Below are 115,343 nucleotides of genomic sequence, written 5' to 3' on the forward strand. Positions count from 1 at the left end.
ACGGCCGACAGGTATTATGTGGGTCAGACCAACAATATAGAAAAACGGCTTGTTACCCACAATAATGGTGGCAAAAAGTATACCTCCAAGGGCAGGCCTTGGATTTTGATAAATACTTATCCATGTAGGAATCGGATCGAAGCGATTCAATTGGAAGGAAAGATAAAGAAAAGAGGTATCAAAAGATATCTGGACGAAAAGTAATTTTCGGGATGTGGCGCAGTTCCCGCAAAGGTGCGGGACAGACCGGTAGCGTATCACGCCCCGGGCGTGATGGTCGCTTGAAATAATGGATTATGTAGTTTACATATTGTTCAGTGAGACGGCCGACAGGTATTATGTGGGTCAGACCAACAATATAGAAAAACGGCTTGTTACCCACAATAATGGTGGCAAAAAGTATACCTCCAAGGGCAGGCCTTGGATTTTGATAAATACTTATCCTTGTAAGAATCGGATCGAAGCGATTCAATTGGAAGGAAAGATAAAGAAAAGAGGTATCAAAAGATATCTGGACGAAAAGTAATTTTCGGGATGTGGCGCAGTCCGGTAGCGTACACGGCTGGGGGCCGTGTGGTCGCAGGTTCAAATCCTGTCATCCCGACGAACCACTTTTCATGTGGTGGCAAAACACTGTTAATCAATTGATTTTCAGTGTTTTTTGTTTTTATGGATTTTCTTTGATATCATTTGATTTCATATGATATCAAGGTAAATGGTGTAGAGTTCGGTTAATGGAATAGTAAACAAGTTGTTGTAAATTTAGGTAGCATTAAAGGCTATTTATGGTCGTCTTAGCAAACAAGGTTTGTATAATTTAAAGGACGTGTATTATGCGCAGCAACAGCACTTTAGCAGTACTTATTTTTACACGGGACATTACTTATAATCCCGAAAAACTCACTATTTATGCCCGGATTACCATTGATGGAAGGCGTGCGGAAATTAGTTTAAAACGCTACACCTCGGTAAATGTTTGGGATGTTTCCAAGGGAAGGGTTATTGGAACATCACAAAAGGCCCGACTTCTAAATAGTTATCTAGACGAGGTTTATGTGCAAATTATGGAGGCGCATAGGCAATTGCTTCAAGAAGGAAAGGTTATCACGGCACAGGCCGTAAAAGCAAGGTTCTTAGGGCAAGACGAACAACATAAAACATTGATGGAATTGGTGGAGTATCATAATAGTACTATGGTTTCGGTGTTGAAATATGGCACCATGAAAAATTACTATACTACCGAGCGCTATTTGAAAAAGTTTTTAAGAGATAAATTCAATACTACGGATATTAATTTAATACAATTGAATTACCGGTTTATAGTCGATTTTGAACAATATCTTAGAAATTACCGACCTGAAAAGAAAAGGCGTACCTGTAGCAATAACGGAACGATGAAACATCTGGCAAGATTGATGAAGTTGATCAACCTTGCGCTAAAATTGGAATGGTTGGAAAAAGATCCTTTCACAAAATTTAAACTAAATTTTCATAAGCATAACAGGTCTTATCTTTCTGAAAGGGAGTTGCAATTAGTTGAAGAGACTACTTTTAAAGGGGATGGATATGAGAAAGTTCGCAATGTGTTTATTTTTTCATGTTATACCGGCTTGTCTTATATCGATGTCAAGGAACTCATGCAGGAACAATTGGTAATGGGTATAGATGGTAAATATTGGCTGCATACCCAAAGGGCAAAGACGAATGAAATTGTAAAAATTCCGTTACTTCCTAAAGCGCTAGCTATTATAGAAAAGTATAAGGATGAAATGACTTGTATTTCAAATGGCAAATTACTTCCGGTGTTAAGTAATCAAAAAATAAACAGTTATTTAAAAGTGATAATGAAGGCTTGTGGTATACATAAGAATATTACTTTTCATGCAGCCAGGCATACTTTTGCCACAACTGTGACACTTTCTAATGGTGTGCCAATTGAAACTGTTTCCAAATTATTGGGGCATACGAAACTTACCACCACACAAATTTATGCTAGAGTCCTCGAAAAGAAAGTAGGGGAGGATATGCATAATTTGATGTCCGTACTCGAACACAAGGAGCAACAAAGAATCTACTAAATCTATATAGTTCTTGAGTTGGTTGCTTTATTAAAGGTATTCAAAAACCGGTAGCGTAGCGTAGAAGGTTTGAATAGCAAGAGGGTAACACGCTAAAGCGGTGTTACGGTCGCTAAAATGTTGATTAATAGTATTATATTAACATATAAAATGTGAGACACTGTCCTATTTTTAATGTAAATCCGCTTGAAACACCTATGGTCATTGAAGTTTTTACTGTAAATAATATCCTAATAATAATTGTTAGTCTTAAATGACTTGGCTCTGTTGAGTCTAGTAGATTTTAGTCAATTGCATCAAAACACCTTCTAGGGCCTATAAACGTTGTAATATCTGACCCAAACATTGAGCCTCTAACATAATAAAATGACCATAAGTCTTGTTTTGAATTAACCGTGTACAAACGTTTATTATCGAATATTTATTTAATTAAGGCATTGGCATCGTGCTCCGAAACAAAAGCACAATGCGCCCTAATTCGATTTTATTTAACGCTTATCCGCCTGAACGCTATAAAATCGAATTAGGATCCATGCGCAGTTAAGTTATGGTAAGGATTTGGGGCAAAGGGGTTGACTTTACGGTAAAAAACGACCAATTTAATTCATAATTATAAAAGCTTTTTTAAGCTAATTAAACTCATCAGAAAATGATATTTACTGAGAACTTGGTGGGTAATTAGTTTCAATAATCGTTCATTTTACAGAACTAATTAGAAAATAAATAAACCATACTCTTTACATAATGCACCCTTAATAAATAGCATGATGTACTCTGAAATTTTTTTGTATCTTTCTTAAAGTGTTCAATTAAAGGACAATGAATAAATTTAGAATGGACCTAACATTTTTTAATATGAGTGGGTTGTTATGAGTACAAGATTATTATTCCTAATAATCAGCTTAACTGTTATGTCATGTACAAAACAGTCAGGAGGTAACTATGCCATTATCTCTGGAACAATTAAGAATAATAGTTCAAAGGAAATTACAGTTGCGCGCGTAGACCGATCATTTAAAAAGGTAATTTCATTGAAGGATGACGGCAGTTTTTTGGATACTTTGGAGGTCAATGGACCTGTTACCTATGTTTTCAATCGTCAATTCCAGATTTGCCTAGAAGAGGGATATAACCTTCAAATATATTATGACGCCACTAGCCCAACCAGTACTATGGAAATAATTGGAAAGGGATCAGAAATCAACAATTACCTAAGAGAGTGTGAAAAGGTAGGTGATGAAATTAAGGGGAAAGATTTTGATGCGTTCTATAATCTTAATAAAGTGGATTTTAGACAGAAAGTCCTTGACATTAAAAATTCAAATCAAAATCTCCTGAATTCCTTAACCGGTATATCCGAGGATTTACGAAAACGAGAAGAACTTAATATACACTATAATTTTCTCCTACTCCTAGACCAATACCCAGAGGTCAATGTTAATATACTGGGATCCGATGAGGATGATTTAGTATTCGGGGATATAGTAAGTGAGTTGAAAGAACTTGATTATATGGACGATAGTGACTTCCAGTATTCCCAGGCCTATGTTGTTCTTACTGATCAATATTATAATGACCGGGTCACTGACAGAGTTAACAGGGACAACCTTGATAGAGAATCAGCTTTCTTTAATGTAATGAGTGAAATTCCAGTTGGTCCAATTCGTAATTCACTTCTTTATGGAATCGCCAGAATGGATTTGCCCAATTCCCTGGAGGCCAAGACATATTATGATCGTTTTATGTCCCTATCCACTAATGAATTTCATAAAAAAACAATTTCGGAAACTTTCAGAAAAATAGAAAAACTACTGCCCGGAGAACTATCACCGACATTTGTGGATTATGAAAATTTTACGGGAGGGAGTGCTTCACTTAAGGATTTTAAAGGCAAGCATGTCTATATAGACTTGTGGGCCACATGGTGCAAACCATGTTTAGCGGAGATACCCGCACTCAAAAAACTAGAACGTGATTATGAAAAGAAAAATATTGAATTCGTTAGTATTTCTATTGACAAAAAGAAAGATTTCGATAAATGGAAACAATTGGTCAGGGACAAACAATTAGGAGGCATCCAGTTAATCGCCGATAATGCATGGGAGTCAGAGTTCGTACAATCCTATCAAATAATTGGTATTCCAAGGTTCATTCTATTAGATCCCGAAGGCAGGATTGTAGATGCAAAGGCTTCCAGTCCATCTAGTGGCCAATTAGAGATTCAATTCAAAAAATTGGGGCTTTAGAAAAACTATTTAACCCATTTATGTCATTTATATAAGGCAATACAAAAACACAGGATTAAAAATGAATTATGCAAAAGCAAATGCCTACAGGGAGTTAAAGGTTGATTGTGAACAATTACCTTGCATTTTGTTTATCCAAAAAATAGACAATTCTCCACTACTATTAAAAGATAGTCCGTTTACTGGAACCGTCTGGGTCCCTTTTCCCTTTAAAAATATTGGCTTTCAATTCCATTTGTCGTTCTTTTTAATAGTTTCGTTTAATCTCCTTTCACGGAACTAAACAAGCAGCTTTAGACGACTCCAATTTTAATAACATAATAATCCTTAATAAATGTTTGAGATCGTTATTTCAATCCTTCCCTCAATTTCTCTTCTCTATAATAAAGATTTAGATCATCCAAAAGTGCCTCTTCCCCTTGCGGTAATAACCTATTGGCAATTGTTAGTGCCTGACGTATATATTCCTTTTCATACCTATCGTTGATATCATCACATAGCTCCGGGTCGATTGTCTTCATGGCCAGGTAGAGCATGGCTCGGACGGTCAACACCAAATCTACATGATTGTCAACATAAAAGAGACTGACCTCAAACTTGTTTTTAAAGAAGGAGTGGGGCTTTAATGTAGGGTGGTGGTCCAATGCCTGATGTTTTAAGCTATTGATCAGTTTTTCTTCTTTTGGGTTCATAGTTCATATTTATTCAGATGATTTTGTATTGGTATTATCCAAACCGTTCAGCTTTTCGGTTACGTAGTCCATAAAATCCATTTGACTGTGTGGCAGTATATTTAGGACCAGTTCCAATACCCTGCAAACACTGTCATGTTTGGCTACATTTTGATTGTTTGGGGACAATAGCATTCCGTTCCCGTCCAGAGCAAATACACATACCTCCAGAAGGCTCTCTATGATCAACAGCAGATCATTGTTGTCCCTTACCTCTAAGGATACCTTATGATTTCCTAATGGATTACTTGGATCCTGTTTTAAAAGCCCCATAAGATTTTGGTGCAGTTTATGAATGTCGTTCAGGGTATTTAGTTTTTTCTTTTTCATAGCCTGTTTTTTTAAGGTTGTCATTTAGGCTCCGAACCTGGTAAAATATGCCGGATCTTATCTAGGAATTCCATTTCCTCATAGGGTATCATATTGAGTACATAACCGAGTACTTCGCGAATGTTCTGTTCGGGTTCTGGAACAACATTATTGGAGGTGTGTTCCGCTTCCAAAGCAGTGATGCATACCTTTAACAAACTGGAAATCATAAAAGAGGTTTCCAGATAACCATCGGTGATTAGGTTTACGGTATAGAGTTCCTTTTTGGAGGGGTAGCGTTTTATAGTATGGAAATGCTCCTTGGCCAATTCGCTTATCTTATTCAAGATGTCTTTTTCCTCCGATCCCGGACATTCCACTTGGGAAGTACTCTCTTTAACAATAGTGGTTTCTTTGGATGGTTTTTGATTTTCATTGTACTTGCGGTATTCTTTGCTAATTATGTTTTGTTCTGATTTACTGATTTCATGGGCCATAATACATAGTGTGTTAGAATCATTAATATATCTATAGATTATCTAATCAAATCTATAGATAATCTATTAAAATTCCAAACAAAACTTTAGATATTCTATATTTTTCATTAAGAAAAGTATATTTATGTAATCAAATTCAATAGATTTATGACTCCGCTAGGATTATTTTTAACCAAAAAATCGGTAAATCGTGCCATGGTCTCAAGACGGACAGGTATTAGTCAGGCTAGGCTTTCCCAATTAAGTTCAAACGAATCTACTAAACTTCGGGCCGATGAACTCTATTTGATTGCCTTGGCAATAGACATTGATCCTTGTGAATTATTAAAGGAAGTATTTAAAGGACTTAAACTATCTAAAGAGTAAAGACTTTTGGGTATAGATTTTTATTGTTTTTAACCAATAGAAGTATGTGGTGCCCTAGTTTTACTAGATACTTTGAATATTCAACATATGCATTCTTCTGAAATATAATTGTAAGAGGCCTGTAACAATTAAATAATTTTAATTGTATAGGAGGCAATTATAATCTATCCTTTAATAGGTTGATTAGCTTGCTGTGTTTTTCAGGGTTTATTTTCTTTAGTTTTTGTAAGTTTTGCAATTTCCATTGCACAGCAGGAAATCCTTTAAAATTGTATAGACTCCAATCAGGAGTAACGTTTTCAAATTTCAATAGAAAATCTTTATCGGCAACAGTTAAACTTTCATGGATGTTTTGAATTAGTAAATTCCGGGTGGCTTCAAAATCATCATAGGTAAATGGTTCATTGCTCATTCCGTCGAATTGATTGGCCATCGCGGAACGCTGATCCAATAAGTTTGGGAACAACATTTCATATATAGGTCTCTTACTTGCTAAAAGGCAAAAAAGAAATCCTTTTTTTATTTCATCAGCAAAACCCTCATTTTCTAAAAGATATTTAACATCGAACAAATCCCTCGGGTGCTGACGGTCCAGTGCGGCGCAGATTTTACCTCCGTAGAGTTGTCCTATAGGTACCACATGAATGGAGCAAAACGCATCAAACTCCGTTTGTGCTTTATTGCACAATCCAGTTTCTGTAACAGGTGCTATTACGCCTCGCATCGCTTGGCTTACTTCCAGTTTTATTTGAGCTTGATTATTGGTAATTAAAAGCTTGAGTTCTTTTTCTTTATGTGTTATACGAACATTTGGAAGTATGGTTTCAATATTGGATTTGATTCTCGAGAGTGTTTCTGAAATATGGATTAATGAAGTATTCCTATCCTCTACTGGAATATAGGTTAAATCAATATCCACTGAAAGTCGAGGCATATCTCGAAGAAAGAGGTTAATAGCAGTACCACCGTGAAGAGCAAAGTTATTTTCTTTAGCTACTTCGGGTAATACGCTCAACAGCAATAAAACTTGGGATTTATAATTCTCCATTGGCTAGTTCTACTGGAACAGTTATTTTATATTTTGGGTCATAAACACCATTCTTTACAATACTACGCTTTCCACTTCCTAAATTTATTTTATCCATATTCAGGTGTTTTACCCAATTATGGTTGGCTTTTTCAGCTAGATACATAAATAGGCGGTTTACCTTGATGGAGGTACAGTTTTCCAGTAAATCTTGAACAAGGTTTGGTCTTAGATTGTTTAACCCCTCCATTAATTGGTAACATTCTATTAATTCTTGATGTTTTGGTGCTAAAAAAAGACACTCTAACATGGCCCTTGCTGCACTGGATACTTTTATTGAGAACGTTTTGAGTTCTAGTTCAACAAGGCCTATATTAGCGGGTAGAAATGAAGAACTGTGATAATCCAATTTTACACCCCAGTCATGTTGTTTGCACCAGGTAGGCAGCTTTTCTTGTTGCCCACCAAAAAGTGTTACCTTATTTGCCGAAAGTTCCAAGTAATGGGATTTACCTAGTAAAGATAAGGCCGTCTTACCCCCTGGATGAACATATAATCCAGCTTGTTTTTGAAGGGCGTAGAGTGCCCCTTCATAACCAACCTTATCACCGGAACGTATCATGGCCCCCGTTCCTATAGAAGTAAACCAATCGCTATTTCGATAGCGTTTTTGTAGATCAAGGCTGTATCCTTGCTGTACCAGCCAGGAAGATAGGTACACTACGCCTGGAGCATGCGTACTTAATAATTGGTTTATTTTTATTCTTTTGTCAGTACTCATGGTACTAAATTATGTTTTTTTTTAAACCAACACAAGTTGTAGTTTAAAAATAATTGCTCTTAGGTATTTTTAGTACTGAAATTCAATGAAATTTAAACCATAAGAGTTAATGGGTTTTAAAGATTGTCAATAAGAGGGAGGCAAGCCTTTACCAAAGCAAATGTTTGCCATGTTTGTGTAAAATTATTTATATTCAAAGCCAAATTCTTGAACGTAAAATTAAAGTCGGTACAAATACTGTAAATGAATTTCATATTTTAATAGGTCAACACTGATAATCTTATAATTTAACACCAATTAGTAAATTAGGATCTAGTGCCAGGGTTCTTCTGTATAAATTAAATATTACTATATTTATGCACTTTTGAATTATGGAAAAAAATGAAGTTCTTGTTCAGCAGAAGAAAGAAGAGTGTAAACCTTTTCTGAGATGGACAGGTTCCAAATCTTGGCTTGTAAAAAGTGGTATTGATGAGTATTTACCCAAGGAATTCAATTCTTATCATGAATGTTTTTTGGGTGGAGGTTCCGTTTATTTTTATTTAAAACCAGCGAACCAAGTGTTTTTATACGACACAAATAATGATTTGATAGAAACTTATCAGCAAATCAAGGACAACCCTGAGTTGGTAATTCAAGCTCTTAAAAAATTAAGGAACACAAAAGAGGATTATTATAAAATTAGAGGTACTCATTTCATTGAGCCACAAGCTAAAGCAGCTAAGTTTATCTATTTAAATCGATGTTCTTTCAATGGTATTTATAGGGTAAACCCACGAGGTGAATATAATGTTCCATATGGTCGTAGGGTTAATGTTGATATAGTCACAGAGGAAAACTTATTAAGTGTAAGCAATGTACTTCAAAATGTACTTTTAAGGCCATGTGATTTTGAATGTTCTCTTGAAAACATTAAAGAAGGAGATTTGGTTTTTCTTGATCCACCATATACCGTGGCACATGAAAAAAATGGTTTTATTGAATATAATCAAAAATTATTTTCATGGGAGGATCAACTCCGTTTAAAGACATTTATAAGCGAAATAATTAGAAGAAAGGCTTATTTCATTTTAACTAATGCTTGTCATTCTTCAATTTTGGAACTTTATAATGATACAGGAAAAATCTTTAAGCGTTCAAGATACAGTAAAGTTGGGGGTAGAAATAAGACAAGAGGAATGTACAACGAGTTGGTTATCTGCAATACAGTTATTTAGTAATGAAAATGAATTCCTTAAGTCTGGCGATAATAAGTGATCTGCATTGTTATCATAGCAGTAAGAATTGTAATGAAACTTACCTTACTACTGATCTTTTGAGAACGGATATAAATAATCATCCTGTAGAGAGTATTTTGAGACTGATTAGAAATGAAGGTATAAAGGCAGACATGACTGTCTGTCCTGGAGATTTTACTAATAAATCAGATGTTCAAGGATTTATTTCAGGTTGGGATTTTTCGTTGGAAATAAGTAGGGAATTGAAATCCAATGAAATAGTTGCAACTTTAGGCAACCATGATGTAGATGCGTACGATTCCTTTAGTAATTATAGTTTGGATATAGCCAAAGGAATTAGGAAAGGTTTTCCAATAGGAAATGAACAGGAATGTGATACATTTTGGTCTAAAGGCTGCGTTTTTCTGGAAAGGCAAGGCTTTCGAATTTTAGTTTTGAATAGCTCGCATTACCATCATAATAGGATATCAGCGGGAAAGGGCAAGGTTGGCAAGGATTTGATAGACTATGTAGATCAGTATATGACAAAAAATGGCAACAATAAAATTTCAATTGCCTTGGCTCACCATCATCCTGTTAATCATTCGCGATTAGATCTAGGTGAAGATGATATAATTATAAATGGTAGTGATCTAGTGGAAGTTCTAGGCAAACATGAATTTGATTTATTTATTCATGGCCATAAGCATGATCCATTTTTAAGATATTATAATTGCCTTGAAAATAATAATAGACTCCCAATATTTTCGTCAGGAAGCTTTTCTGCTACTACCAATTTAAGTTGGACTTCACAAAGAAATACTTTTCATACAATCCAAATATTTAAAGATGAAAAGAGGTGTAACGGGAGTATTAAAACTTGGACTTTTATTCCAAAAAGAGGTTGGCAAGTTAATAATGATGATAATGGATTTCACGCAAACACAGGATTTGGTTTTAGAGGAGAAATCACCGATTTAAAGAGTAAAATAAGCTCAATAGTGGGGAAGAGAAAAATTGTAGACTGGAAAGATGTCATTGAAAAAATTCCAGATATCAAATTCCTAATACCATCAGAATCAATCGCTCTGGAGGAGATGCTTAAGAAGGATAAATTATTACTTTCAGGGAAGTTGTCAGAAAATCCAGATATTATTAGTAATGTTAAAATTGAAAAGTAATGAGTCAAGAATCTTTGCATACAACGTTTAATGCAAGACATCTTGCGCCAAAAGATGTGGCTCAGACCTTTATATGGTCAGAGAATTTTGGCAAATTGATTCAAAATAATCATTCAATAATTCTAGGGGCTAGAGGCTGTGGAAAAACGACGTTAATGAAAATGCTTACGTTACCAGCTCTTTATAATTGGAAGGATGAAAGAGCAAAGGATATTTTGAAAAATATGCCTTTTTATAGTATTTACATATCCACAGATATATATTGGAATGTTAAAAATCAGACATATGGATCTCAGTTAGAAAAATATGGAACGTTCTCCGATAAAATCTCACATTTTGCAGTTAACAGTAATGTATTTACTTCTTTGTGTGATACGTTTTTAAATATTTTGACTTTTGAAATTGAAAATATAGATGAACAAAAGGAAATAGAGTTAAGTGAAATTTTAATTGAATCGTGGAAATTAGGGCCAACAATACCCAAATTAAAGTTTGTTAAAGAGGCCTTGAATGATCGTGTGGATGAAGTGAACCAGATAATTCAAGAGGTGATTTTTAATTTTACCCCTGGTGAGACAATACCGGATAAACAATATTTCAATTTAAACTTTGAAAGCTCCTTGGAGCAGATTTTACCTAAATTTGAGAGAATTTTTCAATTGGAAGGAGAAAAAAAATGGGCGCTATGTTTTGATGAACTCGAGTTTGCTCCAATTTGGTTACAAGAAAAGTTATTTACATCGTTACGTAGTAGAAAACAGTTTGTTTTGTACAAGTTAAGTGCTAGTCCTATTTTACCTTCAGACCTGGAAAAGTCTATTAGAAAAGAATATGGACCAACCTCAGGTAATGATTTGCAAATGATTAAAATGTGGTCTTCTGGTGATACAGAAGATTTTACCAAAAAACTGATTTGTTCTTTTTTCTCACAAAGCACAGATATTGAAAAGGTCTTTGGTTCCAATGAAATATATAATAAGAACTCTGATTCATATGAAGAGGGAAGTACATTTCACAAACAAATGATAGAATTATTGGAAAAAGATAAATCATTTAGGGACTTCCTATTAAAGAAGAAAATTGATGTAAATAGATTGCTTCCTACAAGTAGTAATAATAAAGACATTCTTTTTAGAAAAATTAAACCTATAGTCTATTTTAGAAATGCCTTTATTGACAATAATGATGGTATTGAAGTAAATTTAAGAAGTAGAAAGAAGGCCAGTGAATTATATTTCGGAATTGAAGTGTTGACAAAGATTTTTGATGGAAATCCAAGATGGTTAATAGGATTTATGAGCCAATTCAAAAATAAGAATAAAGAGGAACAGATTACAAAAAGTGAACAATATTCTCAATTAATGGCTATTGCCAAAAAGTTTCATAATGTTATTGCTAATATACCTGTGGGTAATAATGATTTAACCATTACAAGTTTAATAGAAAGAATAGCTAGTTATTTCGGAGGGGAAATCCTAGGAAACAATTTTAAAATGGATCCTAAAGGAACGTTTGTGGTTGATAGAAAAACGGTGGATAGTTATCCAGGTATCGCTGATTTGATTGAAAAGGCAATTTCTCAAGGGGCAATAATTTTACTAGATTCAGAAAATGATTCATTTGATTTTAACGTGGAAGGAAAGAGGTTTAAATTATCCTACCTATTTTCTATTATTCATAATCTACCTCTGAGAAACTATACCCAAATAGATCTAGGTAATTGTATGACTGGAATTGAAGATAATTTTTCTAACCAATATAAGTTATTTGAATAATTTAGTCGAATGAAAATTAAATTTGGTAAGCAGATTGAAGTCGAAGAGATGGTCAATATTGATATCTCACTTTTCTTATTTGGTAAAAATCACGAAAAAAGAGTTTTTACTGCTTATAACCGTATTAATGCAAATAATAAAATAAGAAAATCAATTGCTTTATTATATAAGGAAGATATTGATGAAAAGGATAGTATAAGGCAATTCGACAGTATTTTAATAAAAAGCCATCTTGACATTTCCGAGTTGTTAAATAGGGAATTGCAAAATTTCACTAATATTCAAGATTTGAAATTAGTTGTTGATTATTCCTGTATGACTAAACCTTGGTATTATACTCTCATTCTATTTCTCAATAAGAAAAATTTAGGTTTCAAAAATATCACAGTCTATTTTGTTTACACCCCCTCGAAGTTTACTAAACCCTTTCCTCCCAAGCCGAATTCTGAGGTAGCTCCATTACCAGGTAAATACATTGTTCCAACCGATAAGCCTAAGGCTTTAGTCGTATGTTTAGGTTATGAACAAAATAAGGCAGAAGGAATAATTGAACATTTAGATCCAAAAATTTCTTACTTATTTTATACAAAGCCGGCCTTAGATTCCGATTTTGTCAGTACAATAGAGGAAAATAACGCTAACCTTTTAAGTACGGCAAAACATATTGTAGAATTTCCAGTAAATAACCTTCTAAAATTAGAAAGGGAGTTAACATCAGTGTATTATTTATTGAAAGATGAATACAGTATCATTATTGCACCGTTAGGTCCTAAACCATTTACATTTATATCTATGCTTTTAGCAATAAAGTTTGACAATATCGATATTTGGCGAGTCGGCTCTGGAAGTGATATAAACGAATATGACAGGGAACCTATCGATGAGAATACTTTTATAATTAGTAAGGTTGTGTTTGAATGATTATACTATATAAAACTTTATTTTGTAGTTTTAAATATATAATCAATACCTCTTCTATTTAATATTGCTTAATTTTGTGTTGCAATAGACATCAAAAATGGGCTTTTAAATATGCCATTTTCAACCGAGTTTAGATATCGGTTAACCGTACTAAAAATTAAATGTAAATAATTGATAATTAACGTGTTGAGGTGTGGTTCTTAGGACTGTCATCCCGACCAAGCAAAAAAGTGATTTGCATTAGCAAATCACTTTTTTTGTTTCCCATGGAGCCAAACGCAGTTTGGGCGAACGTGGGAAACAAAAAAAGTATGAAGGCGCTGGCCTTCGCTTTTCTATTTTCAGTGAGGGTTCATTAGGATTCTGTAAATCCTGTTCTGATAAGTTTGCCAAACACAGTTTGGGCGAACGTGGGAAACAAAAAAAAGTATGAAGGCGCTGGCCTTCACTTTTCTATTTTCAGTGAGGGTTCATTAGGATTCTGTAAATCCTGTTATGATAAGTTTTCCAAACACAGTTTGGGCGAACGTGGGAAACAAAAAAAAGTATGAAGGCGCTGGCCTTCACTTTTCTATTTTCAGTGAGGGTTTATAAGGATTCTGTAAATCCTGTTATGATAAGTTTTCCAAACACAGTTTGGGCGAACATGGGAAACTAAAAAAGTACGAAGGCGCTGGCCTTCGCTTTTCTATTTTCAGTGAGGGTTTATAAGGATTCTTTAAATCCATTATTCCCGTTCGTTAACGTCACAAAAATGGATGTTAGTCGACTATTATTACTTTAACAATAACCTGGTAAACTAATGCCCTATTGCCTAGTTATAATTATTATACACTTCATACATTGTTTTCCTCAATTCATACATGTCCACTATGTTAAAGAGATAGCTGTAAAATAACTTCGTTTGATTTTAAACTGCAGCTAGGCCTATTTGCAAGCTGTTGGGAATATCATCATTTCACGGTCATTTTTAATCTCAATTAATTAAATTTTAAATGTTATGCGTAAGTCAATTTTAAATTTTTCGATTTTGGTCGGTATTGTTTTAATTACCATTCTGGCATGTATGGGCAAATCAAAAAAGGCCGACGAAACAGTAGTTCCTGTAGCAGCCACCGCTATTATGGATTCAACCGACCTTGTTTCTCGAGGGGCATATTTGGTCAATTCGATTGGGTGTGCCGATTGTCATTCGCCCAAAAGTATGGGGGCAAATGGTCCTGAAATAATTCCGGAACTTGATTTATCGGGATTTCCATCCAACGGGACCGTACCTCCTATCGACCTGAATTCCATATCCAATGGATGGATCATGTTCAATCCGGATGGGACCAGTCATCTAGGCCCATGGGGCCAGTCCTTTGCGGCGAATTTAACCAGTGATCCAAGTGGAATTGGTAATTGGACAGAGGAAAATTTTATTCGTGCAATACGGAAAGGTAAATATAAAGGGCTAGAGAATTCCAGGGATTTGTTACCCCTTATGCCCTGGTATTTCTATAATAATTTGACAGATGAAGATTTAAGCTCAATTTATTATTATCTGAAAACCACAAAACCAGTATCCAACATAGTGCCACCTCCCATATCAATGGAAGATTTAAAGCAAAATCTTTCCGCAAGATAAAATCTTTCTAAAGTTATGGGCGTTAGGCAAAAAAAAATACCTGTTTCCGGGAAAAGTGAGACAGGTTTTTGGTGCTGTCATGAGAAAGAATTGCTATTTGAATAATTAGAAGGTAATACCCAATTAAAAATTGACGGTTTATTCAGGCCTTATCCATTTCATACCTATCTTTATTATGTCTGTGGGTTTCGAAAGTTGTCAAATTAAAATAATCGCAAATTTGGAAACATAATGAAAATACATTTACCACAATACAATGGTTTGGATAACCAGGTGATGATTCTCATATCACCTGTATATGCTTTTTTGCTTAATTGTATCAATTTCGGGTCGCAATATTTTTCAAGCCCAGGATATTTTTTATTTGCAACGATAGTTTCATTTGTGTGGTTTTGCCTTGATTTTGTGACCTGTGGTGCCATTGCGGTTTTTTTTAGGAAAAGATATCCCTCCGAGGAGGATGTTCCAATACGCTTGACTTTGATGGTCATTACCTTTTTAATAACGACGGGACTATTTTTAGTTGCCCTTTTCAATTTGTTCGAATCAATACCCTATTTTAATTACCGGTTCAATGAGAGTGCCTTTGCCTGGAGTTATCTGGCACTGGGTATTATAAGCATTTTTCTTACTTTTTTAATGGAAGGTATTTCCCGATTCAAAGAGTGGCAGATAAATCAGAATGAAACTGAAAAGTTAAACCAAGCTTATAGACTAAGTCAGTTGCAAGGCCTGAAAAGTCAGGTGAATCCACATTTTTTGTTCAACAGCTTAAATTGCCTGTCCTGTTTAATACAAGAAGATGAACAGCGGGCTGAAAATTTCCTTGATGAAATGAGCAGGGTATATCGATATATGTTGCGAAACGATGATGAACCCCTGGTAACCCTACAAACCGAATTGAATTTTGTAGATTCCTACAAGCATTTGTTGAAAGCCAGATTCGGTGATGGACTTCAGTTAAAGATAGCAGTTGATGAGGGGGATAAAGTTAAATTTATCGCTCCCCTAACCTTACAAGTGATTATTGAAAATGCCTTCGCAAAAAATAAGCTCTGTAAAAGCGATCCCCTTTTAATCTCCATTAGTTCCAATGGTAAGGACATGCTTGAAATAGTGAACAACATCGAGCCTAAAGTTATTACGGACACTATGGACTTTGAAGCTAACCTTGACAATTTGATCAATAAATATGAATTATTGGATCAGCCGATTATAATTGATGAAGCGTCTGGACAACACCGGGTGATTAAACTTCCCCTAATCCATAAAATAAAGGAGTTGACGCCATGAAATTAATTAAACCACCTAAACTGGAATTGTATTCATTTTTGTTTTCAATGCCATTGATTTCGGCGATTGTAAACTTAATTCTATATGACGATCGACTTTGGAAAGATTATAAGGTATGGGTATGCTCCATGCCACTTATTTATGGGATTGGCATTTTTTCATGGTATTTCCATGTACTCTATGCCGATTGGATAGAAAGGAAATATCCTGAGCTGAATCAGAGCAGACAAAGGGTTCTGGGAAAAGCACTGGTACTATTTTTTGTTATGACCCCCAGTATATTGTTTATACTTGTTATCTATGATCGCTTTCATATATTGGAGTACCAGTTTCAAAACGATGATCTTTTTAAAGGCTTGCTGGTTGGAGTTGGTGTAAATAGTATTTTTGAAACACTCTACGAAGCCGACTATGTTTTTTCAAAAATGAAACAAAGTGCGAGGGAAAAGGAAACTATGCAGGAACTTGCCGTACACCAGGATTTCGATACGTTAAAAAATCAGGTAAACCCACATTTTTTATTCAATTGTCTTAATACGTTATCGTCATTAATAAGTGTGGATAAAAAGCGAGCAGAAGTTTTTCTGAACGAGCTGAGCAAAGTGTACCGTTATCTCCTAAAGAATAATGAAGAAGGCGTAAGTACAGTAGCACAAGAAATCAGATTTATTGAATCTTACTTCAACCTTTTGCAAACGAGGTACGGCGATTCGGTTCAGCTCAATATTCAAATTGACAAACGTTACGACCCATATTTGTTGCCGTCTCTGACCCTACAATTGCTAGTTGAAAATGCTGTTAAACACAATGCACTTTCAAAAAAAAATCCTCTGGTAATCGATATTTTTACAGCGGCTGGAAACAAACTTGTAGTAAGTAACAATCACCAACCGCTAACGGTAAAAGCTACCAGCACCCAAGTTGGCCTAAAAAACATAAAAACAAAGTATTCATTATTGAAACAATCGGGATTTCTTGTTATGGCGGATGAAAAAAATTTTACAGTGGTTTTGCCCCTCATATGGAACCAACAACCAAGTCAGGTCTAAATGGGATAGACACCCTAAACTTGGAAAAACAGTTCATTTGCAGAAAACCACAATTCATACAGTTGTTTGCCCTATCAATTAAATTTTCTTGTTGGTGGATATTGTTTTATGCTAATTTTATAGTAACCTCCTTTAAAACAGCAGAACATGAAAATATTACTTGTTGAAGATGAGGACCTAGCGGTAAAAAAACTTCGAAAAACATTGGAAGCGGTAGACCCGTCAATTGAGGTTATTGGTACTACCGATAGTATCAAAACCACAGTGCAATGGTTGAAAGATAATCCATCTCCTGAATTAATTTTGATGGATATAGAGCTAGCCGATGGTCAAAGTTTTGAAATTTTCAACCTTATACAGGTAAATAGTCCCGTTATCTTCACAACCTCTTACGATGAGTTTGCCTTAAAGGCTTTCAAGGTAAATAGTGTTGATTATTTGCTTAAACCCATCCAAAAAGATGAGTTGGAGGCCGCCATTAACAAATTTGAAAGATTAAAAGGCACGGAACGTCCCAATACTGACTTTGATAGTTTGGTAAAGGAGCTTCAGCATAAATTACAACCCAAGGAATATCGTAAACGCTTCTTGGTCAAGCAGGGCCAAAAACTAATTAGCATTGAAATTGAGGAGATTTCCTATTTTTTTAGCGACGGTAGACTTAACTTTTTCAAAACTACGGATAACCGGACTTTCGTTGTAGATTATACTATGGAGGAACTTGAGGAAATGCTCGATACCCAAAAATATTTTCGCATCAGCCGTTCGTTCTATATTTCAATCAATAGTGTAGATAAAATTGAAGATTATTTCGGAAATCGACTTTTACTTGGTTTAAAACCGCCGGTGGATAAACAAGCCTTGGTAAGCAGGGAAAAGGTAACGGCCTTTAAAAAATGGATGGGAAAATGATTTTGTTCCGCCATTCAAAGCATTCTGTTTTCAATATCAAACTGCATTTCTTTTCTAACGCACAATCGGTATTTTCAATTCTAATATCGAATTGTTCCCAAGTACCTGTAGGTTTATTGCCGTACTGGTAGCTTCTGCCCTTTTGACAAGTTCTTGACGATATTTCAGATTGTTCAGCTGCTGAATATCACAACATTTACTATTGAATAACATTGTGTAGATAAGGTTCGATTTTTCCAATGTCAAGTGAATCTTACACTTTGAAGCGCAGGCATTTACCAAACCCAAGATACTATCCTTAAACAATAAAAAAGCCTCGTGCCTAAATTTCATGTCCAATTGCAATGATTTGACTCTACTGTCCACCAAAATTTCTATCCTACTATTATGACGATTATTCAGGGCATCTATATACTCCCTCATGCGATCAACCGTTTTTCCCATACTGTCGTTGTCAGGTGAAATGCTCCAAAGCATATCATCCATAGAGATAATCATATTGTGGCTTTTAGCGTGTATCTGATCGATGAATTCCGTGGATTTTTGCGGATTGGTCTTTGCTTTAATTTTGGCCATCTCACTTAGAATATTGATTTGATTCAACGCCATGTTTACCTCCCCGTGGAGGCTAGTGGCGATATTGCTCCGCATTTTATGTACCACTTCCTTGCGCTGCATCCGAATTTTATCAAACCAGAAAAAAATGAAACCGATTGCTAGGGCAAGTAACCCGTAAAACCATCTGGTTTTCCAAAATGGTGTTCCTACCGTAATGTTCAGCATTAAAGGATTTGTACCTTCCTCACCTTCAGCATTAATTGAATTTGCCTGAAATTGATATGAACCTGGTGGTAGATATGGGTAAATTAGTTGCTTGGATAGATCCGCTGTTTTCCATTCATTATCAAGGCCCTCCAATTTATATTTTATGCCATAAGGGGTGTTGTATGACATTGTAGAGAGGTCAATGGAAATGGAATTTTGGTTGTGGGTCAATTCTATTGATTGAAGTCGTAACAATGAATCCACGGACAAGGATCGGTTAGTTACCTTGAAATCGGTTATATTCACAACTGGATAACTTGTGTTGATTTTAATAGTATTTGGGTTAAAGACGACCATACTTTCAGAAGCACCAAAAATCATTCTTCCATCTGGCAGGAGATGCGAGGCCGAAATCACGAAAAAGTCATTTCTGATACCATCCTTCCTGTTGAATTTCACAAAAATCCTGTTCTTTACATTCACTCGGGACAATCCCCCAGTGGAAGACACCCACAGATACCCGGCACTGTCTTTTTCCATGGATTTAATAAATCCGGGAAGGTCTTTATCATGTCCAAGAACGGACAGTTTTTGTTGTACCTTATTGTAAAGCAGTAAATTGGTACTTGTGCCTATCACGACTAGGCTATCATTGTAATCTAGTATCGTGGAAACCATTTGATCGGACAATTTCAGTCCGTTAGTGGCTTTGTCATGAAAATGATGGACCACGGAATCGGTTTTTGGGTCAATTACGTATAAGCCTTTGGTATGTGTGCCCACCCATACAAACCCTTTGTTATCTATTATAATTTTATTGATTCGTGTTTCTGGGGTAGGCAAAAAATGGGTAATACCTTGTTCAAAATCGATTTCTCCCTTTTTTGCATACCATTTGTATACACCATGGTCCTGTAAACCAAGCCATAGATTCCCCTCTTTGTCTTCCTCAATCTCGCGAATCCTACTTCTCAACATGGGAAGTTGATAAAACTTTACCTGCCTCTTTTGTTGATCATATTTGTAGATACCATTCTTGACAGCCATCCAAATAATCTTGTCTTTACGAGATTGGCACATACGGACTATAGTATTTATCTCATTGGCCTTAAACCCCTTTATGCCCAATGGCAGCGGTTTAAGGTCATGGTCATAGCGATATAGATGGTCGTTCCAGACCCCTACTAAAATACTGCCGTCAAGATCGTGCATGAAGGTTATGGGGGCACCGGTACCAAGTTTGCCGACAAGTTTGGAGGTGTACCCTATATTGGTGAAAAATTCTTCGGACGGATTAAAACGAAATATTCCGTTATTTCCTGTAGTAACCCAAATATTGTGTTCCCTACCTTCATTAATGCTAGTGATCACAATGAACTCAATGCTGCGGTCGTCCACATAGCCATTAAATACTTGTTGAAATTGCTTTTCCTTTTCAAGATATTTTGCAAAAATATTGATACCCGAAATCCATATACTGCCATCTTTCTGTTCCAAGAAATGATGTATTTCATGGTATCGGGGTACTTGTTCCAGAAAACCATAATTGTTAAGTATTGTTTCCTGTTTGTTTAGGTCATAGCAATATAAATAGTGCAGCCCATCATCAATATTGACAAGCCACACTCTGTCTCTCCCATCAAAAAATAATTTATTCGGGTTTGTAGAGGTTTTAAAGTGTTCGATTAGTATTTCCTGACCAATATTATTACCGTTATAGCTTAAATGACCCATGCTCAGATCGTAAACCGCAAGACCGTAATCTGATAGGCACATCCAGTATTTTTTAGTTCCTTTCTGTGGAATAAAATCTACAATTCTCCATTCAGATTTTGGCTCGAAGAAATTATGGGCGGCCGAGAATTGGTTCTTATCTTTATTATAAGTTAGTAATTCTTCCCCCGGGACCAATAAAAAAACAGTTCCATCATCGTCAGTTATCAGTTTTTTGGGCACGGTAAGCGAACTCAGCAATAATCCTGTTTTTACCTCAACACGGGCTTCATTTACAGTAAATGATTGGGTATCAAATACCCCTACTTCGCCATCTAGGGTAAGTATCCAGAAATTTCTATTCTTATCTATAAGTATTTGTAAAATTGCTTTTGATAGGAGAGAGGAAGAATCGTTCTCCACTTGTCCAAAATTCTTAAAGCGAATACCATCATATCGTTGCAGCCCCTCGTTGGTGCCGATCCAGATAAAGCCCTCATCATCTTGAACGGTGCAATTTACCTGGTAAGAAAGAAGCCCGGATTCTATTGTATAATGGGTAAAATTATAACGCTTTGGTTCAGGCATTTGGGCAAAGCCTGCCAAAGTATAAATCGCAATCGAAATATATAAAGCTATATTTTTCAAATGCCATTATTTAGAGTTTACAAATTTAGTGAACTATCCCCATAACTTAACTTAAACTATTCGGCTTTTAATTAATTTTACATGGGTTTTTATCCAATTTGAGAAGTCTATTGCTCAAAAAGGCTTTAATTACTCGCAAAATATTTTAAGTTAATTCACTTAATAACATAAATGCAATTACCTAATTGTTTGATACTTGATGTACAAAGGACCAGGTTCAATTGACAAATGGATAGACCGCTCAATATTAATCTTCCATCTACGAAAATTGGTTGTTCGTCATCAAATTTTTTGATGTGGAGTATATTTATTAATTTTAATAGAGACTTTTTGTATACGGAACTTATGGCTACCCTGCGTCGATTCCAAGATTCCATCAGCCTGAAAACAATTGGGCTACACCTAATTTTTTGGGCCTTGATCGTCACCTATTTTGCATGGGGCTTCGGCTTCAATGTCAATCCAAAAATGTCTTTTATCAATTCTCTTTATTTTTTACCGGGGCATATTATTATGGTGTATTCCCTACTCTATTTTTTGGTGCCAAGATTCCTTCTTAAAAACAAATTTTTGCATTTTTTTGTCGGGCTGTCAGTTGTATTGTTGTTCTGTATTGTTTATACTATTTTGGCCCAACTACAATAGTCATCTGATATAGATAGTTTTAAGGGAATGACCATGACAGTGGGTAGAAACGTACTGCCTTTTTTACATGTTGCGGGAATCGCTTTATCAATTAAGTTGTTAAAATACTGGTATTTGCAAAGGAAGCGTACCATTGAAGCCGAACAACAGAAAACGGTTGCGGAACTAAAACTGTTGAAGGCGCAGTTACATCCCCATTTTTTATTCAATACCCTTAATAATCTGTATTCACATACCTTGGAATCGTCACCCAGATCTCCAGAGATCGTGATGAAACTTTCCGGTCTCCTGCGGTTTATGATCTATGATAGCAACGTCCCTAAAATCTCCCTGGTCAAGGAGATTGAATTGTTACAGAACTATATATCTCTCGAAAAATTGCGTTATGGTGAAAGATTGGACCTGTCCCTAACGATTACCGGCGACATTGGGAAATATCAGATTGCTCCGTTGCTATTGCTTCCTTTTTTGGAAAACGCCTTTAAACACGGAACCAGTAGGCAGATAGACACCTGTTGGATAAGTTTTCATCTTTCCATGGAGGGTTTCAAAATGTGCTTCAAATTGGTGAACAGTGTAGACCCTGAAGAGGCAAAAACCAGAATGGGAGGATTGGGGCTTCAAAATGTAAGACAAAGACTGGAGCTATTATATAAACATAATCATACATTGGAAACTGTGATGTTGGACGAAGTGTTTGTGGTAAGCCTTGAAATCAATTTGGAAGAATTGGAGAAACAATATGAGGATGAGTTGGTTTTGAACCTAGCCAATTAAATGAGATTTTGAACGGTACCTTAAGAATTATAGATAGTAACCCAACTAGAATTTAAAGTTCTAGTGCACCTAAACTATAGGAATACCTGATGTCATAAAAAACTAATAACAATTGACCGATGAAATATAATTGTATAATTGTAGATGATGAGCCCCATGCGATCAAGATTCTTGAAAGCTACATAAGTTCTTTAGATCAACTAAAGATTGTTGGGACTTGTAATAACGGTTTCAGAGCAATCAATATTTTGAACAACCAAAAGGTTGATCTGATTTTTCTAGATATCAATATGCCAAAATTGTTGGGCACACAGCTTTTAAAGACACTTCAATCCCCCCCTAAGGTTATTTTTACCACCGCCCATAAAGATTACGCTATCGAGGCTTTTGAACTGGATGCTATTGATTATCTGTTAAAACCTATTTCCTTTGAGCGGTTCTTAAAGGCGGTTAACAAGTTTTGCCAAACCACCATGGTTGATGTGGCTCTTGCTGACCATGGCCCGGGGTTTTTATATTTTAGGTCCGATCGGAAAATGGTAAAAGTATTTTTAGAGGATATTCTTTACATAGAAAGTTATAAGGATTATATAGTAATCCATAAAAAAACGGATATGGTCAAGGTAAAGCTTACGATCAGTGCCGTTGAAAAAATGTTGCCACAGAATTTATTTTTGCGGATACATCGTTCTTTTGTGGTTGCTATCAACCAAGTAACCGCGTATACAAAATACGATGTTGAAATTGGTAAAATAGAACTGCCGATCGGTAGAAGCTTTTCCTCAATAATTAAAAGGTTAACGGACAATACCTCAATCATTTTAAGCCTTGAGGATTGATCTATTCATTTAAAAGCGATAATTTTATCTCTAGACCAAAAGTGGTTTCGGTAGGGGCTGTGACTACAAATTCATAGTTGCCTTTGCCTATAATATTATTCACATATACGCCTAAATTAAGAGTTTTTGAAAGCTGGTAGTTGCCATTGGCACTAAGGTAAAACCCACCTAATGGTCCGTAATTCCACTGGTCGCCCACCCGTTGGCCTTCAATTACCGGAGATCCGTTGTAGATGTTATTTATATTGGTTTTGGCCGCCACATTCCTACCTGAAAAGAAATCATACTTTTGGACCCAGCGTGCAAAAAGGGTAGCGTAAAATTTGTTGTTGTGTGTATTAAATGCAGCACTTAACTTATTTTTGGGTGTATTGACCGAAAGGTCATTGTCCGTAACTTTTCCGTCAAAATTTCCGTCATTTTTTAAATTGTGCTTGTCTAGCGAATAATCAAAATATGAATAGTTTAGGGAAAGATTATAATTATTTGAAAAATAATAATTTAGGCCAAAGTCAAAACCATAAGTCCGTACTTCCCCAAAATTTATGTTGGTATTTATGACTGCTCCAGGGTCAAGCATTCCTGGAGCTATACCTTGGGTGAAATCGGTTATCGGCCGATTGCCTCTATGGGTGACCACAGGACCACCTGAAGTGCCTTGTGGCGCGATATTAAAAATTGGGCCAATCATATCTTCAGACCAGTTGTAATAAACGTCTAAATCCATAAATAATTTACAGTCAAAAACAATACGCTTATAGCCAAGTTCCAAGGTGCGGATAGTTTCAGGGCGGATGGGGTCTATTTTGGAACCATCTGATAAAGTAAAGCCGTCACTATTCCCTAAAACAATTCCACCTGCCAACGTTAGGTGAGTGTTTATAAGGGTAGGGGCAGTATACCCCTCACCAAAGGTTATTCGCCAAGTTCCCTCATTTTTTGTATAGGTGATGCCTGCTTTGGGTAAAAAGTTATTACCGTATAAACTGTGACGATCTCCCCTGGCTGTAAAAAGTAATTTCAGCCCGGTTTCATTTAGGTCGTATATCAATTGGCCATATATGCCCAATTGGTTTAATTCTATAGGGCCATCCTCATCCAGCAAATAAGTATGGTTGCTAAAGGCATTTTCCTTTTGATACTGGGCACCAATTACAAAATTAGTATTACCCAATGTATTATTATATTGTAACTCGGCATTATTACGATATGAATCTTCCTCTATGCTGGCTGCCTGGGGACCTTTCTTTGAATTTACAAACGCTTCACTTTCAGACAGCCCTTGGTTAATAAGCATATAGTAATTCTTAGTTCGGGCTAATACATTGGTGGAGTTATCCAATATGATCCACGTATTGTAAAATTGAACAAACCAGTGGGGGGATTTATATGTTGCCTGCAGACTTGAATTGTTCCAATCTTTTAGATTATTTCTGCCCGCACCCCCAACGGAAATACTGTTGTTGAGATTTAGGGCATATGTCAGACCTATTTCGCTATCTTCCGATGGTCTATGAAATATCGAGGCTAATCCTTTGACAAATGAAACGTTCCTATCCACTCCAACTTCTTTTTTTCCTAAAAATTCTCCTGGAGTAGAAGTAGCTACATAAATTGAATCCGTAAATTCAGCTTCTCTTCCCGATATATATTCCGAGGTAATTTTATAGGCCCATTTGTTATTTAAAACTTTTGCATGACGCAATCTTGCCGTATATAATTCATTGGAACCGGTACCCAAAATAACATCTGTTCCACGATATTTAAAAGGTGATTTGGAAATGGTATTGAACAGACCATTTAAACAGTTGGGGCCATATAGAGCAGAGGATGGGCCCAACACAATTTCTACACGTTCTATATCTTCCTTAACAAAAGCACTCATTGGACCAACTGGCGTCCGAATACGGGTATGTGCAATTCTGTTATCGTCTAGGATTAGCATTTTTTGGTTGAAGGAACTGTTAAAACCCCGGATGCTAATAGCACCCCAAAAATTGCCGATTCGGGTAAAATCCACACCTTTTTGTAAGGCGAATAATTCCTCTGGACTTCCGACAATATTCTCTAATTGCCTTGCATTGATCAAATTTATGGAAGCAGGGGCTTGGGTAATTTTTTCAAGTCTTCTTGAGCCAGAAACGACCGCTTCATCCATTATCTCATATAAAGAAATTAATATTATTTCGCCTAGATTCTTCATTTCATTATGAATGGATACATTCAGTATCTTTCTGGAATAGCCAATGGAAGAAAATATGACGGCATAATTGCCATTTTCAAGTTCAAGTTCAAAATAACCTTCAGGATTACTGTTTGTACCCGTGTTAAAAATTTGCAAATAGATATTTACATCAGATAATCCATTTCCCTTTTCATCGACAATTCGGCCTTTCAGTCCCGTTTGTCCATAAATGATGCATGTAGAAGCTAAGAGCACGAATTTAAAAGCGAAAAGTTTCATCCCAGATTGGATTATATGATGAAATCATTAAAACTCTATAGTTTTGAACCGAATCAACAAACAAAGGGGGGGGTGCGTTGTAATCAAGCCAGTATTAGCTTGAATTACGGAATCTATAATTGTTTAAAATCGCAGGGAGATCAATACATATGTTGTTCAATAAAATTAGTGAAATTTATTCTATAATCATCATTTCGATAAATCAATTTATTAACGCTCCCCTGGCCAGTTTTTCCAAGGTATCAGATTGAAAACGAAAGGAATAAGGAGGTGTATTTGACAGTCGATATAAAAAAATATCATTGGAATACTTGTTGTCTTTATCGAAGATAAAAGACGATTTTTCATAAATAGATAATATTTAGTTATCGACCAATAATGAGGATAGGAAGGCCTTAGGAAATAAAGGCCCTGTACGGAAAAAAGCTCCGGCCTTATATCAATACCGGAGCTTAATGCATCCTATTTGGGAATGGTTTTTATTTTAGTTCCCTAAGATTATTGTGATAAACAAATTCAGCCAATTGCCTCCCCATTTTTTCACCTTCAATTATATCTTGTCGAAAATGATAACCTATATATATCCTGGAAAGTGAAATTTCACTGGCAAGTTGCGAAAAACTTGTATAGTTTCTTTTTGTACCAGGCAGACTAATACTTTCTACGGTAAATAATTTTTTGTCCTTACCAAAGAACAATTTGAACAATTCTGCCGCAGCTCTCCCGTTTGCGGCATGGGAGGATGGGTAAGCTGGTGTTGGTGGCGTTGGTCTTATCTCAGGACGTTGAGGTATCATCCAATTCGGATCTCCCGCTGTATTATCGTTTCCATCGTTATCGCCTTGCCTTACCGCCGTAATGGGTCTCCAGCTATTATAGAAATATTTGGCATCAAAAATGCTAATATGGGTATCTGCCAGAACCATATGGGTTAGGGCAAGAAGCCGGGCAGTCTTAAATCCGTTAAGCTTTTCCTTGACGGCAAAAGATTTGGCAATACGATTCATGGCACTAGGAGAATTCTCAATAAAGAACGCTCCCATGTCTAATTGCTCCTGGGTTCGATTAGGGCATTCGTTGCATCCCATAGACAAAACTTCCTTATAATCAGAAGCGTATTCTGGAGAATTGATGGGATATGGTGGACCAGGTCTAAACTGTTTTCCTGTAGTAATGCCAAAAGTCTCAACTGTTCCCCAAGCAGGTGCATACACGGCATTTTCGGGCCAAATGGGAAAATTGGGCACAGCCCACGGCATATAGGACCTATAATCACCTGGCAGTGTTCCTTGATCAGAAGTGTCAAACATAGGCTTTAAATCTTTTGCCCTTTTTTCCAAAATAGCGGCTGCTGCCTCTTTACCTATTCTAATACCGTCCTCCTTGAAACCCGAATTCTCGATTTTTGAGAGGCATTCCACCAAAAGATCGTCGGCATCGGTCTTCTTATCTGGAGCCACAATGACTAGTACATCATGTGCAGCCTGTGACACCGCGGCATCTGCAATTTGTGATACGACCTTCTTTGAAACGTCCTCTAGATCTACCGCACTATTATCCAGGGCGTATGTTTCATACTTTGGAACAACATTGTTCAAGGCGTCATGCATTGCCAAGGTTACCATGGCATATGCCCTGGATTCCGGAGGCGGTGGACTTAAATTATCAATGGCCAAACTAATGGCATTGTCCCATTTTAAAACCATTTCATTGTTGTAGGATTTTATCATTTCATTGTACAATAATTTCGAATCTGGTACGGGGATTGGATCCTCATCTAAATTGTCTTTTTCGCAAGCACTGATTGCGAGTAACATAAGTACAGTGCGACCAAAAAGCTTTACATTTTTTTTCATGACAGTATATTTTTAGGATTTCATAATAAAAATAATTCATTCCCCTTTCCGAGAATTTTAGCCATGATGTATAGCCGTTTTTGAGGTAAGAAGGCAGCATTTTGATCGACAAACGGAATTGATAGTCCCATCTCAAACCATTCCTATTTTAATACAGTTCACTCCACGTTTTACTTAATTCATGACTACCTCAGTATAGCTCTTCCACTCACTCAATTATTAGGTAAGGGCACAAAGATTGGTTTAATGAAAATTGCTCGTACTTTGATAATCAGTCTGGCATATAGGCAGGTTCTCTTTCCATGGGACTGAAGCACTCAATAGCACTTAAAGACAATGCCTTCTAAATTTTGTGTAATTGGCTTTAATCTTTATTGAATGGACTTTTGAGCACATTTATAGACCTTAAGAATAAATCCTTCAAATTACTCTAACCATACCTTTGTTTTAAAAATCATATTGTAGCCAGTAACACTCGCTGAACATGAAAGGAATAAATACTCGTAAAATCTAGAGAAATAGCAACTGGAAGGCAACACCTAAAATAAAAATAAAATCAATTGAAACCTTCTTTTTTCCAGTTCATCCTCTTTCACTTTTGAGCCTCTATAGGTGTCATTAATTTTACCCTGATTAAAAAAATAATATTCCTAAACAATTAAAAAACAAACACATGAGAGCATTTAAAAGAGAATTATTATTGCCGTCAGAATCAAGAAAATATTCAACTTTCAAAAACTCAAAAAGAGTACACTGGTTCGAAAACAGACGTTTTAAATTTTAATTCTGAAATCTGTAGCATAGGCTTATATAGACCTATAGAGGAATTTGGGCTGGTTATTTTTTGGAACTGGCCCAATTTCAAAGCACGAGCAGGTTCATTGATGATTTAAGAAATACCTGAAAAGCATAACACCGATCAATAAAACGAGACATTATATGGGAACAATATTATTTAAACATCAGGTACTTGGTACAAAGGAAATACAAAGGATTTTAATTATTACTTTGTGTTGGGCCCTAGTACATTCCGTATTTTATATTTACAGGTACTTTTCCACTTTGGATTTGGTTCATTTACACAAACTGAGTGGTACCTTCGAATTTTGGCCCGACTTTATTGCCACCTTGTTCCTCAGTGTTTTCGGAGGACTAATCGGGGGAACTATCTTGGTTTCCAAGAGATATGTCTCTAACAGTTATAAATCCTATGAATACGGTACAATTGGCTCTAGGCTCCATTTTGTACTATGGTGTCTGTTACTGTTGGCAATTGGTCTTTACATATGGGTTTTTGTATTTTATAATTTATCAGGGGAAGTAGCTAGGTCCTTTAGCAATTCCGTTCAAAATTTGGTGGTAGATCTTAGCGTCCCATCCTTTTTTGCTACAATGGCCATTTGGGGACTTTTGATTTCCGCTACCTAATTCGTATTGCAAATCAATGACAAATTGGGTCAGGGCGTTCTTTGGAAATTTATTACTGGAAAGTACCGACGGCCAAGGGAAGAAGATCGGATTTTCATGTTTCTGGACCTTAAGGGAGCCACCGGGATTGCAGAAAAAATGGATAGCAGCACGTTTTTCGAAATGCTCAAAGATGTCTATATGGATATAACTGTGCCAATCATCAAAAGCTTGGGCGAGATCTATCAGTATGTAGGCGATGAGGTAGTAATTTCCTGGCCCGTGGATAGGGGTATAAAAAATAATAATGCTCTCCTCTGCTTTTATAGAATTGAAAAAGAGATTGCAGGAAAGAAATCAAAATATCTTGCAAAATATGGGGTCGTACCAACTTTTAAAGCAGGCCTGCATTTGGGAAAGGCAACTACCGGAGAGATCGGGGTAATTAAAAAGGACATCGTCTATTCGGGAGATGTTCTAAATACCACCTCTCGAATTCAGGCAATGTGTAATCATTATAATGTAAGAATCCTTATTTCTTCTGCCTTATTGCAAATGATGAAACTAGGAGCAAAGCATATTAGTATCCCAATGGGTGAAATTGCCTTACGGGGAAAGGAGCAAAAAATTGCTTTGAATACCATAAGCGTCATATGAATTTTGTTTTAAATCTTTTTTTTGCGCGGAAGTTAGTTTTATGGTTGAGGCAACATATAGAATAATTTTTTTCCAATATCTTCCCATCTTGAAAATAATTAAATGGGTGAACTTTGAAGTATTATTAGTTGGCCATCGGCCAATAAGCCAAGGCTTGTTATGAGGATTTATACTTTATGGTGCTTACAATTATTACAGGTTTTTAGACACTTCATTTTGCGTTTTCCCCAATTCACCCACAACGGGTTTCCAGAACTTTAGATTGGTCCTAGCTTTACCAATAGTTTAAACAATACCTTCCAAATGAGGGGTCTAATGAAAACGCAAAATTGCTTACATAATCATAGACTCAAGGAAATGTATAAGGTCCTTGTCATTACAGTAGGATGGGTATTCGTCAGTTCTATATCATGAATATTTTTTCACAATGGCGCTTAACATATAATAATTATCTACGAATTTATTGATTATATAAATGAACAAACATGAATATTGTACTACGTCCAGGTAGGGCATCAGATGCTAGTGCCTGCAGTGTTATTTGCTATGAAGCTTTCAAAGTCATTGCAGAGAATCACAATTTTCCACCTGATTTTCCAAATCTAGAATCGGCCTTGGGTTTAATGGATTATGCCTTGGCGAACAAAGATATATACTCTGTGGTTGCTGAGGTAGATGGTAAAATAGTTGGCAGTAATTTTCTATGGTTGCATACCGCTATTGCAGGGGTAGGGCCCATCACTATTGCACCAGGTTATCAAAATGCCGCCCTTGGCCGAAGGTTGATGGAACAAGTTATTCAAAGATCCACTGAACTTAAAATGTCAGCAGTGCGTCTAGTGCAGGCCGCTTACCATAACCGGTCGTTATCGCTCTATATGAAGCTTGGATTCGATGTGAAAGAGCCATTATCAGTCATTCAGGGACCGGCTCTTGGCCTTAGTCTGCCCGGATTTGAGGTTCGACCGGCCAACATGACCGACTTGGAACCGTGCAACGAACTGTGCTTTGACGTTCATGGCCATGATCGACGTCAAGAATTGCAGGAAGCTATCAATAATGGAAACGCCTCGGTGGTGGAGCACCTTGGGAAAATTACCGGCTATACCACCCAATTGGGCTTTTTTGGACATACTGTGGCAGAGTCCAATAATGACTTAAAAGCACTGATAGGGGCTGCTACCACAATAGCAGGGCCGGGATTTTTACTTCCGTCGCGAAATTCTGAAATAATGCGATGGTGTTTTAGCAATGGCTTGAGGGTTATACAGCCTATGATATTAATGAGCAAGGGCTTATATAATGAGCCTGTGGGCGCATTTCTACCGTCGGTAATTTACTGAGTGCACAGACATCCTATGGAACTTTACTGTAGAAAACGGATTTATCTTATGAATCAATTGGTTTTTATTTTTTTTACGCTTGGTACTCATAACTTTTTTGGGCAAAGTCCGTGCATTATTTCAATAGAGAATGTAAATGTTATTCCAATGACAGAAGAAATTGTTCTCGATACGCAACGGGTCATAATTTCAGATGGAAAAATAGTTAAGGTAGAGCCTACTTCCAGCGCAATTCAATATCAGGCGAACCTAACTATCGATGGAACCGGAAAGTACTTGATACCGGGATTGTCGGAGATGCACTATCACCTAAGAAACAATGATCCAATCAACGATTTTAAACTGTTGATAGCCAATGGTATCACTACGGTAAGAAACATGGCCGAACGTAAGGGGCAAGATCAAGTCGTAATTAAGAATAGAATTTTAGTGGGTGATTTAATTGGTCCCAACTATTTTACAACTGGCCCCTATCTTCAAGCGATGAGTCTTCAATCGGAGGAGCAAGTGATGGAAGTGGTCCAATCACACCAAGAAAAAGGTTATGACTTTTTAAAAATCGCAGACAACCTTCCCTTAGAAATTTATTTAAAACTATTGGAAGAAGGCGAGAAGAACGGATTTCCCATAATCGGGCATGCCCAACGAAACCTACCACTCGAATATTCGTTGCGTATGAAATCGATCGAACATGTAGAAGAGTTCCTGTATATTTCAGGGCGCTATGGAGGGAAAAAGCTTTTTAAGGAGGATTTGGCCGATTTAAATGGCATAGCGCTACAAGTAAAGCAAAGTGATATTTATATAGGTACCACCTTGGTTGTATTTGATTTCATAAACCAATGTTTGGATGATAAAAAATTTGCTGCACTTCAAAAGCATGAATTGGTAAAATATCTGCCCAAACAAGAGCGGGAAAACTTTCTGACGGAAAAAAATGACTATCGTAAAATGAAAAATCATGAATTTGAGGGGATAAAAGCGGACACCCTGTTCGGGGACTACTTCTTATGGCTGAAAGGATTTGCCCGTATTTTAGTTGATAATGGCGTTCAACTACTAAGCGGTAGTGATACCTATGGAATGGTAATCACAGGTTTTTCGCTACACAAGGAGTTCCAGTTTTTACAGGACGCCGGCATTGCACCATACAACATCCTATTGGCAAGCACCGTTAACCCGGCCCGGTATTTAAACAAATATGCATCTGAAGGCACAATTTCAGTGGGCAAGAATGCCAACCTGGTATTACTTGATAAAAATCCGCTGGATAATATTAAGAACACCCAAACCATTGTAGGAGTCATGTTAAAGGGCAAATGGTTCAACAGGGCTCAATTGGATGTAATGTTGAAAGAGGTGGAATTGGCATACAAATGATATAAGTGCCGAATACCAAGTGGAAGTTTGACAGAAATAGGTAGGCAAATAACAATCTTTTAAATATACCTATCATTAATTGTTGGCAATGTATATAACATCATAAAATACTGGTTGGATTCAGATGAATACATATAAAATTATAAACGGTATCCTTGTTCAGGTGAAAGGTCAAGTACCTTCAATAAATGAGCACGAGGTCTTGGTGAGAATACATGCCGTATCCTTAAACTATAGGGATTTATTGGTTATCGAAGGAATAGGTCAATGGACTCCTATAGAAGACAGAATTCCCTTATCGGATGGAGCAGGTGAGGTAATAAAAATTGGAGGTTCAATAACAAAATTCAAGGTAGGTGATCGAGTCACAAGTTTGATCTCCCCTAATTGGGAATCGGGAAAATTAGCACCAGAGAAGATTATCGTCACCTTAGGTGGTTCATCACTTGACGGGGTTTTGGCGGAATACGTGGTATTACCGGAAAATGCCCTTTCCAAATTTCCAGATTATCTTTCCTACGAAGAGGCAGCTACCTTACCTGTTGCGGCACTTACCGCATGGAACGCCGTCATTGAGCAATCCACATTAAAATTAGGTAATACTATTTTAATAATAGGAACGGGAGGGGTTTCCCTTTTCGCCTTACAATTTTCAAAATTGTCGGGGTATCATATTATCATTACCTCAAGCAGTGATGAAAAACTTAAAAAAGCAAAAGAGCTAGGAGCGCACCATATCATCAATTATAAAAAAAACAAGGATTGGATTAAAGAGGTATTAACGATTTCGGAGGGGAAAGGAGTGGATCAGGTGGTTGATGTTGTGGAGGGAGATCATATTACGGAGTCATTGAAATGTATAAAAAGTGAGGGGATTGTAAGCATGGTAGGGGTTATCGCAGGAATCCATGGGTCTATCGATACCGGAATGATTATGAGCAAAGCCGCCAGAATACAGGGCGTTGAAACCGGGTCGACAGAAATGTACGGAAGAATGTTGGCCGCAATGCATTTACATAGGGTTAAACCAATCATCCATACGGTTTTTCCATTTGAGAAGGTTCCTGAAGCACTCTTGCTACTCAAAAAAGGCGACCATTTTGGAAAAATCTGTATTAAATTAGAGTAGACTATTTTAATCATAATATTGTAATCATGAAAAAACGTGAACACCAAAATTCAAAAAAAAGACCGGATCAACTTATCTTGGAATTTTTCGACCGTGTTTGGCACCATCCGCATGAGCTGGAGGCAATTGATGAATTAATGACAGAAGATTATACCATTACCACCGGGGGTGTCAAAATAAAAGGAAGGGACAAATTTAAAGAATGGGTAGGAGTATTTCAACAATCACTATTGGATGCCAAAACTGAAAATGTGGATATATTTTATGATAAGCTTGAAAGCAAGGTTGTTTCACGGTGGGTCTGTTCAGGCCAGAACAACGGTCTCTTTGGCCTGAATCCTGACCAAAAATTTATTTCATTTTCGGGAATAGCCATTTGGAAGGTAGATGGCAATAGGCTCTCGGAATGTTGGGTAGAAAGAAGTTCGTATGAGCTTTATCGTGAACTGACAGATGGTAAAAATGACGCTAAATTTGTTTGACAACATCAATAAAAAATTTTTATAAGAAGAAAAATTGAGGGTTATGAAAATGACAATGGATGAATGGAAAAACCTGTACAACGATCTATAATTCTAGGCTTCATCGTATAGGAAATATACCGGACATAATGGTAAAAAAAACCTTTGAAGGTATTCGAGAAAAGTATGATGAATTTATGGCAAAAGTATTTTATAAGTGGGGGAATGAAATTAAATTAGCAAGAGTCTCAATTCGGACATCTTCAATTATCTCTTCAATAATAATGAAGAATATAATGAATTGTATTTGATTTATTCCCTAATTTAATACAGTAAAAGGCACAAAAAGTAGCCCTAACTTTTCTATTTTCCGTGAGTGTTCATTGGGATTATCCAAATTCTATAATCCCTACGAACCACTAATCAAGTAATCCTAAAGCATTGTTCTTCTATTAATTGTTTTTATGAAATTTCTATGACATCATTAGATATCATATGATTACAAAGAAATGGGGTAGAGTTAGGTCTATAGGGGAAAGTTAAATTTTGAATAAAATATTGATGACAATTTCATAATGAAACGATAGTAAGGTGTAACACCTAAAAAACACCATATCATGAAAAAGTTTCATTTGCCCGCAGCACTATTTTTTACGCTCATATTCTTTTCCTGTTTGGGGCCAAACACTGAAAACAACAATTTTAGCACCGATTCCGACTTCAGTTCCGGATCTGATTCAGGAACTGGGATTGCTTCCTTTTTTGGGAACGATTCGAAGTCCTATGAATTTAAGGATCCAAAATCAGGTTTTGTGGTTTCTAAGATAGATTATCCTAGCGACTGGAAAGTTGTTTACAAGCCTCAATATGATGTAGACCCCTTAATTCCCTTTTTCCTTTACCAGATTCAGGGGCCATCCAACACCAAGATTTTTAATACACCGTTAAAAATGTTCTACGCTTCTCCCAATCCACAAATAGAACAAAATATGCGCAAATCTGGTATGCAAAATGTGCGGTCATTGGTATCCCTTGAAGAAATACTTGAAAAGGAAATAAAGCCAATGATGGCTCCTCAAGGTTTTTCCTTTGAGAGGCAGAAGCCTTTACCTGAATTAAATCGTTTTTTTGCCCAAAAGGTCCATGAGTCTGCCCCACAGGCAGCAACAAAAGTTCTTACTACGTAATGGAAGGGAGCCAATAATCAAAAGGGTCTTGTTATTATTTCATACGTTCAAATGCAACAACCACTTTTCACTGGAGATGTGGCCAATATTTGGCTGTATACTACGGACTTCCTAATAGCCGATAATGAACGTTTTGAGAAGGTTATTGAATCCTTTGTAAACGCTAACATTCAAGCCAAGGAAAATTCTGAATGGAAGAACCATGTGGCAAGCATCAACAATAAAAGGCAGATGGAAAACAGAAGACAGCACCAATTGCAAATCGAAAATATGGACAATGCTACCAGGGCAATGGCCCAGACACATCAATATAAAATGAGAGACAGACAGGCAAGTTTTGATGCCCATCAAAAACGAATGGCAGATATGTCCGCTGCACGGGATGCTAGTCATGCCAATTTTATGAACAATAATTTTGGAAGCAACGGCAGTACCTCAAGTTCTTATTCAGGTAATGGTCAACAAAGCTTTTTGAACATGATCAAAGAAGAAGAAACAGTGGCAAACCCCAATGGATACAATTATCAGGTAGAATCCGGGGCCAAAGAATATTGGATGGATAACAATGGCAACTACATAAAAAGTAACGATTTGTTTTACAATCCCAATGCCGGCCTTGACAACAATACAGAATGGACGAAAGTCTTGGATGATTATTGATCCTTTTATTGGGGTGATGACATTTTTAATCTCAATCGATATTCTTAAAATAATTAAACTAAATTCCTATGAAAACTACATTTAAAATTATTACGATGTTTATGACTTTATTGGTCCTTGGATGTTCCAGTGGCAGTGATGAGGACGAAACGGAAATTGACCTTTACGGAAATTGGTTCGGAGTCTATGATGGCGACGATTCAGGCACATTCGGTGTTTATATTTATCCGGATGGAAAGGTTACTGGTTCTGCTACTTCAACCAATTTGCAGGGCACATTTTCTATAAATGGAAACACTGCGACCTCGGGAAAAATTACTGCCGTTATTGAAACAACAGGTAATGGCAGAAGTTTTACCGGTCAATTCACTTCTGATTCAGGTTCAGGAACATGGAAAAGTGATCAGGAAGGGACTTCTGGTACTTGGCATACGACTAAAAAAGAATGAATCCTTAAGGACATTAAAGGTACGATTGTTTTCAATTTTGTTTTAAAGCCTAAAATAATCTATTGAAACTTAAAGAAAAACCAAATGAAAAAGACAAAACAAATTATCATATTTATGCTTATAACCTTCGTTCTTTCGTTGGGTTGTAGCAAAGATGATCCCATCATTCCACCACTAGTTGGCCCCGGTGAAAACCCTACAAAACCCCAGGAACCTAGTAATCCTGGCAATAGGCAGTTTGAAATGGTTGATGTTAAAATTATCTTTCCTCAAGGAAGTGAAATCGAATTGAAGACAACAACAGCTTTCAGCCTTGCAAGTTCTTCCTCGGTTGCTGCAACGAGCATGGGAAATCTCCCGTTTAATAAGGGTACGGTTCAGTTGGCATATTTAATGGATTTGGATGACAATCTTTTGTTGGCTGGTTTTTTGACCGATGAACGCAAGGAAATATCAGCAGCAACAACTGCGGAAGTAATGTTATATTTCGGTCTGGGCTACCAACTTTTACCAGAGGAAATCAAGAAACCATATCTCCGAGCAGTTCAACAAGTGGCAGGTTTCTCAGACTTTGTGTCTAATATCGAAACCCTTTTTGGAAACAACCCTTTAATGTATACAGAAGGCACTTATCAAAGTATATTGAACGCTAAAATCGATGAAATATCCACTAAAGAAACAATTGACCTTACCGCACGTATTGAAGTGGATAGCGGTGATACAAGAAGTGGTATTACCGTTTCTGATGTGGATGCGTTTAACGTACAGGTTCAAAATTCGTATCCCAGAAGAGCTCATACCTTTGTTTACAAAAAATCTTCTACAGACGAAAACGGAAATGTGACCCAATTACCCAATTATACGGCTAAGGCTGTCTCTGATTTTAAATTGGCCCCAGGAGGTAGAAACTCAGGCCTTCAAGACGGATCAGCCAGCATTCAGCAGCAGTGCACTGTTGCTGCTAAATCCAATATTGAAAACACGACAACCTCAGGTTCTATCAATCTTCCTTTAGAAGAAGGTGAACTTTCGGCAGAATATGAGTTAGTTGTTGTTGGGCCTGGAACTGGAGCAAGTGGTAATAGCAGGGACTTCACCCCGGCAGAGAGGGCAAAATTTGAACAACTTTCAAAGGAGGCCTTTATACTTGATAATTTTCTTCCCACTCTTTTGGATATTGGGGGGAACAAAGGCTTGTTGCCTAAAGTCGGAAGTGCTAAAGAAGGTGCTTTGGTCAATGCGGTAATGCCTTATTTGGAAGCCAACCCAAACGTTTTGGCTCAAGTACTGGAAAATGATTTTGATGCGGCTTCAAAAGATTTTATCCCTTTCCTATATGAAGATATTCGTCAATCGAACGATTTACGCGAATTGTTGAAAAACGTATATGATGTGGTTGATGGCGGCGAGTTTCCCAATACGTTTATTCAAAGCCAAGAACTTATAGAAACAGGTGAGGCACGCTTAAAAGCACTCACAAGTATCATTGACCGCAATATTAATTCTTATAACAACAAGTGCAATAACTTCCGAATGAAGGATACCTCAAATTTCGAAAGTTGGACTGTAAAATCATCTGATGGAAAAGTAAAGGTTGGTCCTGAGTGTTTGGTCATTTTACTGGATGAAGTGGGTGACATAACCGTACAGGTTACAGCCGACCTAGAAAATGGACAAACTTTGGAGTATGAATGGAGGACTTCTGGCACTTTCAGTGGTAGAATACAGGACATCAATGGAGATCCCAGTAATTTCGGAACATCTGTAACCACTGCAAATAGAACGATTTCTTTTAGTAGTGCGGCTTTGAATTCAGAACTTTCCGATGGTGACAATATTGAAAACGTAACCGTAACGGCTTATGTAAAAAATGCCAATGGCACAAGAGATGAGGTTGGGTCCGATGAAATGAAGGTAAATATCAAAAAGAGAAGCTTTGTTATTAGCCCGGATGAAGTTTATATTGAAGGTGGTAGAAACGTTATACTGCGAATACGTCATAATGATGGTATGACAGTCATACCCAGTGAGACAACCGATTATAAACTTGTTTGGAGGACATCGGGAAAATACGGACAGTTGAGTGGCCGAAATATGGTAGAAACGCGCTATAACGATGATTCCATCTTCTACCAAAGTCAAGATAAGGAAGTAGAAATGGGAGTGGACGAGGTAAGTGTGGATATTTATGCCAAAACTAAGTTGGGTACCGGAGATTATCAATTGGTTGACGATGCACAGGCGATTGTAATTACCAAAAATAATGAAGAATGTGACTTTGAACTCTATCCTCTAAGTAAGCTATTTGAAAACCCCGAGACTGCAAATAATTGCCCGCCGGAAGCAGGGGGAACTGCTTACATGGGCAACGTGATTGTATATGTACCGATAGATGAAGATGCCAAAAGTTATTCGGTTCAATGGACTGATGTCTATATTGGGTCTAACAATTCATATTTCAATCTCAGTGGTTTTAGTTGGACCAACGAGAACTTTGATACAGTTCAGGTCAAAAGGGTTGGCAATATGTTCCAAGTTTATTCAGGATTAGGTAATGGGGCAGCTTGTAGTAATCATCCGGATATTGGTAAAATGAAAGGTTACCTTAATTCCGTACAAGGCTTTGCAACGGTTACTATTTGTTATTAAAAGTGGAAGTAAATACTCTGCGCGGTATCAGAATAAAAGAACGGAGGTTGGTAAATGTAAACGGTTATAAAAGCAAGATATATTTAAGGTATATATGGATTAAAAAATAGACAATCTCCCTTGTAACTTGAATTGATACAATTTCAGCGTAATTTCTAGGGGTGAACGGTTAAAATCTGTAAATTAACAGTGCTATTTTAGCCAGCAATGAACCAGACCAAAACCAATCAATTCCTCGCCCGAACGCAAGAAGAAACCTTCGTTGGGGTTCTTCAAAACAACGACCTTGTACTTAGATCGCTGTATGAAGGGGTATATCCTAAAGTAAGGCATTTCATTTTACAGAACAATGGTGTGGAGGATCAGGCCAAGGACATGTTCCAGGAAGCTTTTGTAGCCACTTGGAAAAATGTTAAGGATGGAAAACTTAAGAAAGATAATGGACTAAACGTAGAAGCATATCTCTTTACTATCGCAAAAAACAAATGGTTGGATTATTTGCGTTCTTCAAGGTATAAAAAAACGACCAGGGTTGACAAGGTAATTCATCTGCGGCTAGATGTGGAAGAAGAGGAAAGTGAACCTAGTCAAGATCAGGATGAAATGGTGGCAATGCAAAGGGCCTTTAAGCAATTGGGTGAAAAATGTAAAATGGTATTGAAACTGTTCTATTATGAGAGAAAATCGATGGACGAAATTTCAAGTGAATTACAAATAACTTCGGCCTCGGTTCGAAATCAGAAGTACCGATGTATGGAAAAATTAAGGCTATTGAGCCTAGAAATCAAAAGCAATGGATAAGTACCCCAAATACATATCGCAGGAAAAACAGGAGCTTTTTGAAAGATACCTGTTGAACGAAATGGACAAAGCCGAACAACTCGCTTTCTTGGCAAAGTTGGATGCCGATGCCTCCCTTAACGCTGAATTTAATGAATTCAAGAAACTATTTTCCGCCGTGGAAGAGGCAAGTTTACACGAAAGGATGAACGAGTACCACAAAACTTTTGAAACTTATTCTTCGAAAGAGGCAACATCAAAAAAACGGTTTCCTTTCCGAATCAATTATGGTATTGCAGCCTCGGTCATTTTGTTACTTTCACTAGGGGGCATCTGGTATTTTAATGGCGGGAACAAAACTGAAAAACTCTTTGACGAATTCTATTCGCCAGATCCTGGACTGCCCACCGTGATGGGCGACACAAACAATTATGACTTTTATGAGGCCATGGTAGCTTATAAACATGGAGATTATGACCAGGCCATTGAAAAATGGAAAAAATTATTAGTAACAAAACAACAGAACGATACCCTCAATTATTTTCTGGCCTCCGCACAAATGGCCATAGGTGACGAGAAGGCGGCCAATGCTGGTTTCTTAAAGGTCATTGCCAATAAAGGATCTGTTTTCGAAGATGAGGCCTATTTCTATTTGGGATTGGAGGCACTTAAACGGGGAGCCATCCCGGAAGCCAAAAGTCTTTTGGAGCTGTCCAAAAAAGAAGCCAGTAAGGAGCTTTTAAACCATTTGCCCAAAAAATGATACAACGGCTATCCTTTCTCTTGGTCTTGGCCCTGTTTGTTTTCTTAACAAATCAAACTGCTACGGCCCAGGCAAAAGGGGAGGCAATAGCTCAAATCAACGGTTATATTTATTCGGACAGTATTGCACAGGCCTCAGCTTTGTTGACGGAATCGATTACTACATCCCTTGCGGACGCAGATTTCGAAACAGCAGCGTCCTTTGTATATCCTCAAGGTAAAATTGAATTGTTGGGCAACAGTGCCACGGAGTTTACCAAAGCCATAGCCCTGTATCATCGCGTACAAAAATCAAATTCTCGAGAGGCAGAATATAAGGCCAGTATTGGAATGGCGTTATTGTACAACGATCAGGGACGGGCCCAAATGGCCTATAATTTTGCCAAAAGTGCAAATAAATTGGCAAAAAGGCTCAAGGATGTTCAAATGCTACTGGAATCTGAATTCTATCTCAGTGAATTTGGAATGAAACGGGGAGATTTCAACCTTTTGGCAGATCACAATAACAATTCATTGCAGATTCTAAAGGCTAACCCGAAAATTGCTTTTGCCTTAGCTCCTAGAGTTTATAATTACAAGGCCTCCATCATGCATTTTACTTCAAAAGAAGATAGTGCCAACTATTATTTTAAGCAGGCCATTGAAGCCTTGAAGGAATTGGAAAAGAATCCGGAGACAGAATATTACCTGCCAGCAACTATTTATGGGAACTGGGTCATGGTAAAACAATCTACGGGAGATTATGCCAAGGCTATGGAGCTTTCACTTGAAAGCGTCCGAAAGTTCCATTCATTTTTGGCCAATACCAATAACCATCCACTTACCTCTCGGGTTCATGGTAATCTATCCATAACCTACAGGAATATAGGAAGTTTATATAATGACATGGGCGACAAACAAAAGGCTAAGCAATTTGCCGGCATAGGATATAAACACGCAAAGGCCAATTTTTCACCCAATACAGTAAGTTATTTCACTGCTATGTTGATGATGGCAGAGGCTCATGTTTACACCTCTGAGCCAGAATCGGCGAAAATATATTTGGAAGAGGCGGAGGCCTCTTTAAAAACAATAGCGGGGGACAATTACCTTTGGCATGCCCAGTTTGAATCGGTTTACGGTGATTACTACGTAAAGCTCAAAGAGTACCAAAAGGCCATATCGTACTATCAAAAAGCCTTTGATAATTATGACTTAAGTCACCCCGATGGGTATGACCAAAATCAATTATACAATTTAATGAATTTGGCGAAGGCCTATGCAAATAACGGTGAGTCCGAATTGGCCATAGAGACGGCATTGAAGGTTTATGAACACAATAAACGGGAATATGGGGAATTTGGGTTTTTGACGAATGAAGCCCTACTTTCTTTGGCTCAAGTGGCGTTTATCAACAAGGATTACCAAATGTCCTTGGCCTATACTCAAAAAAGCCTTGATCTTTATAAAAATAAAGAAGCGGCGGATAAGCTGAACAAACTTTATTTTGAAGGAAACAGGTCTTGGGTTATTTTACTTCATGTTAAATCGCAATATGAATTGCTAAGTGATAAGACCGAAGCCTCCTTAAAACCATTGGTTCTTGAATTGGATGAAGCCATCCAAGTTTTGGAGGAACGAAAATCTTTTGTGGTTCACAATGACGAAATCAGTGATTTGATGGCCAGTAATACAGAGGTTTTTGACTTTGCAAAGAAATTGTACTTGGAGATTTATGGTAAAACCAAAGATTCAAAATATCTGGACAAGATTTTACAACTTCACGAATCTGCCATCTATAATAGAATTAGAACTCGACTAAACCTCAAGAATCCTGAAATCTCAAATATTCCCGAAAATGTTAGACTACGTGAGATTGGATTGAAGGAAACAATCAATGAAATATTATTCAGTCCTGAATATCACATTGGAATTGAAATAAATTCCTATACCAAACAAACGGAAGCCTGGAACCTGTTTTTGGATTCGCTTCGTACTTTCTATCCAGAATATTACAAAATGCGATATGCGTCCATTACAGAGGACATAACCGACCTGCAACAGAAAATTCCACAAGGCTCAACGCTGATACGCTATTTGTTTATTGAAGATCATTTGTATGCATTCATTATTGATGCCCATAACCAGGAACTGATTAAATTGGATCATAATGGAAATTTGGATCAGATTGGGGCATTGAATGCTGACAATGCCACAATTGGTCAGGTATCGGATATGGCAATTTCCCTATACGATGCTCTTTGGAAGCCGTTTGCGTCTAAGATCAAGACCGAAAAGGTAATTATTTTTCCTGACCGGGAATTATTCAATTTAAGCTTTGATCTTTTAACACCCAACAAAATTGAATCGTTTAAAGAATTGGCAACCCAGGGGCTTTTGGCCAAATATGATATTTCCTATAACTACAGCTTATTACTTCTAAAAAAAGATAGAAAATTACTCGATTTTGAAAAGGTGATGGTAGCCTACGCACCCGGTTTTAATTCAAAAATGAAGGCCGAATACCTGATAGCCATTACCGATTCCCTAGAGTTGGACCATACTTATCTGACCCTTTTGCCGCAACCTTTCAGTACTGATCTTGTCACGAAATTCACTAAAAAATTCCATGGCAGTTCATTTTTGAACAAAGATGCCTCTAAAAAGGTATTTGGTCGCACGGCCAAGGAACACAAGATTATCCACCTGGGCACCCATGCGGAATCAAATAATGTTAATCCTGAATTGTCGAGATTAATTTTTGCGAAGAATGTTGGGGATTCCATCGATATAAATGATAATTATCTATACACCTATGAAATCTACGACCAAGACCTAAGTTCTAACCTAGCTATCTTAACGGCCTGTGAAACGGGCAAACCTACGTTGCAGGCTGGGGAAGGAATGATTTCCTTGGCCCACGCCTTTAATTATGCAGGAAGCGAGAGTATATTGACCAGTCTTTGGAGTATTGATGAACAGTCCAGCAATCAAATAATTGCCTTATTTTATGAAAATTTGGCCAACGGACTTAATAAGGACAAGGCCTTGAGAGAGGCAAAGCTTGAGTATCTGTCAACCGCGGAAGGGCGTACAGCACACCCACAATATTGGGCCGGTCTGGTTTTGATGGGCGAAACGGCACCGCTTCAACTTTCCGGCTCTACAAATTGGGTATGGTGGACTATTGGCATTGCAGTAGGTTTTTTGGTATTATGGTTGATACTGAATAATAAAAAAAGCCTTCCAAGAAAGGAAGGCCTTTGAACTAATACTAACCAGGCACAACTAAATTACCCCTGTTTTATAGGGACATTGGGGTCATTGTCGTCCGGATCCTCCAGGACGGAGAACCCATCACCGTCCTTATCCTCGGCGCTTCCTCCACTACCAACGTACAGCTGAAAATTAATTGGCAAAAAGGTATCGAATACTTGAGTATCGAATTCGCTGGTAGGTGCTGCGGTAACGGAGATTGTAGAGAAGGTGCTTTCTGCAATATAAGTTGATCGGACCCATACTTGTCCGGTAATATTCCCAAAGCGCAACAAACGGGCAGTAAACGTCATTGGAATGCCTTCAAAGGTAGTATTTGATGTAGTAGTACAAAGAACTTCTGGCGTACCATTAAATCCATAATGGGCGAACATATTGTTGATCTCGTTAGCAATAATGGCCGTAGTTGATACTGTGCCAAAAACTCTTGTGTTCGGTACCCATCTATAGACTACATTATTGTCGTTCCGTACAACGTTTACTCCCAGAGTAGCGGTGAGCGGATTGGTAACCTCAAAGGCGTTGAACCCCTGTGGGATGGTAAATCCAAGTAAGGGCAATTGACTATGGATAAATTGTTGTCCGGGATTTTTTAGTAATGGAACCTGTCTTAGGGGTGTTGGCAGGCCATGGGAGAAATCCCAATAAATTGCCGATGCACCTTGCACATTTGCACAAATTTGGGAGGTGGTAGTTTTAAGCGAAGAAGCTGATTCCTCCACTTCATCTTTGCTGCAAGAACATGCAAGAATAAAGGCTGAAAAAAGTACTACAAGTTTAAAAGTCTTCATAATTAGGTGTTTTTCTAAAGAATCGAAAAAAACTAAAAATGTCATCAAACTGGATATAAATTTTTAAGAGCCCATAGACAGGAACGAAACCATAAAGCGAAGCCGTATTGGGGCTAATTGAGCCCGAAACCAGGCATTGGGTATCTTATAGCCTTAATAAGTTGCTTTTCTTTTTTAGTAAATAGGAGGCATAAAATACACTTAGAACCCAAGAGGTGATTAAACGTAAAATTTCTAGTTTTGCTTTACAAGCTTAGCAGATTATCAACCACTTTCCTTTAACATTTCAATGGATTGCATTAATAAATTTATCTAATGCATTACATTTCATCAATTCAAGTGTATAATTTTATAAGTGTTTAGAATTAAGTTCTTTAGGACATTATAAGGTGGGCTGAAGGCTGATTTTTAGACATAAATTTCTAATCACTAAAACTTAAAATTATGAGAAGTATTCTTTGGTTGATCGCTGTAATTAGTATTATCATTTGGGCCTTGGGTTTTTTCGGTATCATTGCCGGAATGGGATCCAGTAGTTTAATTCATATTCTCCTGGTCATAGCCGTAATTGCCGTTCTTTACAATATTATATCGGGGAGAAAACCCTTATAAAACATATAGTTTGGTGGATTGGGAGAGGAATGACCCAGCCTCGTCATAGGGCTTATGCCATAAGGGGTTGGGTTGTTTTAACTTAGGCTTCCTCATTTTTTTCTTTGAGGTTTTCAACCATCCAATTTTTCCCGATTCCAATCGAGACTTTTATCCGTACATCCTCATACAGTAGGCCCCATCTTTTCCTCGTAAGAATATCTATCATAGGATGTTTTATACTTCGGATGTTGGTGGTTTTGAGGCTTTATTAATTTACACGGTACGTTAGGCTTTTTAATAAAACCTACAGCAAATGAACTATGAAACATATTGATCCCAATGTAATACGCCAGCTGTTCATTATACTGATTATCCTAATGCTGGGCGGTTTAATTTTTCAAGCCATTCTCCCTTATTTTACTGGAGTTTTGGGAGCCATAACAATTTATGTACTTCTAAAGGCACCCATGGCCAAACTTGTTAAAAAGGGCTGGCATCCCAATCTGGCAGCCACCGTATTGTTGGTGATATCCTTTGTATGCATTTTGCTCCCGGTTTCGGGAATTGTGTTTATGCTGGGTACAAAAATTAGTAATGCAGTGCAAAATTCAGAGCGGGTAATCTCTGCGGTGAAATCGCAGTTGACCAAATGGGAGGATTTGGTTGGATATGACTTAACTTCCGAAATTGATGCAGGTGCAGTTTCTTCCTGGCTTTCCACCAACCTACAAGGATTTGCTGGAGGAACTTTTAATATGTTCATCTCCATTGCTATCATGTATTTTATGCTTTTTTATATGTTGACCAACCGACGGGAGCTACGGGAATCCTTATTTAAATATATTCCTATTGGAAAGGAAAATCTAAAGATAATTGGAGAGGAAGTTAGGGCAATGGTGAGGTCCAATGCTTTGGGAATTCCCTTAGTGGCATTGGCACAAGGGATTATCGCGCTAATGGGGTTTTTAGTTTTTGGCGTTAATTCCCCGTTCTTTTGGGCGGTTATTGTTACCATAGGATCAATGATTCCATTCGTAGGCTCATTGTTGGGTATTCTTCCTGTTTTTATATTGTCGCTCTCAGAGGGCAGTGCATTCCAAGCTTGGGGAATTCTATTATATGGCTTTATTGTGGTTGGGGCAACAGATAATCTATTTCGCCTTTTTATTCTTAAAAAATTGGACAATGTGCATCCATTGATTACGTTAATAGGAGTAATTGTTGGGGTACCCATTTTTGGATTTATAGGTCTGATATTTGGTCCCCTTCTTATTAGTCTTTTCCTAATTGTTGTACGCATGTATAAAAAGGAATACGCCAAGGATAGCAAGGAAAGGCTATAATTTCTCCTGTAATTCCATCCCTTTATAACTATTGGTTTTTTTCTTTGGAACCTTTTATTTTGCTTTAGGCCTGCCTGCTGTAGGCAGGGTCCGCGGCGAGATCCCCGCAGCTAGGCCAACGATATAGCCAATGGCTCGACCGACGAAGGAGGGAACGCCCAAATAATTAGGAGAAACCCAGGGTAAATATTACTTAAACCTCCATTTAAACACAGATTTTTCCCAATTTTTGGATAAGCCCCAGATTTAAGCAAGACCCAAGTTTTTAAGTTTAATCAATTACAATTCTTCCTTAAAAAAACAACCCCCACAGGATTGTAGGGGTTGTTGTAACGTGATTGAACTATGAGCTCGACACTACATTCTGTCGATTTCGTCTTTTAATTCTTCTTTTCTCTTTCCGGTTTTTTCTTGTAACCGGCCTAAGAATTCGTCAAACTTACCTTCTGAATAAGTTAGGTCATTATCGGTAAGATCGCCGTACTTCTGTTTGAACTTACCTTTAACTTGTTTCCATTTTCCTTCTAATTGATCATTGTTCATAGTCTTTTTATTTAAGGTCTGCACTAAAAAGCAGACGAGTTAATAATTTATCTTTAATAAAATTAGACCTAAATGCCACTAGACAATAATTCAAAAGATTACATTTTTGACCCATTTAATTTGGATGCAAAACTTTATGATTTTCTTAATAAAACAAGAGATGTTTTTAAGTTCTATGAACCATTAAAAGGGATACCCAATGGCAAAATTGAAGATGACATTGTTGCTTCCACCATCAAAAAATGGAATTCTGATACGTTCTCCTTCAGGAAGGTAGGGCAGCTGTAAAGGCGATGCAAAATCGAATCGCAATACAAAACTTTGGATATCTACCCTAAGGCCCAAGCCCACGCCAATACCCAATTCCTTGGCCCAATTGGAGCTATATTTTCCTTTGGCGAGCAATTCTTCATTAAACTCACGACTGGCTGCCGGTTCATCTTCCGGTATCTCTATATCATAGGTCAGCCATACGTTGCCAGCATCTGCGAAAACGGCACCCTTTAGGTAGGACCATATGGGGAATCTGTATTCCAAATTGCCTTCCAACCGTAGATTTCCTGACTGATCAAAAAAGGAAGATGTCCCATTTTCAGTAGAACTAAATGTTCCAGGTCCCAACGACCTTATTTTAAACGCCCTTACACTATAGGGACCCCCGGAAAAAAATTGCTTTACAAAGGGTAGGGTAGAAGAGTTGCCGTAAGGTATGCCCCATCCCGCATAAAGTCTACTGACGAGTGATTGTTCCTTGCCCCATTTTATATAATAACGAAAATCGATATCGGCCTTGGCATATTGTGCGTATTCCAATCCAAAAACCGTTTTATCGGACCCACCAATAAGATTCAGTGTGTTACCGGCGATATCCAGGCTAGTGGAAATGAAGATAGGGTGATTGTTATTCACATCTACCAGTTCGTTGTAGGTAAAGGTATAGTTTAGCCCAGCGATGAACTGCTGGTCGAAGCTTTGTTTTAAAAACGGATTTTTATCTAAAATGGCCGTAAATTCTTCAGTGGTATTGGATAGGTTTACATAATTGATGCTAATGGGGTTAAGCTCGTGGTATACAAACCTATTGGCATTCCAGGTATAACCAAAGGAGGTGTTGAAAGAATTTAGAGTATAAAGTTTGGTGCGCTTTAGAAAATCGGTTCCCAAGCTAATTTTGGTCTTGGGAACTGCGTATTTAAATTGTTTTGGGGAAAAGGGAAGTAGCCTAGGGATGACCAAATCGGTTTTTAAACCTCCCGCAATACTGCTAAGGCCTGTGCCTTTACCACCCGATAGCTGAGTCTCATAGGCAAAATTGCCTGATATGCTTAATGTTTCCCCCCCTTTAAAAAGGTTTCTGTTGTTGTACGTGAGAGATATTCCCGGACCCGCAAATCCGTTCGATTTGGTTACTGCCTGCAATTGCGCCCTTACAGATCTTTTGGTGAGCGGAGAAAGTAAAATGTCGGCGTACAACGAAGCAGTACTGTCAAGCTCGGTGCTATCCTTTACATTGAACCGAATATTTACATACTTATAGTTACCCAAGGCCGAAAGTCTATTACTGGTTAACCTGGCCGTTTCCGAATTATATTTCTGATATACCCCAAACAATATATAGGGTTCCATTTTCTTAGGTTTAAAGAATTCTTTTTCCTGAATAAAATTAATGCCGTTGACCACTGTTGTATTGGTGTCGATCTCCTTTTCCGTGTCGATGGAGAAGTTGGGGTAAACAGAAATGGAATCTATGGTATAGGCAATTACCGTTTTTTTCGGGAGATTTCTTTTCAAACGTAGAAAGAGGTCGTACTTTTTGTTGTCATAACGATTGGTATCGGCCTCAAAAATCAAAAAATCGGGATTAAAATTGTAATACCCCCTTTGTTTAAGTTCATGGTCTATACGTTCCCTTTCAAATTTCATCAGTTCAAGATCAAATCGGTCTCCAAGCTTAATTTCTGTTTCTTCCAAAGCTTTTTCAATTTCGGAATAGATGGGCAGGGAGTCTTTTTCCAACTCAAATTTTTCCAGAGTGTAGGGCTTTGGCAATGTTAAGTTGTACTTAATGGCAGCGTGTTTTTGTGTGCTATCTACTTCAGAGGTTACTTTGCTATAGAAAAACCCGCGATTATCCAGTCTGTTCAGCATTAGTTGTTTTACTCGCTGCTGATTTACATCGGATAGATAAACTGGTTCTTCCCCGATCTTTTTATTGAGCCATCGATTTATAAAACCGGGTCTTTTCTTTTGTGCTTTGTAATAAAAATACAGGCCCGGTCGCAATCCCAAAAATTGGGTATTGGGCTCCGGGGCCACTAAGGTGTTCAATTCTTGCCTTACTTTTTTTTGATTTTTTACCTCTTTGTCAAACGTAACATCAATCTTTGAACCGGTATATAAAGTTTCGCCCTCAGGGATGAATTTCCCAACGCTGCAGGAATATATACATACTAGAATTAGCAGGGTTAAAATAGTCCGAAATGTTTTTGTTGCCATCAAACTGTTATTCTTTTTTTTGAATTTCTTTGTCTTTTTCTTCAGCTGTTTTGACTTCTTTTAAAGGATTGAACAATTGACTAAATCTATTAAATTCCCTGTTGAAGATCAGGGCTACGCCAGTTACGATCAATTGTCCATCTATGATGTTTTCGTATTCGTTCTTTCTAAAGCCCCTTAGTCTATAACGACCATCTTTGGTAAGCAGGTATTCTAGGCTTACATTACCGATTATTGGGGTTTCTTCTTGCCCCGGCTGTGCACTGCCTTCAACATCAACGGCACTTCCTGCAGTTACGATCAAACGGTCGTTGAACAATTTTTTCTTGGCATTGATGTTGAGTTGGGTCCGGTCTTGCGGACTTTCGCCCTGGTAATCGGTAAAACTGTCCAAATCAAAATCTACCTCGAACCCGGATTGCCCAAAAACCCTGTCGGAAAATGCGTTCAGTTCCCCAGACAATACTTTGTTTACATTGTCCCTTGCAATGGCCGCGGTACCGCCAATGCTTCCGTCACTTCCGGAATCGGGATAAAAACGATTAAGTGCCAACAGGGAAAATACCTGTTTGTTAAGCTCAGCCTCTTGTTGGTTCAATTGTTGTACCCTTCCATAGACTGCGCCACCCAAGGATCCCTGTTCGTCTTCTGGCATATCCAAGCCAAAGGACAATTTTGGTTCCAACAGTTCCCCATCTACATTAAGATAAACCAAAAATGGTAGGACTTGTCTGTATTTGCCGGTTAGGCTATTGTCCTCACTGGAAATCACGGAGGACATTAGAGGGGCCGCAGAAGTTTCTACAGTATAAGTTGCCGTAACATCCAACTTGGCATTGGTAGGTTCTCCCTGCCAGGTTATGGTGCTGTTAGGATTTATCAGGAATCTTCGTTTAACTAGGTTGTACAGATTGGTTTCGTAATGCCCGGAGTTAAGTTCGTATCGCCCGGTGAGCTGCATCCTTCCGTTTGGCTCAACATTAAGATTAAGGGAGGCATCCCCGGAAACGCGAAGGTTATCACCGGTACGTTTATCTATAATGATATTAAAATTGGAATCATCGGCTATCTCCAAAATGGCTTTGACATCCAAGCCCCTGAAGAAGGCTGCTGTTTCTTCATTATCATTTCTAGTAAGTATGGCATTGGGATTTTCACGGTTCACAAAAATGACCACCCCTTCACGTTCTTCAACATCCAACTGAGATTCCGGGACAACGTAAGTTACGTCGGTACCTTCCCGCACACGGAGATTTCCGTCTATTATGGGCAGTTTCAAATGGCCCTTTACTGTAAGGTCCACATCAAAACTAGCTTTCCCATAGAATAATTCGTTGTCTTTCTCTGTAGAGTTCAGGAACTGAAATTGTTTGGCATTAACGCTAAGGTCTAATTTTGGATTCAACAATTCCTTGGTGCCAATAGAACCATCCAATTTAAAAATGCTGCCATTGGCATCGGTAATCTGAAAATTATCCAAATACACTCCGTCCGTATCAATCTTTAATGTTTCATCCGATATCTTAAAGACAGAATTCAAGCTGGCGACATTAAAATCGGTTTCATTAAAGTTGATGGTTCCTGTATAAACCGGGGATGTGGTGGTACCCGAAACATCTATTTTTCCGGAAAGGTAACCGTGTGTATCTTTCAAGGTCCCAAAGGAAAAATCCTCAATAACCTTAAGGTCAATTCTATTTAGGTCCAGATCAAGGTTCAGTTTGGCCCCTGTTTCTGCAGCAGCATAGTCCCCTTTTAAATCTATGTCCGCCCCACCGCCTTTTAGGGCTAGATTAAAATCATAGGTATCACTTGTTTTGGAAGTGGCCTTTAAGGACAAATTACCTAAGGGGTGTTGCATTATCTCCAGATCGCTAATTTTATAATCGGCTACAATTCCTGTTGCCCCGTATGGATTTTCAATAATCAGATTTCCGTTTACCAAGCCAGAGGCCAAGGGGGAATCTGGGTTGAATAGACTTAGAAAAGTTTGTAACCTAAATTGGTCGAAGTTTATGGCGAGATGTTCTTCCCCAGAATCGGAAGCCGAATTGCTCAAGCTAAGTTGCTGGGAATTTCTGGTCAAATTAACATTCTTAAAACCAAGGTGGTCCGGGGCAAAAGTTATCTGGTTATCTTGGGGTATAAGCCATTCCTTCTTGTTGAATAAGAGTCCTTCAGGATTAATTTGGAGCAAGGTGGTATCTCTGGCCAGAATCATTTTTGAAGCAATAAACACTACTTTTTCTTTTTCGTCCCATGAACTGAAATCCAATAATAATTCCTTGTTTTTAAGGGTGCCCTCTAAATATGTCCTTTTAATATGCACTGGATCCGCAATGAGGTTAATAATACCAGCTGTGAAATTTAGGTTGGTGGAATCGCCAATTGCCGAGAGGTTCATACTATCCAGCGTAATTCCCTTATACTTAGCTGAGGGAACTTTTAATCTGGCATTAATATTTTTGGTGGCCGCATCAAAATTGGCCCTAACGATAATGGAATCCATTTGCTCCAAATCCCTAAGGAATACTTCGGTTATAAGGGCATTGGGATGTATATTCAGGTCCATTTCAAGCTTTACGGAATCAGACGGGGATGGTTCTATTAAAGTATCGTCAAAGTAACTTTTGAATTGTTTGGTCAATGCGGTATTGATTCCCGTAGGTGAGGTGTTCGATTTTAATCCGCCGTTCAGAAAATCGCTCTTGATATTAACTTCGGTGCTAAGGGTATCTATTTTGGATTTTATTTGCATATGGCCCATTTGGTACTGCTGACCATCATAAACTGCTACACCATTGTTTATCTGGACATTCAGTCCATAGTTATTCATGTTCCCGTCAAAATCGGCTTCCAAATCTAGTCCGGCCTTGATGTTCGCCTTAGTGATACCGAGTGCTAGAAGATCGGCGCCAATAACATTTAGATTTAGCTTAATTTTTGAGGAGATGGAATCCAAGATCAAAGCTGTGTTCGATTGGAAATTTAGGTTCTTGTCCTTAAACTTCATGTCAATATCACCTTTCCCATTTTGGATTTTTCCTTTTAACTCAAGATTAGAAAAGTCATACTTTTTAAGTTCCAATTGAGTAAAATCGGATTCAAAAATAGCATTTAGGGTATTAAGACTATTGCCGCTACCAGAGGCCTTGATCTTAAAGGTCAAAAGTCCCAACTGCTCATTTCTTAACAGCTTTCCTAATTTCAGGCTATCCACTTGGAGATTTCCATCGAAGTTGATTTGGCCTATGCTGGAATAGTTACCATTAAGTTTGGCCGTGCCTTCCGGTATTTTCAAGAAGGCTTCCCCGGAGATATTTTTTAGATTCCCTTGGGTTTTTGCCTGGACCAAAATGGTTTGTGGAATATCAATGTTCAAATCCTTTTCCGCAACAAATTGTTGTAGATCGCCCCGGATAGTAGTTACATTTAAGGTTGGGAAATCAAAGGTTAGTGAATCCGTTTCCATAAGGTTGGATAGCGTACCTTCAGCCATCAATGAACTGTTGCCCCAGTTAAATAATAAATTTTGAATGGCAATATCATCAAGGATCCCTGTGGCCTCTAATTTTCCTGTAAATGGATGCTGCTGGGCGGCAGAAAAATATTCGTTCTCGCTTAAATTAGGTTGAAAAAATAGGGCATCTTGCAATGCAATATGTAGCCCGGACATTTGTAGGTCCATTTTGGTTTTCCCAGGGGAATGGATCAATTGGTTTAAGGATTGATAATTCGCTTTCATGTTGGCCGTTACCCAACTGGAATTGGTGTTTAATTGCAATCCCGTTAGCGTTGCGGAGCTATCGTCCAGTTTGGCAGCGAGAACTAGATTTTGTAACTGAAAGCCACTTTTGTCAACAAATGATAATTGATCTAACTTCAAGCTACCATTTTTAGGTTGGTAGTTGAGGTCGTTGGCTTCTAAATTAAGTTTTGAAAGGAAAATATCGTTGGGATTGAACTGACCTTCTGTTGTTGCATTATTAGCAGAACGGTAATGGACAGAATTATTATTGAGGACGATGTTATCTGCCACTATAAAAAGTTCTGGCCAGGATAATTCAACATTTTCTGCAGTATTACCGGTAATGTCCTTAGGGGTAAGTTCCTCTTTCTGAAAATTTAAGGAAATGTCCGAATCTTTAAGGGATAGCAACCCAATTTCCAATTCTTTCTTGCTTAAATCGGCCTTGGAAAGCTCCAAAACAAAATCGCCTATGGATGCTTTAGCCAGCACACCATCTGGAATGGAATTATAATTGGCTCGCACATTTTTTAGTTTTAGATTATTGACTACTAAAAAAGGCAGAGGCGTTTGTGTGTTATCTTCAGGAACAAAAGGCTTGGTCTGTTTATAAGTGATGTTCGTATCCGAAAGCTCAAGATCCTCCAGGTTGAAGAGCATGGTCTCCAAGTCTACAGTATTGGAATTTAAATATAATTGCCCCAAAATAAGCCCCGCTTCTACGCCCGAGTACGCATCATTGTAATCGATTTTAAAGTTGGAAAAATTAAGCGATCCAACATTAATTTTCATAGGTTCTACTTGCGGGGGTGGGGGAGTTGTATCATTGGTGGCCAAGGCTTCCAATAAAAAATCGAAATTGAATTTGCCAGAATCACCGTTCCTGTCTATATGTGCCCTTAGACCATCCCATTCCACGGACTTAAGGTTTAGTTCGTTGCCGAACAGCAAGGGAGAAAGAGGTATATTGGCTTCCAAGGATTTTGAAAACAACAAGGTATCACCTTTTTGGTCCTCCAGATACAGGCCTTCCATAAAGGCATTCCCGGAAAAAGTAATAAAAAGTCGGTCTATTTCTACTTTGGTGTTGGTCTTATTGGCAACATAAGAAGTGACTTTGGAAACAATTATATTTTGTCCCCAAGGGCTTCTAACGAAAAGTACTAGAACGATAAATAGCAGTGCAAGCACCAAAACAACTTTGGCGGCCCCTCTTAAAAATCGATATTTTGACTTGGTTATTTTCATAGTTCTTACACCAAAGATCATCATTAGTGGAATAGGAAATGCGCTTTTACGATACTTATACTAACTTATTAAATAAAATATACGGTTAAAGGGAATTAGTACAAATATATTGGTCCATAATTGTGAGGTTGGGTTAGTGGCTAAAGTTGTATTGGGGCAATATTGGAATTTTTTAAGCCTTTGTTTTTTAGGAAAAGGACCTATTATTGTAAGTAGTAAGTAAATAAAGGAATTATAAAATATATTTGCGGACATGGAGCGGTAGCCTGGGAGTGAAGAAAATAATAGAAGAAAAAACAATATAAATTAATAAAGGAAGTGTAATTATATGGCATCAGGATTTTTTGCTTTACTGGACGATATTGCCAGTTTAATGGATGACGTAGGGGCAATGACTAAAATTGCAGGTAAGAAAACGGCCGGCATTTTGGGGGATGATCTGGCGGTAAATGCCGAAAAGGCTTCTGGTTTTGTATCCTCACGTGAAATTCCAGTATTGTGGGCCATTACAAAAGGGTCTATACTGAACAAGTTGATCATTCTTCCCATTGCTTTTCTGCTCAGTGCCTTTTTGCCGGTGGCGGTCACCGTAATCTTGCTATTGGGCGGACTTTATCTTGCGTATGAAGGGGCAGAGAAGATTTATGAATTTTTAGTACCCCACAAACATTCAAAAGCAGAGAAAGTAAAAACCTATTTAACCAAAAAAGAAATCCTGCTTTTGGAAAAGGAAAAAATTAAGTCGGCCATTCTAACCGATTTTATTCTCTCCATTGAAATAGTCATCATTGCCCTTGGAACGGTGGTTCAACAACCTATTTGGACCCAGGTAATGGTAGTTTCCATTATAGCCCTGGTGGCAACGGCAGGGGTTTACGGAATAGTGGCGCTCATCGTTAGGATGGACGACTTTGGACTAAAGCTTATTGAACTCAATGGTAAGCAGCACAGTATATCCGATTCTATTGGCAGATTTTTAGTAGGGGCGCTGCCGTGGGTAATAAAAAGTTTATCGGTAATTGGTACCATTGCATTGGTATTGGTAGCTGGGGGCATTTTTGTGCATAACCTTGAATGGCTACATCATTGGCTTATTGGCATACCGGCTATTTTGGGTGAATTTATTGCCGGTCTCGTTATTGGTTTTTTGTGTTTATTGGTTGTTATAGCCATCAAAAAGATTTGGAAAGCTTTTGGGCCAGGGGTTAAGGGGGCTGACACTACGGAATGATTCAAATGTATTTACAGGGTAGGTAGGGTGACAGTTGTACGTGTAGTTTAATTACAGAAATATAAACCTAATTACATAGCTTAATTTATTCAGCACCAATATCAAACTTCACCCAGCAGAATCTCCTTAGTAGATTGTCTTTTAACCAACTCCGTTTTTAATACAATGCTTTCATAAACTATTGGTTCTTTATTTTTCAATTGTTGCATTTCCTTGTAAAGTTGCTTAAAAGCTGCTTTACCCATTTGGTATCCCGGCTGGTCAATGGTTGTTAGGGTAGGCGAAATGACGGATGACATGAACCAATTACTAAAGCCGACTATGGAAATATCTTCTGGAATTTTTACACCTTGTTCGTTGAATTCCGTAATGGCCCCAATAGCAACTAAATCCGTATTAATAAAAATGCCATCAACATCGTTATGATCTTTTAACAATTGGCGCGCATTCATTTTTCCTTCTTCAAAGCTATTATCTCCACATTCGCATATATAGACCAGAGAAGGATCGTACAGCATATTATTATCCAATAGGGCCTTTTTGTAACCAAGAAACCTATCAATGGAATTTTGTGGTAAAAGGGCGCCTCTAAAATGTGCTATTCGTTTGCAACCAGTATCTATTAAATGTTGTGTTGCCGCATAAGCTGCTTTTCTATCATCTATGATGACCTTGGAGCATTTTACAATTTTGGCAATCTTATCGAACATTACCAAGGGTTTGTCCTGGGCTATGACGTCGGTCAAATGATTGTAATCGGCTGTGCCATTGGCCAATGAAATTAGGATTCCATCAACTCGCTGGCTTAATAAGAGTTGAATCTGCTTTTTTTCCATTTCATAGGATTCATTGGATTGAAGTATGATAACCAGATAGCCCTTCTTTTCAGCCTGGGCGATAATCCCTTTAATAACGCTGGAGAAAAAATGGTGGACAATTTCTGGAATTATTAATCCAACGGTCTTGGACTCTTTGGTCCTTAAGTTTACCGCAAAAGCGTTGGGCCTATAGTTCAAGGTTAAAGCCAACTCTTTCACCAAAGCCTTGGTTTTTTTACTAATATCAGGATAATCCTTCAGGGCTTTGGAAACCGTGGTCACAGAGATATTTAATTGTTCGGCTATTTCTTTTAAGGTTACAGGTTTCATTAAGTAGAATTATTTTTTCTATAATGAATATACGAATAAAATCAAAATCGAAAACGTTTTCGTGGTTTTCGAAAACGTTTTCGTTTACGAGTTTAATAATTTATGGCGTTAATAATTATAAATTTAGCAATGAACCTTGCAAATCTTGGTAAATAGTTGGAATTCCAAAGTAAATTAATGGCTTCTGTTATGAAATGGATATTCCGGATTTAATGGGTGCAACATATTTTCAAAAAGTAAATAATTATGTGGGGTAATATCCTTCCTTAGGATAGGAAACCCACGCCAAAATATACATTTTTTTAGGTTGGTTGATTGTTTTTTCAAGTGTTATGTAAAAGGAGTTGATGTTGTGGAAACATTGTATCGACTCTTTTACTAACCAAGATTTATTTTCAATTAGATAAAATTATTAGGTGAAATCCTAATAAATTGGCATATCGGTTTTGCCTTGTATATAATAGACTGGGTGGTACCATATCGTCACCAGTCCGCAAATAATGCGACATATTTTAAAAAGAATAAAGTTTAAGGTTATAAATAATTATTGTTTGCCGAGGGTGAACGAAATTGACTAAATTCATGGGTAACAATAGCTTGTTAAATAACAGGAATAACCTTCAAATAGATATGGTATGCTAAACAAACCTAAGTTAAGTTTTTGGCAAATTTGGAATATGAATTTCGGATTTCTAGGAATACAATTCGGATTCGGACTACAACAGGCCAACATGAGTCCAATATATAGGTATTTAGGAGCAGATGAGGCACAAATCCCCTGGTTGTGGTTGGCAGGACCTCTTACAGGCTTATTAGTGCAACCTATTATTGGCGCCATGAGCGATAAGACATGGACCAAATTGGGACGTCGTCGTCCATATTTTTTGGTGGGCGCCATTTTGGCAAGTATTGCCCTGATTTTTATGCCATATTCCTCAACCCTCTGGATGGCCGCTGGCTTACTATGGATTTTGGATGCCTCAATGAACATTGCAATGGAACCCTTTAGGGCTTTTATTGCAGATAAATTGCCAGCAGAACAAAGAACATTGGGATTTTCGGTTCAAAGTTTTTTCGTGGGCCTGGGACAATTTTCGGCAAACATAATGCCCTGGTTGTTGGGATTTTTAGGAATTATTACCCTAGGAGCTTATGGCGCAATTGCTGAGTTGGAAAACTCCAACGGTATCCCGGATTTTATAAAATATTCTTTTGTTTTGGGGGCAATGGTAATGTTGGGTACTGTGTTGTGGACCATTTTTACCACTGACGAATATCCTCCTGAGGATATTGAAAAACTAAAGAAGGAAAAAGGAACTATTGCAAAAGTCTTAATTGAGGTTAAGGAAGCAATTATAAGTATGCCCAAAACCATGAAACAACTATGGTGGGTTATGTTCTTTGTATGGTATGGCCTGCCTCTAATGTGGCAGTATCTATCCTTGGCTATTGCAAGGCACGTATTTGGGGCCGCCTCTCCGGCACATCCAGATTTTGAAAAAGGAGCATTTTATGGTGGTATTAGTTTGGCCATATTTAGTGTGGCCTGTTTTACAATTTCTTTTGCCATTCCATGGATAGGAAAAAAATTGGGACATAGATTAACACATGCCGTTTTCTTGGTGATTGGGGCCATTGGTTTTCTTTCTATGCAAATTGCGACCACGACCACCATGTTTTACCTATGTATGTTTCTGGTTGGTGTGGCATGGGCTTCCATTATGGCTGTTCCTTACGTAATACTTTCTTATTCGGTACCCATGGCGCGAATGGGGGTCTATATGGGAATTTTCAACATGTTTATTGTGGTGCCGCAGTTTATAAGTATGGCTACCGTACCGTTTTATTATGAGGCCTTGTTTAAGGGAGATCCAAGAAATGCCTTGGCTTTTGTTGGGGTGTGTTTTATACTAGGAGCCATTTCTTGTATGTTTATTTCCAAGGATTATGCCAAGGCACAAATTAGCTGATTAGCAATCATACATATAAACCTAACTGACCACTTATTCTTTTTTACGAAGGAGATGGGATTAAGACGGAGTTAATTAAAAGAATAATAATTTGAAAGATAATATGAGAAGCATAGATATTCTATGTGTAGGGGAAGTGCTTGTCGATTTTATAGGGCACCAGGCAGGGGTGAATATCAATGAAACTCGAGATTATCATAGATATTTAGGAGGTTCGCCTACCAATGTAGCCATGAATTCCGCCCGACTTGGATTGAAATCGGTTTTGGTGGCAACCGTAGGGGATGACGGTTTTGGCGAATATATTTTTAAAAGACTTGAAGAAGTAGGTGTGGATACCAATTTCATAAAGACAGTTGACGATAGGCCTACCAGTGTAATTTTTGTTTCAAGATCACAAAGTACTCCTGATTTTATTCCATATCGTGCTGCCGATTATCGTATTTCCAAAAATCAAATCGACAAAGGTACGCTTGGGAATACCACAATATTTCACACCACTTGTTTTGCTTTGAGTTTGGATCCGGCTCGGACAACTATTTTAAAAAAGGCTGAAGAAGCATATAACCAAGGTTGTAAATTAAGTATAGACGTAAATTACGCCAAAAAATTATGGGAAAGCCAAGAAGTAGCCCTTAGGGTAATTAAGGCTTACTGCAAGTTTGATCCCTTGGTAAAAATTAGCGAGGATGATATGCAGAGGCTTTTTGAGCAAACTTTATCCTATGATGAAATATTTAACTTTTTTCATTCGGAAGGGGTAGATTTAGTCTGTTTAACCCTAGGTAGCAAAGGGGTTAAATTATCCCAAAAAGGAAAAGGGGTTATTCAATTACCTGCCATTAAAGTGGATAATGTAATGGATGCCACTGGTGCCGGCGATGCATTTTGGTCTGGGTTTCTGTTTGCCTATATAAAGGAGAAACCAGTTGAAAAATGTTTGGAAGTGGCCTTGCAACTTGCAGCACTAAAACTGCAGAATGTTGGTAGGTTGCCAGATAACATCAATATATTATCAGAACTTCTATAAATTTTTAACCATTAACTCAAAAAAAGGTTTAGAACGCTCAAAAGAATATGTCAAAAGAGAATATAGCAAATAGCAAAAACATTGGTAATGGTGTAATGCTTAATGCCTATCCCGATAGTATTGGAACTAGGCTGCACGACCTGATTGAGATGTTGGAAAAGCCTGAGTTTAAAGATGTGTTTTCCCTATTTTATGTATTGCCTACTTTCTTTAATAGTGATTTGGATAGAGGGTTTTCCATTATAGATTATAACTTAAATAAAGATTTGGTTTCCGAAGCAGATTTAAAGGCGTTGAACAGACTAAATATAAAGTTGAAGTTTGATATTGTTTTAAACCATTTGTCGGTTGTATCACCTCAGTTCCAGGATTTATTGAAGCATGGCGACGACTCAAAATTTAAAGACTTTTTTATCAATTGGAACGAGTTTTGGACAGGCAATGGGCAAATGGATGGGAATGGGGTTATAATCCCAAAGGAAGAGTATCTCAATAAGTTATTTATGAGGAAATCCGGATTGCCTATTTTAAAGGTGTTTTTCCCCGATGGTACGGAAAAGCCCTATTGGAATACTTTTTATCAGCAAATTGGTTATAATAAAATTACTCCTAAAGATTTAGTAGGTATAAAGGGTTTGTTAAGTGGTCAGGTATCATCAATCTGCGACAAGGTCAATGCGGCTATCAAAATAGGTGAAGGTTTTAACGACTTGGATTTTGACGACAGCAACCAATTCAAAAGTGAAATCCTGCAAATCGTAAATCGAAATCGGTCCTATTTGGGTCAAATGGATGTCAACGCAAAATCGCCCTTGGTTTGGGATTTTTATGAGGAAACCTTGGAAAAGGTAAAAGATTTTGGTTGCAAAATTCTAAGGTTGGATGCCTTTGCCTATCTGCATAAGGAGGTGGGACAATCCAACTTTTTTAATAAGCCAGGTACTTGGGAGTATTTGAAGCGCATAAAACAAATGGCCCAAAAGAACGATTTAATGTTGCTACCGGAGATTCATGCAGAATACGGACTTCATCTGCACGAGGAGGTAGCCGCAGAAGGCTATTACATTTACGATTTCTTCTTGCCGGGACTCACCATTCACACCCTGGAAAATGGCACCAACAAGGCATTGTTGGTATGGGTCAATGAAATATTAGTAAAAGGTTATAAAACGGTAAATATGTTGGGATGCCATGACGGGATACCGGTTTTGGATCTAAAGGGCAAGGAGGTAAATGGTGTTTACAATCGAGGTTTGTTGTTGGATAAGGAAATTGAGGATATCATGAATACGATCATGGAAAGGGGAGGAAGGGTTAAAAACTTGTATGATCCATCAGGGAAAAAGATTTCTTATTATCAGGTAAATGCAACCTTTTTTAGTGCCTTGGGAGAAAACGAACAAAAATTGTTGCTGGCGAGAGCTATCCAATTGTTTATGCCCGGGATTCCACAGGTTTGGTACTTGGATATTTTTGCCGGAAAAAATGACTATGAAGCTGCGGATAAAGGAGGTGATGCCGGTCACAAGGAGATAAATAGAACAACCTTAACGATGCAGGATGTGGAGCAAGGTCTTAAAAGGGATGTCGTATTAAATCAACTCTCCATAATAAGGTTAAGAAATACGTCAAAGGCATTTATGGGTACCGTGACAATTAATGAAACTCCTGAGAGCGAATTGGATATTCTCTGGACCAATAACAGCGACAAGGCGCAGTTGAAAGCGAACCTTAAAACGCATATCTTTACCATAAACTATACTCAAAACGGTATTGCCAAAAGCATGGTATATTAAATCTGGCAATACTTAAAATAATAAAGCCCTGAAAAAACCCAAAGTCCCCCAAAATGAAAAGGAAAGAATAAAGGAATTGGATTCCTATTCTATCTTGGATACATTACCAGAATCCGATTATGACAATCTAACTACGATTGCTGCGGAAATATGCGGAACCCCAATTTCCCTAATTAGTCTCATTGACGATAAGCGGCAGTGGTTTAAGTCCCATCACGGTTTGGATGCAACAGAAACACCTAAAGAGTATGCTTTTTGTGGACATGCCATTAATACGCCAAATGATGTATTTATTGTTCAGGATGCCAGAATGGATGAACGCTTTCATGACAATCCAATAGTTACAGATGATCCCCATGTAATTTTCTATGCCGGTGTGCCGCTGGTTACTGAAGCTGGACTTCCATTGGGTACCTTGTGCGTTATAGATCATAAACCCAATTTATTAAGTCAAAGCCAGATACGATCCTTAACTGCCCTTTCAAAACAAGTGATGAATTTATTGGAGTTAAGAAGGAATAAAATTCTGTTGGAGCAGGCGATAACGGAATTGGAAGAAAAAAATGAGGCCTTGGAAAGGTTTGCCCTTGTTGCTGCCCATGACCTTAAATCACCCTTGATAAATATTTCCAGTTTGGCGCAACTTTTCCAAAATCAATATAAGGAGACGTTGGATAGTGAAGGTTTGGAAATGTTGGAAATGATTATTGGTTCCTCCGACAATCTAATTGGTCTAATTGAAGGTTTACTACACTATAGCAAGGCTGAGAGCATATTGAGTGAGGGAAAATCAAATATTGATTTGGAACGTTTGAGAGCGGACATAGAAGGACTCTTTAATTATGATCACAGTTTAAATCTGGTTTTAAAATCGGAATTGACCCATATTAAAGTCAATAAAACGGCCATACATCAGATTCTTATTAATCTGGTCACCAATGCCATTAAATATAATGACAAGGAAAGGGTTGAAATAGAGCTAGGGGTATCGGACTTGGATACCCATTACCTTTTCTATGTTGAAGACAATGGACCTGGAATAGCAGCTAAGTATCAGGAAAAGATATTTAAAATTTTCGAAAAATTAACTGCTACGGATAAATTTGGTCGCCCTGGAAATGGGATAGGACTGGCAACGGTAAAGAAAATTGTTGAAAAATCGGGTGGTTCAATACATGTGGAATCTGAATTGGGAAGCGGTGCGAAGTTTATTTTTACGCTGGAAAAATAATTTATTTGATATTTATACTTCTTAAAATAATAGAAAATCGGCCATGACATAAGTTCAAATATTTTTTACGATTTAAGTTGCGCATTAATTAATGATAATTGTATATTTGCAGCCGCTAAAGACGGAATTTATCTTATTTAGTGAATGGTGGCATAGCTCAGCTGGATAGAGCACCTGCCTTCTAAGCAGGCGGTCCTAGGTTCGAATCCTAGTGCCATCACGACACTCTCAAAACCACGCCATTAGGCGTGGTTTTTTGTTTTATGGAAAGGCCGAACAGCGTTCGTAGCCTTGCAATAAAACAAAGAACTCGCAGTGCTAGCTGCGCGGTTTTGAATTTGCAACATTGATGGAATAGGATCACCGCAGGTAATCCTATGGGCTATGGAAAGGCCGAACAGCGTTCGTAGCCTTGCAATAAAACAAAGAACTCGCAGTGCTAGCTGCGCGGTTTTGAATTTGCAACATTGATGGAATAGGATCACCGCAGGTAATCCTATGGGCTATGGAAAGGCCGAACAGCGTTCGTAGCCTTGCAATAAAACAAAGAACTCGCAGTGCTAGCTGCGCGGTTTTGAATTTGCAACATTGATGGAATAGGATCACCGCAGGTAATCCTATGGGGCAGTGAAAAAGCCAAACTTGTTTGAGCTTTGGAGTAAATAAAAAAAACTTGCAGTGCTAGCTGCGCGGATTTAAATTTGCAACATTGATGGAAGAGGATCACCGTAGGTAATCCTATGGGGCAGTGAAAAAGCCAAACTTGTTCGGGCTTTGGAGTAAATAAAAAAAGCTCAAAGTGCTAGCTGCGCGGTTTTGAATTTGCAACATTGATGGAATAGGATCACCGTAGGTAATCCTATGGGCTATGGAAAGGCCGAACAGCGTTCGTAGCCTTGCAATAAAGCAAAGAACTATCTGCGTGGTTTTGAATTTCCAGCATTGATTAAGTAGTTTTAACACAACCACGTCCAGTTTCTTACCATATTATGATCAAGTCTCTTTTATTAAGGCATTTAATAGTTATCACTAGGATTTAACGGAAGAAAGTCAATAAACCATCTTTATTTATCCCTTATCACTGTTTTGATATTCCTTCCATTTATTGCACTTTTGTGTTTTATTTTTCAACTATAACATGGCAAATCGCTATTCATCTAATTAAATATAAACCGAATGGATTACAAATTGCAAATCCCGAAAGGATATCATCCGCAATTAAATATGCAAGAGACAGAACAAGCAATTAAGTTGATTAAAGACTTTTTTGAGCTTAGTTTGTCGTCCGAATTGAGATTGAGAAGAATCACCGCTCCTTTGTTCGTAAAAAAGGGATCTGGAATTAATGATGACCTTAGTGGGGTGGAACGTCCTGTTACCTTTCCAATAAAAAGTATGGATGATGCCGAAGCTGAAATTGTCCATTCCCTTGCCAAATGGAAAAGGCTTGCTTTGGCCGAGTTGGGAATTGAGTCTGGTTACGGAGTGTATACAGATATGAACGCATTACGTCCAGATGAAGTTTTTTCAAATATACATTCCATATATGTAGATCAGTGGGATTGGGAAAGAGTGGTCTCCAAAGAAGAAAGAACTATCGATTTCCTAAAATATATTGTAAGAAAAATTTACAGCATTTTTAGAAGGGTAGAATATGTTGTTTACGAGCGTTATTCCCATATAAAACCTGTACTTCCAGAAGAAATTACTTTTATTCATACAGAGGAGTTGGCAGAACAGTATCCCAATCTTTCATGCAAGGAAAGGGAAACAGAAGCTGCTAAAAAGTATGGTGCCGTATTTATTATTGGAATTGGGGGGCTACTCCCAGAAGGGATAAAGCATGATGGAAGAGCTCCAGATTATGACGACTGGAGCACCGAAACAGATAATGGTCTAAAGGGTCTAAATGGAGATATCCTTCTGTGGAATCCTATGCTTGAAGATGCCCTGGAGCTTTCATCTATGGGAATTCGCGTTGATAAAGAAGCACTTAATAGGCAACTGGCGATTGAAGGTAAGGAAGATAGAAAAGAATTAATGTGGCATAAGATGCTTCTTAATGATGAACTTCCTTTATCCATTGGAGGTGGTATAGGTCAGTCCCGTCTATGTATGTTCTTCCTGAAAAAAGCGCATATTGGAGAGATTCAGACCAGTATCTGGCCCGAAGAAATGATTGAAGAATGTAAGCAAGGGAATATTCCCATTCTTTTCTAGGAACCCCAAGCTTTAAAATACCTTTAAAATGGCTGCCGAAACTTTTTGGCGGCCATTTTTATTTTAATCATTATTCGTAATTGACGGCACATTTATGTGTAGTTGTTTTGTTAGGGTACTTAGGGTCTTTTTGGAAAAGTGGTCCGAGCAATTTGTTTCATCTGATTTTCCTGCGGAAAATCCTTGCCATAAACCCGCAACTTTCATTTTACTCAATTGGTTGTTATTGTTCTTTATTGGTTTTTGTGAATCTTCAATTTCTTTGCTTGTCCAACCCTTCGACTCCGCTCAGGGTACGGCCATGTCATCTCCACTATGGAAGAAGATTTACCTGACAACGGAATTCAAGGACAATATTCAACTTTATTCAATAATGGTCAATTATTTATTGACATCATATAGGTTGACGGAACAAGGGAACGGCCTATTTTTATTTTAGTAGTAAATCAAGGGGTTTTCACACCGGGCGAGGGAAGGCGTCCAAAGAGCATTTCACCTTAGTGAAAGCGGCCTGGACGCTGCGGCTGTGCAAAGTCCGTAGATTTCAAGAAAAGAACAATCAGCCTAGCGTTTTTTGGTTCGTTTTTTGGGCGATGCAAAAAATGAACATAACACGAACTTCCGCTTAGTTTATTCTATCTTTATCCTATTCACAAACCACTTTTGGGATTGATCCATTGTATATTGCATTCTATGAGACTATTTCTATTGCTTGCTTTTTTTGTTTTATGTGTTGGTTGTACTGACAAATACGATAAATATAAAAATCCACCAGAATATATTACAACCCCATCTGCTTCAAATGCAGCTTATTTTGAAGCTTATGACGAAACTTTAAAATTATGGAATGTCCCTTACGAGGAATTATATATTCCTACCACCAACGGAATTGCACATGTTATTGTAAGTGGGCCTGAAAATGCAGATCCTGTGGTATTACTTCACGGAATGAATGCCAGCTCCACTATGTGGTATCCAAATATTGAATCCCTTACCAAAAACCATAGGGTGTTTGCGATCGACTTTATTTTGGAAGCAGGGAAATCCTATTTGTACAATGATATTGAAAGTGTAGAGAAAGTTACCGACTGGTATAAGGAAGTTTTATTTGCCTTGGAGTTGGATAGCTTTCATGTAATTGGTGCTTCCCGGGGTGGTTGGTTGGCCGTTAACCTAGCACTGGACGATCAGAAAAAGATAAAAAGCTTACTATTATTAAGTCCGGCCCAAACCTTTACATGGATCAAACCAAGTACGGATTTATTAAAAAATATTGTTACTTTATTTTCTTCAAAGGAGAAACAAATTGAGCAAAGCTTGAAAAGCATGTCCAGCAACGTTGCCAATATTAGCGATGCCTATATAAAGCAATATAAATTGGGTACGGAATTGGAGTCTGAAAACAAATTTATGACCAGCATGAAACCTTTTTCGAACGACGAATTAAAATCATTACAAATGCCCGTTTTGGTTTTAATTGGTGATGATGATATGATCAATGAAAAAAGAACGGTTGAAATTGCCAATACGCTGCCAAAAGGGAAAGGTGAAGTAATACAAAATGCAGGACATTTTTTATCCATTGATCAAGCGGAAACAGTAAATGCAAAAATGCTGGACTTTTTAAAATAAGTTCTCTTTTCACTTGGTGAATGTTCTGTCTTTTTGATGAGGGAAAGTTGGTTATCCTGCTGAACAGATTTACCCGTAAAACCCAAAGGTCACTGGAAAAGCAATAGGCAAGGCGGTGGGACCAATGCAACTTCCTGACCAATCGAAAAGAGCACCATTCAACGGATATAATGGAACTTTATCGATTAAGCAAATACCAAAATCAAAATTTGTTAACTTAGAAGTCAATACTTGGTCCGCCTTTTTTATGCCAGCAATAATTTTATTAGCGTAATAGTAATTATAAGACACTCAAATGTATTCAGCAACGTACTGGTCAAATGGAGATAAAGGTACCGGGGTGTAAATTCATACATAAAAACTATTTTTAAATGAAATTATTTGCGATTCTAATAACATTCTGCATTTCATTTTTATCGTTAGGACAATCAAAGGACTGGCGAATGATTTCCAATGGAGAAAAAATATATGAACACGGATACTGCGATCAACCTTATATCGTAACCACAAAGGACGGTACCTGGGTTTCTACCTTTACCACTTCTCCAGGGCAAGAGGGAAGTGATATCCAATATATCGTCTCTACCTACTCTTCCGATCAAGGAAAAACATGGTCTATTCCTGTAGAGATTGAAGCTGCATCTGCTGGGGTGGAAGCGTCATGGGCTATGCCTTTGGTTACTAAATTCGATAGGGTTTACGCCTTCTACACTTTTAATGGAGACTCCGTTCGAAATTTACCGGATGGTGCGGAAATGCGTGCAGATACACACGGATGGTATTGTTATCGTTATTCGGATGATAAAGGAAAAACATGGTCCAAAAGATACCGACTTAATATGCGCAAAACGGCAAGTGACAGGGAAAACGATTTCGCTGGAGAAGTTCAAATGTTTTGGGGGATCGGAGAACCGGTCTCCAAAGGTAATGATGTGTGGTTTTCCTTTACAAAACTAGGGAAGTATTTTCTTGAGGAGGGTGAGGGCTGGGTCTATCATTCCGATAATATTCTGACAGAAGAAGATGTATCTAAAATAAACTGGCAATTGCTGCCGGAAGGGGATATTGGCATCAAAAGTCCTTATTTGGGATCGGTTCAGGAAGAATTTAATATTCAGCCCATGAATATTGATAATGGCCTGTACTGTGTATACCGTACTACCCTGGGGCAGCCAGCGCATGCGTATAGTTTTGATAAGGGCAAAACTTGGTCAGAGCCTGAGCTGATGAGCTATGCCAATGGAATGCCCCTGCGCAATCCCAGGGCATGCCCAAGGATATGGAAATGTAAAAACGGAAAGTATCTGCTGTGGTATCATAACAACGGGGAAACCGGTTCTAAACACCGAAATCCGGCATGGGTGGCCGGAGGAATCGAAAAAAACGGGAAAATTTATTGGTCGCAACCGGAAATATTGATTTATGGCCCCGACCAATCATATGAAACCGGGCGATTTAGCTATCCGGACCTTGTTGATGTGGATGGTAAATATTGGGTCTCCACGACCCAGAAAACTACTGCAACCATTCATGAAGTGCCTGCCGAATTCTTTGAAAGGTTATGGAGTCAGTTCGATGAGCCTAAAATTGCGTCCAAAAGGCTTATCGGGAGTTTTGAAAACCCTTCGGGCAACAAAAACTTAAAGCTTGCTTCCCCGTTAAAAATTAATAATGAGGGTTTCGCATTGGACCTTTGGATTGAAGTTGATGCCTTTAAAGAGGCCACCATTTTGGAGGGAAAAGATTCCGAAATGAAAAATATGGAATTGCGTTTAACAGACAGTGGAACACTCGAGTTTATTATCACCAACGAAGGGGAAGCTATGAAATTAACGTCGGACATAAACCGTCTTAAAAAAGGAGAAAATCAACATGTCGCCATTTTATTCGACGCCCAGGCCAAGATATGTTATATGCTTATAGATGGAAGTATATGTGATGGCGGCGGTCAGGAAATTTTTGGTTATAGCAGGTTTAATGAGGGTTTATTGGGAAAAAGGATACAAAATCTATCGGTCAAGAAATTTCCCGGTAAAATTGAGGTATTACGACTGTACGGACAACAAATGTTTACTAGTCAGTTTGTAAACAATTTTAATTCCGAAAAATCGAAATAAAACGTGCTACCATACCCTATTAAATTATTAGCTAGAGCAAGCTTCTATATCAAATTCCTCCCATACAAAAAAGCGTGACTGGATAAATTTTCCACGGGCATTCCGGCAGGCAGGTTTGGGTTTTATTTGTTAAATTAGGAGCTTGATCGCCTGTCTACCTACTGCCAGAACCTTGGTGGCAGTCAAAAATAGAGAACAACTGAATCCGAAAGCAAAACGGAACAATGAAACCATAGGATAATGACGGCAAAAAAATTCATTGAAACTTTAAAAGACATTGGCCAGCAATATTCGAGAGGTATTCCTAAAAGGGAGGTGTTTTATTTAGCGAAAGATTTTCAGTACATGCCAGTTGCTGAGGTGGTTAAATTACTAAGGGATGAAAATTACGATCACCGACTCGGTGCAGTATCCATCTTGGACTGGAAAGCACGCAATAAGAAAACCTCAGTAGGGGAGAGGCGGGATGTTTTCCTGGCCTATATAGAAAATCATAAATATATAGACGATTGGGGGTTGGTAGATAGGGCCGCACCATATGTAGTGGGTGGGTATTTGTTTGATAAGGACAGAACGCCGTTATACGATTTGGCAAAATCCCCAAACCCAATGGAAAGAAGGACAGCCATTGTAAGTACTTACTATTTTATAAGAAAGAATGAATTGGATGACACCTTTAAAATTGCCGAAATTCTTGCCAATGATCGGGACGAATTTGTACAAAAAGCAGTGGGTAGCTGGATCAGGGAAGCAGGTAAAAAAGATGAAAATAAACTGAAAGGCTTTCTGGATGTATATGCTCCAACCCTAGCTAGGGTTACCTTAAGATATGCCCTAGAGAAGTTTAACCCTGAGACTAGAAAACATTATTTGGGATTGGGTAAAAAGAATACATAAAAACTACCGCTAAGAAGGTATATTGCATGCCTAATAGGACACAAACCATAAACTAAACCAAGCAAACATTGACCACAGTATGATAAAAACAATTATAAGAACCCTTCTGATCGCCACCCTAATTACCTCCTGCCAACCCGTGGTTCAGGACATCTATCTTGGACAAGGAATTATGGCTGGTGAAGCCTCTTCAACATCCGTCATCCTACAATCCAGATTAACGGTTTCCGACAGCTTGATAAACGGGGATTTACCCGGTAAAGAAGGTGTCGCCAGATTTGAAATTGATAAGGATGCTACTTTTGACAATCCCTTGTATTCTGACTTTGCAGAGGCTACATCAGAGAACGACTTTATTATTAAAAAGAAAATTGAAGGTCTGGAGCCAGGAAATAAATACTTCTATCGTCTCCAATTTGGAAAGGACAAGAATACGCTTTTTGAAAGTGAAATAGCAACTTTTAAAACTTTGCCCGGACCAAATAGCAGTGCAAAATTATCAATGGTTGTGGTAACGGGTATGAACCACTATTTTTTCCATTTCGGAAAATATAAGGAAGGAACGGCCTATTCCGGAGAAGACAAGCTTCAAGGGTATCCGGCATTGCAGGCTATCCAAAACCTGAACCCGGATTATTTCATTGGAACAGGTGATAACGTTTACTTTGACCATCCACACAAGACTAACTTCGATAGAGCTGTTAAAGCTGGGAAGAATCCCCACCCTGGAGGGTATGAGGGCATGGGAGTGGTGGATGAAGCAGGGATGCGCAGGAAATACCATGAACAATTTGCCCAACCAAGGTTTCGGGAACTTTTTAGCAAGCTGGGAACCTACTGGGAAAAGGATGATCATGATTATAGATTCAACGATGCCGATCCCTATCAGGAGTTTCCTATATCCCATGAATTGGGGATCAAGAATTTTAAGGAGCAATTACCTGTGGTGGATCTAGAGGATATAAATGCCAAAACCTATCGTACCCATCGCATGAGCCAAGATCTTCAGCTTTGGTTTTTGGAAGGGAGGGACTATAGAAGTCCCAATGAAATGAAAGACGGACCCGAGAAAACGCTGTTGGGACCTGAGCAATTAGATTGGCTTAAGGAGACATTAATGGAGAGCGATGCCAGTTTTAAGCTCATAATTTCACCAACGCCAATGGTGGGCCCAGATGATGCGTACAAAACAGATAATCATGTAAATCATGATGGTTTTAGGAATGAGGGAGAAGCAATTTTCCAGTGGTTGGCTGATAATGGTTTCCTCGATAAAAATCTTTATATCATCTGCGGCGACAGGCATTGGCAATACCACGCCATGCACCCGAGCGGGTTTGAGGAATTCTCAACAGGTTCCTTGGTAGATAACAATTCGCGCGCTGGGCGCTTGGCAGGAGATCCCGAATCGACCGATCCCGATAGTTTGATTAAACAATTCTATATTCAAGGGGATAAAGAGTCCGCAAGTGGTGGGTTTTTGTCGGTTACAGTGCAAAGAAAGGATAGTATTCCAGTGGCCATCTTTCAACATTATGATGAAAAGGGAAATTTACTTTATGAGACAGAAAAACTGGCCGAAAATAATTGACAAGGAAGTTGGGATCAATTATGTGCGGGAAAGAAGCAATAAAAAGGGAAATGAGGAAGGTTCTAAAAATATTGGTCATTGCAATTGGCATATTCGGTTTTGGTGTAACCAAATCGGTCTCCCAGACCAAGGAGACGAAAATTGCTGAATTGTTCAGCGGGAGAACCTATGTGAGTATGCAAAAAGATACCCTGCACTATCGCTTGCTTATGCCTTTGGATTACGATCCCAATAAACAGTACCCCTTGGTAGTATGTCTGTCAGGAGGAGCTGGCAGGGGTACGGATAATATCCAGCAAATTGCAGGTTCCAGGGCAGCTCAAGTATTGTCCACTTTAGAAAATAGAAAAAAATATCCTGCTTTTATTTTTGTGCCCCAATGTCCACCTGGCGCTGATTGGGGGAGGTCTCTGGGAAAGATTGAAACGGAAAGCCTCATTGCACGGGGAAGGTATAATCAACCCAATGTGGAAGCTTTAGTTCTTGAAACCATATCGGCCTTGGAAGAAGAATTTAATATAGATACTACTAGACGCTATATTACCGGTCAGTCCATGGGTGGATTTGGAACCTGGCATTACATCCTAAGCCACCCTCAAATGTTTGCCGCAGCCATACCCATCTGTGGGGGCGGTAATCCTGATCTTGCAAAAAATATTGCTGATGTTCCCCTATGGGTTTTTCATGGTGACAATGATAAAACCGTTCCTGTTGACTTTTCACGAAGAATGGTTGCCGCACTTAATAAGGCGGGCGGAAATCCAAAATATAATGAGTTTCCCGGGGTTGGCCACGGGAGCTGGCATCTGGCTTTTGATACCCCGGCATTGCTGGATTGGTTTTTTGCTCAGGTCAAGGAAGGCGCACATCAAGAAAATAGTATAAAATACTGATATTGATTTTTTAGATCGGGTAAAGTGGGGAAGAAGGGAAGGGTTGACATAACTCTTGTTCAGAAAAATTAACAAGTATAAAATAATTCAAGTTAAATAAAGTGGAAATATAATTATGATGAAACGTAAAGTAAAAACATTCAGCTTATTAGGTTTGCTTCTTATGGTTGCCTTGCAATGTTCAGATAGGAATTCAACCAAATCGAGTCCAGAAGTAAAACCCGAAAGCGCTCTCTTTGCCATAAATGAAAGCCCGCAATTTATGGGAGATAGTACTCCGGGTGTTCGTAAAATAAAGGATATCGTAATTTATAAAGATTCTATGTTTTTCTCTACATTTCCATCCGTAATAACACGACCAGATGGTGAGATATTAGTGGCATTTCGCAGGGCACCAGATCGTAAAATATTCGAAGAGAGTAAAACAAATCACGTTGATCCCAACAGTTATTTGGTATCGGTGCAATCAAGCGATAACGGAGAAACATGGACAAAGACCCCTAAATTGATTTATGCACATCCTTTTGGGGGTTCCCAAGACCCCTGTTTATTACAACTGAAGGACGGAACTCTTCTTTGTGCCAGTTATGGCTGGGCTTTTGTTAGGCCTGATGGCTTATCTAACTTAAAGGAGCCGAGTTTTATTAACTCTGGAAATGCCGTTTTTTTAGGAGGCTATCTGGTTCGTTCCCATGATGGTGGAAAAACTTGGGGTGATGCCATATATCCTCCACATATAGCACCAGAAGTTTTAAATGATGCATTGGGCAATCCAGTGGCGGCATATAATAGAGGGGCCTTATACGAGGCAAATGATGGGAGGATTTTATGGATAGTAGCTGCGCATGATACCCCTACCAAGACTTCCAATCATCTTATCACATCAAAGGATAAGGGGTTGACCTGGGATTATGTTTCCCCGGTAGCTGTTGATAGCAAAATTTCATTTAACGAGGCATCAATAATTGAAACGCCTAAAGGCGATCTTGTGGGTTTTTTAAGAACAGCTCATTTTGAAGACCAAGCTGTTATTTCCCGTTCAACAGATGGCGGTAAAACTTTTAAATGGGAGTCAATGGGTTTCCAGGGACATCCTTTAAATGCTTTGCGATTAAAAGATAATAGAGTTTTACTTACCTACGGCTACCGCCATGAACCATACGGTATTCGCGCCCGAATTCTAAATGCGGAATGTACAGATTTTGCAACAGCTCCTGAAATCGTACTTCGTACTGATGGTGGCAGTAGTGATATTGGTTATACCTGGGCAACCCAACTCCATGATGATAAAGTTTTGGTCATCTACTATTTCAATCAAGATAATGGAACCCGTTATATTGCAGGTACTATTTTGAAAATTGATAATAAATAGTATGTTTTTCTAGATAATCAGAGGTACAACGCTGGTTATAACAAGTGCCCAAATCATTAATTGTCAAAGGCATTAATGGTTGAAGTGTGGTGTTTTTTTATTTTCTGTTCGCTAAAGTGTGTCATTTTACTTAAGGGCACTCCTAATCTTTTAAAGTGAAGGTAAATTCCCGACCAACCAGGAAATACCACACAACGTTTATTAATGTACTTTATCGATTAAGCAAATAGAAAACCTAATATTTGCTAACTTAGAAGACTTATAACATACTCTTGGTTGTAGTACTCCCCCTCTTTACACCAGCGAAAATTTTATTGGAATAATAAAATGCCAAACTGTTTTATGGTAATTTCCGGATAACATGGAATTAGCGTATAAGGAAAATAAACAAGTAATTGAATCTTTTTATGACAGTTTAGGACTGTCTTATGAATTTATAAAAGACAATAATTATTTGGAAAGTGCATTTGTTGAAATAAATAAAATCTGGATTGAAAATTTCAAAAACATTCACAAAGTAAAATATTTATTGATTGCAGAAGCACCTCTTTGGCGACACAATAGAAAATACATTTATAACCCCAATGCAAATAATTCCCAGTTCTTTTTTAGGAGTGATTTGGAAACAATTCTCAACATTAAAATAAAGGACAAAGTGGAATTTATTGAGATATGTAATGATATTGGACTACTAGTGGTATGAAGTTCCAGCTAATAATGATCGCCCTTATTATGAAGAATGGTTAAGGAAAATGAAGAAATGAAATTAACATTACACTAAGCATATAATAGCTAATACGAGTAAATTGAAAAACTATTTCAATGCCTCACACTACGCATTTGGTAAATGTAGCTTCCAGCACCGGACTAATTCAGTCATATCATTCAAATCTTTCAAAAACCAGCTCCTTGTTCACCATCATACCTGCCGCCGTACCCATGGCCACGGCGTTTGCTACGGTGCGCAAGCGCGACACATTATCGCCGCAGGCATATATTCCTTTAACATTGGTTTGTAAATAGGCGTCGGTTTTTAGGTAGCCTTCCTCGTTCAACTCGCAACCCATTGCCTCTGGAATGGTGCAATGTTGTTCAAAGGATGTTTTGGTATACATGGCGGTAACGGCAACTTTGGAACCATTTTTAAAGATGATGTTCTTCAGCAGCCCATTGTGGTGTTCCAAACGTGTAATTTCAGTTTCAACTATCTTAATGTTATGCGCTTCAAGTTGGGCAGTTTGTTCCCTGGTCAAGGTGGATCTGCCATTGGTATAGATGGTTAACTGTTTGGTCCAATTGTAGATTAGTTTTCCAAATTCAAAGGCATAATCCCCATTGCCCAAAATACCGGTTACTTCATTTTATACCTCATAGCCATGGCAATAGGGGCAATGCAACACGGAGATGCCCCAACAATCCGAAAATCCGTCCATATTGGGCATGATATCCTTAATGCCCGTGGCGAAAATCAATTTATCCCCGCTAAAGGTTTCACCAGGGGCTACTGTAATTTTAAAGGCATTGTTGGTGCCGGAGCCCTGTACTGCAAGTCCGTTAAAAAAATGAACCGTAGGGTAAGCCTGTACCTGCTGTTTGGCCACAGAAGCCATCTCGGCGGGGGTTTTGCCATCATTAGTAATGAAGTTGTGGGAATAGGGGGTTTGCCGGTTACAGGGGGTATTGCTATCAATGATCAGGACCCGTTTCAAGGCCCTTCCCAAAGCCATCCCTGCTGCAAGACCGGAATAGCTTCCTCCAATGATGATTGTATCAAAATGTTCTTCCTTTTTCATGGTTTCTTGTTTTAAACATGGTGATTTACTCATTCTTTCTTTGCATTTTCTTCATCAAGGTATCTATAAAAGGCACGCCTACAAATACGATCCATGGCACCAATACAATGGTAAGTACCAAGGTTCTAAGGTAGAGGGGAAGGGTGGCCAGTTGGTTGCCAAAAAGAAAAATAAAGGCTGTGATGGAGGGATAAATGGCAATCCATATTTTTAAGGAAGCCAAGAGTTTTACTTTTGTTTTCATGTTTATGTCGTTAATTTCACATTGAATTATTTTCTGATGTAAAAGTAATTTCAACTGCGGAATCCATTATAGGACAAAACTGAACTTGGATGGTACTTAATTAAAATTATGTCTGTAAGCATCGGGAGTATAGCCCGTGTGTTTTTTAAAAAATCGGATAAAATAGGAGACATCCTCATAGCCCAAATGATAGGCTATCTGGCTCACCTGGTTCACGGTGGCCAATAAATTTCTTTTGGCTTCCAGAATACTATATTCGTTTATGAGTTGTGAGGCATTTTTGTTTAACAATGCCTTGGTTATGGCATTGAGCTGATACACACTGAGGTGCAATAAGTCCGCATATTGGGAAACTTGCTTGTATTGGGTAATATTCCCTTCCAACAGTTCCAAAAATTTCTCAAGTTTCTCTTGCTGATAGGGGGTATGGTTATGGTCTGGATTGGTATCTTCCTGCAGCCTTAAAAGTTCAATGAATAAAATACTTAAATTGGCTCTTATGACCTCGTGATATTCTGCTTGCTTCCCATTATATTCCAATAAAATTGATGACAATATGGGGACCAACTTTTTAAATATGTCGGCATTTAATGGATAGTAGTTTTGGTTACCCACCTTACGTAGTAACTGTTTGGAGGAATCATTGTGGGAAAGGAAATATTCCGTTTTAAATTGTACCAAATAACCAGTACTTCCATGTTTAAGGGTTAGTTTGTGGACCTGCCCAGGCCTCAATAAAAAAATGGAATTATGGTTAACTTCATAGGGTACGAAATCAATTTCATGTAGCCCTAAGCTTTTATGAGGATGAGCATTAAAAAAAAATCATGTCGGTGTAGCTCCTCCACCAACTCCTTTCCGTCCAGGATGGCTTCGAGACTTCTAATACTGAAACTGCCCACCAAAGTTGGCTCTTGATTGCTTTCTGGAAGTTGCCTTATGGGGATGTTTTGCATTTTATTTATATGTTGTTGGACAAGAGTTTAAATGACAGGGGGGAATGCAATTTGCCAATATAAATTTAAGAGAAAGTCTTTACATCTTTCTAAATTTTATGATAAATGGAAATAGCGTGATTTTTAAAAACCAGTCCTTTTGGAATGCCAGTCCTATGATCTTCGTTTCTCTTTTAACAAAAAATTAACTTGGCAGAAAAACACATCTAATATTGTTTCAATACGTTTGATGACGGGGCCTTGGAGCCCTTAAAAATGACAAAATTCCATCTTAAAATGAGCAATTTAACCAAAGTTGGGCATACATAGGTTGAAATTATACCTCAATGGCGGTGTCGCTCTTTTAAATTTTACTTTATGGAGGAAGTTTTGGTAAAAGGAAAATATGTTAAGCATTGGCAATGATTTTTAATAAGAAAGGGTATCTACATTTCATGTTTAAAAGAACGCTACTCATATTGTTGTTTTTATTATTGTCCATGCCAATGTTAGCCCATGGGGACTTAACCATACGGATAGCAGAAAAAACGATCGAAATATCCGAGGATCCAAACAATTTTGAACTGTACTACCAAAGAGGCTTGTTGTATCAACAGCATATGGAATTCGACTATGCCCTGGAAGATTACCTTAAATCCCAATTCTTGGGAAATACCAACAAAGCGTTACATTATCAAATTGCCGAGGTGCACTTTTTAACCGCAGCGTACACCGAGGCCCTACAAAGTATAGAATGGTATTTGGAATTGGACAGCAAGGACCTAAGCGCAAAAAAACTGCAGGCCCAAATACTGTTCCAGCTGCAATCCCATAAAAAATCCTTGGAGGGGTACCGTTATGTTATTCATAATATGAAGGACATTCGGCCCGAGGATGTATTGGAGTACTGCAACATCATACTTGCCGAAAACAACAAAAATTATAAGGGGGCTTTGGAGGCTGTGGAATATGGCCTGGACCAACTTGGCCCGCACACCATATCGCTTCAACTTAAAAAATTGGACTATTTAAAAGATTCCGGTCAAACCGAAAAGGTCTTGGAACAATACAATTATTTTATCCTGGAATACAACAGAAACGAGTTCTGGTATTATAAAAAAGCGAAGTATTTAACGGAAATAAATAGACCACATGAGGCCTTTATATCCTTAAAACTGGCTTCGGTTGCCATTGAGCAATTGAATGCAAAGTTTAAAAATATGAGCCCCGTAATAGAATTAAAAGAACAAATAAAAAGCTTGGAAAGTTCCATTAACAACCAAAAATCATGATCAAAAAAAGTACCTTTTTGCTTGCTGCCCTATGTTCGGTGGTCTCAATTGCCCAAACCTACAATGTAGATCTTCCCAATGTAAGTGCTGTTGCAGTAACCAATCCTGTTGGCCTTCCACAGCATTCCGCTTCGGTAACGGTAGTAAGGGGCCCTTATTTACAGAGCGGTACCCCAACCTCTGTTGTGGTAAAATGGAGAACGGATATCCCAACCCAATCCGTGGTACATTACGGCAAAACCTTAAAATCGTTATCCAAGAAGGCAAGCAACTCGGCTTTGACTACCGAACACGAAGTTGCCTTATCCGGTTTGTTCCCGGATACCAAATATTATTTCAATGTAGGTAATAAATCAGAAGTGCTTTCCAAAAGTGATTCTGGTGAGATGTATATAATTACACCCCCTACCGCGGGCACCAAACAATTTGTACGCGCATGGATTTTGGGTGATGCAGGTACGGCCAATAACAACCAGAGGGAGGTACGGGATGCCTATTACGATTATGTGGAAGATGCCCCCCAAAATAAAGGTAAGACCGATATGATGTTGTTCTTAGGGGATAACGCCTATGGCAGTGGTACGGATGAGCAATATCAAAATGCCCTGTTCGATATTTATGACGATATGTTGAAAAAATCCGTGGCATGGTCCTGCTTGGGAAACCATGATGGTAAATCGGCCGATTCGGCTACACAATCCGGTCCCTATTATGATATATTTACCTTCCCTACCAATGCACAGGCCGGAGGTACTGCCTCGGGAACAGAGGCCTACTATTCTTTTGATTATGCCAATATCCACTTTATAATACTGGATTCCCATCATACCAGTCGCGCAGTCGGGGGTGCCATGTACAACTGGACAAAGGCCGATATTCAAAACACAAAACAGGATTGGATAGTGACCTTGTTTCATCATCCAATATATACTAAGGGGTCCCATGACTCCGATACCGAAGATCGACTTATTGAAATGCGACAAAACTTTATGCCCATGATGGAGGCTAACGGAGTGGACCTTATTCTAAACGGACATAGCCATTCTTATGAACGCTCGTTTTTCTTGAACGGACATTATGGATTTGCCCATACGTTTAACCCGGATGAAATTTCCGAGGGGGGCCATACCGTTGGAGAAAATGGACATGGGGACGGTAAAGTGGATAGCAATGGTGCCTACCAAAAAACCAGTGCAGCTGCAGAGGGGGCCGTTTATATAACTACGGGGTCTGCCGGTAAAATATCTGGGGGCGACCTAAACCACCAAGCCATGTCCGTGTCCCTGAACCAATTGGGATCCTGTGTTATGGAGGTGGAAGATGACGGTAGGGGAGGACAGAACCTGACCGTAAAGTTTATTAGGGAAAATGATGATATTGAGGATTATTTTACCATCAACAAATCAGGTATAGCACTAAAGGCGGATAGCACTGCATCCGGACTTATTAGTGGAGGGCTGATTTATGATGCTAACAAGGGTGAGGTGAAGCTTAAAGTGGATAAAAATGATAGGCTAAAGAAAGTTAATATCTATAACAACATTGGGGAATTGGTGAAGAAAAGTAGAAAGGAATCCATCAATGTCGGCAAGCTGCCAAAAGGCCTTTATATTATTGAAGTCATTACAAAAAATAAAGGGTATACCGAGTCGATTACCATAGAATAGTTTGGCCAAAAGGGTTATATTTAAAATGACCATTTAATAGTCACCAATGGAATGGATTTACCCAAAGTAGGAAAGTAAGGCTAGCGGTAATAAAAAGGCCATAAAATGATAAAAAGCGGTTGTTGAAAATGAAGAAGACAAGCATTTTATTGGGATCTTTTTTTATTTGCCTGTTGATGTTGTCCGGGGCGCAAATGGCCATTCCATTTCAAAAGGATACTGTTCCGGAAAAGGTAGCAGCTCTATATGCGGCCAATTTTTACAAGTTTCAAAATGAAGTCAATGCCTTGGCAGCCCTTGCCAATAAAGCAACTTCTGTTAAGGAATGGGAGGCGCTGAAAAGTCAGGTTGAAAAAACCAGGTTGGTATATAAGGAGATCGAGTTTATTTTTGATTATTATCAAACATTCTACAATGGCACCTATATCAATGGTGCCCCTTTGCCCAAGGTAAGCGAGTATTTTGAAGCCGAAAAAGTTATTCCACCTGGGGGATTACAGGCATTGGATGAAGCGGTTTATGACTCAGCTTCAATTGAAAATTTGCAGCACATAAAAGTATTGGCTAACGGACTTAAAGAGCGGGTAGATTTTATATCGAAAATACATTTACCGGTTCATTTAAAGTCGAGCCAAATTATTGAGTGTATTCGCTCCGGCATCGTAAGGATCTTTACTTTGGGACTAACAGGATACGATACTCCAGGTTCGGTTAATGGATTGAAGGAAAGTGTTGTGAGCTGGCAAAGTATGGAAATTACATTTCTATATTTTGAAGCAGGTCTTTCCCCAGAAGCCAAGTCCCAATTCGAAGCCATTAAAAAATACTTTACCAAAGGCAAGAGAATATTGAATGCCAATACCCATTTTAATGATTTTGATAGGTTGGCATTTTTAAAGGAAGTGGTCAACCCCTTGTATGCGACCTTATTGGAATTTCAAAATGCAAACAGGATTGCGCTGGAACCTTATAAAAAGCATGCCCAAAACTATAAGGCCAAGAATTTATTCGATATCGATTTTCTCAACACGGATTTTTATTCGGAACTGGTTTATCTGCCTTTGGATAACCCCAAGACCATAGCCTTGGGTGAATTGTTGTTCCAGGATCCACAGCTTTCCAGGGACAATGTCATGGCCTGTATAAGCTGTCATAACCCCAACAAAGGTTTTTCCGATGGCTTGCCCAAGAGTGTATCCAATCAAAAAGGGGTTTTTACCACTAGGAATGCCCCCACTTTGATGGATGCAGGCTATTCCACACGCTATTTTTGGGACATGCGCGCCTTTGATCTTGAAAAACAAGTGGTACATGTTATAGATAACGATTTGGAGTTCAATACCGATTTTAATGCGATTATTGCTAAACTGAATAAAAATGCCCTTTACAATAAGTTGTTTAAAGAGGCTTATGGCGGTATTGCCAAAGAAGATATCAATCAGCGGTCCATAAGTAATGCCATTGCGGCCTATGTAAACTCATTAAAATCCTTCAATAGTCCGTTCGATAAATATGTGCGAAACGAAACCAAGGAGTATCCCGAGAATGCCAAACGCGGATTTAATTTGTTTATGGGGAAAGCGGCCTGCGGAAGTTGTCATTTTGCACCGGTCTTCAATGGCACCATTCCTCCTTTTTATCTGGAATCGGAATCGGAGGTGTTGGGCATTACTCAAGGTTTTGATTCCATCGCCCCAAAATTGGATACGGATATGGGGCGAATGGGTAATGGTCTAAAAATGGACAATCATCCTTTTCTTAAAAATTCGTTCAAAACGGTTACGGTAAGAAATATAGCATTGACAGCACCTTATATGCACAATGGTTTATTTGCTACGCTTGAAGATGTTCTTGCGTTCTACAACCTAGGCGGAGGTGCAGGCATGGGCTTGGAGGTGGAAAACCAAACTTTGCCAGATGCGCCCTTGAATCTGTCCCAGCAGGAAATTGAGGATATCATTGCTTTTATGGAAACACTTTCGGATGTATATGCCTATGGGGGTAGAGGGGATTAATTGGTTTATGATCAGATTGTTGTGTTTATGTCACCTCGAGCGCAGTCGAGAGGTTTTAGGAAGTTATGTTTTTTATTTGAGGTCTCGACCGCGCTCGGCCGGACACGGCAGTCACTTCGACATGAGCCCTTTTTCGGGCGATTGAGAAGTCACACATATTTGGTCAGAGCCACTTGCGAGATTTAGCTCATAACATTTTTTTTACGGGAATTCGTGAACCTTTGCTCGAGCTTCGGTTTTTTCTCCCTCTGGTCGTTACCTTTGATGTCTTTATTAAACATCTCAAAATCAGCATTTTGAAAAAATAACAGTACTCGCTTGAAAAATAAAATTTCTCAGATCTCGAATTGACTTTTATATGTTCATTTTCTTTGATCGCCCAAAGAAAACGAACCAAAGGAAAAGGCGCCTTAACCAAGGAATTTTTTCGACAACTAGGTCGAAAAACCGTATTCGAAACTCCGCGTCGTCCCTTATTGGGACTCCTGATCTCGGAGTTTTCACATACTATTCTGCGGTTAAGGATTTTTGGCTGCGCCGCTTTTCTTTCTTTATTATCATTGATAATTACGTGTTTTGCTACTTTTGACATATTTATTGAATTCCTTAAAAATCAAGGTTTTGAAATAATGTCATTTTATCCGCATGAGATTGTTTTTGTCTGATGTCTCGACCGGACAATATGAACCTAAACAATTAATTCCATTGTATTTTACGGCCACGTCATCTCCCAAAATAGAGGAAAATCTGCCCAGCATTCCAATGAACAATATGTTCCGCGTTAGGCCTGCCTGCGGAAGGCAGGGACCGAGGCGGCATCCCCGCAGCAGCGCAAGGGATATAGCCAAGGGCCCGCCCGACGAAGGAGGGAACGCCCAAAATATAAGACTGGAATTTAATTTAAAATCGTTGTTTCGTTTTTCGTGAACCTTCGGTTTAGTTCATTGATTTTTGCTTTATGTTTCACATTACATCCTTCAATGCCGCCAGCAACATATTCACATGATTGGCATCAGAGCTTTCGCCCATAAGTCCGATGCGCCATATTTTTCCTGCAAAGGGACCCAGGCCGCCACCGATCTCAATATTATATTCTTCCAGCAACCGCTTTCTAACCTCCACATCGTTCACGCCCTCAGGAATCCGTACGGCGTTTAACATGGGCAGTCGGTACTGTTTTTCAACCAAAAATTCAAAACCAAGACTTTCGAGCCCATCGCGCAAAAGTTCATGATTTTTTTGGTGACGGGCGAAACGGTTTTCCAAGCCTTCCTCAAGAACTATTCGCAGGGCTTCGCGCATGGCGTACATGGCCGATATGGGTGCTGTATGATGATAGGCCCTTTTGGCTCCGGCCCAGTAATTCTTGACCAAGGTAAGGTCCAAAAACCAGCTCTGTACTTTGGTCTTCCGATTGTCCAGAACGTCTATCGCGGCCTGACTAAATGTGACCGGTGATAAGCCTGGAGGTGCACTCAAGCATTTTTGACTCCCGGAATACAGGGCATCTATTCCCCATTCATCCACTTTTAAATGGGTTCCGCAATAGGAAGTTACGGCATCTACAACGAACAGCGCACCTGCATTTTTTGTAAGTTTACTGATCTCCTCCAAAGGTTGTAAAACACCCGTTGAGGTTTCGGCATGCACAATGGCCAATAATTTGGGATTACAACTTGCCAGGGCTTTTTTTACAGCTTCGGGATCAATGGTTTTCCCCCAATCAGCTTCCACTTTGATTACTTTTGCCCCGCAACGTTCTACAATGTCGGCCATACGGTTACCGAAAACCCCGTTGATACAGATTACCGCCTCATCGCCAGGTTCCAGTAAGTTCACCAAACAGGTTTCCATCCCGGCACTTCCTGGAGCGGAGACCACAAAGGTAAGGTCGTTTTTGGTCTGAAGGGTCTCTTGTACCATAAGCTTGATGTCGTCCATCACTACTAAAAATTCGGGATCCAAATGCCCTACCAAAGGGGTAGCCATTGCCCTCAAAACCCGAGGATGTACATCACTTGGCCCAGGACCCATCAGGACCCTTGTACTTGTTTTCATTTCATCAATTTTTCCCATTGTTGTGATTTTTTATATGGATGGTTATAAAATTATTATTAAAATAGTTCAATTATTCTTTACGGCTCTAATGGCCTCAACAAAATGTATAGGCCTTGCACTTGTGAAATGTTGTATCTGGTGGCGGCAGCTGAATCCACAGGCCACTACTTTGTGGTCTTTTTGTAGTTTTTCTATTGCCGGAAACAGAATTTCCTCCCCAATTTTTTTGGATATATTGTAGTGCTCCTTTTCATAACCGAAGGAACCCGCCATTCCGCAACAACCGGATGGAATCTCTGTAACCTGCTTGGAATTCTTTAATAGGGATTTCATGGCATTTGTGCCGTACAACGCTTTTTGATGACAATGCCCGTGAATGGCAACACCTTCTGAAACGGATTCGAAATCGACCTCCAAATGACCCTTTGTGTATTCGTCGGCTAGAAAAACGTCGATCATCATTACGCCATTCTTTAATTGATCGGCCATGTCCTGATCGGCAATTAAATCTGGTAAGTCATCGTTTAATGCGGAGGCACAACTAGGTTCGCAAACCACCACTTTTAGGCCCTGATCTAAAAATAGCTTTAAGCCTTCTATGGTTTTGGCCCCCTCTTTTTTCGCATCCCTTAAAAATCCATGGGATATTTTTGGTCTTTGGCAGCAGCCTAAATTGGCCAAAATAACTTCATATCCGCAGGAATTTAATAATTCCAAAGCTGAAATCCCAATATGTGGTTCATGATAATTAAGATAGGTATCGGCAAACAACACCACCTTTTTATTGCCTGTATTCGTTTTTTTGGCATTTTTTTCGAACCATTTATAAAAGGGTTCTTTTGCAAAATCGGGCAAGGTCCTCCGTTTGTCGAATTTTGCGGTACGCTCCAAAAACGATCGGAATAGGGCACTCCTTTGAATGCTGTTTACAATGCCGGCTTTCCAACCAGAGATATTCGCAGCTGCTTTTGCCGATCCGCGGATCAATTTATCCCTAAAGGTGATGCCATGTTCATCATAGTACATTTGAAGGGAATCGCTTTTCATTTTTGCCATATCCACATTACTGGGGCATTCGGATTTACAGGCCTTGCAGGAGAGGCAGAGATCCATGACCTCATGCAAGCGTTTGCTCGCAAGTCCCTCCAATCCGAATTGATTGGACATTGCCATTCTAAGTGCATTGGCCCTGCCACGGGTGGAATGCTCCTCTTCCCGTGTGGCCTTAAAACTGGGACACATGGTCCCACCCAGTATTTTTCGGCATTCCCCGACCCCGGTGCACATATGTACCGAGGCAGCAAAACCTTCTTCGGACTTATACTGATATTCCGTTTTTACGGTCTGATCTTTATACCCCGTACCGTAGCGCAAATTGTGTTCTATGGACTGTGCCTCGACAATTTTACCGGGGTTCATCAGGTTATCGGGGTCGAAAAGTTTTTTTATTTCCAAAAAAGCACCGTACAAGGTATCTCCGAAGAAGCGCTTGTTATAGGCACTCCGTACCAGACCATCGCCATGTTCTCCGCTCCAGGACCCCTTGTATTTCATTACGAGTTCAAAGGTATCCTCCGTAATGGCCTTCAATCGCTCAATGTCTTCGGCCAGTCTGAGGTCCAATATGGGACGGACGTGAATTACGCCTACGCTGGCATGGGCGTACATCCCAGCCTTTGTGCCATGTTTTTCGCATACCTTTAAAACTTGGGTTATATATTCCGCCAAGTGTTTGGATGGGATTCCGGCATCTTCGATAAAGGCTAGGGGTTTTTTATTTCCTTTTATGCCCAACATAAGTCCCAATCCCTTTTTGCGGATGACCCATACATCTTCATAGGCCTGCCCCTCCGGAAAAAGGGGGTAGGCATATCCAACGCCATTGTTCTTTAATTGGGCGATCATAAGCTTCGGTATGTCCATAACATCTTCCATGGTGTCCCCATAAAATTCTACGATCAATATGGCCCCGGGATTCCCTTCTATAAAGTGACTATGATGTTTTGTAGTTAAATTTTGCCTGCTGAGGTCCACCACGGTCTTGTCCAATATTTCAATGGCCGAGGGAGCATAGGGCAACATGGATTCTACTGCCGAAATGGCTTCCAAGACTTCCGTAAAATGTACCACACAGACGGATTTGTGTTTGGGCAGATCCGTTAAATTTAGTTTTAGCTCCAAGGTAGTAGCCAATGTGCCTTCGCTGCCACAGATCAATTTGCCCAGGTTCCATTGGTCGGTATACACAAATTCATCCAAATTATACCCGCCAACCCTTCGCATCACTTTGGGAAAGCGTTCTTTAATTTCTTCGGAATGCTTATGTATCAGTTTTCTAAAGGAGGCATAAATTTCACCCTCCCTATCCGTTTGAGAGGCTTTTTCCGAATATTCCGCCGGGGGACAGTTCTTTAGCTGCAATTGGGTGCCATCGGCCAATAGCACGGAAGCTTCAAGAACATGGTCCACCGTTTTTCCATATAAAATACTTTTGGTTCCTGATGAATTGTTGCCGACCATTCCCCCTACGTTAGCTCTACTACTGGTTGCGGGATCAGGGGCAAAATGCAGGCCATAAGGCTTTAAGACCTCATTTAGATCGTCCCTGACCATACCCGGTTGTACCCGTACCCATTTTTCCTTTTCGTTTATTTCCAACAAGCTGTTCATGTGTTTTGAAAAATCCAATATCATGGATTCCCCAACCGTTTGCCCCGCCAGACTGGTGCCGGCACCTCTAGGAAGTATCGTTATTTTATTTTCATATGCCACGGCAACGGCTTTTTTAACATCCTCTGAATCCTTGGGCAAAACAACTGCTAGTGGTTTGATCTGGTAGATACTGGCGTCAGTGGCATACATGCCCAAGCTGTAGTTGTCCGTTAGCACTTCGCCCTTTACTGAATTCCGTAGGTTATCAAATACATATTTCATAATAATGGAATTAATAGAAAATAAAGATTAAACCTAGAAGGCCCACTACAAACAAATAATATAGGGTCGGCACTATGGTCTTTCTAAGCACCATGCCTTCCTTACCGAGGAAGCCTACGGTAGCCGAAGCGGCCACGACGTTATGGATAGCTATCATATTGCCGGCCGCTGCACCTGTTGCTTGGAGTGCGACTACTATAAAAGAGGGCATCGCCAGTTTTACGGCCACTCCATATTGGAACAGCGTAAACATTAGGTTGCTTACGGTGTTACTGCCTGCAATAAAGGCTCCCAAAGCCCCTATTGAAGGAGCGAACATAGGGTATATGTCGCCCACATTACCGGCCACCCATTCAGCCATGGCAATGGGCATCCCGGGAAGTCCGGATGGATTTATCCCAGAATTGATATAAATGCGGACCATGGGCACCGTGAAAATGAGGACAAACCCAGCACCCAGCAACATTTTTGCACTGTCTCTAAAGGCAATCCTGACCTTGCCGGATTTCATTTTATGTAGCCAGATGGTAATGATTCCCGCCAAGAGCAAAATAGTACCTGGCAAATAGAGCGGGCTGCTGGAGGCGGATATGGAGGTGCCCAATATCCCGGTCCACGCAATTTTCATATCCGTAAGCCACGCCTTTAAAGGGAGTTGGGGAAGTCGGGAAAGTACCAACAAGGCGGCCATAATGATATAAGGTAACCATGCCTTGACCAAGGGCATTCTTTTTTCTTTTTTATCATCGTTCAGTTTTACGTTCAAGGTACCAAACCAAACAGAAGGCCAATTCTTTTCCTTGTCGAAGTCCCAGGTGTTCTTAGGTACCAGGAAGCCTCGTTTTGCTGCGAATACCACAATGGGTATGGCTACCAATGCGCCGAGCATGGAAGGAAACTCGGGTCCCAAAAATAGGCCTGTAAGCACATAGGGCACTGTAAACGCAAGGCCCCCGAAAATGGTAAAGGGTAGTATTTGAAGCCCTTCTTTCCAAGACTTGTTCTTCCCAAAAAAGCGGGTCATCATGCAGACCATGAGCGTGGGCATAAGCGTGCCGGTTATACCGTGAAGGACCACTACTTCGGAGGTTACCATCTGTATGTAATCTGAAAATTGAAGTCCGGATGCAGCCAGCTCGGCAGTGAATTCAGTACTTTGGATACCGCCACTTACACCGACCAATATGGGTGTACCCACTGCTCCAAAGGATACCGCAGTGCTCTGCACCATCATGCCCAACATTACCGCACAAAAAGCAGGAAATCCCATCCCTACCAAAAGGGGTGCTACAATTGCAGCCGGCGTGCCAAACCCGGCGGCCCCTTCGATAAAGGAACCGAACAACCAAGCAATGATGACGACCTGTATTCTACGATCCTCCGATATATCGGCAAAACCTTTTCGTATCGCCCGGAGTGCGGTTGAATATTTAAGCAGGTTCAGGAGGACAATTGCCCCAAATACAATATACAGGATGTCAAAAGTAATGAACAGCCCTTGGATACTGGAGGCCGCAATATCTTTGATGGCAATATCCCAAGCCACGAAGGCGACAATTACCGTGGCCAAAAAAGAAATGGGCATGGCTATTTTAGCTGGGGTTCTAAATCCTACCAAAAGAATTGCGGCCGTTAAGATGGGAACGACCGCCAAAAATGCTATAACAGATGGTGACATACTCGGTGGGTTATTTATTTATATTGGTTGGTATTATGTCTATTTGCAAAAGAAACGAATGGTCAACCCACATGTCATCATAACCCTGACCTGTCCCGTTTCTGTAATCCTGGGCTACTATTTCCAAAGCCAGCACATGGCAACTTTCATCATGTGATGGGATAAATACAGCATAATTCCTATGGCACAGTTTAATAAAGAATTAGGCCTGGGAATTCAAAAAAATATTCAATGCTTCACTTAAGCTTCTAGGAAAGATAAAAAATTATTATGAAAATTAAGAAAGGATTGGCATTAGTATCGTGGGCATTCCTAGAAATAAGGCAATATTTGAGTAACATTAAATACGAAATAAAAAATAGGCCGTTTCTCTATTCCGTCAACTTATAAGGTCCAGAAAAATCCTTATCCGCTATCAAATACTGTTGAATAATGTCTTTTGAGCCTGTTGTTGGGTCGATCTTCTTCCGTAGTGGAGATGTCATGGCCGTAAAGAATTATTGAAGCCTTGGAGATAATTTAGGCCATGGCATCGGTCCATAAAATTCCAAGATTTTATGGACCACCTAGTGAAGAAGGGTCTTTTCTTTTGTTTCGTTTTCTTTGGACAAGCAAAGAAAATGAAAGAATTATTTCAACAAAAGTTTCATTCCATTATACCTGATAAATAGAGCTGATATCAAAAAAAAAACGATATATCAAGTTCATCACAATTTTTACAGAAACACAACAATTAATTATGATACAAACAACAAGCTCCTTGTCCACGACTAGAACCGATCAAAGAAAGCTTTCAGCCAAATCTCTTTAGTCCATTGAAAATAATGGGCCAATCTTTAACTGATCACCGCTTTGGGTATACCCATAATCTTTTTTTGGATGAAATTGTTTCCATAAGAAGTAATGGAAACTTCTAAATTAATTTCTAATTAGTATTATTTAATATGTAACACTTTTTTTAATTCACCATGCATCACGGAGGGGTCTACATCTATACTGGTCCAGTATTTAATTCCTATAACACCTTGATTCACCAACATCTGCAATCCGCTTACTGTTTTACAGCCTTTGGTTTCTGCAGTTTGTATTAAATGTGTTTTGGGTGGATTGTGAATGCCATCGGCTACCACCATATTTAACTCAATGCTATCAAAATCAATATCTAATTGTTCGTTCACATTGGGATAAAGCCCAATACTTGTGGCATTGATAACAATATCGGTTTTTGATTCAATCTTATATTTTTTTGTCCACGAATGATAGTTGACCTTTGCTGCCGTATTATTGTTTAATAACTCAACAACTGCTTGGGCACGCTCCTTACTGCGATTCACAATGGTCAATGACTTTGCCCCGGCCAATGCGAGTTCTACTGCCACAGCTCTGGCCGCAGCCCCAGCACCGAAAAGGGTTATATGTTTATCGGCCGGATTGATTACTTCTCTAAGTGCCTTAACAAAACCTTTACCATCAGTATTTTCACCGATCCACTTCTCGCCCTGTTTAACTATGGTATTTACCGCACCTATTAACTGAGCCGATTCGCCTAGTCCGTCCAAATATTTAATAACGGCCACTTTGTGGGGTATGGAACAATTAAAGCCCGTCCAACCCATTGCTTTGGCGCCATTTACTGCAGCTTCCAAATTCTCGGGACTCACTTCACAATTCATATAACGGAAATGTAATCCGTGATATTTATATGCGGCCTCTACCATGGCCACAGTTGGGTTTTCTAGAGCGGGCTGTGCAAATGAGCCGGTTAACTGAGGCAAAAAGTCAGGCGAGATTTTCAATTTTGTTTTGTTATCCATATTTCTGCTTTCTTATCCTATTTGTTTATCATCGATGGGTGCATAAATAGGTTTAAAGGGCTATTTTCATGATACTGATTAGTGACATTTTGATCCATGACATTCTATGCAATAAAACCAAATCGATTATCAAATATAGTTTTTTACACTTTGTTTTTGAATGAAAGTAAGGGCTTGGTAATGGAAATAGTGAGTATGCCGACGGCTATTTGGAGTAGATGCACTTTTATCCGATAGTGATTCGTCAACCAGATAAGAACACTTTATTTAATCCTTTAGGCTATATGGGCAAGCAGATTTATGGGGAGTTATATGTCTTTACAGGATGGTTCCACGCTATCCGGTCCAGCAAAAACGTTAATTCAATGATTAGTCTAATTTCTTGTTCCAAACCATAAATTAAATATCAATATGACCTTAATAATTAACTTTTTCTATCTTTTTAATATAAATATAAGAAGTATATTACATATATGAATATTTTGATGTTATAGGCAATTTATTCGGTTTGGTATGTATAAGTAGGCTATACTTTGCCTACGCTCATTAATTTTGTAAAAATTGTTTGATAAAAAACACATGAAAAACGATATATGAAAGGTGTTTTAATATCTTTGAATTAGATAGTCTTCAACGGAATGAAAAAGGAATACGCAAAAATGGATGCAGGTTCGTTGCATCTTGCCAATAAGAAAGTAGTATTAAAGCTTATTAATCATAATACTCAAATTAGTCGCTCTGCCTTGGCCAAGGAGTCTGGATTGACTCCTCCGTCCATTACTAGAATAGTGGATGAGTTGATAAATGTAGATGGATTGGTGGAAAGTCTTGGTGTAGGTAGTTCCAGTGGAGGCCGCCCACCCATGATCGTCAAGTTTAAGAACGACAACAATTACATAATCGGGATAGATTTGGGTGCCACCTACATTAGAGGGTGCATGGTTGATCTTAATGCAAATTTTATTTCCGAGATACAGGTGCCTACCGAATTGAAAAAAGGATTTTCCAGTATTGTTGAAAAGATGATCAAGATGATCCATAAACTTCAAAGCAGGAAAGAAGCCACTGCCAAAATATGGGGAGTTGGTATTGGAGTTGCCGGTTTGGTAAACAGTAAAACCGGAATTATTGAATCTTCGCCAGATTTTGGTTGGACAAATATTGATTTGCGTAAGGAGTTGGAAAGTCATTTGGATTTGCCTTTTTTCTATGATAATTCCACTCGTTTAATGGCTTTGGGAGAGATGAAGATGGGGGAGAGGGATAACCAGAAAAATTTTGCCGTAATAAATATTGGATACGGAATAGCTTCCGGTTTGGTGGTTGAAGGTAATCTTTTAAAAGGCTTTTCTGGATTCGCCGGGGAGTTTGGGCATATTTCGGTAGATACGGACAGTGCCGTGCAGTGTAAATGTGGCATGTACGGTTGTCTCGAAGCTTTGGCATCAGGTCATAGGATAGCTTCCCTGGGCCAACAGGTCTTGGCGGAGAATAAATCGGAAATGTTGAAGGAGCTGTGTAATGGTAATAAAGATTTGATTACCGCCGAGTTGGTGGCACGGGCTGCAAAAAAAGGAGACCCTGCATCAATGAAGATATATGATGATGTAGCCGAGTATCTCTGTAAGGGAATAGGAACCATTGCAAATTTATTGAATCCGGAAACGGTGTACATAGGCGGAGGAATTTCCTTGAACGGCGATCTGCTTTTCGATTTAATTGAAAAGAAAAAAGACAAGTATTTGTTGCCTGGAAACGCTAGGGTTGATATTAGACCTTCCACCTTTGGTGATCAGGCAACTTCAATTGGTGCGGTTTCCGTGGTTTTGCAGAAAATTTTAAATTTGGAACTGTCCGGGGTCAATCATAATAATTAAAAATGTAACAAGCCAGATCGCACATGTAGGTTAGTGCGACTTATCTTTTTTTCTGCTTCTGGCACGCAATCAATAAAAATTAAATGGGGCAAACAGAACTTAAAGCTCTGTATTTTAAAAACTTTAAAACCATGTAAAAAGGTAGATTATTTGCATTTTGAATATAAGAATGGTTGCCAAATTTCATTTAGACCGAATTTTAGGTTATTCCCATTTGCCTTTCGTTCATGAATAGGATACATTAAGTCTACCTTAATTTAAAAGATTTGCTAACTTAGGGGTTTGTTCAAATTAATTAGATAATAGTAAAAATGAAAATAAACGACACCTTCGATCCCGGCCATTATAAGGCCAATGATAAACGTTATGATACAATGCAATACCGTCGCTGTGGCAACAGCGGTATCCTTTTGCCCTTAATCTCATTGGGGCTTTGGCATAATTTTGGTCATACGGACAATCTGGAGATAGGCCGTAACCTCTTGCGTTGTGCCTTCGATAACGGGATTACCCATTTTGATCTGGCCAATAATTATGGACCTCCTTATGGTGCTGCGGAAGAAAATTTCGGACAGATCTTTAAAAAGGATTTTCAGCCTTATCGGGACGAACTTATAATTTCTAGTAAAGCTGGTTGGGATATGTGGCCCGGCCCCTATGGTAATTTTGGCTCACGTAAATACCTAATTGCATCGGCAGATCAAAGTCTTAAAAGAATGGGGCTGGATTACGTAGATATTTTTTACCATCATAGACCAGATCCGGATACCCCCTTGGAGGAAACTATGGGAGCTTTGCACCATTTGGTTCAGACAGGTAAGGCACTATATGCCGGCATATCGCAGTACCCAGCAGAATTAACTGCCAAGGCCGCAAAAATAATGAAGGATTTGGGTACGCCCTTGTTGATCCATCAACCGCGATATAATATGTTCGACCGTTGGGTGGAAGACGGTTTGTTACAGGTGTTAGAGGATCAGGGGATAGGCTCTATTGCTTTCTCCCCATTGGCCCAAGGTGTTTTGACCAAGAAGTATTTAAAAGGTATTCCGGAGGATAGTAGGGCCAGTAAGGATGGTCGTTATTTGAAAGAAGACCAAATTACACCGGAAGTTTTGGATAAGGTAGGCAGACTTAATAAACTGGCTGAAAATCGGGGCCAAAGCCTCGCCCAAATGGCTATTGCCTGGTTGTTGAAAGATCAGCGCATTTCCACGGTACTCGTTGGCGTTAGTCGCAGAGAGCAATTGCTGGACAATATTGAAGGTTTAAAGAACATCGGTTTTAGCGAAACGGAATTAAAGGAGATAGAGGGAATTTTGGGATAACGAATAATTTAGTACCTTGAAATATACAATTAGAGTATAATTATGGCGAAAGCGAAGAAGACCCATATTGTTAAGATATTGGAGACACATTATATAACCCATGACGTAAAACGTTTTGTGGTGGAAAGACCCGCGGGTTATGATTTTATTCCGGGACAGGCGACAGAGGTTTCAATAAACCTACCGGAATGGAAGGACCAATTGAGACCTTTTACCTTTACCTCAATAATGGAGCATGGCTTTCTTGAATTTATGATCAAGATCTACAATGATCATGAAGGGGTCACCAATATGTTGGGCCGTACCCACGCAGGGGCAGAACTAATTCTTCATGAGGTATTTGGAGCCATACAATACAAGGGGCCTGGTGTTTTTATTGCCGGTGGATCTGGAATTACACCCTTTATATCCATTTTTAGACATCTTTATACCCATAAGAACCTACATGGCAATAAATTGATATATTCCAATAAAACGTCGGAAGATGTAATTATGGAAGATGAATTGCAAAAGATGCTGGACGGTAATTTTATAAAAATATTTACCCGCGAAAATGTGGTGGGATTTAGGGGGAATAGAATAGATCGAAAATTCCTTATCGACAATATTTCTGACTTTGGACAGAACTTTTATTTATGTGGTCCCAAAAAGTTCGTTATAAGTATTTCTGATTTATTGTTGGAGCTTGGAGCCACGGCCGAGACAGTCATATTTGAAGAATAAGTACAAGATAACCTTTGGGAAGGGTGATGAACCCATCGATTGGGCATAAAAAAAAGGTGGTCCATATTTAGACCACCTTTTTATATTTGTATCAACTTAAACTTATGCCAAATCAAAACGATCCAAGTTCATCACTTTGCTCCATGCTGCTACAAAATCCTTTACAAATTTGTCTCCAGAATCTTCGCAGGCATACACTTCTGCAATGGCACGAAGCTCCGAATTGGAACCGAAAATAAGATCGGTTCGGGTACCTGTCCATTGAAGTCCTCCAGTCTTTCTGTCTCGCCCTTCAAAAACATTTTGGGAATCTGAAACCGCCTTCCAAGTGATACCCATATCAAGTAAATTCAAAAAGAAATCGTTCGTCAAGGTATCTGGCCGTTTGGTGAAAACACCGTGCTGCGAACCGTCATAATTGGTGTTAAGTACCCGCATTCCACCAAGGAGTACCGTCATTTCGGGAGCGGTCAAAGTCAATAATTGTGCCTTATCTACAAGCATTTCCTCTGCTGTTACCTTATAAGTGTCCCTAACGTAGTTTCTAAAACCGTCTGCCCGTGGTTCAAGTACTTCAAAAGCTTCTACATCGGTTTGCTCTAGGGTTGCATCGGTACGTCCTGCGGAAAAGGGTACATTTACTGTCTTACCTGCATTTTGCGCAGATTTCTCGACTGCAGCATTTCCTGCTAAAACAATAAGGTCCGCCAAGGAAACTTTCTTATTTCCGGATTGTGAATTGTTGAATTCCTTTTGGATATCAGCTAATTTTTCCAATACATGGGCCAATTGAGTGGGGTTATTAACCTTCCAGTTTTTTTGTGGTGCCAGCCGTACACGTGCTCCGTTTGCACCCCCACGTTTATCGGAGCCTCTAAAAGTAGAAGCAGATGCCCAAGCAGTAGATATTAACTGCGAAATAGTAAGACCTGATGCCAAAATTTTTGATTTCAGATCGGCGATGTCCTTATCATTGACCAATTCATGATCAACCGCAGGCACAGGATCTTGCCATATTAATTCTTCCTTAGGTACTTCAGGTCCAAGATATCGAGATACCGGACCCATATCACGGTGCACCAGTTTAAACCAAGCACGTGAATATGCATCTGCAAATTCCTCTGGATTTTCTAAAAAGTGTCGTGATATTTTCTCATATGCAGGATCCATGCGTAAAGATAGATCCGTAGTCAACATAAACGGGGCGTGCTTTATGTTCGGATTATGTGCATCCGGTACAGTTCCAGCACCAGCATTATTTTTCGGTTTCCATTGATGGGCTCCGGCAGGACTTTTGGTCAATTCCCATTCATAACCAAATAGATTTTCAAAAAAGGAGTGACTCCATTTGGTTGGGGTATTGGTCCAAGCTCCTTCTATTCCACTGGTAATGGTATCTGCACCATTTCCACTACCATAGGTGTTCTTCCATCCCAATCCCATAGCTTCAATACCCGCCGCTGCAGGTTCTGCTTCCACATATTTAGTGGGATCGGCAGCACCATGGGTTTTGCCAAAGGTATGTCCGCCGGCAATAAGAGCCACCGTTTCATAATCGTTCATAGCCATACGGCCAAAAGTATCGCGTATATAATGTGCAGACTCTATCGGATCTGGATTGCCATTATGCCCTTCGGGGTTTACATAGATCAATCCCATGTGGGCAGCTCCAAGTGGGGTTTCCAATTCTCCGCTTTCGGAATAACGTTCCTTATTTCCCATCCATTCCGTTTCCGAACCCCAATAGACATCCTGTTCGGATTCCCATATATCCTCACGACCTCCGGCGAAACCGAACATTTTTAATCCCATGGATTCGTGTGCACAGTTCCCTGCCAATATCAATAAATCGGCCCAGGATAATTTCTTGCCGTATTTCTTTTTAATAGGCCACAGTAACAAACGGGCTTTATCCAGATTGGCGTTGTCCGGCCAGCTATTTAGGGGCGCAAAGCGCTGTGATCCTGAACCTGCACCACCACGTCCATCCTGTATACGGTAGGTGCCTGCACTATGCCAGGCCATACGAATAAAGAGAGGACCATAGTGTCCATAATCTGCGGGCCACCAATCTTGACTGGTTGTCATTAATTTGTAAAGATCATTTTTTACCGCTGCCAGATCTAGCTTCTTAAATTCCTCCGCATAATTGAAATCCGGATTCATTGGATCCACCAAAGAAGAGTTTTGGCGAAGTATATTCAATTTTAATTGATTTGGCCACCATTCGCGGTTGCTGGTACCTCCACCAGCGACTTGATGTAATTCCCCGTTCAAAAAAGGGCATTGTGCACTCGAATCGTTTACATCCCATGCTTTGCCGTTTGATGAAGGATTTGAATGTGTCTTATTTTCCATTTTCGATAGTTTTATGTGATTGTTCCTTTAAATTTACGATAATATTTTCTGATGGATTTGATTTCTTGATAACTAAAACTTATGGTGGTTCAAGAAAACTTATGACCCAACCTGGACTGGGCTATTTCTTCATATAGGAGAACTTTACAAAGGAAAAACACAACCAACCTCGGGAGTAAAATAATCTTAACGGGATAATAAAGGATTTTATAACTTTAGGTTTCACTGGTTTATATTTCATGACCAGTTGTAATTGTTGTTCTAAGATTGATTAAACCATGTTGGACAGTGACAATATAGAAATACATGAAACGGCATTTGTAACCTCCACCTTTCGTGCTACAGATGTAAACTTAAGCAAAGATATTTTTGCCCATTTATGGAGTAATATCAAAACCGAAAAATGGACACAAGAATATTTAGAAAAGGTTTCTTCAGAGGAAACTTTTACCCATTGCTTAAGGAACAGATATTTTTTAGATAGCATAAAGGAGAATATTAAAACTAACGCCATTGAGGTATTAATAAATTTCGGAGCCGGGTTTAGCATGTATCCATTTCTGTTGGACAAAAAAATAATCAACATTGAAATTTATAAATTGGAAGTTGTAGAATACAAAAAATCCAAAATAGATTAATGGCAAAAAACCAAGGTGCTTCCTAAGCGAAATTTACATTTTATTGGAGTTGATTTTGGTACGGAATATAAGGATGCATTATTGACCGCCATTAACACGATTAAGGGCAATAAAAAATGCTTTATTCTTATTGAAGGGGTTTTGTTCTTTTTGGACCGTGAAGAAACAGATAATTTGTTCGACTTTTTCAACATAGTTCAAAATAAGGGCGATATCATTGGCAGTGCATCCTTTCAGGACGAATTAAAGAAATCTTTGGCCTTTAAACGGTTGCTGCTTTTTTTTGGGGAGAAGGTTGCAAAGACAAAGGCGAGCGACTATCAAACCATTCAGGATGAGTTTTACCAAAGTAGAGCTAATTATTCCTTAATGGACCATCAAGAATATTTTAGTCTCTCCAAGACGTATAACCATAAAATTAGACTACAAAAGGAACTTATCTTAAATGAACATTTCTATCTCTTGCTGAAAACAAAATTCTAAACAATATCCTATGTCTAAAGGGTATATGAAAATTATGTACCTTAACCTGTTACCAAACTTTGACCAAACCTAAACATGAAAAAACTTAAGTTTCCAACGGCCCAAACTATTCTTATTCTAATTGCTGTATTGGTAACCATATTAACCTGGCTTGTTCCTGCCGGCAAATATGATAGTCTGGCGTATGATGCCAAAAGCAATAGTTTTACTAAAATAAGCCCTGAAGAAAGTTTGGAATTACCGGCGACACAGGCAACTTTGGAAGAGTTGGGCATAAAAATTCCAATAGAAAAATTCACAAACGGGGATATCTATAAACCTATAGGCATTCCAAATACTTATAGGGAAATGAAGTCCCATCCGCAAGGTCTTGCCGCCTTGGCAAAATCGCCCATTAAGGGAATAATCGCCGCGGCCGACATTATTTTTTTAATCCTTATTATTGGAGGCCTTATTGGCATCATGAACTTAACTGGTGCTTTCAATGCCGGAATTTCCTGGATGGCGAAAACACTCAGAGGGCGGGAGTACATTCTTATAATTGTGGTAACCACTCTTATTGCCCTAGGGGGTACGACCTTTGGGCTTGCGGAGGAAACTATGGCGTTTTATCCAATTTTAATTCCGGTTTTTCTAGCGGCCAAATATGATGCCATGGTTGGTCTTAGTTGTGTGTTTCTGGGTTCTGGTATTGGTTCCATGTGTTCTACTGTAAATCCCTTTGCGACAATTATTGCTTCGGATGCCGCAGGAATAAGTTGGACTACGGGGCTCAACAATCGAGTAATTATGTTGCTGCTTTGCGTTACCATTACCATTGTTTATATACTTAGGTACGCCAAACGGGTAAAGGCTGATCCATCAAAATCACTTATTTATGATCAAAAAGAGAATATCGACAAGCTGTTTGGATTGCATACGATGGATACTACAGTAAAATTTACCAATAGACTACGGCTTATTACAGTAGTGTTTTCATTGTGTTTCGTTGTTATGATCATTGGCGTTTCTTTTTTGGATTGGTGGTTTGTAGAAATGACGGCCACATTTCTGGTAGGGGCCATAATCATTGGCTTTATTGGCAGAATCAAGGAAAGCGATTTTGTGGAGGCCTTTGCCAAAGGTGCTGCCGATTTGCTTAGTGTGGCATTTATAGTTGGAATCGCAAGGGGAGTAACCATTTTAATGGAGGATGGACTTATTAGTGATACTATTTTATATTATGCCAGCACCATCACCGAAGGTATGCACAAAGGCCTATTTGCGAACGCTATGCTCTTTATTTATGGGGGACTGTCATTTTTTATGCCATCGTCCTCGGGTATGGCGGTCTTGACCATGCCTATTTTTTCTCCCTTGGCGGATACGGTTAATATTGGTAGGGAAATAATTGTAGATACTTATTTATATGGGATGGGCTTATTTTATTTGATCAATCCCACGGGTTTAATTCTGGCAGCCTTGGCAATAGTGAAAATTGGTTTCGATAGGTGGTTAAAATTTATTGTTCCCCTTCTTTTAATATTAACGGTTACCACAATGATTTTTTTGACTATTTCTGTGTTGTGAAATAAAATTCAGAATGCAGAAAGTTGCGTTGAACGTCTTCCCAATTTTTTTATAAAAAATTCCTTCCAATAATTAACTTTAGTAATTTTGATCGATGCCCCAAACCAAAAACTAGGGAATTCTTGTTGGCAAGGTGGAAGAAAATTTATTTAACCACCGAGTAACGTAAATAAAAAAGTAAAGATGGAGAAGACAAAAATTTTGGTCCACGCGACCATCTCTGCACAAAAAAATAAGGTTTGGGATTACTACACCCATCCGGAACACATAACAAAATGGAATTTTGCTACGGACGATTGGCAATGCCCACATGCCTCAAATGAAATGCATGTAGGTGGAAAATATTCTGCTCGAATGGAAGCTAAGGATGGTAGTTTTGGGTTCGATTTTGAAGCCATTTATGATGAAGTGGTTCCTGGAGAGAGGTTTTCCTATACCATGCCAGATGGGAGACACGTAAAGGTGACCTTTAATCAGGTAGGGGATAAGACAGAAGTAAAAGTAAGCTTTGATGCTGAATCCGAAAATTCATTGAAAATGCAAAGAGGAGGATGGCAGGCCATCCTTGATAATTTTAAAAAGTATACGGAGTCCAATTGAATATTGGGATATTCTTGATTGGATAGGGAGGAGGCGACTATCTATTCTCTTCCAGAAGGATTATCAGAGCGGATAGGCACCTAAGCAAAACGTAACGAGCACTTTATATTGGACTAAGGAGCACTATTGTGTACCTTGAACATTTATAGATTGCCATATTAATTATAAATATCAAAAGATTATTTGAGTAAATTTGCTTCTGGAAAAAAATGAAAAATAGAACCCACATATTAACGCTATTTGTTCTTTTGCTGTTCCTTCCGGTCAGTGAAGTTTTGGCATGTGGAAATTCCAAGGAGAACTCCAAAATTGTAAGTAACAGTTGTTCTGCCAATGATCACCATACTGAAAAAAAATCGTGCTGCGACTCAGAAAAAAATCATGCTGATGAGGGCATGGGTGGAAGTTGTAGCAATACCTCTTGTCATTGCCCAGTTCCAATAAACGCTCCCGTTTATTTAACCAATTTTGAATTAACATCAACAAATAATTACATTGTATTGGAAATTGATTGGGCATATATCCAAAAAAATCCGAAATTAGTTTATCTCCCCATTTGGCAATGGCCCAAAATAGGCTGACTTTTCTATGATGGCCATAGGTCTGTCTTTTTATTTCAAGCAGAGACCTATATATTAACTTAGAATAATTAATTTTTTTAACAATTTGAAAAGGTTGTCACAAACACCTTTTTACAAAATTCTGGTACAATGAAAAAATCAATAAATATAATAATGGCAATTTCCTTATTGTTATCCTTAACAGTGTGTATAGCCCAAACAAATAATAAAAAATCTGAATCCCTGAAAATCTATGGAAACTGTGCAATGTGCGAGAAAACCATTGAAAAGGCAGGTAATTTAAACAATGAAGCCACTGTAGATTGGAACAAAGACACGAAAATGGCAATCATTTCCTATGATAGTCTGGCCACATCAAAAGAAGATATTCTAAAGAGAATTGCATTGGCAGGTTATGACAGTGATATCTTTTTTGCGCCCGACGATACTTATGCGAATTTGCCAGAATGTTGCCAATATGAACGTGCTAAAAAAGATGCCCATAATATGGAGTCACATGACATGAAAATGGTCAACGACCATTCACAACATGGTGCAATGTCTCAAGATAGTCAGGACAAAAATGCGCTTTCAAGTGTTTTTGAAAATTATTTCACGCTTAAGGATGCCCTGGTAAAAACGGATAGACCCTTGGCGTCTACTTCAGCTGAAGGCCTTTTGAAATCGGTGAAGGAAGTGCAAATGAATAAACTTCCAATGGACGTTCATATGGTTTGGATGAAGGTGATTGAAAATCTTAACGAAGACCTAGCGGGAATGGTGGCAACCAAAGACGTTGGAAAACAGCGTGATTATTTTATGTCACTTTCAAAAAACATGTATGAAGTTATGAAGGTTTCAAAATCCCAAACCCCCGTATATTACCAATTTTGTCCAATGGCCAATGGAGGAAAAGGTGCTAATTGGCTTAGTAGGGACGAAGTCATTAAGAATCCATATTATGGTGCACAGATGTTGAGTTGTGGCAATACAGTGGAAACCATAAACTAACTAAGAAATGATCGGACACAAAAAATGTTGGACAGTATTAATGGTAATACTGTCCATCCATTTTGGCTATGGCCAGAATGTAGTTAGATATGAATTAACGGTAACGGATACCATAGTTAATTTTTCGGGCAAAGAAAAAAGGGCTATTGCCGTCAACGGGCAAATTCCGATGCCAACACTTACGTTTACAGAAGGTGATATTGCTGAAATAGTGGTTCACAATAAGCTTAAGGAAGGGACCTCTTTACATTGGCACGGGGTATATCTACCCAACAAGGAAGATGGTGTGCCTTTTTTGACCCAAATGCCGATTGCAACTAACACCACGCATACCTATAGTTTCCCTATTATTCAAAACGGAACTCATTGGTATCACAGTCATAGTGGTTTACAGGAACAAATAGGAATGTATGGATCATTGATCCTAAAGAAAAAGGAATCGGACCCCACCTTTAGAAAAGGTATAGATGACTTACCTGCTGTTCCTATTATATTGAGCGAATGGACAGATATAAAACCTGAAAATGTACATAGAATGTTGCATAACGCCAATGACTGGGGTGGAATTAAAAAAGGTACGGTTCAGAGTTATTCGGAGGCTATAAAGGCAGGGCATTTTAAGACTAAACTGGAAAACGAATGGAAGCGTATGCTGGCCATGGACGTAAGTGATGTGTATTACGATAAATTTCTTGTCAATGGGAAGGAGGAAAGCCAACTGCCCCAATTTAGGGCGGGGGAGAAGGTACGCTTACGCATATCCAATGGTGGAGCGTCTTCCTATTTTTGGCTTACCTACGCTGGTGGAAAAATAACCGTTGTGGCCAATGATGGAAATGATGTGGTACCAGTTGAGGTAGACCGATTAATTATTGGCGTTTCGGAAACATATGATGTGGTAGTTAATATTCCTCAGGAGGATACTGCCTATGAATTATTGGCGACCCCTGAGGACCGTACCAAGTCTGCCTCAATTTACTTGGGCAATGGCACCATACAACTGAAAAGTAGAATGCCAAAACTAAAGTATTTTGAAGGTATGAAAATGATGAACGGCATGATGAATATGGACGGAACCATGGATGATATGGGCATGGATATGTCCCTTCAAAAAATGGATATGAACACAGTGATGTATCCAGAGATTACCGGAAGTACTGATATGAAAATGGACGACAAAATGGACCATGCAAATCATTCCATGAAAACCGAACAGGATTTGGTGACCTTAAATTACGGCATGTTAAAAGCACCACATCCAACAACCTTGCCTAAAGATGCCCCAGTAAGGGAACTCCGTTTTGAACTAACGGGAAATATGAACCGTTACGTTTGGAGTATGGACAATAAAGTGCTGTCTGAAACAGATAAGATCTTGATTAAAAAGGGTGAGAATGTACGGATAACACTATACAATGGATCTATGATGAGGCACCCCATGCACCTGCACGGTCACGATTTTAGGGTAATTAACGGACAAGGGGAATTTGCGCCCTTAAAGAACGTTTTGGATATAATGCCCATGGAGACCGATACCATAGAGTTTCTCGCAAATGTGGAAGGCGATTGGTTTTTTCACTGCCACATTCTTTATCATATGATGGCGGGAATGAACCGTGTTTTTTCTTATGAGGAGCAAGCTCCCAATCCGTATCTTCCCAATAAGGAATGGGCTTACAAAAAGTTGCAAAAAGAAAGTAACGAATTCCATTTTATGGCGGAAAACGACTTTGCAACCAATGGCAACGATGGAATGGCAATGCTTCAAAATACCCGTTGGAGTATTGGTACGGAATGGCGTTTAGGGTATCATGATGGACATGGTTACGAAAGTGAAACCCATATTGGTAGATATATTGGAAAGAATCAGTGGTTTATGCCATTTGTAGGATTCGATTGGCGCTATCGAAAATCAGAGGGAAGCGTGGAAAAAAACATTTTTGGACAAGGAAATACAAAGGACACCAGGGCTGTAGCAAGTCTTGGAGCTGAATATACCTTACCTATGTTGGTAACCTTACAAGGAGAGATATTTACGGACGGGAATATACGTTTTCAACTGATGCGGGAGGATATTCCGATTAGCCCAAGATTGCGATGGGCCTTTATGGTAAATACGGATAAGGAATATATGACAGGCTTCAAGTATATCGTAACACGTAATCTAGGGATTTCCACCCATTATGATAGCGATATGGGACTTGGATTTGGAGCTACCTTGAATTATTGATTCCTTAAATTAAATTGCTAACGCTGGCCTATGGATTATAACGTAAGTCAGTGGTTTAAATAAAGAATACCAAAGCCCTATTTTAAAATCATATTGCGAAATAGGGCTTTTGCTATTAGTTATACATAAACAGAAGATTGTATATTTATGAGATGACCACAACGGATAATTTTCAGGAATTGGAGACCAACCGACTTATCTTACGTAGGTTGGAGGAGACGGACTGGGAGATGATCCTTTATCTGCGCTCGGATAAGGAGGTAAACAAGTTTGTTAATAGACAGAGCGCAGAAACTAAGGAAAAGGCACTTGCCTTTATTGCCAGGACCAACAATGATATCAAGAAAGGGCAACTATTCCAATGGTGTATTTCCTTAAAAAATAGTCCTGCTATGATAGGAAATATTGTCCTCTGGAATTTTTCCAAGGATCGAAAAACAGCAGAAGTGGGGTACGACCTAAGTCCGGAATTTCAAGGCAAGGGCATAATGGACGAGGCTATGAAAGCAGTGCTCGACTTTGGGTTCAACCAATTGAAGTTGGAAATGGTGGAAGCGTTCACCAGTAAACTAAATGAAAGCTCAAAAAAATTGCTGCTTAGAAATCATTTTAAGTGGAATGCAAGCAGAAAAGACTCGGCCGATGAGGATAATATTATTTATGAGCTAGATAACTCCAATCGTTAATAGAACACAAAAGATTTTATATCTTACGGTAACATTAGGGACAGTTCTAATAACCACACCCTTTAAAACCACATCCAATGCAATACTCAAGAAATTCATTTTTAAAAACACTTGGTCTTGGTGGCCTATTGGCTACCAGTTCAGTTTTAACCGCTAGTCCATTCAAGGATCTTTTAGGGGCAAGTCATACAGGCACGGAAGCAAGAAGTCTTACGCTGGGATTGGCATCCTATTCCACGCGAAAATTTAGTTTGGACGAAACATTGGCAATGGCCAACCGATTAAATCTTAAGCAGATTGCGCTCAAAAGCATGCATATGCCATTGGAGAGCAGTGAGGAAGAGATCCAAAGCATAACTGCAAAATTTAATAAGGCAGGAATAAACCTTTATGGAGCTGGAGTAATCTATATGAAAACGGCCCAAGAAGTTGAAAACGCTTTTCGCTACGCCAAAGCGGCCAAAATGAAGATGATCATAGGAGTACCTAATCACGACTTATTGCATTTGGTGGAAATGAAAATAAAAGAGACCAATATAAAGTTGGCCATACATAATCATGGACCAGGAGATGAGGTGTACCCAACACCTGAAGTGGTTTACAATAAAATTAAAATGCTCGACTCCCGAATTGGACTTTGTATAGATGTGGGTCACGTACAAAGATTGGGGTTAGATCCCGTAAAGAACATCAAAAAATATGCGGATCGTTTGTATGATGTCCATCTCAAAGATGTGGACAAATCCGAGGCCGATGGCAAGTCGGTCGAGTTTGGAAGAGGGGTCTTGGATATCCCTGCGGTTCTCAAAGCCTTGAAAGGGATTAATTATTCTGGGGTAATGGCCATGGAATTTGAAAAGGATACCGATGATGTTTTTGCTGGCCTTGCCGAATGCGTGGGTTATGTAAACGGAGCATTGGACGCCATGAAATAAGTGGACTGAAATGTAATACAAATATTTTATTAAAGATGAGCGCACCTCCAAAAAGCCTTATTCTATTTTTAATTGCTGTAATGGCCTTTGGAGGTTCATTTTTCGCGCAACAACCCTATATACAGGATGTGCAAGGTAGTCACGCAGTAGACTTCACCCAAATCTGGTTGTCACACGAGCATATTTTGGTCGATTTTATTGGAGCCGATAGTATTCAGCCCGATTCCTGGAACCATGATGCCATAATTGCGGAAGTATCTCCTTATTTGGATGAACTGACAGCCTTTAAAGTGAATTATTTTGTGGATGCCACTCCTGCCTACTTAGGAAGGGATGTTCTGCTCTTAGAAAAACTAGCATTGAAGACAGGCCTGAGGATCATCACCAATACCGGACTGTATGGTGCGCGAAATAATAAATTCCTTCCCAAATATGTCCAGGAACTAAGCGCTGAAGATTTAGCGCAAAAATGGATCAATGAATTTAAGTTCGGCATAGATGGTACTTCTATAAAACCTGGCTTTATCAAGATTGGCATAGATACTGCCGACCCTTTGGATACCCTACACCAAAAATTGGTAAAAGCCGCTGCCCTTAGCAGTTTGGAAACGGGATTAACCATAGCCTCCCATACCGGAAAAGCAATTGGCCTATGGCCGCAACTGAAGATTCTTAAAGAAATGGGAGTTTCCCCAAACTCATTTATCTGGGTACATGCCCAGGCGGAAGATGATAACGATACATATCTAAAGGCGGCAGCTATGGGTTGTTGGATAAGTCTGGACGGTTTGGGATGGGATGTGGATAGGCACCTTAAGAAACTGCTATTTGCCAAAGAACATGGCATATTGGACCGCATTCTAATATCCCATGATGCGGGTTGGTACGATCCCCAAAAGCAACAACAGACAATTACCCCTTATACAAATATTTATACCAAACTCCTTCCGCAGCTCAGAACACAAGGCTTCACGGAAGAGGAAATTAATCTATTGCTGTCTGTGAATCCGGCTAAGGCTTTTTCTATAGAAATGGAGGACTAAATCTCAATATTCAATCTCCAATTCCTCGTATTGTACTTCCTCAATAATATCTTCCCTGTTGGAATCTACTTTTGGATTGTAAAGATCCTTACTTATAGGGTGTGCCTTTATGGCCACATCCTCCATATCATCTTCCATTACATTACGGATTTCTTCTTCGTTGAGGTCGTTGTTCAACCATACGTCCACATCCTCGTCCCTTAAAATTATGGGTCTCCTATTTTTGGTATTGTGGATTTTCTTGAAGAGGGGAGTGGCGGCCTTGGTCAAGATGGTAAAGGTATTATAACCGTCCTTGGTTGTAGTGTAGAGTCCGGCCAGGCTCATAAGGGCCTCATTTTTTCGTTCAAAATAAAAAGGAATCTTAAACTTTTTGGGTGCCGTATGGGGTTCATAAAATCCGTTTACGGGAATTACGCAACGCTTGGTCATGGCACTGAAGCGATAAATAAAATGATCAAAAAGTTTTTCCGATTGGGCATTGAGTCCCGCCCCAAATCTGGCCGCGTCCTTGTAGTAGTTTTTAAAATCGGCACCCATACTGTTTTGTGGCATTATACCCCACATAGAGGGGGTAATATGGCCACTACTTTCTTGGGGAATGATCCATAACAAGGGGTGTGCCCAGCCGTTGGCATGGTGATAAGTGAGTTCTCCTTCTATAGGGGTCTTGCCCATTAATTTGGAAACATTGTAAAATTTCTCCACGTCCTTTACGGAGGTGGTTACCCTGGTACCGAAACACATAAAAATAGTTTTACCCTAATTTAAGAATTTAACTTTTCTGGATTGACTTCAAAATCAAAAAATCGTAAATTTGGAAAATATCCATAAAATAGGATTATTTCCAAATAATGAAAAATATTGTGTACAGAAATCATGATCGATATGCCATTAAACGCCTCCTTATGGAAATAGGTGCGCACCAATTGAACAAGGAATGCGAGTTGATGCGACTCCCCTTTCCAAAGCGCTTGGGCCTATTTTATATAGAAAGTTCGGATGATTGTGTATACCTGGTATATAAATATTACGATGGGGAAAGAAAGGTCATGAAATTGGACCGCTACGAACTCCCTGAAGCAGGATGGGAACGGGTTAATTTGGAGTGAAGCTAATTTAGCGTTGGATGGATGGTATTGAGAATTGAGTAGTGCATAGTTTTCAGTAATCAGTGGTCGATGTTTTTCAGGCAAAAGCCATTAGCCACTAGGCAATATTAATATGTTAGTTTAATATTATTAACAGTCGTCAGGTAGGCGCAGCGCGGCAATCAGCTTGTTACAGTTTGCAATGATCAATAAGCAATGTTCAGTCTAATTTTCAAGTTTGCGGAACCAGTCATTTCGAATGAACATGAGAAATCGCACAAGCAGCTCCAGCCTATTTTGTGCGACTTCTCTCGTCCCGAAAAGGGACTCTGTCGAAGTGACCTACATTGTCCGTTTGAATGCATTCGGATATCTATCGGGAGAGAACTTCCTAGGTGTAAATCCGCTAACGGCTCCCCTCTTGGAAAGAAAGGGGAGTTTGAAATTCCGAACCCTAAACCAATCCTCTATATATTGTCCCAATCCCAAGGCCCGCAATTTCAATCCCTTCCGTCTTCGCTTATGGCGAAGCCACCTTGTCCTCCCGCGGAAAACGCGGGACAGGCTTAACCAAGGGAAGGAGCCCTTGCTGTCGTCGTTGCGAGCGAAGCGCGGCAATCTGTTTGTTGTCAGAACGCAACAAATTCCCCTTTTAAGAGAACATGTACCGTTTTTTTAGTGGAAATTCCTGCCCCGTATTTTGGCGGGGTTCGGGAGTGTTCAGTAGTCAATATTCTTCTAAGGTATGACTATAAGTAGTTTTGATCCTTCTAGAAAACATGAACAGACTTCAATTTTGTTCTGCGTTGTCCACTAAAACAACGTATGTTTACGTTTATATAAAACCACCACCATCTTTAAACCAAATATGACCCCAATATTCTCGGGATATAAAGGAATTAAGTCCATCTTCCAACCTATCCTATATAGGGTAACCCATCAACCCTGTCAATGAAAAAACCACTTCTTTATTCATTACTCTTTTTGATTATTGCTTGTAATTCGGACAATGTTGTCCCAGCGACAAATGCAGAAGTAATTCCAACAGAGGAAGAGACTTTGCCAGAAGAAGAGGTGGAGGAAGTGCCTGTGGAAGAGGTTTTATTGCCAGAAGAGGTTTTCCCGGCTGGAAGTTTGAACAGTTTTTTTTCCAACTGTTTAATCTCCGATAGATCTAGCAATATTGCGAGAAAGTACCCCATACAAATAACGGAATATGACCAGGGCAATAACAGGGTCAAAACCAATTATTCAAACTTGGAAAATTTATTGATGCAGGGCAGTAATAATCAAAGTTGGTTTGTAACCCAAAATGCTGAAGCTTCAACGGTAGTTGAAATAGTAAATGTAGATACAACGGAGGGTTGGATCGGACTAGGGAATACCTATCTCGGAAGTTTAAATACCAGAATCGGTGCGACCTTGGAATTTTTTAATCCTTTTATCAATTACGAAATTATAAATGATAGGCCATTATTTAGCCCTTATCCTACCGTTGCATCCGAGGAAAACCTCCATTATATACAACCAGGTGGTCTCATTGAAAAATCCGATGGCACCTATATTCTATTGACTCCTGTGGTATTCGGTCCACATACCAAAAGAAGTATTTATTATGCCAGCAGTTCCAATTTGGAAGATTGGACCTTCCATGATGACTTGGTATTGGAAACCATGACCATCCCCTTTGCCAAAGCAAATGGTAACATGTTTTCTACGGGAAATCCGTTAAGATTGGAAGATGGTAGTTTGCTGGTGTTGTTGGGGGTACAGCAGCCAAACAATAATTATACTTCTGCCTATATGATCATTGATGAAGAGCTGAATATTTTGCAACAGCCAACCGAAATTATGATCCCGGAATGGAACGGTTTGGATCAAAACAGCTTTCCTTTGTCCATCACAAAATTTAATAATGAGTATAGGATATTATTTCACCGAAGAAATCCAAGTTTTATTGATAGGGAAATCCATGAAATTGTAGCTTCAAATTTGTTCGATGCCCTGAATTTGAATCAAAGCATTATCTCTTCCAATATTATCCACAAAGGAAATACCAGCAGTGGTTATTTACGCGGGAAAGCAGATGATGCGGCATATATGGAATTTAATTCGGAACTCTATATACTCCTCGGTGGTGAAGAGTTAGGGTCTACCTATTTAACTTCGAGGAACAGGGAATACGGACTGGTGAAATGGAACGGAGGTAATTGGGACCATGATAGTAGAAGTCCATTATTGGTGAACCCAGTGCAATTGTACAAAAAGTACCCTGAATATGATTGGGCTTGGGATCACCTAGGGGCCTTTGTCTCCCCAATCATCAAGAATAATACCCTATACATTTTTATGGCTTTTGGGACGGACAATCCAGATTACTTTATTTCAGGTATAAAGGTGTCTTTAAATTAACGAACTAGTTGGCTTCTATTTGCTTCTTATTGGATAAAAATCATCAATATGTCTAACGTACTCACGGAGATTGAGCCTGCCTATCGGCAGACAGGCGGATTATAAATCGAAGAGGGAGGGTAGGAGTGATTAAAGAGTAATGGGAATTGAGTAGTGAGAGAAGTAAGAATCTAGAGCCTAGACTAAAGACTTATATTGAAAGTTTAAAAGTTGAAGTTGCCGAAACAGTCATTTCGAACGAACGATAGTGAGGAGAAACCGTAGCTTTAGCGAAGGTTCACGAATACCCCTAGGATAAATACGGCATGAGCTAAATCGCACAAGTAGCTCAACCGAAAAGTCTGGAATACCCCTAAAATAAATACAGCATGAGCAAAATCACACAAGTAACTCCAGCCTATTATGTGTGACTTCTCGTCGTCCCGAAAAGGGACTCTGTCGAAGGGACCAACAATGTACGTTCGAGGGTAAGGCAATGATTATTGGGAGAGAGCTCCTTGAGTGTAAATCAGCGAACGGCTCCCCTCTTTGTTCCAAGAGGGGAATGAATTTTGCTCCAGTTGGCGCGAAAGAAAGGGGAGCCTTCCTGACGGCAGGTAGACCTACAGTCAGGAAGGCGCAGCAAAGCCATCTGTTTATTCTTGTTCTGAGAATGCTTCGTGGCTATAGCCACTCAAATTCACGAATCCCTTTTAAAGTCCATCCTTGGGTCAAAGGGACTTTTACGAATTAATTACCTTGTCCCTGTAATTTGCCTGCCCATTGTTGAACCTCTTATTGAATTAAGGAATGCCATCTGGAAATAACCCTATCCCAAACTTTGGGTTGAACTTATTTTTACTGTTAAAGTGGAATTCTATGATAATTTGGTATCATTATAATTGATGAAAATTGTAGCTTTACAGTCTTAGCCTAAAAAAGTAATAATTTGATGTGGTTTCCTTTACACAGCCGATTTAAGCGCCATAAGAAAAATAAGGACAAGTCCTATCGCGAATTGGAAGATCAGGTTACTGAACTCCAAAAACAGAATGAAATCCTTCAATCGCTATTATCCTTTCACAATGAAGAGGAAAAGGAATACGGAAGTGAGAAATATGCCAACACCCTTCTCAATAATATGGGCGATGCTGTATTTGTCAAGGATGATGAAAGTAGGTTCCTTCTTGTTAATAATGCCTTATGTGATCTTATGGACCTTCCAAGAGCAAAAATAATAGGTAAGACCCTTGCCGAAAATATTCCTCTTGATGAGATGAAATGTTTTTTAGAAATAGACAAGCAAGTTCTTTTAGACGGAATCGACAATGTTAATGAGGAATATCTTACACTTGAAAAAAACCAAAAGAAAATTCTTTCTACCAGGAAGTCAAGGTATATTGATGCCAACGGAAAGAAGTTCTTAGTTGGGGTAATTAGGGATATTACCGAAAGTAAACTGGCAGAACAGGCTTTAAGAGCGAGTGAAGTTCAATTGAGGGAACTTAATGCCACCAAGGATAAATTATTTGCAATTATTGCCCATGACTTAAGAAGTCCGTTCAATAATATTTTAGCATTATGCGAAATATTGAATATGGCCATAAAAAGATCGGAAGTTGAAAATTCTGAAAAGTATCTAGGCCTGATAAATTCTACAGCCAAAAACACCCTTGTTTTGCTTGAAAATTTATTGGATTGGGCAAAATCACAATCCGGACAAATCAGCTTTAAATCTGAGAAAATTAGTATTGCTAAGGTTGTCCAAGAAATATTAGATCTTTCAAGATTCATTGCGAAAACTAAAGGTATAACTATAAATGTAATCGAATCGGTTGATATTGAAGTGATTTCAGATATTAAGATACTAAAGACCATCATGAGGAATCTTATATCAAATGCTATTAAATATAGCAAACCTGGTGGTACTATTAGTATTTCTGCCATTGAAGAAGACAACCAGGTTAAAGTGACTATTTCTGACACTGGTGTTGGAATGGATGATGAAACGCTTAAAAATTTATTCCTTATAACTGCTAATACACCATTGCCAGGAACCTTAAATGAAAAAGGCTCGGGATTTGGATTGGTGCTCTGTAAGGAATTTATTGAAAAACTGGGCGGTAAAATTTGGGTGGAAAGCGAAGAAGGTAAAGGAAGCAATTTTATTTTTACCCTACCGCTGAATTAATTCACTAAAATAACAAAGCCCATGTAGATTGCATCTAATTGCAAAATACACGGGCGCTATATTGCTAAAGTTCCCATTGGTGTACTATAACCACCTATTCCCAAGTACCTATAACTTATGATTTGGGTTTCAACAAATATATCTGCAGTATACCTTCATCGCTGGGTATTGGACTTTTGACTTTTGTTTTTCCATTCAGATTGTTGTGATATCAAAAATCAATTCCTACCCATTATCCTTTTTTTACAATTTTAGAGTTTGAGGACAATTTTTGATGTACAATGGTGGCATTACCCTTATAGGATAGCACACTATTTCCACTGGCATCGACTGAAATGGAATTGTTTACTGTAAGATAGGCATTGCTGTTACCGGAGAAGTCAATTTTTAGCGTTTCAACACTTAGGTCGTAATCTGATATTTCAGAGTTTCCTCTTAGATTCACATCCATAGTTTTTACACTTCCTGAAAAATCGATCATACAGTTTCCTGAAGCATCCACGTCAAGGTTTTCAACCTCCAAAGGGCCGGAAATGAAGCTATTTCCTGTAAGATTTATTTTTAGATTATCTGTTTCCAAAGGATCTTCCAATACCAATTTAGCGTTGCCCACAATGGTAAAATTATTGATTTTCTTGGTGGTAATAAACACGTTCAAGGTTTCCTTTCCTTTTATTCTACGAACATTGTCCAATTTCACGGTTAACTTGTTACTTTCCTTGCCAACTAAGATATACTCATGAAGGTTTTCGTTCGCCTGAACTCTCAATTTTTCCTCTGTATCCGAAAAGTTTATGTAAACCTTGAAATTATCGTTTACTTCCAAGGAAGTGTAGCCAGAGAATTCAAAGTCCTTTGTGGTAATTTCCGAGGAGGCCGTAATAGTCTCCTTTTCACAGGATAATAATAGAATTGAAAAAACAATTACAAAACTTATTTTTGATGTAGTACTCATTTCTTGTTTTTTTAGATTGATTATTTCTTTGCTGAGACCAGTAAATAGATTAGAAAAACAGTATATATAACATATATACATTTTCTGTAAAATTCAATACCTAGATTTTTCATAGTACATTTATTTAGAGATTTTTTTAAGTTAAAATGGTGTTTAAGACACCACCATTTTTCCGTTTTAATAAGCGGCCGTGAAACGTCTTAAGGCCGACCATTGACTTCTTTTGCCATATTTCATTTGTGAAAAGAAGACATGTTTATTGGATTCTGTGGGTATTCTTCGATAATTATCAAATGCTTTCATGACTTTATTTTTTTTGATTAATAATTGAAGCAAAGATCGTTTGGAATATAACTGCCCACAATCGCATATGTATGTGGAAGATTGATGGTTCCCCATCTTCCTTATGCCGCCAGTCACATTTTAAATAACATTCTTTTTAAACCACTCATTTCTAATGATTGAAAAGAATGGGTACCTTATAACTACTATATTTTTACTAGGGTAGGGATACATTTCCAAGGCTTAGGTCCTCAAAAATATTTACCATGTCATAATCCGAGTTCAATGACGTTCTGTTGTCTTCCAAGACAATGCCGTAACCATGACCATGCGCGATTTTCGAATTCTTAATGGTCAAATTGGCTAAGTAATCCCCGTCAAGACCAATACTCGCAATTTTGGCTACCCCTGGCATTTCAGTTTTTCCGGCGTAGAGCACCTCCGTTTGGTCTAGCATGTTTTTAACGTTGTCCGATTGAATACGGATTCCGTTCCAGAAACCTTTGCTGGCATTGGCCCCGGTAAAAACAATCTTGTTGGCATCCGTGCCTTTGGCAATTAAATATCCGTTTGGGAAAACCCCTAACATTTTATCTTCCGCAAACTTAAATACAGCTCCGGGAAGTATTTTTAAGCCGGATTGAATTCCTAAATTGCCACTCACCAAATAGCTGGCGCCAAAATGCAGGGCGGGCCAAACAGTCTCGCTTCCATCTGGACTGAACAGAGTAGATCCAATAATTTCAACTCCATTATGGCCATTGCCCATAAATTCCATTCCTGCGGCATCATTTAATTTTTTTACTTGATTTGCGGACACTGACATGGCAGGACCTTGGTTTTCATGAAATTTTACAAATGCCAACGATACAAGTTCGGCTCCGTTTTCAACGTACAGTCCGTTACCGCCACTGTGGGCAATTTTGGTACTACCCAGCTTCAATTTGGACTCATTGGCTCCTTCCAGTCCAATGGCAGTCTTGTTGTGTAGGCCACTCATGATTTCACTTCCGGCATCGTGGATTTCTACATAGTTCATTTCATTTTTCATATCGGCCGACATAAAGGAGATACCTTTCCAATACCCTCCGTCCAAGGATTCGATTCCACGAAATTTAATGGGGTCTTGAGGACTGCCAAGGGCAATTAAATAGCCTCTCTTGGTAATATTGATTTCAGAGTCCTTGTCCATGTACAATTCAAGGCCTCCCAAAATCCTTAGCCCGGAAACCACCTCTATTTTTCCCTTCACAATGTATTTTGCATCTAAAGAAAGACCCGAGCCGTTGTAAAAATCGCTCCATACGGTTTCTTCAGTACCATCGATTCGGTCACCGATGATTTCTATATCGTCTTCTTCATTATTTTGAAATTCGGACAAGCTGGATACAACCCCAAACTGTGAGGCAGGTATCCTCATAATTTTTTTGTTGTTCCTATAAACATTAAAAGATTCGGTATTCCACTTAGCTCCAACTTCAACGGCCATGGCATAGGCAGCACTATACTGAATAATCGAGGAGACTAGGTTAAGGTGGCCTGGACCCTCATTGGCGATACCCAAACTAGTAGCAACCTCCATACCTTGGGCAATGGCACCACCTCCGTATTCAATGGTAACCCGGTCTAACTTGTTTAATGGACTATTGGAGTTTATAATCAATCCCTTCCAATATCCAGGAACCTTGTTCTTACCCGTAAAAATGATAAACGAGCTGGCCGTTGCGGTTGTTATGATGGCCCCGGGATTATCTATAAACATAGCGGTATTTTCTTCAAAGGCAATAACAACGTTTGGATCTATGGTAAGTAGGGCCGTTACATGAATATCGCCTGTTACCAGATAATCAAATTTGTTAGGGTCGTCAAATACATTGGCCAAATGAATGCGTTCCGTAATATTCTCTGAAATAATTATAGTTTCCTGCAAAGGAGGGTTTTCTCCGTCTTTTGCTATAATTGCAAGTTCATCCGTATCATAGAATTCGGTATTGAAAATTTTTAGTTCCACCGAATAATTCCCTGGTTTGTCTGGAGTAAATTTAGGTTTGGCCGTTGTTTCTTCCGTCAATTCGGTTAAACTGCCGTTAGGCTTGGTCTTTATTTTCCATAGATACTGGAATGGTTTACCAGCTTTATCCTTGGATTTGGAACCATCCAAGACCACGGTCTCACCGGTAAGGATTTCTCCTTGATAGTCGTCGACTACCTTTGCCTCCAAGGTGTTTGCTGGAA

At 38.8% G+C, this 115,343-nt stretch carries 88 protein-coding genes, 2 tRNA genes and 1 pseudogene (1 of these 91 running past the window's edge); 64 read left to right on the forward strand and 27 right to left on the reverse strand.

Annotation, left to right across the window (positions count from 1 at the left end):
* From H4O18_RS06915 to H4O18_RS06935, 5 genes are all read left to right on the forward strand, one after another.
* A partial coding sequence (locus H4O18_RS06915) for a GIY-YIG nuclease family protein (protein ID WP_187582797.1) occupies positions 1 to 204 on the forward strand: 204 nt, incomplete at its 5' end.
* 85 nt (positions 205 to 289) lie between these two features.
* Complete coding sequence (locus H4O18_RS06920; RefSeq protein ID WP_187582799.1) at positions 290 to 526, forward strand: GIY-YIG nuclease family protein; 237 nt, start codon at positions 290 to 292, stop codon at positions 524 to 526.
* A gap of 4 nt (positions 527 to 530) precedes the next feature.
* A tRNA-Pro gene (locus tag H4O18_RS06925) sits at positions 531 to 604 on the forward strand.
* A 229-nt stretch (positions 605 to 833) separates the two neighbouring features.
* Entirely contained in the window at positions 834 to 2,078 is a 1,245-nt protein-coding gene (locus tag H4O18_RS06930; protein WP_187582801.1) for a site-specific integrase, read from the forward strand.
* Positions 2,079 to 2,947: 869 nt separating this feature from the next.
* Positions 2,948 to 4,324, forward strand: a complete 1,377-nt coding sequence (locus tag H4O18_RS06935) for a TlpA family protein disulfide reductase (protein ID WP_187582803.1) — start codon at positions 2,948 to 2,950, stop codon at positions 4,322 to 4,324.
* 347 nt (positions 4,325 to 4,671) lie between these two features.
* Here H4O18_RS06935 and H4O18_RS06940 read toward each other — a convergent pair whose 3' ends face one another.
* The 3 genes from H4O18_RS06940 to H4O18_RS06950 are packed head-to-tail and all read right to left on the reverse strand — an operon-like array spanning position 4,672 to position 5,861.
* Positions 4,672 to 5,016, reverse strand: a complete 345-nt coding sequence (locus tag H4O18_RS06940) for a hypothetical protein (protein ID WP_187582805.1) — start codon at positions 5,014 to 5,016, stop codon at positions 4,672 to 4,674.
* Between the two features lie 9 nt (positions 5,017 to 5,025).
* Positions 5,026 to 5,385, reverse strand: a complete 360-nt coding sequence (locus H4O18_RS06945) for a hypothetical protein (RefSeq protein WP_187582807.1) — start codon at positions 5,383 to 5,385, stop codon at positions 5,026 to 5,028.
* A gap of 20 nt (positions 5,386 to 5,405) precedes the next feature.
* Positions 5,406 to 5,861, reverse strand: coding sequence for a hypothetical protein (locus H4O18_RS06950; RefSeq protein ID WP_187582809.1), 456 nt, complete (start codon positions 5,859 to 5,861; stop codon positions 5,406 to 5,408).
* Positions 5,862 to 6,008: 147 nt separating this feature from the next.
* Between H4O18_RS06950 and H4O18_RS06955 the strand changes: the two genes are divergently transcribed.
* Complete coding sequence (locus H4O18_RS06955) at positions 6,009 to 6,227, forward strand: helix-turn-helix domain-containing protein (RefSeq protein ID WP_187582811.1); 219 nt, start codon at positions 6,009 to 6,011, stop codon at positions 6,225 to 6,227.
* Between the two features lie 157 nt (positions 6,228 to 6,384).
* On the opposite strand, the gene H4O18_RS06960 is transcribed toward H4O18_RS06955, so the two are convergent.
* Positions 6,385 to 7,275, reverse strand: coding sequence for a nucleotidyl transferase AbiEii/AbiGii toxin family protein (locus H4O18_RS06960; RefSeq protein WP_187582813.1), 891 nt, complete (start codon positions 7,273 to 7,275; stop codon positions 6,385 to 6,387).
* Complete coding sequence (locus tag H4O18_RS06965) at positions 7,262 to 8,035, reverse strand: type IV toxin-antitoxin system AbiEi family antitoxin (protein ID WP_187582815.1); 774 nt, start codon at positions 8,033 to 8,035, stop codon at positions 7,262 to 7,264. The genes H4O18_RS06960 and H4O18_RS06965 overlap by 14 nt, the downstream gene beginning before the upstream one ends.
* A gap of 371 nt (positions 8,036 to 8,406) precedes the next feature.
* Here H4O18_RS06965 and H4O18_RS06970 point away from each other — a divergent pair, with 371 nt between their 5' ends.
* From H4O18_RS06970 to H4O18_RS07005, 8 genes are all read left to right on the forward strand, one after another.
* Complete coding sequence (locus tag H4O18_RS06970; RefSeq protein WP_187582817.1) at positions 8,407 to 9,252, forward strand: DNA adenine methylase; 846 nt, start codon at positions 8,407 to 8,409, stop codon at positions 9,250 to 9,252.
* Positions 9,253 to 9,260: 8 nt separating this feature from the next.
* A complete protein-coding gene (locus H4O18_RS06975) occupies positions 9,261 to 10,433 on the forward strand; it encodes a metallophosphoesterase family protein (protein ID WP_343065424.1) in 1,173 nt (390 codons plus the stop codon).
* Positions 10,433 to 12,208 carry an ORC-CDC6 family AAA ATPase gene (locus tag H4O18_RS06980; RefSeq protein WP_187582821.1) on the forward strand — a complete coding sequence of 592 codons (1,776 nt, stop codon included), beginning with the start codon at positions 10,433 to 10,435 and terminating at the stop codon, positions 12,206 to 12,208. Before H4O18_RS06975 ends, H4O18_RS06980 begins: the two co-directional genes overlap by 1 nt.
* A gap of 9 nt (positions 12,209 to 12,217) precedes the next feature.
* Positions 12,218 to 13,129 (forward strand): hypothetical protein, encoded by a 912-nt coding sequence (locus H4O18_RS06985; RefSeq protein ID WP_187582823.1) that lies wholly within the window; start codon positions 12,218 to 12,220, stop codon positions 13,127 to 13,129.
* Positions 13,130 to 14,129: 1,000 nt separating this feature from the next.
* Positions 14,130 to 14,756 (forward strand): c-type cytochrome, encoded by a 627-nt coding sequence (locus H4O18_RS06990; RefSeq protein ID WP_187582825.1) that lies wholly within the window; start codon positions 14,130 to 14,132, stop codon positions 14,754 to 14,756.
* Between the two features lie 231 nt (positions 14,757 to 14,987).
* The gene (locus tag H4O18_RS06995) at positions 14,988 to 16,049 is read left to right on the forward strand and encodes a sensor histidine kinase (protein WP_187582828.1); all 1,062 of its coding nucleotides are present in this window, start codon (positions 14,988 to 14,990) and stop codon (positions 16,047 to 16,049) included.
* A complete protein-coding gene (locus H4O18_RS07000) occupies positions 16,046 to 17,098 on the forward strand; it encodes a sensor histidine kinase (RefSeq protein WP_187582830.1) in 1,053 nt (350 codons plus the stop codon). The genes H4O18_RS06995 and H4O18_RS07000 overlap by 4 nt, the downstream gene beginning before the upstream one ends.
* A gap of 147 nt (positions 17,099 to 17,245) precedes the next feature.
* Positions 17,246 to 18,010, forward strand: a complete 765-nt coding sequence (locus H4O18_RS07005) for a LytR/AlgR family response regulator transcription factor (RefSeq protein WP_187582832.1) — start codon at positions 17,246 to 17,248, stop codon at positions 18,008 to 18,010.
* Positions 18,011 to 18,064: 54 nt separating this feature from the next.
* Here H4O18_RS07005 and H4O18_RS07010 read toward each other — a convergent pair whose 3' ends face one another.
* Positions 18,065 to 21,136 carry a ligand-binding sensor domain-containing protein gene (locus H4O18_RS07010; protein WP_187582834.1) on the reverse strand — a complete coding sequence of 1,024 codons (3,072 nt, stop codon included), beginning with the start codon at positions 21,134 to 21,136 and terminating at the stop codon, positions 18,065 to 18,067.
* 672 nt (positions 21,137 to 21,808) lie between these two features.
* Here H4O18_RS07010 and H4O18_RS07015 point away from each other — a divergent pair.
* Positions 21,809 to 22,558 (forward strand): sensor histidine kinase, encoded by a 750-nt coding sequence (locus tag H4O18_RS07015; RefSeq protein ID WP_187582836.1) that lies wholly within the window; start codon positions 21,809 to 21,811, stop codon positions 22,556 to 22,558.
* 119 nt (positions 22,559 to 22,677) lie between these two features.
* Complete coding sequence (locus tag H4O18_RS07020) at positions 22,678 to 23,397, forward strand: LytR/AlgR family response regulator transcription factor (RefSeq protein WP_187582838.1); 720 nt, start codon at positions 22,678 to 22,680, stop codon at positions 23,395 to 23,397.
* 1 nt (position 23,398) lies between these two features.
* Here the strand turns inward: H4O18_RS07020 and H4O18_RS07025 are convergent, their stop codons facing one another.
* Complete coding sequence (locus H4O18_RS07025; RefSeq protein WP_187582840.1) at positions 23,399 to 25,861, reverse strand: TonB-dependent receptor; 2,463 nt, start codon at positions 25,859 to 25,861, stop codon at positions 23,399 to 23,401.
* A gap of 479 nt (positions 25,862 to 26,340) precedes the next feature.
* The gene (locus H4O18_RS07030) at positions 26,341 to 27,717 is read right to left on the reverse strand and encodes a vanadium-dependent haloperoxidase (protein ID WP_187582842.1); all 1,377 of its coding nucleotides are present in this window, start codon (positions 27,715 to 27,717) and stop codon (positions 26,341 to 26,343) included.
* Between the two features lie 939 nt (positions 27,718 to 28,656).
* Between H4O18_RS07030 and H4O18_RS07035 the strand changes: the two genes are divergently transcribed.
* From H4O18_RS07035 to H4O18_RS07095, 13 genes are all read left to right on the forward strand, one after another.
* Positions 28,657 to 29,145 (forward strand): hypothetical protein, encoded by a 489-nt coding sequence (locus tag H4O18_RS07035; RefSeq protein WP_187582844.1) that lies wholly within the window; start codon positions 28,657 to 28,659, stop codon positions 29,143 to 29,145.
* A 6-nt stretch (positions 29,146 to 29,151) separates the two neighbouring features.
* On the forward strand, positions 29,152 to 29,781 hold the full coding sequence (locus H4O18_RS07040; protein ID WP_222942359.1) for an adenylate/guanylate cyclase domain-containing protein: 630 nt from the start codon (positions 29,152 to 29,154) through the stop codon (positions 29,779 to 29,781).
* Positions 29,782 to 30,266: 485 nt separating this feature from the next.
* The gene (locus H4O18_RS07045) at positions 30,267 to 31,124 is read left to right on the forward strand and encodes a GNAT family N-acetyltransferase (protein WP_187582848.1); all 858 of its coding nucleotides are present in this window, start codon (positions 30,267 to 30,269) and stop codon (positions 31,122 to 31,124) included.
* 147 nt (positions 31,125 to 31,271) lie between these two features.
* A complete protein-coding gene (locus tag H4O18_RS07050) occupies positions 31,272 to 32,504 on the forward strand; it encodes an amidohydrolase family protein (RefSeq protein ID WP_246474078.1) in 1,233 nt (410 codons plus the stop codon).
* A gap of 124 nt (positions 32,505 to 32,628) precedes the next feature.
* Positions 32,629 to 33,633 (forward strand): zinc-dependent alcohol dehydrogenase family protein, encoded by a 1,005-nt coding sequence (locus tag H4O18_RS07055; RefSeq protein WP_187582852.1) that lies wholly within the window; start codon positions 32,629 to 32,631, stop codon positions 33,631 to 33,633.
* A gap of 26 nt (positions 33,634 to 33,659) precedes the next feature.
* Positions 33,660 to 34,115, forward strand: a complete 456-nt coding sequence (locus tag H4O18_RS07060; protein ID WP_187582854.1) for an ester cyclase — start codon at positions 33,660 to 33,662, stop codon at positions 34,113 to 34,115.
* Positions 34,116 to 34,711: 596 nt separating this feature from the next.
* Positions 34,712 to 35,281 (forward strand): hypothetical protein, encoded by a 570-nt coding sequence (locus tag H4O18_RS07065; RefSeq protein ID WP_187582856.1) that lies wholly within the window; start codon positions 34,712 to 34,714, stop codon positions 35,279 to 35,281.
* Positions 35,282 to 35,332: 51 nt separating this feature from the next.
* Positions 35,333 to 35,941: a hypothetical protein gene (locus H4O18_RS07070; protein ID WP_187582858.1), complete on the forward strand. Its 609-nt coding sequence runs from the start codon at positions 35,333 to 35,335 to the stop codon at positions 35,939 to 35,941.
* A gap of 68 nt (positions 35,942 to 36,009) precedes the next feature.
* The gene (locus H4O18_RS07075; protein ID WP_187582860.1) at positions 36,010 to 36,390 is read left to right on the forward strand and encodes a hypothetical protein; all 381 of its coding nucleotides are present in this window, start codon (positions 36,010 to 36,012) and stop codon (positions 36,388 to 36,390) included.
* An 84-nt stretch (positions 36,391 to 36,474) separates the two neighbouring features.
* The gene (locus H4O18_RS07080) at positions 36,475 to 39,039 is read left to right on the forward strand and encodes a hypothetical protein (protein WP_187582862.1); all 2,565 of its coding nucleotides are present in this window, start codon (positions 36,475 to 36,477) and stop codon (positions 39,037 to 39,039) included.
* A 207-nt stretch (positions 39,040 to 39,246) separates the two neighbouring features.
* Complete coding sequence (locus tag H4O18_RS07085; RefSeq protein WP_187582864.1) at positions 39,247 to 39,840, forward strand: RNA polymerase sigma factor; 594 nt, start codon at positions 39,247 to 39,249, stop codon at positions 39,838 to 39,840.
* The gene (locus tag H4O18_RS07090) at positions 39,833 to 40,582 is read left to right on the forward strand and encodes a tetratricopeptide repeat protein (RefSeq protein WP_187582866.1); all 750 of its coding nucleotides are present in this window, start codon (positions 39,833 to 39,835) and stop codon (positions 40,580 to 40,582) included. The genes H4O18_RS07085 and H4O18_RS07090 overlap by 8 nt, the downstream gene beginning before the upstream one ends.
* Positions 40,579 to 43,827: a CHAT domain-containing protein gene (locus H4O18_RS07095; protein ID WP_187582868.1), complete on the forward strand. Its 3,249-nt coding sequence runs from the start codon at positions 40,579 to 40,581 to the stop codon at positions 43,825 to 43,827. The genes H4O18_RS07090 and H4O18_RS07095 overlap by 4 nt, the downstream gene beginning before the upstream one ends.
* 26 nt (positions 43,828 to 43,853) lie before the next feature.
* Here the strand turns inward: H4O18_RS07095 and H4O18_RS07100 are convergent, their stop codons facing one another.
* The gene (locus H4O18_RS07100; protein WP_187582870.1) at positions 43,854 to 44,627 is read right to left on the reverse strand and encodes a hypothetical protein; all 774 of its coding nucleotides are present in this window, start codon (positions 44,625 to 44,627) and stop codon (positions 43,854 to 43,856) included.
* Between the two features lie 444 nt (positions 44,628 to 45,071).
* Between H4O18_RS07100 and H4O18_RS07105 the strand changes: the two genes are divergently transcribed.
* Complete coding sequence (locus H4O18_RS07105; protein WP_187582872.1) at positions 45,072 to 45,239, forward strand: lmo0937 family membrane protein; 168 nt, start codon at positions 45,072 to 45,074, stop codon at positions 45,237 to 45,239.
* An 82-nt stretch (positions 45,240 to 45,321) separates the two neighbouring features.
* Here H4O18_RS07105 and H4O18_RS22355 read toward each other — a convergent pair whose 3' ends face one another.
* On the reverse strand, positions 45,322 to 45,447 hold the full coding sequence (locus H4O18_RS22355) for a hypothetical protein (RefSeq protein ID WP_281387294.1): 126 nt from the start codon (positions 45,445 to 45,447) through the stop codon (positions 45,322 to 45,324).
* A 94-nt stretch (positions 45,448 to 45,541) separates the two neighbouring features.
* Here H4O18_RS22355 and H4O18_RS07110 point away from each other — a divergent pair, with 94 nt between their 5' ends.
* A complete protein-coding gene (locus H4O18_RS07110) occupies positions 45,542 to 46,564 on the forward strand; it encodes an AI-2E family transporter (protein ID WP_187582874.1) in 1,023 nt (340 codons plus the stop codon).
* Between the two features lie 357 nt (positions 46,565 to 46,921).
* Here the strand turns inward: H4O18_RS07110 and H4O18_RS07115 are convergent, their stop codons facing one another.
* From H4O18_RS07115 to H4O18_RS07125, 3 genes are all read right to left on the reverse strand, one after another.
* On the reverse strand, positions 46,922 to 47,107 hold the full coding sequence (locus H4O18_RS07115) for a CsbD family protein (RefSeq protein WP_187582875.1): 186 nt from the start codon (positions 47,105 to 47,107) through the stop codon (positions 46,922 to 46,924).
* Positions 47,108 to 47,290: 183 nt separating this feature from the next.
* Positions 47,291 to 49,603, reverse strand: a complete 2,313-nt coding sequence (gene tamL / locus H4O18_RS07120) for a translocation and assembly module lipoprotein TamL (protein WP_187582877.1) — start codon at positions 49,601 to 49,603, stop codon at positions 47,291 to 47,293.
* A 7-nt stretch (positions 49,604 to 49,610) separates the two neighbouring features.
* Positions 49,611 to 54,599 carry a translocation/assembly module TamB domain-containing protein gene (locus tag H4O18_RS07125; protein WP_187582879.1) on the reverse strand — a complete coding sequence of 1,663 codons (4,989 nt, stop codon included), beginning with the start codon at positions 54,597 to 54,599 and terminating at the stop codon, positions 49,611 to 49,613.
* A 328-nt stretch (positions 54,600 to 54,927) separates the two neighbouring features.
* Here H4O18_RS07125 and H4O18_RS07130 point away from each other — a divergent pair, with 328 nt between their 5' ends.
* Positions 54,928 to 55,830, forward strand: a complete 903-nt coding sequence (locus H4O18_RS07130; RefSeq protein ID WP_187582881.1) for a DUF808 domain-containing protein — start codon at positions 54,928 to 54,930, stop codon at positions 55,828 to 55,830.
* 101 nt (positions 55,831 to 55,931) lie between these two features.
* Here H4O18_RS07130 and H4O18_RS07135 read toward each other — a convergent pair whose 3' ends face one another.
* Entirely contained in the window at positions 55,932 to 56,978 is a 1,047-nt protein-coding gene (locus H4O18_RS07135; RefSeq protein WP_187582883.1) for a LacI family DNA-binding transcriptional regulator, read from the reverse strand.
* A 677-nt stretch (positions 56,979 to 57,655) separates the two neighbouring features.
* Here H4O18_RS07135 and H4O18_RS07140 point away from each other — a divergent pair.
* The 13 genes from H4O18_RS07140 to H4O18_RS07200 all read left to right on the forward strand — a co-directional run bounded on the left by H4O18_RS07140 (position 57,656) and on the right by H4O18_RS07200 (position 74,430).
* Positions 57,656 to 58,948: an MFS transporter gene (locus tag H4O18_RS07140; RefSeq protein WP_222942360.1), complete on the forward strand. Its 1,293-nt coding sequence runs from the start codon at positions 57,656 to 57,658 to the stop codon at positions 58,946 to 58,948.
* Between the two features lie 103 nt (positions 58,949 to 59,051).
* The gene (locus H4O18_RS07145; protein WP_187583131.1) at positions 59,052 to 59,978 is read left to right on the forward strand and encodes a carbohydrate kinase family protein; all 927 of its coding nucleotides are present in this window, start codon (positions 59,052 to 59,054) and stop codon (positions 59,976 to 59,978) included.
* Positions 59,979 to 60,025: 47 nt separating this feature from the next.
* A complete protein-coding gene (locus tag H4O18_RS07150) occupies positions 60,026 to 61,774 on the forward strand; it encodes an alpha-amylase family protein (RefSeq protein ID WP_187582887.1) in 1,749 nt (582 codons plus the stop codon).
* A gap of 76 nt (positions 61,775 to 61,850) precedes the next feature.
* Entirely contained in the window at positions 61,851 to 63,005 is a 1,155-nt protein-coding gene (locus tag H4O18_RS07155) for a sensor histidine kinase (protein WP_246474080.1), read from the forward strand.
* Between the two features lie 146 nt (positions 63,006 to 63,151).
* Positions 63,152 to 63,225 (forward strand) — tRNA-Arg (locus H4O18_RS07160).
* A 956-nt stretch (positions 63,226 to 64,181) separates the two neighbouring features.
* Positions 64,182 to 65,225 carry an aspartate--ammonia ligase gene (gene asnA / locus H4O18_RS07165; RefSeq protein ID WP_187582889.1) on the forward strand — a complete coding sequence of 348 codons (1,044 nt, stop codon included), beginning with the start codon at positions 64,182 to 64,184 and terminating at the stop codon, positions 65,223 to 65,225.
* Between the two features lie 693 nt (positions 65,226 to 65,918).
* Entirely contained in the window at positions 65,919 to 66,857 is a 939-nt protein-coding gene (locus tag H4O18_RS07170; RefSeq protein ID WP_187582891.1) for an alpha/beta fold hydrolase, read from the forward strand.
* 371 nt (positions 66,858 to 67,228) lie between these two features.
* Positions 67,229 to 68,974, forward strand: a complete 1,746-nt coding sequence (locus H4O18_RS07175; protein WP_187582893.1) for a sialidase family protein — start codon at positions 67,229 to 67,231, stop codon at positions 68,972 to 68,974.
* 240 nt (positions 68,975 to 69,214) lie between these two features.
* Positions 69,215 to 69,871, forward strand: a complete 657-nt coding sequence (locus tag H4O18_RS07180; RefSeq protein WP_187582895.1) for a DNA alkylation repair protein — start codon at positions 69,215 to 69,217, stop codon at positions 69,869 to 69,871.
* Positions 69,872 to 69,950: 79 nt separating this feature from the next.
* A complete protein-coding gene (locus H4O18_RS07185; protein ID WP_187582897.1) occupies positions 69,951 to 71,462 on the forward strand; it encodes an alkaline phosphatase D family protein in 1,512 nt (503 codons plus the stop codon).
* 50 nt (positions 71,463 to 71,512) lie between these two features.
* Positions 71,513 to 72,355 carry a carboxylesterase family protein gene (locus H4O18_RS07190; protein ID WP_187582899.1) on the forward strand — a complete coding sequence of 281 codons (843 nt, stop codon included), beginning with the start codon at positions 71,513 to 71,515 and terminating at the stop codon, positions 72,353 to 72,355.
* A 115-nt stretch (positions 72,356 to 72,470) separates the two neighbouring features.
* The gene (locus H4O18_RS07195) at positions 72,471 to 73,727 is read left to right on the forward strand and encodes a sialidase family protein (RefSeq protein WP_222942361.1); all 1,257 of its coding nucleotides are present in this window, start codon (positions 72,471 to 72,473) and stop codon (positions 73,725 to 73,727) included.
* Positions 73,728 to 74,088: 361 nt separating this feature from the next.
* Positions 74,089 to 74,430: a hypothetical protein gene (locus H4O18_RS07200; protein WP_187582901.1), complete on the forward strand. Its 342-nt coding sequence runs from the start codon at positions 74,089 to 74,091 to the stop codon at positions 74,428 to 74,430.
* 178 nt (positions 74,431 to 74,608) lie between these two features.
* Here H4O18_RS07200 and H4O18_RS07205 read toward each other — a convergent pair.
* The 4 genes and pseudogenes from H4O18_RS07205 to H4O18_RS21940 form a co-directional block, all read right to left on the reverse strand.
* Positions 74,609 to 75,553, reverse strand: a pseudogene (locus H4O18_RS07205) (NAD(P)/FAD-dependent oxidoreductase).
* Positions 75,546 to 75,764 (reverse strand): putative antibiotic biosynthesis monooxygenase, encoded by a 219-nt coding sequence (locus H4O18_RS07210; protein WP_187582903.1) that lies wholly within the window; start codon positions 75,762 to 75,764, stop codon positions 75,546 to 75,548. Before H4O18_RS07210 ends, H4O18_RS07205 begins: the two are co-directional and overlap by 8 nt.
* A gap of 96 nt (positions 75,765 to 75,860) precedes the next feature.
* A complete protein-coding gene (locus H4O18_RS07215) occupies positions 75,861 to 76,445 on the reverse strand; it encodes a helix-turn-helix domain-containing protein (protein WP_222942362.1) in 585 nt (194 codons plus the stop codon).
* 110 nt (positions 76,446 to 76,555) lie between these two features.
* Complete coding sequence (locus H4O18_RS21940) at positions 76,556 to 76,720, reverse strand: hypothetical protein (RefSeq protein ID WP_222942363.1); 165 nt, start codon at positions 76,718 to 76,720, stop codon at positions 76,556 to 76,558.
* A gap of 401 nt (positions 76,721 to 77,121) precedes the next feature.
* On the opposite strand from H4O18_RS21940, the gene H4O18_RS07220 reads away from it, so the two are divergent.
* The 3 genes from H4O18_RS07220 to H4O18_RS07230 all read left to right on the forward strand — a co-directional run bounded on the left by H4O18_RS07220 (position 77,122) and on the right by H4O18_RS07230 (position 81,673).
* A complete protein-coding gene (locus tag H4O18_RS07220; protein WP_187582904.1) occupies positions 77,122 to 77,991 on the forward strand; it encodes a tetratricopeptide repeat protein in 870 nt (289 codons plus the stop codon).
* Positions 77,988 to 79,658 (forward strand): metallophosphoesterase, encoded by a 1,671-nt coding sequence (locus tag H4O18_RS07225; protein ID WP_187582906.1) that lies wholly within the window; start codon positions 77,988 to 77,990, stop codon positions 79,656 to 79,658. Before H4O18_RS07220 ends, H4O18_RS07225 begins: the two co-directional genes overlap by 4 nt.
* Before the next feature lie 128 nt (positions 79,659 to 79,786).
* Positions 79,787 to 81,673, forward strand: a complete 1,887-nt coding sequence (locus H4O18_RS07230; RefSeq protein ID WP_187582909.1) for a cytochrome-c peroxidase — start codon at positions 79,787 to 79,789, stop codon at positions 81,671 to 81,673.
* 963 nt (positions 81,674 to 82,636) lie between these two features.
* Here the strand turns inward: H4O18_RS07230 and H4O18_RS07235 are convergent.
* The 4 genes from H4O18_RS07235 to aroE form a co-directional block, all read right to left on the reverse strand.
* Positions 82,637 to 83,749: a pyridoxal-phosphate-dependent aminotransferase family protein gene (locus H4O18_RS07235; RefSeq protein WP_222942364.1), complete on the reverse strand. Its 1,113-nt coding sequence runs from the start codon at positions 83,747 to 83,749 to the stop codon at positions 82,637 to 82,639.
* A gap of 48 nt (positions 83,750 to 83,797) precedes the next feature.
* Complete coding sequence (locus H4O18_RS07240) at positions 83,798 to 86,665, reverse strand: FAD-binding and (Fe-S)-binding domain-containing protein (RefSeq protein ID WP_187582911.1); 2,868 nt, start codon at positions 86,663 to 86,665, stop codon at positions 83,798 to 83,800.
* A 10-nt stretch (positions 86,666 to 86,675) separates the two neighbouring features.
* Entirely contained in the window at positions 86,676 to 88,343 is a 1,668-nt protein-coding gene (locus H4O18_RS07245) for an L-lactate permease (RefSeq protein ID WP_187582913.1), read from the reverse strand.
* Between the two features lie 935 nt (positions 88,344 to 89,278).
* Complete coding sequence (aroE, locus tag H4O18_RS07250) at positions 89,279 to 90,157, reverse strand: shikimate dehydrogenase (RefSeq protein ID WP_222942365.1); 879 nt, start codon at positions 90,155 to 90,157, stop codon at positions 89,279 to 89,281.
* A gap of 638 nt (positions 90,158 to 90,795) precedes the next feature.
* Between aroE and H4O18_RS07255 the strand changes: the two genes are divergently transcribed.
* From H4O18_RS07255 to H4O18_RS07265, 3 genes are all read left to right on the forward strand, one after another.
* Entirely contained in the window at positions 90,796 to 92,034 is a 1,239-nt protein-coding gene (locus H4O18_RS07255; RefSeq protein ID WP_187582915.1) for an ROK family transcriptional regulator, read from the forward strand.
* A 311-nt stretch (positions 92,035 to 92,345) separates the two neighbouring features.
* Positions 92,346 to 93,362 (forward strand): L-glyceraldehyde 3-phosphate reductase, encoded by a 1,017-nt coding sequence (gene mgrA / locus H4O18_RS07260; protein ID WP_187582917.1) that lies wholly within the window; start codon positions 92,346 to 92,348, stop codon positions 93,360 to 93,362.
* 42 nt (positions 93,363 to 93,404) lie between these two features.
* Positions 93,405 to 94,085, forward strand: coding sequence for an FAD-binding oxidoreductase (locus H4O18_RS07265; protein WP_187582919.1), 681 nt, complete (start codon positions 93,405 to 93,407; stop codon positions 94,083 to 94,085).
* Positions 94,086 to 94,187: 102 nt separating this feature from the next.
* Here the strand turns inward: H4O18_RS07265 and katG are convergent, their stop codons facing one another.
* Positions 94,188 to 96,443 (reverse strand): catalase/peroxidase HPI, encoded by a 2,256-nt coding sequence (gene katG / locus H4O18_RS07270; protein WP_187582921.1) that lies wholly within the window; start codon positions 96,441 to 96,443, stop codon positions 94,188 to 94,190.
* Positions 96,444 to 96,721: 278 nt separating this feature from the next.
* Between katG and H4O18_RS22125 the strand changes: the two genes are divergently transcribed.
* From H4O18_RS22125 to H4O18_RS07315, 10 genes are all read left to right on the forward strand, one after another.
* Entirely contained in the window at positions 96,722 to 97,081 is a 360-nt protein-coding gene (locus H4O18_RS22125) for a hypothetical protein (protein ID WP_246474083.1), read from the forward strand.
* 15 nt (positions 97,082 to 97,096) lie between these two features.
* Positions 97,097 to 97,564, forward strand: coding sequence for a class I SAM-dependent methyltransferase (locus tag H4O18_RS22130; RefSeq protein ID WP_343065423.1), 468 nt, complete (start codon positions 97,097 to 97,099; stop codon positions 97,562 to 97,564).
* A 75-nt stretch (positions 97,565 to 97,639) separates the two neighbouring features.
* Positions 97,640 to 99,133: a YfcC family protein gene (locus H4O18_RS07280; RefSeq protein ID WP_187582923.1), complete on the forward strand. Its 1,494-nt coding sequence runs from the start codon at positions 97,640 to 97,642 to the stop codon at positions 99,131 to 99,133.
* Positions 99,134 to 99,316: 183 nt separating this feature from the next.
* Positions 99,317 to 99,733 carry an SRPBCC family protein gene (locus H4O18_RS07285; RefSeq protein ID WP_187582925.1) on the forward strand — a complete coding sequence of 139 codons (417 nt, stop codon included), beginning with the start codon at positions 99,317 to 99,319 and terminating at the stop codon, positions 99,731 to 99,733.
* A gap of 209 nt (positions 99,734 to 99,942) precedes the next feature.
* Positions 99,943 to 100,314 (forward strand): hypothetical protein, encoded by a 372-nt coding sequence (locus tag H4O18_RS07290; RefSeq protein WP_187582927.1) that lies wholly within the window; start codon positions 99,943 to 99,945, stop codon positions 100,312 to 100,314.
* Positions 100,315 to 100,443: 129 nt separating this feature from the next.
* Entirely contained in the window at positions 100,444 to 101,304 is an 861-nt protein-coding gene (locus tag H4O18_RS07295; RefSeq protein WP_246474085.1) for a DUF3347 domain-containing protein, read from the forward strand.
* A gap of 40 nt (positions 101,305 to 101,344) precedes the next feature.
* Positions 101,345 to 103,534, forward strand: coding sequence for a multicopper oxidase domain-containing protein (locus H4O18_RS07300; protein ID WP_246474094.1), 2,190 nt, complete (start codon positions 101,345 to 101,347; stop codon positions 103,532 to 103,534).
* 152 nt (positions 103,535 to 103,686) lie between these two features.
* Positions 103,687 to 104,220: a GNAT family N-acetyltransferase gene (locus H4O18_RS07305; protein WP_187582931.1), complete on the forward strand. Its 534-nt coding sequence runs from the start codon at positions 103,687 to 103,689 to the stop codon at positions 104,218 to 104,220.
* A gap of 77 nt (positions 104,221 to 104,297) precedes the next feature.
* On the forward strand, positions 104,298 to 105,155 hold the full coding sequence (locus tag H4O18_RS07310; protein ID WP_187582933.1) for a sugar phosphate isomerase/epimerase family protein: 858 nt from the start codon (positions 104,298 to 104,300) through the stop codon (positions 105,153 to 105,155).
* 35 nt (positions 105,156 to 105,190) lie between these two features.
* Positions 105,191 to 106,198, forward strand: coding sequence for a phosphotriesterase family protein (locus tag H4O18_RS07315; RefSeq protein ID WP_187582935.1), 1,008 nt, complete (start codon positions 105,191 to 105,193; stop codon positions 106,196 to 106,198).
* Positions 106,199 to 106,201: 3 nt separating this feature from the next.
* Here the strand turns inward: H4O18_RS07315 and H4O18_RS07320 are convergent, their stop codons facing one another.
* Positions 106,202 to 106,945 carry an SOS response-associated peptidase gene (locus tag H4O18_RS07320; protein WP_187582937.1) on the reverse strand — a complete coding sequence of 248 codons (744 nt, stop codon included), beginning with the start codon at positions 106,943 to 106,945 and terminating at the stop codon, positions 106,202 to 106,204.
* A gap of 107 nt (positions 106,946 to 107,052) precedes the next feature.
* Here H4O18_RS07320 and H4O18_RS07325 point away from each other — a divergent pair, with 107 nt between their 5' ends.
* The 3 genes from H4O18_RS07325 to H4O18_RS07335 all read left to right on the forward strand — a co-directional run bounded on the left by H4O18_RS07325 (position 107,053) and on the right by H4O18_RS07335 (position 111,871).
* Positions 107,053 to 107,310, forward strand: coding sequence for a hypothetical protein (locus H4O18_RS07325; RefSeq protein WP_187582939.1), 258 nt, complete (start codon positions 107,053 to 107,055; stop codon positions 107,308 to 107,310).
* Positions 107,311 to 108,240: 930 nt separating this feature from the next.
* The gene (locus tag H4O18_RS07330) at positions 108,241 to 109,701 is read left to right on the forward strand and encodes a hypothetical protein (protein ID WP_187582941.1); all 1,461 of its coding nucleotides are present in this window, start codon (positions 108,241 to 108,243) and stop codon (positions 109,699 to 109,701) included.
* A gap of 931 nt (positions 109,702 to 110,632) precedes the next feature.
* Complete coding sequence (locus H4O18_RS07335; RefSeq protein ID WP_187582943.1) at positions 110,633 to 111,871, forward strand: PAS domain-containing sensor histidine kinase; 1,239 nt, start codon at positions 110,633 to 110,635, stop codon at positions 111,869 to 111,871.
* A 232-nt stretch (positions 111,872 to 112,103) separates the two neighbouring features.
* Here H4O18_RS07335 and H4O18_RS07340 read toward each other — a convergent pair whose 3' ends face one another.
* From H4O18_RS07340 to H4O18_RS07345, 3 genes are all read right to left on the reverse strand, one after another.
* The gene (locus tag H4O18_RS07340; RefSeq protein ID WP_187582946.1) at positions 112,104 to 112,826 is read right to left on the reverse strand and encodes a head GIN domain-containing protein; all 723 of its coding nucleotides are present in this window, start codon (positions 112,824 to 112,826) and stop codon (positions 112,104 to 112,106) included.
* 177 nt (positions 112,827 to 113,003) lie between these two features.
* Positions 113,004 to 113,129, reverse strand: coding sequence for a hypothetical protein (locus H4O18_RS22360; protein WP_281387298.1), 126 nt, complete (start codon positions 113,127 to 113,129; stop codon positions 113,004 to 113,006).
* A 196-nt stretch (positions 113,130 to 113,325) separates the two neighbouring features.
* Positions 113,326 to 115,343, reverse strand: partial view of a hypothetical protein gene (locus H4O18_RS07345; protein ID WP_187582948.1) — the 3' portion only. It continues 76 nt past the right edge of the window; 2,018 of the gene's 2,094 nt are visible here — the last part of the coding sequence; the start codon falls outside the window, past its right edge; the stop codon is at positions 113,326 to 113,328.

The sequence above is a fragment of the Arenibacter arenosicollis genome, from assembly GCF_014397245.1.
In the GTDB taxonomy this organism is placed as follows: Bacteria; Bacteroidota; Bacteroidia; order Flavobacteriales; family Flavobacteriaceae; genus Arenibacter; species Arenibacter arenosicollis.

What these genes read in the sequence shown, in the direction of transcription:
- H4O18_RS06920 (WP_187582799.1), top strand. Translation starts at nt 290, where the DNA reads ATGGATTATGTAGTTTACATATTGTTCAGTGAGACGGCCGACAGGTAT.
- H4O18_RS06930 (WP_187582801.1), top strand. Translation starts at nt 834, where the DNA reads ATGCGCAGCAACAGCACTTTAGCAGTACTTATTTTTACACGGGACATT.
- H4O18_RS06935 (WP_187582803.1), top strand. Translation starts at nt 2,948, where the DNA reads ATGAGTACAAGATTATTATTCCTAATAATCAGCTTAACTGTTATGTCA.
- H4O18_RS06940 (WP_187582805.1), bottom strand. Translation starts at nt 5,016, where the DNA reads ATGAACCCAAAAGAAGAAAAACTGATCAATAGCTTAAAACATCAGGCA.
- H4O18_RS06945 (WP_187582807.1), bottom strand. Translation starts at nt 5,385, where the DNA reads ATGAAAAAGAAAAAACTAAATACCCTGAACGACATTCATAAACTGCAC.
- H4O18_RS06950 (WP_187582809.1), bottom strand. Translation starts at nt 5,861, where the DNA reads ATGGCCCATGAAATCAGTAAATCAGAACAAAACATAATTAGCAAAGAA.
- H4O18_RS06955 (WP_187582811.1), top strand. Translation starts at nt 6,009, where the DNA reads ATGACTCCGCTAGGATTATTTTTAACCAAAAAATCGGTAAATCGTGCC.
- H4O18_RS06960 (WP_187582813.1), bottom strand. Translation starts at nt 7,275, where the DNA reads ATGGAGAATTATAAATCCCAAGTTTTATTGCTGTTGAGCGTATTACCC.
- H4O18_RS06965 (WP_187582815.1), bottom strand. Translation starts at nt 8,035, where the DNA reads ATGAGTACTGACAAAAGAATAAAAATAAACCAATTATTAAGTACGCAT.
- H4O18_RS06970 (WP_187582817.1), top strand. Translation starts at nt 8,407, where the DNA reads ATGGAAAAAAATGAAGTTCTTGTTCAGCAGAAGAAAGAAGAGTGTAAA.
- H4O18_RS06975 (WP_343065424.1), top strand. Translation starts at nt 9,261, where the DNA reads ATGAATTCCTTAAGTCTGGCGATAATAAGTGATCTGCATTGTTATCAT.
- H4O18_RS06980 (WP_187582821.1), top strand. Translation starts at nt 10,433, where the DNA reads ATGAGTCAAGAATCTTTGCATACAACGTTTAATGCAAGACATCTTGCG.
- H4O18_RS06985 (WP_187582823.1), top strand. Translation starts at nt 12,218, where the DNA reads ATGAAAATTAAATTTGGTAAGCAGATTGAAGTCGAAGAGATGGTCAAT.
- H4O18_RS06990 (WP_187582825.1), top strand. Translation starts at nt 14,130, where the DNA reads ATGCGTAAGTCAATTTTAAATTTTTCGATTTTGGTCGGTATTGTTTTA.
- H4O18_RS06995 (WP_187582828.1), top strand. Translation starts at nt 14,988, where the DNA reads ATGAAAATACATTTACCACAATACAATGGTTTGGATAACCAGGTGATG.
- H4O18_RS07000 (WP_187582830.1), top strand. Translation starts at nt 16,046, where the DNA reads ATGAAATTAATTAAACCACCTAAACTGGAATTGTATTCATTTTTGTTT.
- H4O18_RS07005 (WP_187582832.1), top strand. Translation starts at nt 17,246, where the DNA reads ATGAAAATATTACTTGTTGAAGATGAGGACCTAGCGGTAAAAAAACTT.
- H4O18_RS07015 (WP_187582836.1), top strand. Translation starts at nt 21,809, where the DNA reads ATGACCATGACAGTGGGTAGAAACGTACTGCCTTTTTTACATGTTGCG.
- H4O18_RS07020 (WP_187582838.1), top strand. Translation starts at nt 22,678, where the DNA reads ATGAAATATAATTGTATAATTGTAGATGATGAGCCCCATGCGATCAAG.
- H4O18_RS07025 (WP_187582840.1), bottom strand. Translation starts at nt 25,861, where the DNA reads ATGAAACTTTTCGCTTTTAAATTCGTGCTCTTAGCTTCTACATGCATC.
- H4O18_RS07030 (WP_187582842.1), bottom strand. Translation starts at nt 27,717, where the DNA reads ATGAAAAAAAATGTAAAGCTTTTTGGTCGCACTGTACTTATGTTACTC.
- H4O18_RS07035 (WP_187582844.1), top strand. Translation starts at nt 28,657, where the DNA reads ATGGGAACAATATTATTTAAACATCAGGTACTTGGTACAAAGGAAATA.
- H4O18_RS07045 (WP_187582848.1), top strand. Translation starts at nt 30,267, where the DNA reads ATGAATATTGTACTACGTCCAGGTAGGGCATCAGATGCTAGTGCCTGC.
- H4O18_RS07050 (WP_246474078.1), top strand. Translation starts at nt 31,272, where the DNA reads ATGACAGAAGAAATTGTTCTCGATACGCAACGGGTCATAATTTCAGAT.
- H4O18_RS07055 (WP_187582852.1), top strand. Translation starts at nt 32,629, where the DNA reads ATGAATACATATAAAATTATAAACGGTATCCTTGTTCAGGTGAAAGGT.
- H4O18_RS07060 (WP_187582854.1), top strand. Translation starts at nt 33,660, where the DNA reads ATGAAAAAACGTGAACACCAAAATTCAAAAAAAAGACCGGATCAACTT.
- H4O18_RS07065 (WP_187582856.1), top strand. Translation starts at nt 34,712, where the DNA reads ATGAAAAAGTTTCATTTGCCCGCAGCACTATTTTTTACGCTCATATTC.
- H4O18_RS07070 (WP_187582858.1), top strand. Translation starts at nt 35,333, where the DNA reads ATGCAACAACCACTTTTCACTGGAGATGTGGCCAATATTTGGCTGTAT.
- H4O18_RS07075 (WP_187582860.1), top strand. Translation starts at nt 36,010, where the DNA reads ATGAAAACTACATTTAAAATTATTACGATGTTTATGACTTTATTGGTC.
- H4O18_RS07080 (WP_187582862.1), top strand. Translation starts at nt 36,475, where the DNA reads ATGAAAAAGACAAAACAAATTATCATATTTATGCTTATAACCTTCGTT.
- H4O18_RS07085 (WP_187582864.1), top strand. Translation starts at nt 39,247, where the DNA reads ATGAACCAGACCAAAACCAATCAATTCCTCGCCCGAACGCAAGAAGAA.
- H4O18_RS07090 (WP_187582866.1), top strand. Translation starts at nt 39,833, where the DNA reads ATGGATAAGTACCCCAAATACATATCGCAGGAAAAACAGGAGCTTTTT.
- H4O18_RS07095 (WP_187582868.1), top strand. Translation starts at nt 40,579, where the DNA reads ATGATACAACGGCTATCCTTTCTCTTGGTCTTGGCCCTGTTTGTTTTC.
- H4O18_RS07100 (WP_187582870.1), bottom strand. Translation starts at nt 44,627, where the DNA reads ATGAAGACTTTTAAACTTGTAGTACTTTTTTCAGCCTTTATTCTTGCA.
- H4O18_RS07105 (WP_187582872.1), top strand. Translation starts at nt 45,072, where the DNA reads ATGAGAAGTATTCTTTGGTTGATCGCTGTAATTAGTATTATCATTTGG.
- H4O18_RS22355 (WP_281387294.1), bottom strand. Translation starts at nt 45,447, where the DNA reads ATGATAGATATTCTTACGAGGAAAAGATGGGGCCTACTGTATGAGGAT.
- H4O18_RS07110 (WP_187582874.1), top strand. Translation starts at nt 45,542, where the DNA reads ATGAAACATATTGATCCCAATGTAATACGCCAGCTGTTCATTATACTG.
- H4O18_RS07115 (WP_187582875.1), bottom strand. Translation starts at nt 47,107, where the DNA reads ATGAACAATGATCAATTAGAAGGAAAATGGAAACAAGTTAAAGGTAAG.
- tamL (WP_187582877.1), bottom strand. Translation starts at nt 49,603, where the DNA reads ATGGCAACAAAAACATTTCGGACTATTTTAACCCTGCTAATTCTAGTA.
- H4O18_RS07125 (WP_187582879.1), bottom strand. Translation starts at nt 54,599, where the DNA reads ATGAAAATAACCAAGTCAAAATATCGATTTTTAAGAGGGGCCGCCAAA.
- H4O18_RS07130 (WP_187582881.1), top strand. Translation starts at nt 54,928, where the DNA reads ATGGCATCAGGATTTTTTGCTTTACTGGACGATATTGCCAGTTTAATG.
- H4O18_RS07135 (WP_187582883.1), bottom strand. Translation starts at nt 56,978, where the DNA reads ATGAAACCTGTAACCTTAAAAGAAATAGCCGAACAATTAAATATCTCT.
- H4O18_RS07140 (WP_222942360.1), top strand. Translation starts at nt 57,656, where the DNA reads ATGAATTTCGGATTTCTAGGAATACAATTCGGATTCGGACTACAACAG.
- H4O18_RS07145 (WP_187583131.1), top strand. Translation starts at nt 59,052, where the DNA reads ATGAGAAGCATAGATATTCTATGTGTAGGGGAAGTGCTTGTCGATTTT.
- H4O18_RS07150 (WP_187582887.1), top strand. Translation starts at nt 60,026, where the DNA reads ATGTCAAAAGAGAATATAGCAAATAGCAAAAACATTGGTAATGGTGTA.
- asnA (WP_187582889.1), top strand. Translation starts at nt 64,182, where the DNA reads ATGGATTACAAATTGCAAATCCCGAAAGGATATCATCCGCAATTAAAT.
- H4O18_RS07170 (WP_187582891.1), top strand. Translation starts at nt 65,919, where the DNA reads ATGAGACTATTTCTATTGCTTGCTTTTTTTGTTTTATGTGTTGGTTGT.
- H4O18_RS07175 (WP_187582893.1), top strand. Translation starts at nt 67,229, where the DNA reads ATGAAATTATTTGCGATTCTAATAACATTCTGCATTTCATTTTTATCG.
- H4O18_RS07180 (WP_187582895.1), top strand. Translation starts at nt 69,215, where the DNA reads ATGACGGCAAAAAAATTCATTGAAACTTTAAAAGACATTGGCCAGCAA.
- H4O18_RS07185 (WP_187582897.1), top strand. Translation starts at nt 69,951, where the DNA reads ATGATAAAAACAATTATAAGAACCCTTCTGATCGCCACCCTAATTACC.
- H4O18_RS07190 (WP_187582899.1), top strand. Translation starts at nt 71,513, where the DNA reads ATGAGGAAGGTTCTAAAAATATTGGTCATTGCAATTGGCATATTCGGT.
- H4O18_RS07195 (WP_222942361.1), top strand. Translation starts at nt 72,471, where the DNA reads ATGATGAAACGTAAAGTAAAAACATTCAGCTTATTAGGTTTGCTTCTT.
- H4O18_RS07200 (WP_187582901.1), top strand. Translation starts at nt 74,089, where the DNA reads ATGGAATTAGCGTATAAGGAAAATAAACAAGTAATTGAATCTTTTTAT.
- H4O18_RS07210 (WP_187582903.1), bottom strand. Translation starts at nt 75,764, where the DNA reads ATGAAAACAAAAGTAAAACTCTTGGCTTCCTTAAAAATATGGATTGCC.
- H4O18_RS21940 (WP_222942363.1), bottom strand. Translation starts at nt 76,720, where the DNA reads ATGCAAAACATCCCCATAAGGCAACTTCCAGAAAGCAATCAAGAGCCA.
- H4O18_RS07220 (WP_187582904.1), top strand. Translation starts at nt 77,122, where the DNA reads ATGATTTTTAATAAGAAAGGGTATCTACATTTCATGTTTAAAAGAACG.
- H4O18_RS07225 (WP_187582906.1), top strand. Translation starts at nt 77,988, where the DNA reads ATGATCAAAAAAAGTACCTTTTTGCTTGCTGCCCTATGTTCGGTGGTC.
- H4O18_RS07230 (WP_187582909.1), top strand. Translation starts at nt 79,787, where the DNA reads ATGAAGAAGACAAGCATTTTATTGGGATCTTTTTTTATTTGCCTGTTG.
- H4O18_RS07235 (WP_222942364.1), bottom strand. Translation starts at nt 83,749, where the DNA reads ATGGGAAAAATTGATGAAATGAAAACAAGTACAAGGGTCCTGATGGGT.
- H4O18_RS07240 (WP_187582911.1), bottom strand. Translation starts at nt 86,665, where the DNA reads ATGAAATATGTATTTGATAACCTACGGAATTCAGTAAAGGGCGAAGTG.
- H4O18_RS07245 (WP_187582913.1), bottom strand. Translation starts at nt 88,343, where the DNA reads ATGTCACCATCTGTTATAGCATTTTTGGCGGTCGTTCCCATCTTAACG.
- aroE (WP_222942365.1), bottom strand. Translation starts at nt 90,157, where the DNA reads ATGGATAACAAAACAAAATTGAAAATCTCGCCTGACTTTTTGCCTCAG.
- H4O18_RS07255 (WP_187582915.1), top strand. Translation starts at nt 90,796, where the DNA reads ATGAAAAAGGAATACGCAAAAATGGATGCAGGTTCGTTGCATCTTGCC.
- mgrA (WP_187582917.1), top strand. Translation starts at nt 92,346, where the DNA reads ATGAAAATAAACGACACCTTCGATCCCGGCCATTATAAGGCCAATGAT.
- H4O18_RS07265 (WP_187582919.1), top strand. Translation starts at nt 93,405, where the DNA reads ATGGCGAAAGCGAAGAAGACCCATATTGTTAAGATATTGGAGACACAT.
- katG (WP_187582921.1), bottom strand. Translation starts at nt 96,443, where the DNA reads ATGGAAAATAAGACACATTCAAATCCTTCATCAAACGGCAAAGCATGG.
- H4O18_RS22125 (WP_246474083.1), top strand. Translation starts at nt 96,722, where the DNA reads ATGTTGGACAGTGACAATATAGAAATACATGAAACGGCATTTGTAACC.
- H4O18_RS07280 (WP_187582923.1), top strand. Translation starts at nt 97,640, where the DNA reads ATGAAAAAACTTAAGTTTCCAACGGCCCAAACTATTCTTATTCTAATT.
- H4O18_RS07285 (WP_187582925.1), top strand. Translation starts at nt 99,317, where the DNA reads ATGGAGAAGACAAAAATTTTGGTCCACGCGACCATCTCTGCACAAAAA.
- H4O18_RS07290 (WP_187582927.1), top strand. Translation starts at nt 99,943, where the DNA reads ATGAAAAATAGAACCCACATATTAACGCTATTTGTTCTTTTGCTGTTC.
- H4O18_RS07295 (WP_246474085.1), top strand. Translation starts at nt 100,444, where the DNA reads ATGAAAAAATCAATAAATATAATAATGGCAATTTCCTTATTGTTATCC.
- H4O18_RS07300 (WP_246474094.1), top strand. Translation starts at nt 101,345, where the DNA reads ATGGTAATACTGTCCATCCATTTTGGCTATGGCCAGAATGTAGTTAGA.
- H4O18_RS07305 (WP_187582931.1), top strand. Translation starts at nt 103,687, where the DNA reads ATGACCACAACGGATAATTTTCAGGAATTGGAGACCAACCGACTTATC.
- H4O18_RS07310 (WP_187582933.1), top strand. Translation starts at nt 104,298, where the DNA reads ATGCAATACTCAAGAAATTCATTTTTAAAAACACTTGGTCTTGGTGGC.
- H4O18_RS07315 (WP_187582935.1), top strand. Translation starts at nt 105,191, where the DNA reads ATGAGCGCACCTCCAAAAAGCCTTATTCTATTTTTAATTGCTGTAATG.
- H4O18_RS07320 (WP_187582937.1), bottom strand. Translation starts at nt 106,945, where the DNA reads ATGTGTTTCGGTACCAGGGTAACCACCTCCGTAAAGGACGTGGAGAAA.
- H4O18_RS07325 (WP_187582939.1), top strand. Translation starts at nt 107,053, where the DNA reads ATGAAAAATATTGTGTACAGAAATCATGATCGATATGCCATTAAACGC.
- H4O18_RS07330 (WP_187582941.1), top strand. Translation starts at nt 108,241, where the DNA reads ATGAAAAAACCACTTCTTTATTCATTACTCTTTTTGATTATTGCTTGT.
- H4O18_RS07335 (WP_187582943.1), top strand. Translation starts at nt 110,633, where the DNA reads ATGTGGTTTCCTTTACACAGCCGATTTAAGCGCCATAAGAAAAATAAG.
- H4O18_RS07340 (WP_187582946.1), bottom strand. Translation starts at nt 112,826, where the DNA reads ATGAGTACTACATCAAAAATAAGTTTTGTAATTGTTTTTTCAATTCTA.
- H4O18_RS22360 (WP_281387298.1), bottom strand. Translation starts at nt 113,129, where the DNA reads ATGAAAGCATTTGATAATTATCGAAGAATACCCACAGAATCCAATAAA.